The 113,663-nt window shown below is 62.2% G+C and carries 107 protein-coding genes, 1 other RNA gene and 1 pseudogene (2 of these 109 only partly in view); 69 read left to right on the top strand and 40 right to left on the bottom strand.

Going from position 1 to position 113,663, the window contains the following annotated elements; genetic code table 11:
* From AB8A50_RS13880 to AB8A50_RS13850, 7 genes are all read left to right on the top strand, one after another.
* A protein-coding gene (locus AB8A50_RS13880; protein ID WP_089265721.1) for a sulfate ABC transporter substrate-binding protein crosses the window boundary here: on the top strand, positions 1 to 468 show its 3' end. It extends 522 nt beyond the left edge of the window; only the last 468 of its 990 coding nucleotides appear in the window; its start codon lies off the left edge, out of view; its stop codon occupies positions 466 to 468.
* 65 nt (positions 469 to 533) lie between these two features.
* Entirely contained in the window at positions 534 to 1,370 is an 837-nt protein-coding gene (cysT, locus tag AB8A50_RS13875) for a sulfate ABC transporter permease subunit CysT (RefSeq protein WP_089265418.1), read from the top strand.
* Between the two features lie 6 nt (positions 1,371 to 1,376).
* Positions 1,377 to 2,270 carry a sulfate ABC transporter permease subunit CysW gene (cysW, locus tag AB8A50_RS13870; protein WP_089265417.1) on the top strand — a complete coding sequence of 298 codons (894 nt, stop codon included), beginning with the start codon at positions 1,377 to 1,379 and terminating at the stop codon, positions 2,268 to 2,270.
* Positions 2,260 to 3,300, top strand: a complete 1,041-nt coding sequence (locus AB8A50_RS13865; protein WP_089265416.1) for a sulfate/molybdate ABC transporter ATP-binding protein — start codon at positions 2,260 to 2,262, stop codon at positions 3,298 to 3,300. The genes cysW and AB8A50_RS13865 overlap by 11 nt, the downstream gene beginning before the upstream one ends.
* An 84-nt stretch (positions 3,301 to 3,384) precedes the next feature.
* A complete protein-coding gene (locus tag AB8A50_RS13860; RefSeq protein WP_439062848.1) occupies positions 3,385 to 3,894 on the top strand; it encodes a CAP domain-containing protein in 510 nt (169 codons plus the stop codon).
* Between the two features lie 110 nt (positions 3,895 to 4,004).
* Entirely contained in the window at positions 4,005 to 5,201 is a 1,197-nt protein-coding gene (locus AB8A50_RS13855; protein ID WP_093756813.1) for a DUF3734 domain-containing protein, read from the top strand.
* Positions 5,201 to 5,989 carry a 3-hydroxybutyrate dehydrogenase gene (locus tag AB8A50_RS13850; RefSeq protein WP_093756812.1) on the top strand — a complete coding sequence of 263 codons (789 nt, stop codon included), beginning with the start codon at positions 5,201 to 5,203 and terminating at the stop codon, positions 5,987 to 5,989. Before AB8A50_RS13855 ends, AB8A50_RS13850 begins: the two co-directional genes overlap by 1 nt.
* Positions 5,990 to 6,030: 41 nt before the next feature.
* Here AB8A50_RS13850 and AB8A50_RS13845 read toward each other — a convergent pair whose 3' ends face one another.
* Positions 6,031 to 7,407, bottom strand: a complete 1,377-nt coding sequence (locus AB8A50_RS13845; protein WP_439078016.1) for a flippase — start codon at positions 7,405 to 7,407, stop codon at positions 6,031 to 6,033.
* Positions 7,408 to 7,521: 114 nt separating this feature from the next.
* Positions 7,522 to 8,349 (bottom strand): protein-disulfide reductase DsbD domain-containing protein, encoded by an 828-nt coding sequence (locus tag AB8A50_RS13840; RefSeq protein ID WP_093756810.1) that lies wholly within the window; start codon positions 8,347 to 8,349, stop codon positions 7,522 to 7,524.
* 154 nt (positions 8,350 to 8,503) lie between these two features.
* Here AB8A50_RS13840 and AB8A50_RS13835 point away from each other — a divergent pair, with 154 nt between their 5' ends.
* Positions 8,504 to 9,142, top strand: coding sequence for a YqgE/AlgH family protein (locus AB8A50_RS13835; protein ID WP_439078014.1), 639 nt, complete (start codon positions 8,504 to 8,506; stop codon positions 9,140 to 9,142).
* A 3-nt stretch (positions 9,143 to 9,145) separates the two neighbouring features.
* Here the strand turns inward: AB8A50_RS13835 and AB8A50_RS13830 are convergent, their stop codons facing one another.
* The 3 genes from AB8A50_RS13830 to AB8A50_RS13820 all read right to left on the bottom strand — a co-directional run bounded on the left by AB8A50_RS13830 (position 9,146) and on the right by AB8A50_RS13820 (position 14,901).
* Positions 9,146 to 10,756, bottom strand: coding sequence for a hypothetical protein (locus tag AB8A50_RS13830; RefSeq protein ID WP_439078013.1), 1,611 nt, complete (start codon positions 10,754 to 10,756; stop codon positions 9,146 to 9,148).
* A 149-nt stretch (positions 10,757 to 10,905) separates the two neighbouring features.
* Entirely contained in the window at positions 10,906 to 13,782 is a 2,877-nt protein-coding gene (locus AB8A50_RS13825) for an EAL domain-containing protein (RefSeq protein WP_439078012.1), read from the bottom strand.
* Between the two features lie 123 nt (positions 13,783 to 13,905).
* Complete coding sequence (locus tag AB8A50_RS13820) at positions 13,906 to 14,901, bottom strand: NAD(P)H-quinone oxidoreductase (protein WP_093756808.1); 996 nt, start codon at positions 14,899 to 14,901, stop codon at positions 13,906 to 13,908.
* A gap of 109 nt (positions 14,902 to 15,010) precedes the next feature.
* On the opposite strand from AB8A50_RS13820, the gene AB8A50_RS13815 reads away from it, so the two are divergent.
* The 4 genes from AB8A50_RS13815 to AB8A50_RS13800 all read left to right on the top strand — a co-directional run bounded on the left by AB8A50_RS13815 (position 15,011) and on the right by AB8A50_RS13800 (position 18,618).
* Complete coding sequence (locus tag AB8A50_RS13815) at positions 15,011 to 15,202, top strand: DUF1192 domain-containing protein (RefSeq protein ID WP_089265408.1); 192 nt, start codon at positions 15,011 to 15,013, stop codon at positions 15,200 to 15,202.
* A gap of 573 nt (positions 15,203 to 15,775) precedes the next feature.
* A complete protein-coding gene (gene rcdA, locus AB8A50_RS13810) occupies positions 15,776 to 16,288 on the top strand; it encodes a protease adaptor protein RcdA (protein WP_089265407.1) in 513 nt (170 codons plus the stop codon).
* A gap of 86 nt (positions 16,289 to 16,374) precedes the next feature.
* The gene (locus AB8A50_RS13805) at positions 16,375 to 17,460 is read left to right on the top strand and encodes an acyltransferase family protein (RefSeq protein WP_439078010.1); all 1,086 of its coding nucleotides are present in this window, start codon (positions 16,375 to 16,377) and stop codon (positions 17,458 to 17,460) included.
* 324 nt (positions 17,461 to 17,784) lie between these two features.
* Positions 17,785 to 18,618 (top strand): MipA/OmpV family protein, encoded by an 834-nt coding sequence (locus AB8A50_RS13800; protein ID WP_439078009.1) that lies wholly within the window; start codon positions 17,785 to 17,787, stop codon positions 18,616 to 18,618.
* Positions 18,619 to 18,668: 50 nt separating this feature from the next.
* Here the strand turns inward: AB8A50_RS13800 and AB8A50_RS13795 are convergent, their stop codons facing one another.
* Positions 18,669 to 19,292: a TetR/AcrR family transcriptional regulator gene (locus tag AB8A50_RS13795; protein ID WP_439078008.1), complete on the bottom strand. Its 624-nt coding sequence runs from the start codon at positions 19,290 to 19,292 to the stop codon at positions 18,669 to 18,671.
* A 179-nt stretch (positions 19,293 to 19,471) separates the two neighbouring features.
* Positions 19,472 to 19,702, bottom strand: a complete 231-nt coding sequence (rpmE, locus tag AB8A50_RS13790; protein WP_089265403.1) for a 50S ribosomal protein L31 — start codon at positions 19,700 to 19,702, stop codon at positions 19,472 to 19,474.
* Between the two features lie 192 nt (positions 19,703 to 19,894).
* On the opposite strand from rpmE, the gene AB8A50_RS13785 reads away from it, so the two are divergent.
* Positions 19,895 to 21,757 carry an ABC transporter ATP-binding protein/permease gene (locus tag AB8A50_RS13785; protein WP_439078006.1) on the top strand — a complete coding sequence of 621 codons (1,863 nt, stop codon included), beginning with the start codon at positions 19,895 to 19,897 and terminating at the stop codon, positions 21,755 to 21,757.
* Positions 21,758 to 21,778: 21 nt separating this feature from the next.
* Here the strand turns inward: AB8A50_RS13785 and AB8A50_RS13780 are convergent, their stop codons facing one another.
* The 3 genes from AB8A50_RS13780 to AB8A50_RS13770 are packed head-to-tail and all read right to left on the bottom strand — an operon-like array spanning position 21,779 to position 24,275.
* Positions 21,779 to 22,225, bottom strand: a complete 447-nt coding sequence (locus AB8A50_RS13780) for a GNAT family N-acetyltransferase (RefSeq protein WP_439078005.1) — start codon at positions 22,223 to 22,225, stop codon at positions 21,779 to 21,781.
* A 4-nt stretch (positions 22,226 to 22,229) separates the two neighbouring features.
* Positions 22,230 to 23,261, bottom strand: a complete 1,032-nt coding sequence (locus AB8A50_RS13775; RefSeq protein WP_439078003.1) for a peptidoglycan -binding protein — start codon at positions 23,259 to 23,261, stop codon at positions 22,230 to 22,232.
* Positions 23,262 to 23,264: 3 nt separating this feature from the next.
* The gene (locus AB8A50_RS13770) at positions 23,265 to 24,275 is read right to left on the bottom strand and encodes a flagellar motor protein MotA (RefSeq protein ID WP_089265399.1); all 1,011 of its coding nucleotides are present in this window, start codon (positions 24,273 to 24,275) and stop codon (positions 23,265 to 23,267) included.
* Positions 24,276 to 24,442: 167 nt separating this feature from the next.
* Here AB8A50_RS13770 and AB8A50_RS13765 point away from each other — a divergent pair.
* From AB8A50_RS13765 to AB8A50_RS13755, 3 genes and pseudogenes are all read left to right on the top strand, one after another.
* A pseudogene (locus tag AB8A50_RS13765) lies at positions 24,443 to 24,681 on the top strand (SAM-dependent methyltransferase); the annotation flags it as partial.
* 236 nt (positions 24,682 to 24,917) lie between these two features.
* On the top strand, positions 24,918 to 26,132 hold the full coding sequence (locus AB8A50_RS13760) for an efflux RND transporter periplasmic adaptor subunit (RefSeq protein WP_089265398.1): 1,215 nt from the start codon (positions 24,918 to 24,920) through the stop codon (positions 26,130 to 26,132).
* A 10-nt stretch (positions 26,133 to 26,142) separates the two neighbouring features.
* Complete coding sequence (locus tag AB8A50_RS13755) at positions 26,143 to 29,301, top strand: multidrug efflux RND transporter permease subunit (protein WP_439078001.1); 3,159 nt, start codon at positions 26,143 to 26,145, stop codon at positions 29,299 to 29,301.
* Positions 29,302 to 29,366: 65 nt separating this feature from the next.
* Here the strand turns inward: AB8A50_RS13755 and AB8A50_RS13750 are convergent, their stop codons facing one another.
* From AB8A50_RS13750 to tkt, 9 genes are all read right to left on the bottom strand, one after another.
* Positions 29,367 to 30,158: an inositol monophosphatase family protein gene (locus AB8A50_RS13750; protein ID WP_089265396.1), complete on the bottom strand. Its 792-nt coding sequence runs from the start codon at positions 30,156 to 30,158 to the stop codon at positions 29,367 to 29,369.
* A 102-nt stretch (positions 30,159 to 30,260) separates the two neighbouring features.
* On the bottom strand, positions 30,261 to 31,331 hold the full coding sequence (locus tag AB8A50_RS13745) for a tetratricopeptide repeat protein (protein ID WP_439077999.1): 1,071 nt from the start codon (positions 31,329 to 31,331) through the stop codon (positions 30,261 to 30,263).
* A 7-nt stretch (positions 31,332 to 31,338) separates the two neighbouring features.
* Positions 31,339 to 32,022, bottom strand: a complete 684-nt coding sequence (locus AB8A50_RS13740) for a thiamine phosphate synthase (RefSeq protein WP_439077997.1) — start codon at positions 32,020 to 32,022, stop codon at positions 31,339 to 31,341.
* Between the two features lie 2 nt (positions 32,023 to 32,024).
* Positions 32,025 to 33,050 (bottom strand): class I fructose-bisphosphate aldolase, encoded by a 1,026-nt coding sequence (locus AB8A50_RS13735; RefSeq protein WP_439077996.1) that lies wholly within the window; start codon positions 33,048 to 33,050, stop codon positions 32,025 to 32,027.
* 166 nt (positions 33,051 to 33,216) lie between these two features.
* Positions 33,217 to 34,284 carry a class II fructose-bisphosphate aldolase gene (fba, locus tag AB8A50_RS13730; protein ID WP_093756799.1) on the bottom strand — a complete coding sequence of 356 codons (1,068 nt, stop codon included), beginning with the start codon at positions 34,282 to 34,284 and terminating at the stop codon, positions 33,217 to 33,219.
* A gap of 163 nt (positions 34,285 to 34,447) precedes the next feature.
* Positions 34,448 to 34,684 (bottom strand): hypothetical protein, encoded by a 237-nt coding sequence (locus AB8A50_RS13725; protein WP_089265391.1) that lies wholly within the window; start codon positions 34,682 to 34,684, stop codon positions 34,448 to 34,450.
* A 62-nt stretch (positions 34,685 to 34,746) separates the two neighbouring features.
* On the bottom strand, positions 34,747 to 35,940 hold the full coding sequence (locus AB8A50_RS13720) for a phosphoglycerate kinase (protein ID WP_439077995.1): 1,194 nt from the start codon (positions 35,938 to 35,940) through the stop codon (positions 34,747 to 34,749).
* Between the two features lie 117 nt (positions 35,941 to 36,057).
* Positions 36,058 to 37,068 carry a type I glyceraldehyde-3-phosphate dehydrogenase gene (gap, locus tag AB8A50_RS13715; RefSeq protein WP_092144873.1) on the bottom strand — a complete coding sequence of 337 codons (1,011 nt, stop codon included), beginning with the start codon at positions 37,066 to 37,068 and terminating at the stop codon, positions 36,058 to 36,060.
* 128 nt (positions 37,069 to 37,196) lie between these two features.
* Positions 37,197 to 39,182, bottom strand: a complete 1,986-nt coding sequence (gene tkt / locus AB8A50_RS13710; protein WP_439077994.1) for a transketolase — start codon at positions 39,180 to 39,182, stop codon at positions 37,197 to 37,199.
* A gap of 309 nt (positions 39,183 to 39,491) precedes the next feature.
* Here tkt and AB8A50_RS13705 point away from each other — a divergent pair, with 309 nt between their 5' ends.
* From AB8A50_RS13705 to AB8A50_RS13685, 5 genes are all read left to right on the top strand, one after another.
* The gene (locus tag AB8A50_RS13705) at positions 39,492 to 39,821 is read left to right on the top strand and encodes a DUF4164 domain-containing protein (protein ID WP_093756794.1); all 330 of its coding nucleotides are present in this window, start codon (positions 39,492 to 39,494) and stop codon (positions 39,819 to 39,821) included.
* 6 nt (positions 39,822 to 39,827) lie between these two features.
* Positions 39,828 to 40,211: a cell division protein ZapA gene (locus AB8A50_RS13700; protein ID WP_068735170.1), complete on the top strand. Its 384-nt coding sequence runs from the start codon at positions 39,828 to 39,830 to the stop codon at positions 40,209 to 40,211.
* A gap of 61 nt (positions 40,212 to 40,272) precedes the next feature.
* A non-coding RNA gene (ssrS, locus tag AB8A50_RS13695) (6S RNA) lies at positions 40,273 to 40,432 on the top strand.
* A 129-nt stretch (positions 40,433 to 40,561) separates the two neighbouring features.
* Positions 40,562 to 41,149, top strand: coding sequence for a 5-formyltetrahydrofolate cyclo-ligase (locus AB8A50_RS13690; RefSeq protein ID WP_439077993.1), 588 nt, complete (start codon positions 40,562 to 40,564; stop codon positions 41,147 to 41,149).
* 1 nt (position 41,150) lies between these two features.
* The gene (locus tag AB8A50_RS13685; protein ID WP_439077992.1) at positions 41,151 to 41,975 is read left to right on the top strand and encodes a TIGR00282 family metallophosphoesterase; all 825 of its coding nucleotides are present in this window, start codon (positions 41,151 to 41,153) and stop codon (positions 41,973 to 41,975) included.
* A 6-nt stretch (positions 41,976 to 41,981) separates the two neighbouring features.
* Here the strand turns inward: AB8A50_RS13685 and AB8A50_RS13680 are convergent, their stop codons facing one another.
* From AB8A50_RS13680 to AB8A50_RS13660, 5 genes are all read right to left on the bottom strand, one after another.
* Entirely contained in the window at positions 41,982 to 43,328 is a 1,347-nt protein-coding gene (locus AB8A50_RS13680) for a c-type cytochrome (RefSeq protein ID WP_439077991.1), read from the bottom strand.
* Positions 43,325 to 45,529, bottom strand: a complete 2,205-nt coding sequence (locus tag AB8A50_RS13675; RefSeq protein WP_439077990.1) for a molybdopterin cofactor-binding domain-containing protein — start codon at positions 45,527 to 45,529, stop codon at positions 43,325 to 43,327. Before AB8A50_RS13675 ends, AB8A50_RS13680 begins: the two co-directional genes overlap by 4 nt.
* Positions 45,530 to 45,538: 9 nt before the next feature.
* Positions 45,539 to 46,000, bottom strand: coding sequence for a (2Fe-2S)-binding protein (locus AB8A50_RS13670; RefSeq protein ID WP_199712107.1), 462 nt, complete (start codon positions 45,998 to 46,000; stop codon positions 45,539 to 45,541).
* Positions 46,001 to 46,296: 296 nt separating this feature from the next.
* Positions 46,297 to 47,223, bottom strand: coding sequence for a polyphosphate kinase 2 (gene ppk2 / locus AB8A50_RS13665; protein ID WP_092144861.1), 927 nt, complete (start codon positions 47,221 to 47,223; stop codon positions 46,297 to 46,299).
* A 604-nt stretch (positions 47,224 to 47,827) separates the two neighbouring features.
* Positions 47,828 to 49,579 (bottom strand): methyl-accepting chemotaxis protein, encoded by a 1,752-nt coding sequence (locus AB8A50_RS13660; protein WP_439077989.1) that lies wholly within the window; start codon positions 49,577 to 49,579, stop codon positions 47,828 to 47,830.
* 11 nt (positions 49,580 to 49,590) lie between these two features.
* Between AB8A50_RS13660 and AB8A50_RS13655 the strand changes: the two genes are divergently transcribed.
* The 7 genes from AB8A50_RS13655 to AB8A50_RS13625 all read left to right on the top strand — a co-directional run bounded on the left by AB8A50_RS13655 (position 49,591) and on the right by AB8A50_RS13625 (position 53,698).
* Entirely contained in the window at positions 49,591 to 49,737 is a 147-nt protein-coding gene (locus tag AB8A50_RS13655; RefSeq protein ID WP_158596842.1) for a hypothetical protein, read from the top strand.
* Between the two features lie 27 nt (positions 49,738 to 49,764).
* Complete coding sequence (locus AB8A50_RS13650) at positions 49,765 to 50,511, top strand: YebC/PmpR family DNA-binding transcriptional regulator (protein WP_089265380.1); 747 nt, start codon at positions 49,765 to 49,767, stop codon at positions 50,509 to 50,511.
* A gap of 85 nt (positions 50,512 to 50,596) precedes the next feature.
* Positions 50,597 to 51,124, top strand: a complete 528-nt coding sequence (gene ruvC, locus AB8A50_RS13645) for a crossover junction endodeoxyribonuclease RuvC (RefSeq protein WP_093756789.1) — start codon at positions 50,597 to 50,599, stop codon at positions 51,122 to 51,124.
* On the top strand, positions 51,121 to 51,738 hold the full coding sequence (gene ruvA, locus AB8A50_RS13640) for a Holliday junction branch migration protein RuvA (RefSeq protein ID WP_439077988.1): 618 nt from the start codon (positions 51,121 to 51,123) through the stop codon (positions 51,736 to 51,738). The genes ruvC and ruvA overlap by 4 nt, the downstream gene beginning before the upstream one ends.
* Positions 51,735 to 52,235, top strand: a complete 501-nt coding sequence (locus tag AB8A50_RS13635; RefSeq protein WP_439077987.1) for a hypothetical protein — start codon at positions 51,735 to 51,737, stop codon at positions 52,233 to 52,235. Before ruvA ends, AB8A50_RS13635 begins: the two co-directional genes overlap by 4 nt.
* Positions 52,232 to 53,281 carry a Holliday junction branch migration DNA helicase RuvB gene (gene ruvB / locus AB8A50_RS13630; RefSeq protein ID WP_439077986.1) on the top strand — a complete coding sequence of 350 codons (1,050 nt, stop codon included), beginning with the start codon at positions 52,232 to 52,234 and terminating at the stop codon, positions 53,279 to 53,281. The genes AB8A50_RS13635 and ruvB overlap by 4 nt, the downstream gene beginning before the upstream one ends.
* A gap of 6 nt (positions 53,282 to 53,287) precedes the next feature.
* Positions 53,288 to 53,698 (top strand): NUDIX hydrolase, encoded by a 411-nt coding sequence (locus AB8A50_RS13625; protein ID WP_175368333.1) that lies wholly within the window; start codon positions 53,288 to 53,290, stop codon positions 53,696 to 53,698.
* A 209-nt stretch (positions 53,699 to 53,907) separates the two neighbouring features.
* Here AB8A50_RS13625 and rocD read toward each other — a convergent pair whose 3' ends face one another.
* Entirely contained in the window at positions 53,908 to 55,125 is a 1,218-nt protein-coding gene (rocD, locus tag AB8A50_RS13620; RefSeq protein WP_439077985.1) for an ornithine--oxo-acid transaminase, read from the bottom strand.
* A gap of 137 nt (positions 55,126 to 55,262) precedes the next feature.
* Here rocD and AB8A50_RS13615 point away from each other — a divergent pair, with 137 nt between their 5' ends.
* The 3 genes from AB8A50_RS13615 (at position 55,263) to AB8A50_RS13605 (ending at position 59,208) form a co-directional block, all read left to right on the top strand.
* Complete coding sequence (locus AB8A50_RS13615; protein ID WP_439077984.1) at positions 55,263 to 58,046, top strand: UPF0182 family membrane protein; 2,784 nt, start codon at positions 55,263 to 55,265, stop codon at positions 58,044 to 58,046.
* A 165-nt stretch (positions 58,047 to 58,211) separates the two neighbouring features.
* Positions 58,212 to 58,658, top strand: coding sequence for a tol-pal system-associated acyl-CoA thioesterase (ybgC, locus tag AB8A50_RS13610; RefSeq protein ID WP_175368336.1), 447 nt, complete (start codon positions 58,212 to 58,214; stop codon positions 58,656 to 58,658).
* Positions 58,659 to 58,740: 82 nt separating this feature from the next.
* Complete coding sequence (locus AB8A50_RS13605; protein WP_175368337.1) at positions 58,741 to 59,208, top strand: nuclear transport factor 2 family protein; 468 nt, start codon at positions 58,741 to 58,743, stop codon at positions 59,206 to 59,208.
* On the opposite strand, the gene phnF is transcribed toward AB8A50_RS13605, so the two are convergent.
* Positions 59,209 to 59,943, bottom strand: coding sequence for a phosphonate metabolism transcriptional regulator PhnF (gene phnF / locus AB8A50_RS13600; protein ID WP_439077983.1), 735 nt, complete (start codon positions 59,941 to 59,943; stop codon positions 59,209 to 59,211).
* Positions 59,944 to 60,068: 125 nt separating this feature from the next.
* Between phnF and phnG the strand changes: the two genes are divergently transcribed.
* From phnG to AB8A50_RS13550, 10 genes are all read left to right on the top strand, one after another.
* The gene (phnG, locus tag AB8A50_RS13595; RefSeq protein WP_439077982.1) at positions 60,069 to 60,530 is read left to right on the top strand and encodes a phosphonate C-P lyase system protein PhnG; all 462 of its coding nucleotides are present in this window, start codon (positions 60,069 to 60,071) and stop codon (positions 60,528 to 60,530) included.
* 2 nt (positions 60,531 to 60,532) lie between these two features.
* Positions 60,533 to 61,141 (top strand): phosphonate C-P lyase system protein PhnH, encoded by a 609-nt coding sequence (phnH, locus tag AB8A50_RS13590; protein WP_439077981.1) that lies wholly within the window; start codon positions 60,533 to 60,535, stop codon positions 61,139 to 61,141.
* 2 nt (positions 61,142 to 61,143) lie between these two features.
* Positions 61,144 to 62,250, top strand: a complete 1,107-nt coding sequence (locus tag AB8A50_RS13585; RefSeq protein ID WP_439077980.1) for a carbon-phosphorus lyase complex subunit PhnI — start codon at positions 61,144 to 61,146, stop codon at positions 62,248 to 62,250.
* Entirely contained in the window at positions 62,247 to 63,131 is an 885-nt protein-coding gene (locus AB8A50_RS13580; RefSeq protein ID WP_439077979.1) for an alpha-D-ribose 1-methylphosphonate 5-phosphate C-P-lyase PhnJ, read from the top strand. The genes AB8A50_RS13585 and AB8A50_RS13580 overlap by 4 nt, the downstream gene beginning before the upstream one ends.
* Positions 63,124 to 63,948 carry a phosphonate C-P lyase system protein PhnK gene (gene phnK, locus AB8A50_RS13575; RefSeq protein WP_439077978.1) on the top strand — a complete coding sequence of 275 codons (825 nt, stop codon included), beginning with the start codon at positions 63,124 to 63,126 and terminating at the stop codon, positions 63,946 to 63,948. The genes AB8A50_RS13580 and phnK overlap by 8 nt, the downstream gene beginning before the upstream one ends.
* 7 nt (positions 63,949 to 63,955) lie before the next feature.
* Complete coding sequence (phnL, locus tag AB8A50_RS13570) at positions 63,956 to 64,654, top strand: phosphonate C-P lyase system protein PhnL (protein ID WP_439077976.1); 699 nt, start codon at positions 63,956 to 63,958, stop codon at positions 64,652 to 64,654.
* A gap of 11 nt (positions 64,655 to 64,665) precedes the next feature.
* The gene (locus AB8A50_RS13565) at positions 64,666 to 65,820 is read left to right on the top strand and encodes an alpha-D-ribose 1-methylphosphonate 5-triphosphate diphosphatase (protein WP_439077975.1); all 1,155 of its coding nucleotides are present in this window, start codon (positions 64,666 to 64,668) and stop codon (positions 65,818 to 65,820) included.
* Positions 65,817 to 66,395 (top strand): phosphonate metabolism protein/1,5-bisphosphokinase (PRPP-forming) PhnN, encoded by a 579-nt coding sequence (gene phnN, locus AB8A50_RS13560; protein ID WP_439077974.1) that lies wholly within the window; start codon positions 65,817 to 65,819, stop codon positions 66,393 to 66,395. The genes AB8A50_RS13565 and phnN overlap by 4 nt, the downstream gene beginning before the upstream one ends.
* A 23-nt stretch (positions 66,396 to 66,418) precedes the next feature.
* Positions 66,419 to 67,039 (top strand): pyridoxamine 5'-phosphate oxidase family protein, encoded by a 621-nt coding sequence (locus AB8A50_RS13555; protein WP_439077973.1) that lies wholly within the window; start codon positions 66,419 to 66,421, stop codon positions 67,037 to 67,039.
* A 252-nt stretch (positions 67,040 to 67,291) separates the two neighbouring features.
* Complete coding sequence (locus tag AB8A50_RS13550; protein WP_068735221.1) at positions 67,292 to 67,591, top strand: HU family DNA-binding protein; 300 nt, start codon at positions 67,292 to 67,294, stop codon at positions 67,589 to 67,591.
* A 277-nt stretch (positions 67,592 to 67,868) separates the two neighbouring features.
* On the opposite strand, the gene AB8A50_RS13545 is transcribed toward AB8A50_RS13550, so the two are convergent.
* The 3 genes from AB8A50_RS13545 to AB8A50_RS13535 all read right to left on the bottom strand — a co-directional run bounded on the left by AB8A50_RS13545 (position 67,869) and on the right by AB8A50_RS13535 (position 70,382).
* Positions 67,869 to 68,216, bottom strand: a complete 348-nt coding sequence (locus AB8A50_RS13545; protein ID WP_089265362.1) for a 5-carboxymethyl-2-hydroxymuconate Delta-isomerase — start codon at positions 68,214 to 68,216, stop codon at positions 67,869 to 67,871.
* Between the two features lie 143 nt (positions 68,217 to 68,359).
* Positions 68,360 to 69,145 carry an IclR family transcriptional regulator domain-containing protein gene (locus AB8A50_RS13540; RefSeq protein ID WP_439077972.1) on the bottom strand — a complete coding sequence of 262 codons (786 nt, stop codon included), beginning with the start codon at positions 69,143 to 69,145 and terminating at the stop codon, positions 68,360 to 68,362.
* Between the two features lie 16 nt (positions 69,146 to 69,161).
* Positions 69,162 to 70,382, bottom strand: a complete 1,221-nt coding sequence (locus AB8A50_RS13535; protein WP_439077971.1) for an NAD(P)/FAD-dependent oxidoreductase — start codon at positions 70,380 to 70,382, stop codon at positions 69,162 to 69,164.
* Between the two features lie 243 nt (positions 70,383 to 70,625).
* Between AB8A50_RS13535 and AB8A50_RS13530 the strand changes: the two genes are divergently transcribed.
* From AB8A50_RS13530 to AB8A50_RS13490, 9 genes are all read left to right on the top strand, one after another.
* On the top strand, positions 70,626 to 72,326 hold the full coding sequence (locus AB8A50_RS13530) for an amidohydrolase (RefSeq protein WP_439077970.1): 1,701 nt from the start codon (positions 70,626 to 70,628) through the stop codon (positions 72,324 to 72,326).
* Between the two features lie 36 nt (positions 72,327 to 72,362).
* On the top strand, positions 72,363 to 73,730 hold the full coding sequence (locus AB8A50_RS13525) for an aromatic ring-hydroxylating dioxygenase subunit alpha (protein ID WP_439077969.1): 1,368 nt from the start codon (positions 72,363 to 72,365) through the stop codon (positions 73,728 to 73,730).
* A 31-nt stretch (positions 73,731 to 73,761) separates the two neighbouring features.
* A complete protein-coding gene (locus tag AB8A50_RS13520; RefSeq protein WP_439077968.1) occupies positions 73,762 to 75,198 on the top strand; it encodes a glutamine synthetase family protein in 1,437 nt (478 codons plus the stop codon).
* A 109-nt stretch (positions 75,199 to 75,307) separates the two neighbouring features.
* A complete protein-coding gene (locus AB8A50_RS13515) occupies positions 75,308 to 76,483 on the top strand; it encodes an ABC transporter substrate-binding protein (RefSeq protein ID WP_231079751.1) in 1,176 nt (391 codons plus the stop codon).
* Positions 76,484 to 76,562: 79 nt separating this feature from the next.
* A complete protein-coding gene (locus AB8A50_RS13510) occupies positions 76,563 to 78,197 on the top strand; it encodes an amidohydrolase (RefSeq protein ID WP_439077967.1) in 1,635 nt (544 codons plus the stop codon).
* A gap of 8 nt (positions 78,198 to 78,205) precedes the next feature.
* The gene (locus AB8A50_RS13505) at positions 78,206 to 79,075 is read left to right on the top strand and encodes a branched-chain amino acid ABC transporter permease (RefSeq protein WP_439077966.1); all 870 of its coding nucleotides are present in this window, start codon (positions 78,206 to 78,208) and stop codon (positions 79,073 to 79,075) included.
* The gene (locus AB8A50_RS13500; RefSeq protein ID WP_309948418.1) at positions 79,072 to 80,073 is read left to right on the top strand and encodes a branched-chain amino acid ABC transporter permease; all 1,002 of its coding nucleotides are present in this window, start codon (positions 79,072 to 79,074) and stop codon (positions 80,071 to 80,073) included. Before AB8A50_RS13505 ends, AB8A50_RS13500 begins: the two co-directional genes overlap by 4 nt.
* Entirely contained in the window at positions 80,070 to 80,834 is a 765-nt protein-coding gene (locus AB8A50_RS13495; RefSeq protein ID WP_439077965.1) for an ABC transporter ATP-binding protein, read from the top strand. Before AB8A50_RS13500 ends, AB8A50_RS13495 begins: the two co-directional genes overlap by 4 nt.
* The gene (locus tag AB8A50_RS13490) at positions 80,815 to 81,528 is read left to right on the top strand and encodes an ABC transporter ATP-binding protein (protein WP_439077964.1); all 714 of its coding nucleotides are present in this window, start codon (positions 80,815 to 80,817) and stop codon (positions 81,526 to 81,528) included. The genes AB8A50_RS13495 and AB8A50_RS13490 overlap by 20 nt, the downstream gene beginning before the upstream one ends.
* 29 nt (positions 81,529 to 81,557) lie before the next feature.
* Here the strand turns inward: AB8A50_RS13490 and AB8A50_RS13485 are convergent, their stop codons facing one another.
* Positions 81,558 to 81,731, bottom strand: coding sequence for a DUF1328 domain-containing protein (locus tag AB8A50_RS13485; protein WP_089265352.1), 174 nt, complete (start codon positions 81,729 to 81,731; stop codon positions 81,558 to 81,560).
* Positions 81,732 to 82,085: 354 nt separating this feature from the next.
* Between AB8A50_RS13485 and AB8A50_RS13480 the strand changes: the two genes are divergently transcribed.
* From AB8A50_RS13480 to AB8A50_RS13460, 5 genes are all read left to right on the top strand, one after another.
* On the top strand, positions 82,086 to 84,398 hold the full coding sequence (locus AB8A50_RS13480; RefSeq protein ID WP_439077963.1) for a GumC family protein: 2,313 nt from the start codon (positions 82,086 to 82,088) through the stop codon (positions 84,396 to 84,398).
* Positions 84,398 to 85,552: a glycosyltransferase family 4 protein gene (locus AB8A50_RS13475; protein WP_175368357.1), complete on the top strand. Its 1,155-nt coding sequence runs from the start codon at positions 84,398 to 84,400 to the stop codon at positions 85,550 to 85,552. The genes AB8A50_RS13480 and AB8A50_RS13475 overlap by 1 nt, the downstream gene beginning before the upstream one ends.
* 70 nt (positions 85,553 to 85,622) lie before the next feature.
* The gene (locus AB8A50_RS13470; RefSeq protein ID WP_089265349.1) at positions 85,623 to 87,122 is read left to right on the top strand and encodes a lipid II flippase MurJ; all 1,500 of its coding nucleotides are present in this window, start codon (positions 85,623 to 85,625) and stop codon (positions 87,120 to 87,122) included.
* A gap of 54 nt (positions 87,123 to 87,176) precedes the next feature.
* On the top strand, positions 87,177 to 88,199 hold the full coding sequence (locus tag AB8A50_RS13465) for a polysaccharide deacetylase family protein (RefSeq protein ID WP_439077962.1): 1,023 nt from the start codon (positions 87,177 to 87,179) through the stop codon (positions 88,197 to 88,199).
* A complete protein-coding gene (locus AB8A50_RS13460; protein WP_439077961.1) occupies positions 88,192 to 89,358 on the top strand; it encodes a glycosyltransferase family 4 protein in 1,167 nt (388 codons plus the stop codon). The genes AB8A50_RS13465 and AB8A50_RS13460 overlap by 8 nt, the downstream gene beginning before the upstream one ends.
* A 15-nt stretch (positions 89,359 to 89,373) precedes the next feature.
* On the opposite strand, the gene AB8A50_RS13455 is transcribed toward AB8A50_RS13460, so the two are convergent.
* Both AB8A50_RS13455 and AB8A50_RS13450 read right to left on the bottom strand, forming a co-directional pair.
* Positions 89,374 to 90,552 (bottom strand): glycosyltransferase family 4 protein, encoded by a 1,179-nt coding sequence (locus AB8A50_RS13455; protein ID WP_184519109.1) that lies wholly within the window; start codon positions 90,550 to 90,552, stop codon positions 89,374 to 89,376.
* A 452-nt stretch (positions 90,553 to 91,004) separates the two neighbouring features.
* Entirely contained in the window at positions 91,005 to 91,928 is a 924-nt protein-coding gene (locus AB8A50_RS13450; protein WP_439077960.1) for a helix-turn-helix transcriptional regulator, read from the bottom strand.
* A gap of 149 nt (positions 91,929 to 92,077) precedes the next feature.
* On the opposite strand from AB8A50_RS13450, the gene AB8A50_RS13445 reads away from it, so the two are divergent.
* Genes AB8A50_RS13445 through AB8A50_RS13420 form a run of 6 tightly spaced genes read left to right on the top strand, consistent with a single transcriptional unit; the run spans position 92,078 to position 98,089 of the window.
* Complete coding sequence (locus tag AB8A50_RS13445; RefSeq protein WP_231079760.1) at positions 92,078 to 93,304, top strand: amino acid ABC transporter substrate-binding protein; 1,227 nt, start codon at positions 92,078 to 92,080, stop codon at positions 93,302 to 93,304.
* A 30-nt stretch (positions 93,305 to 93,334) separates the two neighbouring features.
* Entirely contained in the window at positions 93,335 to 94,204 is an 870-nt protein-coding gene (locus AB8A50_RS13440; RefSeq protein WP_320445148.1) for a branched-chain amino acid ABC transporter permease, read from the top strand.
* Positions 94,201 to 95,148 (top strand): branched-chain amino acid ABC transporter permease, encoded by a 948-nt coding sequence (locus AB8A50_RS13435; RefSeq protein WP_439077959.1) that lies wholly within the window; start codon positions 94,201 to 94,203, stop codon positions 95,146 to 95,148. Before AB8A50_RS13440 ends, AB8A50_RS13435 begins: the two co-directional genes overlap by 4 nt.
* Complete coding sequence (locus tag AB8A50_RS13430; RefSeq protein ID WP_439077957.1) at positions 95,145 to 95,888, top strand: ABC transporter ATP-binding protein; 744 nt, start codon at positions 95,145 to 95,147, stop codon at positions 95,886 to 95,888. The genes AB8A50_RS13435 and AB8A50_RS13430 overlap by 4 nt, the downstream gene beginning before the upstream one ends.
* Complete coding sequence (locus AB8A50_RS13425; protein ID WP_320445145.1) at positions 95,881 to 96,603, top strand: ABC transporter ATP-binding protein; 723 nt, start codon at positions 95,881 to 95,883, stop codon at positions 96,601 to 96,603. The genes AB8A50_RS13430 and AB8A50_RS13425 overlap by 8 nt, the downstream gene beginning before the upstream one ends.
* Before the next feature lie 34 nt (positions 96,604 to 96,637).
* On the top strand, positions 96,638 to 98,089 hold the full coding sequence (locus AB8A50_RS13420; protein WP_439077956.1) for an aldehyde dehydrogenase: 1,452 nt from the start codon (positions 96,638 to 96,640) through the stop codon (positions 98,087 to 98,089).
* Positions 98,090 to 98,111: 22 nt separating this feature from the next.
* Here the strand turns inward: AB8A50_RS13420 and AB8A50_RS13415 are convergent, their stop codons facing one another.
* Entirely contained in the window at positions 98,112 to 98,918 is an 807-nt protein-coding gene (locus tag AB8A50_RS13415) for an IclR family transcriptional regulator (RefSeq protein ID WP_439077955.1), read from the bottom strand.
* Positions 98,919 to 99,059: 141 nt separating this feature from the next.
* Between AB8A50_RS13415 and AB8A50_RS13410 the strand changes: the two genes are divergently transcribed.
* The 7 genes from AB8A50_RS13410 to AB8A50_RS13380 are packed head-to-tail and all read left to right on the top strand — an operon-like array spanning position 99,060 to position 106,441.
* A complete protein-coding gene (locus AB8A50_RS13410; RefSeq protein ID WP_439077954.1) occupies positions 99,060 to 99,938 on the top strand; it encodes an FAD binding domain-containing protein in 879 nt (292 codons plus the stop codon).
* Entirely contained in the window at positions 99,935 to 100,432 is a 498-nt protein-coding gene (locus AB8A50_RS13405) for a (2Fe-2S)-binding protein (RefSeq protein WP_320445142.1), read from the top strand. Before AB8A50_RS13410 ends, AB8A50_RS13405 begins: the two co-directional genes overlap by 4 nt.
* Positions 100,429 to 102,723 (top strand): xanthine dehydrogenase family protein molybdopterin-binding subunit, encoded by a 2,295-nt coding sequence (locus AB8A50_RS13400; RefSeq protein ID WP_439077953.1) that lies wholly within the window; start codon positions 100,429 to 100,431, stop codon positions 102,721 to 102,723. Before AB8A50_RS13405 ends, AB8A50_RS13400 begins: the two co-directional genes overlap by 4 nt.
* A 9-nt stretch (positions 102,724 to 102,732) precedes the next feature.
* Positions 102,733 to 103,737 carry an amidohydrolase family protein gene (locus AB8A50_RS13395; protein WP_439077952.1) on the top strand — a complete coding sequence of 335 codons (1,005 nt, stop codon included), beginning with the start codon at positions 102,733 to 102,735 and terminating at the stop codon, positions 103,735 to 103,737.
* A 52-nt stretch (positions 103,738 to 103,789) separates the two neighbouring features.
* A complete protein-coding gene (locus tag AB8A50_RS13390; RefSeq protein ID WP_439077951.1) occupies positions 103,790 to 104,818 on the top strand; it encodes an ABC transporter substrate-binding protein in 1,029 nt (342 codons plus the stop codon).
* A gap of 22 nt (positions 104,819 to 104,840) precedes the next feature.
* A complete protein-coding gene (locus AB8A50_RS13385) occupies positions 104,841 to 105,671 on the top strand; it encodes an ABC transporter ATP-binding protein (protein WP_439077950.1) in 831 nt (276 codons plus the stop codon).
* The gene (locus AB8A50_RS13380; protein ID WP_439077949.1) at positions 105,668 to 106,441 is read left to right on the top strand and encodes an ABC transporter permease; all 774 of its coding nucleotides are present in this window, start codon (positions 105,668 to 105,670) and stop codon (positions 106,439 to 106,441) included. The genes AB8A50_RS13385 and AB8A50_RS13380 overlap by 4 nt, the downstream gene beginning before the upstream one ends.
* Here the strand turns inward: AB8A50_RS13380 and AB8A50_RS13375 are convergent.
* The 7 genes from AB8A50_RS13375 to hemP form a co-directional block, all read right to left on the bottom strand.
* Positions 106,438 to 107,796: an FAD/NAD(P)-binding protein gene (locus AB8A50_RS13375; protein ID WP_439077948.1), complete on the bottom strand. Its 1,359-nt coding sequence runs from the start codon at positions 107,794 to 107,796 to the stop codon at positions 106,438 to 106,440. The two genes, AB8A50_RS13380 and AB8A50_RS13375, sit on opposite strands and share 4 nt — an antisense overlap.
* Positions 107,797 to 107,832: 36 nt before the next feature.
* Entirely contained in the window at positions 107,833 to 109,122 is a 1,290-nt protein-coding gene (locus AB8A50_RS13370) for an amidohydrolase family protein (protein WP_439077947.1), read from the bottom strand.
* Positions 109,123 to 109,237: 115 nt separating this feature from the next.
* Positions 109,238 to 109,603, bottom strand: a complete 366-nt coding sequence (locus AB8A50_RS13365; protein WP_068735283.1) for a response regulator — start codon at positions 109,601 to 109,603, stop codon at positions 109,238 to 109,240.
* A gap of 144 nt (positions 109,604 to 109,747) precedes the next feature.
* Positions 109,748 to 110,569 carry a heme ABC transporter ATP-binding protein gene (locus tag AB8A50_RS13360; protein WP_439077946.1) on the bottom strand — a complete coding sequence of 274 codons (822 nt, stop codon included), beginning with the start codon at positions 110,567 to 110,569 and terminating at the stop codon, positions 109,748 to 109,750.
* A 5-nt stretch (positions 110,570 to 110,574) separates the two neighbouring features.
* Positions 110,575 to 111,672: a FecCD family ABC transporter permease gene (locus AB8A50_RS13355; RefSeq protein ID WP_439077945.1), complete on the bottom strand. Its 1,098-nt coding sequence runs from the start codon at positions 111,670 to 111,672 to the stop codon at positions 110,575 to 110,577.
* A 1-nt stretch (position 111,673) separates the two neighbouring features.
* A complete protein-coding gene (locus AB8A50_RS13350) occupies positions 111,674 to 112,654 on the bottom strand; it encodes a heme/hemin ABC transporter substrate-binding protein (RefSeq protein ID WP_439077944.1) in 981 nt (326 codons plus the stop codon).
* Positions 112,651 to 112,845 carry a hemin uptake protein HemP gene (gene hemP, locus AB8A50_RS13345; protein WP_068735289.1) on the bottom strand — a complete coding sequence of 65 codons (195 nt, stop codon included), beginning with the start codon at positions 112,843 to 112,845 and terminating at the stop codon, positions 112,651 to 112,653. The genes AB8A50_RS13350 and hemP overlap by 4 nt, the downstream gene beginning before the upstream one ends.
* A 255-nt stretch (positions 112,846 to 113,100) precedes the next feature.
* On the opposite strand from hemP, the gene AB8A50_RS13340 reads away from it, so the two are divergent.
* On the top strand, positions 113,101 to 113,663 hold the beginning of the coding sequence (locus AB8A50_RS13340; protein WP_439077943.1) for a TonB-dependent hemoglobin/transferrin/lactoferrin family receptor. Its footprint extends 1,819 nt past the window's final position; the window shows 563 of its 2,382 coding nt (coding positions 1-563); it begins with the start codon at positions 113,101 to 113,103; its stop codon lies off the right edge, out of view.

Genomic DNA, 113,663 nt, shown 5'->3' with positions numbered 1-113,663 from the left:
AAGGAATTCGTCGGTAACATCTTCAAGAACGTTCCGGTTCTCGATACCGGCGCGCGTGGCTCGACCATCACTTTCGTCCAGCGCGGTGTCGGCGATGTCTTGCTGGCCTGGGAAAATGAGGCGTATCTGGCAATCCAGGAATTCGGCAAGGACAAGTTCGAGATCGTCGCGCCGTCGCTTTCAATTCTCGCCGAGCCGCCGGTCGCCGTCGTTGATACCGTCACTGATAAAAAGGGTACTAAAGCCGCTGCCGAGGCCTATCTGAAATACTGGTACACCAAGGAAGGTCAGGAGATCGCCGCGCGCAATTTCTATCGTCCGCGTGATGCAGATATTGCCAAAAAGTACGAGGCTTCCTTCGCCAAGGTTGATCTGTTTACGATCGACGACGTGTTCGGAGGTTGGACCAAGGCGCAGAGCGAGCACTTTACCGACGGCGGCGTGTTCGACAAGATCTACAAGAACTGATCGTTCGCAGCGAACATCCAGACCGGTATGCCGGTCTGGGGCTTTTACCAAAGCAAGGGGACATTGTGAGCGCGGCACCTAAACGAAGTTCGTTGCCGGGGTTCGGCCTGAGCATGGGCCTGACCCTGACATGGCTGTCGCTTTTGATTCTGATCCCGTTGGCCGGGTTGTTCGTCAAGACAGCCGATCTCAGTCTCTCGCAGTTCATCGATACCGTCACCAGCAACCGCACCCTACACGCGCTCAGGATTTCGTTCGGATTGGCCTTCGCGGCTGCGCTGGTCAATCTGGTCGCTGGCCTGATTATCGTCTGGGCCCTGGTGCGTTACCGGTTTCCCGGTCGCCGGCTGTTTGATGCCATTGTCGATATCCCGTTCGCCCTGCCCACTGCAGTGGCAGGCATCGCGCTGACGACGTTGTTTGCGCAGAACGGATGGCTCGGCGCGCCGCTGGCGTCGCTCGGCATCAAGGTGGCGTTTACGCCGCTCGGAATTTTCCTGGCGATGGTCTTCATTGGCATTCCGTTCGTGGTGCGGACGGTGCAGCCGGTGCTGATCGACCTCGATGTCGAGATCGAAGAGGCCGCGGCCTGTCTCGGTGCCTCCCGCTGGCAAACCATCACCCGCGTCATCATTCCCAGCCTCACGCCGGCCATTCTCACCGGCTTCGCGCTGGCGTTCGCCCGCGCCGTTGGCGAATATGGCTCCGTGATCTTCATCGCCGGCAACCTTCCAAATGTGTCGGAGATTGCGCCGCTCTTGATCGTCATCCGGCTGTCGGAATTCCGCTACGCCGATGCGACAGCGATCGCGGTGGTCATGCTGGTCTTCTCATTCCTGATCATCTTCGTGCTCAATCGGCTGCAGCGCTGGGCGCAGACACGCGCGCTGGCCGTGAGTTGACCTGACATGACCATTACAATTATCAATTCGCCAGTCACCGTGGAGCGCGCCCAGTCCGTGGCACGACAGGACCTGCATACTGAGCCATGGCTCGTGCGCGGCATCATTATCGGTGTCGCAGTGATGTTCCTGACAGTGTTCGTGGTCCTGCCGCTGATTTTGGTGTTCTCGGAGGCATTGTCCAAGGGCGTTGGGTTCTATCTGTCGGCCTTGGCAGATTCCGAGGCGCTCTCAGCCATCTGGCTGACGCTGATCACTGCAGTGATCTCGGTCAGCCTCAATCTGGTATTCGGCGTTGCCGCCGCTTGGGCGGTGGCCAAATTCGAATTCAGGGGCAAGACCTTGCTGGTCACCCTGATCGATCTGCCGTTCTCGGTCAGCCCCGTTATCTCCGGTCTGGTATTTGTGCTGCTGTTTGGTGCGCAGGGTTTCTTTGGGCCATGGCTGATGTCGCATGGCATCAACATTCTGTTTGCCGTGCCGGCGATCGTGTTGGCGACCACCTTCGTCACCTTCCCGTTCGTCGCCCGGGAGCTGATACCGCTAATGCAGGAACAGGGGTCGCAGGAGGAAGAGGCTGCGATATCGCTCGGAGCGAGCGGTTGGCGTACCTTCATTGTGGTGACGCTCCCCAACATCAAATGGGGCCTGCTCTACGGCGTACTGTTGTGCAATGCGCGGGCGATGGGTGAATTTGGCGCGGTTTCGGTGGTGTCGGGCCACATTCGCGGCGAGACCAACACCATGCCGCTGCTGGTGGAAATCCTGTATAATGAATATCAACTGGTGGCGTCGTTCGCGATCGCGTCATTGCTGGCTCTGCTGGCGCTCTTGACGCTGATCGCAAAGACCATCCTCGAAGGCCAGATTGAAGAAGGACAGCTGCCCCGTGACGATTGAAGTTCGGAATATCGTAAAGCAGTACGGTGCCTTCAAGGCGCTGGATAATGTCGACCTCAGGGTTGCTGATGGTGAGCTGCTCGCGCTGCTCGGACCGTCCGGTTCCGGCAAGACGTCATTGCTGCGAATTATCGCAGGGCTCGATTGGCCGGATTCCGGCGAAGTCTCGTTCGATGGCGAAAACGCATTGGCGCGGGGCGCCGGCGAGCGCCACGTCGGTTTCGTGTTCCAGCACTATGCGTTGTTCCGCCACATGAGCGTGTTCGAGAATGTGGCCTTCGGCCTGCGCGTGCAGCCGCGCGCCGTGCGCAAGAGCGAAGCGCAGATCCGCGCGCGGGTGAAGGAGCTTCTCGATCTCGTGCAGCTCGACTGGCTCGCCAATCGCTATCCCAGCCAGCTCTCGGGCGGCCAGCGGCAGCGTATTGCGCTGGCGCGTGCGCTCGCCATCGAGCCGCGCATTCTGCTGCTCGACGAGCCGTTCGGCGCGCTCGATGCCAAGGTCCGCAAGGAGTTGCGGCAATGGCTGCGCACGTTGCACGAGGAAATCCACGTCACCTCGATCTTCGTCACGCATGACCAGGAGGAGGCGCTCGAAGTCGCCAATCGCGTCGTGGTGATGGACAAGGGCAAGATCGAACAGATCGGCACGCCTGGCGACGTTTACGATAACCCGGCGACGGCTTTCGTGCACTCATTCATAGGTGAATCGATCGTGCTCCCGGTCGATGTAAGCGACGGCCAGGTGAAGCTCGGCCATCGCCCGCTCAACATCGATGCGGGCAGCGCAAGCGGACCGTCGAAATTGTTTGTTCGTCGTCACGACATGCAGATCGGTCCGCTCGGCGAGGGAGCCCTCGAAGGCACCGTGCGCCGCGTCCGCACCTTCGGCCCGATCCAGCGCGCCGACATCGCGTTGTCCGGCGATGATACGCTGGTGGAGATCGATGCCCCGCGCGACCGTCCGCTCACCACGGGCGATGCGATCAGCCTGCAGCCGCGGCGCTACCGGATCTTTGCCGGGCAGGAGTGACTGGCGCTTTCTAAAAATCCCCTGCGTTCACCTTTCAGCCACGGTTGGTGTGCAACAACGGCCCCTTGATTTGGGGGATTGCCGATGAAGCGGGTGGCTCTGGCCAGTCTGGGAGTTCTGTTGCTGGCAGGGTGCGCGGGGACCGTCGATACCGTGCCGGACCAGCCCACCATGTATCTCAGCATGGCCAATGGTGGCGCCAAGCTCGATCCGGTGGCCGCAGCCTCGATGATCTCGCTGTACCGGCAGAACAACGGCCTCGGTCCGGTAGTGGTCGATCCCGCATTGATGGCGCTGGCGGAAGACCAGTCCACCGCCATGGCGAAACGGAACAAGCTCGATCACGACGTGAAGGCGCCGCTGGCCAAGCGTCTGAATGCCGGCGGTTATCCGGCGAGCTTGGCCGTCGAGAACGTCTCTGCGGGCTACCATACGATGGCCGAGGCCTTTTCTGGCTGGCGGGACTCGCCGCCGCATCGCGCTAATATGCTGAAATCCGGTGTCACAAAACTGGGCATCGCCGCGACCTACGCTCCCAACACCAAATACAAGGTGTTCTGGACCATGATCCTGGCTTCGACGGATTCCAAATAAGCCTTTCCAGATAGCCGAAGCGTGATGGTGCTCCGCACCATCCGAGATTGACGCCGCCGCAAGGGGACGCCACGGTACGGTTCCCGTCGCCGACAGGATCGAGTGGTCTCATGGATATGTCCGATCAGCCTCAATCCAGCGCTGCCAGCAAACCCGCCGAAGCCAAGCGCGTCCTGGTGCTGCAAGGGGGCGGCGCGCTTGGCTCCTATCAGGCCGGCGCCTATGAGGCGCTGTGTCATCATGATTTCGAGCCGGAATGGGTGGCTGGCATCTCCATCGGTGCCATCAATGCGGCGATCATCGCGGGCAACGAGCGCGACAAGCGGATCGGCAAGCTCAAGGAATTCTGGGAGATGGCGGCATCGCCGGTCCCCTGGAGCCCGATGCTGACGGATGATCGCGCGCGCTCTTATTTCTACGAGGCAGGCGCGGCTGTCATTGCTACATTCGGTGTGCCCGGTTTTTTCGTGCCGCGGATTCCGCCAGCACCGCTGTGGCCGCCCGGCAGTCCGCAGTCGCAGAGCTTTTACGACACCGCGCCGCTCAAGGCGACGCTGGAACGGCTGGTCGACTTTGATCGTCTCAACGATTGCAAGACCCGGCTAAGCGTTGGCGCCGTGAGCGTGACCACCGGCAACTTCACTTACTTCGACAACACGCTCTTCAAAAAAGATCGCAAAAGGATCGAGCCCGAGCACATCATGGCCTCCGGCGCGTTGCCGCCGGGGTTTCCCTCGATCGTCATCGATGGCGAGCATTTCTGGGATGGCGGCATCGCCTCGAACACGCCGCTGGATTTCGTACTGGATGACGTCACCAGCGACCTGTTGATCTTCCAGGTCGACCTGTTCAGCGCGCGCGGGCCATTGCCGCAGTCGATCCTGGAAGCGCAGGAACGCGAAAAGGACATTCGCTATTCCAGCCGCACCCGCATGAATACCGACAAGAACAAGAAGATCCACAACATCCGCAAGGCGCTGCGTGATCTGATTGGTAAATTGCCGGCAGAACTGAAGCAGGATCCCGGAGTGGCGCTGTTGTCGGAAGCCGCGAAGGAAAATACCGTCACGGTGGTGCATCTGATCTATACGAGCAAGAATTACGAGTCGTCGTCGAAGGACTACAATTTCTCGCGCATCGGGATGGTGGAGCACTGGGGTGCCGGCGAGCGCGATGTATTCCTCTCGATGCGCCACAAGGACTGGTTCGAGCGGCCGCAATCCGATGAATCGATGGTGACCCATGCGCTCACCGCCGACGATTACAATGACCTCCCGCAGCATTTGACGTCCAACAGGAGCAAGTAATGGCTAATCTCACAGGCAAGACCGCCGTCGTCACCGGTTCGACCAGCGGCATCGGCCTCGCTTATGCGCGCGCTTTCGCAAGCGCTGGCGCCAATATCGTCATCAACGGCATGGGCGCGCCTGCTGACATCGAGAAGGAACGCGCGGCGATCGAGAGCGATTTCAAGGTCAAGGCGATCCATTCGCCAGCGGACATGACCAAGCCGGCCGAAATTGCCGAAATGGTCGCGCTCGGCGAGAAGACCTATGGATCGGTCGATATTCTCGTCAACAATGCGGGCATCCAGTTTGTGTCTCCGATCGAGGAATTCCCGATCGAGAAGTGGGATGCGATCATCGCCATCAATCTCTCTTCGGCCTTCCATGGCATCCGCGCCGCCGTGCCCGGCATGAAGAAGCGCGGCTGGGGTCGCATCATCAACACCGCCTCAGCGCATTCGCTGGTCGCCTCGCCATTCAAGTCGGCTTATGTCTCTGCCAAGCACGGCATCGCCGGTCTGACCAAGACCGTGGCGCTGGAAGTGGCCACTCACAAAATCACCTGTAATTGCATTTCGCCTGGCTATGTCTGGACGCCGCTGGTGGAGAAACAGATCCCCGACACCATGAAGGCGCGCGGACTGACCAAAGAACAGGTCATCAACGACGTCCTGCTCGAAGCGCAGCCGACCAAGGAATTCGTGACCTCCGAACAGGTCGCGGCCCTGGCGCTGTTTCTGTGCGGCGACGATGCGGCGCAGATCACCGGCACCAATCTGTCGATCGATGGCGGTTGGACGGCGGAATAAGTTTGCTTCCTGACCTCCTCCTGCTTTGCAGGGGGAGGTTGCTAGGCGCCTTGCTTTCCGAAGACGAGCACGTGCAGTCCAAGCCGCTGTCGCACGATCCAGAACAGCAGGATCGTCTCGAATGTAAGCGCGATCGACGTTGCCGCGGCGGCGCCATGGCCGCCGAATTTCGGCACCAGCACGAGACACAGCACCAGGTTCATCACGAAAGCCGACGCGTAGGCCACGGCGCAAATATGTTGGTGACCGAGCATGTTGAGCAGCCGCTCGACGGGACCGATTGCGGCGCGCACCACGAGGCCGATGGCCGCGATGAACATGATGTCGTAACCGCTGGTGAATTGCGGACCGAACAGCCATAGCAGCGGCTTGCCCAGAGCGAGCAGGATCAGCGTCGCCGCGAGCGACGGCCAGAACGTCCACTTGATGGCGTGGGTGACGTAAGCGGAAAGTCGATCCTTGTCGCCGGCCGCGTGATATTCGGTGAAGCGATGCGCCGTTGTCGCCGACATCGCGTAATGAATGAACGACACCAGCGCCAGGGTCTTCACCACAGCGAAGTACACGCCGACTTCGTCCGATGAGACGAACTGCTGCAGCACCAGCACGTCGGTGTAGGACAGCAGCAGATAGAAGCTTTCCACCAGCAGGATCGGCAACGACACTGCGAGCCAGCCGCGATAGTCATAGGCTTTCGGGCCGGGTTCGATATGCGCCGCGAGCCGGCGATTGAGCACGATCATCTGGCCGATCATCGCGACCCAGACGGCTGCGACGCTGGCCAGCATTGCGATGGTCGCACCAAGCTTAAAGCCCAGTGCGAAGGCGCCGGCGGTGAAGCCGATGATGAGCGCCTGGCGGATGATGAATTGCGGCATCAGGCCGAGGCGCATCCAGTCATGGGAGCGCGCGATACCATCCTGCGTGTTGGCAACGACGAAGGCCGGCAGTGTCAGGCAGCCGAGATAGAGCGGCACCACCGTGTCGGCGTCGATCCACGGCGAGATGAGCTTGACGAGGCCAGCGAGCAGCAGCGAGATGATCACCGAGACGATACCGGTCATCCAGCGGCTGCCAGAGAGGAAGCCGCGCAGCCGCGCGTGGTCGCCGCTGGCGCGATATTCCGGGATGATCTTCTGGGCTGAAGCGGCGATGCCGAAATCCATCATCGAGCCGAGGAGCAGTACCCAGGTCCAGACATAGACATAGATGCCGTAATCCGACGTGCCCATCCAGCGCGCCAGCAGGATCTGGGAGAAGTAAGCGAGGCCGGCCGAGATCACGCGGATGAGGAAGATAGTGCCGGCGAGGCGGCGCGTCAGCGAGGCTTCTCCTGAGCCGGTGAACAGTGCGCGCAGCCTGGCCTTGAGGCCGGTGGGCGCGGTTTCGGGTGCGGAGTTTGCGTCCATCACGGCCACGACAAGGTCCTCAGCCGCAGGCGTGCGGCAGCGGTCTGGCGTAGCAAGCAGTCGTTAACATCCGGTTGGACGGAGATATACAGGTTGCGCGCAACAAGTCACGCGCCAGCGGTATCAGGGCAGGTTGACGTTGAATTCATAGGCGCGGTCGCTGCCGACCAGCGTCAGTTTCAGGGCCGCGCCGTCGGTCGTGGCGCCGGGTGGCACGCCATCGAGTTCAAAGCTGAACCGCTTCACGCCGGGCGGGCTCTTGGCCTCGAGTTTGGGAATCGGCAGCGCCCATTCCGGCGTCGGGCCCTCGACGAACAGGTTGGGTTCGCTGCCTTCGGGCGCCACGACGTCAACGAACACATTCTTGCCCTCGCGCTTGAGGTCGCGCACCGTCAGTGGACTGGCGTCGCCCATGGTTGCCGGCTTAGGCACGGTATCGAGCGCCGCAGTCAGGGCTCCGTCTTCTGTGCTGGCCACGCTGGTAAAAGCGAGCTCGGTATTGGCATCGACCGGGATGCAGAGCTTGTCGCAGACCGCGTAATTGATCGCCGCACGGAGAATCACCGGCTTGCCGGGGTCCTTGGCGATCACCCGCATGGGCAGCACCACCTGTTTCACATAGCCCAGCGACAGGCCGCCGGCGCCATCCTCGAATTTTTTCGGCGCCGGCCACAGGATGGTGACGGTATCCAGGTTCTCCGATTTGGAGAAATCGAAGCGGGGCGGTACCCCGGAATCACCGGGATTCCGCCAATAGGTGTGCCAGCCGGGCTGCAGCTGGATCGCGATGCCTCCCAGCATTACCGGCCCGCTACGCGAGCCTGCCACAAGCCTGATCTGCGAATGACTGTCTATCTGCCAAGGTGAGGTGTCCTCCGCCTGCGCGCTGCAGGTGAGGAGCAGGCCCGCGGCGCAGACAGCGACAATGTGGTGCGGAACAGATGCGGTCATCGGGCGTCCTTACAGGGTGGGCCTGTCATAAAGCCAAACCTGTCTTAAGCTATTGAACTGCTTGTGATCCGGTTTTCGTATGCGTTGCGGAAGGCTGATTGACAGAACCCAGACCCAATATCAGGATAGGCAACGAAATGAGAGCGGTTTGCTGATGGAACCCACTCGCAAGCGCCCCCGGAAAAGCCGCGCGAAATCCGGCGTCGGCGACACTGGCAACTACCTCGACGGGCAGTTGCTGATCGCCATGCCTGTGATGGAAGACGAGCGCTTCGCCCGTTCGGTGATTTACGTCTGCGCGCATTCGTCGGAAGGTGCCATGGGCATCATCGTCAATCGGCCTGCGGGGAGCATCGATTTTCCCGAATTGCTGGTTCAACTGGACATCATTGAAAAGTCCGACAGCATCAAGCTCCCGGAAAGCGCCGAAAGCATGAAAGTGCTGAAGGGTGGTCCGGTCGAGACCGGCCGAGGTTTCGTGCTGCATTCCAGCGATTTCTTCATCAAGGACGCGACATTGCCGATCGACGATGGCGTCTGCCTCACCGCGACCGTGGATATCCTGCGCGCCATCGCCAATGGCGGTGGACCCAAGCACGCGATTCTCGCGCTGGGCTATGCCGGCTGGGCGCCGGGCCAGTTGGAAGACGAAATCCAGGGCAACGGCTGGCTGCATTGCGCAGCTGATGAGGATCTCATCTTCGGCGGTGATGTTGAGGAGAAGTATCTTCGCGCGCTGCAGAAGATCGGGATCGCCCCGGGGATGTTGTCGGCCGAGGCGGGCCACGCGTGACCGTCAGGAGCCGGTGGAGCGCAACGGACACGCCACGTTGGTGGAGCCCAGTTGGGCACCTTCGATCTCCACGCAGGGCTGCGACGCATCGATCATCAGGTCATAGGCAGCCAGTGCTTCTGCACGGAACGGCCGACCTTTGATGTGCATCTCCCACACGCCGCCGGGCAACGGCTCCTTCAAACCCGCTCGGATACGATTATCGTATTTGCCGGCAGGCAGGATCGGCAAAGCGAGATCGGCAATCGTGTAGAAGCGGGATCCAGCAGGCAGGAGTGGTGCGACGAAAGCTAGCGGCTTGTCGAGTAACAGATAGGTCGCGGGCTGCGAAAGCCGCGATGAAACCATTGGAGCGTATGGATTTGACCATGGTCGTCGCCACCAGTCGGTTGGCTGCGACCACGCAGCGGTGATCGCTGCAATGATGAAGATCGAGCGGCTTGCGTGTTGGCTGACAGGATGCGTGGGGATGGTCGAGCGAAATGCCGTGACGATGCGTACCAGCAACAACACGATTAGTGGCCCGGTCAGCAATTCCAGCGCGACGGCATAGCGCTGGATCGAGAACAAAATCAGCCAGACCGCATAAGACGTGACAAAGAAGATCAGGAGCTGCAAGTCGCGCCTCGAAAAAATAGCGCGCGCATGCTTCATTTGAGCAATGAAGGCGATCGGAAGCAACGCGCATAGCATCGCAAAGCGTGCGTCGCGAAACGGTAGCTCCGAGCTGCGGAAATTTCCGACGAGCCAATGAAATGGATAGGCTAGGCCATCCAGAATTCCCTTCGGAATGAACTGGCGATCGAGCAGCGTAATTTCTCGCATTTCCGGCGAGGGAAACAGACTATTCAACAGCGGAAAGAACGGATTGCCGAATTCACGCCACAGCATCAGGCTCCAGACGCCGCCCGTCATGATCGTGCCGATCGCGCCGCCGATGGCGAGGCAGGTCACGGCCACCAGAGGGCGTGTCGCGCCAAGTGCGGCGCCCGCCAGGCCAATTGCGAAGACGATGTTGGTGAGTTTGAAGCCGAGCGCGAGGCCGACCAAAATTCCTGCGACGATGTAACGTATTGGTCGCGGCTCATCGGCCGCCAGCATCAGCGCCAGCCCGGCGATAATCGGGATCGCAGTGAGAATGTCGGAAAAACTGGTGCCGACTTCCGACAGCGTCATCGGCCCCAGCGCAGCCAGCAGCAACGCAGCGACAATCGTCATCGCGTTGGCTGCGTGCCCGAGCACGATCCGTGACAGCCAATAGACCAGCGCGAGGTTGAGCCCATGCACCGCGCCCATGGTCATCCCGGCAATAGCCGGCGGCAGCGCGTGACGGAGATAGTACCAAGGGAAGTAGATGATAGGGTTGAAGTGGGTCTGGAAGCCCGGTGGGATTACATCGTGATCGTAACGGCCATTGAGCAATGCCCAGACGTTGTATTCGTGATAATTCTGCCAATCCCAATTGGCATCCTCGCCAGCCCATCCGGCATAGACCGCGCCGATCGCCATCGCGCCCGCCACAACAAAAAACGGCCGAAACCGGTCATGAGGACGTGGGGCCGCAGCCGCGGCGTCCGCCAGAAATGGCAGTTCATGGGTGGAAATTGACGTCACGATGAGCGATGCAGCCACAAATGAATATGGAGCTTGCCTACCAAGTGAATCTTGCCGAATTGCTAAACGCGAATCGCACAATCTCTCCTTGCAGAGGGCAAGAGGTCGCAGGTGCGCAGGTATAGTTTACGAGTGGTATCCGGCTCGAGTCAGCTCGCCGCTTCGAGCCGCTCTTCCGTTAGCATGCGCATCGCCGCATCCGCATCCATCGGCTCGCCGAAGGCAAAGCCCTGGGCGTATTCGCAGCCAAGCTGATACATCTCCACCGCATCCGAATCTGTCTCGACGCCTTCAGCGACGACGTCCATGCCGAGATCGTGGGCCATCGCGATGATGGATTTGAGGATCACCGGGCGGGTGCCGCGCGAGGTGGTGCGAACGAAGGACTGGTCGATCTTCAGCGTGTCGAACGGGAAGCGCTGCAGATAGGATAGCGACGAGTGGCCAGTGCCGAAATCGTCGAGCGAAAGGCCCGTACCGAGTTCGCGGATCCGGTGCAGCATCTGCGCTGCATGTTCCGGATTTTCCATCACCAGCGATTCCGTGAGTTCGAGCTTCAGCGTGCCGCGCGCGACGGACGAGCGTGACAGCACCGTGCGGATGTCATGCAGGAGATCGTGGCGCAGCAGCTGCCGTGATGACACGTTGACGCTGGCGAAGATCGGTTCGCGCGAGCGCATCGCGCGCTGCCAGATCGCGAGCTGCCGTGCAGTCTGATCCATCACGAACATGCCGAGATCGATGATCAGGCCGATCTCCTCGGCGATCGCAATGAATTCCGACGGCGACATCCGGCCGAGCTTCGGATGATCCCAACGGGCCAGCGCTTCGAAGCCGGCGATCGAGCGATCTTCGAGCCGCACGATGGGCTGATACAGGATGGTGATTTCCTGGCGCTCTATGGCGCGGCGCAGTTCGGATTCGAGCGTCAGGCGATCCGTTTTGCGGGCGCGCATTGCCGGTTTGTAGACGTCGATACGGTCGCCACCGATCCGCTTCGAATGATACATCGCAAGCTCGGCATCCTTGATGAGCTCGTCGGTCAACGGTACCGAGGGATCAGAGAGCGCTAGGCCGATCGAGGCCGTGAGGAAGATCTCGCGATCGTTGAAGGCAATCGGCGCGCGGATGGTCTTGCGGATGGTTTCGGCGAAGGCGGTGATCTTCGCTGCGTCTTGTTCGGACATCAGGATCAGGCCGAACTGATCGCCGGCGAGGCGGGCCAGCGTGTCCTGCGGCTTGAGGATGCGGGTGAGGCGGCGGGCCAGCGTCAGCAGGATCGAGTCGCCGACGGCTATGCCAACGGAATCGTTGACCTGTTTGAAGCGATCGAGATCGATCACCATGATGGTCGGCCGCATGGTCGGCACAGTCTTGGAGAAATTCGCGACGGCGTTGAGGCGGTCGATGAACAGCTTGCGGTTCGGCAGACCGGTGAGATTGTCGTGCACCGAGTCGTGCAGCATGCGTTCTTCGGCGTTCTTGATCTCGGTGACGTCGGTGAGGGTGCCGACCACGCGTGACACTTCGCCGTCGGAGCCCACCACCGGGCGTGCTTTCAGCGCGAACCACATGAAGTGACCGTCGGGGGTGCGCAGGCGGAAGTCCTGCACGAGGCGGCCGCGACGCTGGTCGAGCACGCTGTCCAGCGCCGCCCGGAAGCGGTCCTGATCGAGCGGGTGGAGCACTTCGAGCCAGCTTGCGGCAGGGCCTTCCAGCGTGCCGCGCTTGAGGCCAAGCAGCGCTTCGGTCTCGGGCGAGGTGAACACTTTGTCGGCGGAGACGTCCCAGTCCCAGATCAGGTCGCCGGAGCCGGTCAGCGCCAGCGCGCGGCGCTCGACGTCCGAGACGATGCCGTTGGTGGCGCCGCCGCCTGCGAAAGCATGCTGCATCACCGTGAAGCCGATCAGCATCACGATCAGTACGAGGCCACCGAGCAGCGCCGGGCCGACGATGTCATTGGTGACACTGCCGGCGACGGTCATGCCCGCGGCAACGACCCAGACCACGAGCAGGAACCAGGTCGGGATCAGCAACACCGCGCGGTCGAAGCCATGGGTGGAGAGATAGACGATCAGCGCAAAGCCGGCGAAGGCGATCAGCACCAGCGAGATGCGCGCGATGCCTGAGGCGACGGCAGGATCGAACAGCGCTAGACCTACGAGAGAGCCAAGGAAAGCCAGCCAGCCTAGCGTGATGTGCGAGTAGCGGACATGCCATCGACTGAGATTGAGATAAGCAAACAGGAACACCAGCAGCGTCGCCGCCAGGATCGCTTCTCCCGAAGCGCGCCAGACACGCTCGGCGCCTTGGGACATGTCGAGCACCTTGCCCCAGAAGCCGAAGTCGACACCGATATAGACCAGCACAGCCCAGGCCAGCGCCGCGGCGGCCGGGAACATGATGCTGCCCTTCACGACGAACAGGATCGTCAGCACCAGCGCCAGTAGGCCGGAGATGCCGATGACGATGCCTTGGTACAGTGTGAAGGAGTTGACCTTGTCCTTGTAGGCTTCTGGCTCCCACAGATAGAGCTGTGGCAGCTTGTTGGTGCGCAGTTCGGCGACGAAGGTGATGACGGCACCCGGATCGAGGGTGACGCGGAAGATATCTGCGGTGGCGCTATCCTGACGTTCCGGACGGTCGCCGGTCGACGGCGTGATCGTCGCAATGCGCGAGAGGCCAAGATCGGGCCACAAGAGGCCGGACGACACGATGCGATAATGCGGCGCGACGATCAAACGATCGAGCTGATCGTCGGTGTTGTTGGCGAGCGCGAACACCACCCAGTTCTGACCGGCTTCGCGGCCACGCACCTCGATGCGGCGAACGATGCCGTCGGTGCCGGGTGCGGTGGAGACCTGGATGCGGTCGGTGTCGCTATGCTGATATTCGAGGATGCCGGTGAGATCGATCGCAGGCGCGTCACCGCGGACGCTGACAGCGTCAACAGCCTGTGCCGGTGCTGCGGCAACAACAATCATCAGGCCGAGCGCGAGCGGCGCGAGCCACCTGATCAAACGCAATGTCATTCTCCGCGATCAACAAAACATCGACCCTGCGTCACGCAGAAGCAGGGCCATTTCCCGACGCGCGATAAATGACATGAAAGCGAGATAAATCAAAGGGTTTCCGGCTGTTCTCCAGCCCTAAACGACCAACACAATTTTGCCAATATGTGCGCTGGTTTCCATGCGTTTGTGCGCGTCCGCAGCCTTTTCCAGCGGGAAAGTGCTGTCCATCAGGGGCTTAACCTTGCCAGACTTGAGCAGCGGCAGGACATTGGCCTCGATTGCCCTGACCATGGCGGCCTTGTCGGCATTGGTGCGGGGGCGCAGAGTCGAGCCGGTATAGTGCAGCCGCTTCACCATGATCTTGGCGGCGTTGATGGTGGCCTTCGGGCCGTTCAGCACCGCAATCTGCACGATGCGGCCATCGACTGCGGCGGCATCGAAGTTTTTCTCCACATAATCCGCGCCCACCATGTCGAGGATCAGCTCGACGCCGGTCTTGGTGATTTCCTTGACGCGTTCGACGAAGTCCTCGGTCTTGTAGTTGATGGCGTGATCGGCGCCGAGCTTGAGGCAGGCATCGACCTTATCTTGGGAGCCGACGGTGACGATCACCTTGGAACCTAGCGCCTTGGCGAGCTGGATCGCCATGGTGCCGATGCCCGAGGAGCCGCCATGGATCAGCACGGTTTCGCCGGGCTGCAAGCCGCCACGTTCGAACACGTTGTGCCAGACGGTCATCAGGGTTTCAGCGGTGGCGCCGGCCTCGGTCATCGAGAAGCCTTCGGGGACCGTCATCGCCTGCGCATCCTGCGCGATGCAATATTGCGCGTAGCCGCCGCCGGCGACCAGCGACATCACCTTGTCACCGAGCTTGTGTTTGGTGGCGCCTTCACCGAGGGCGACGACTTCACCGGAGATTTCGAGGCCGGGCAGATCGCTGGCGCCGGGCGGCGGCGGATAGGCGCCAGAGCGCTGTGCGACGTCTGGACGGTTCACACCGGCGGCTGCGACCTTCACCAGGATTTCGCCGGGACCCGGCTTTGGAACGGGGCGCGTTTCGGGAATCAGCACCTCGGGGCCGCCCGGTTTGCTGATACCAACGACGGTCATTTGCGTGGGCAGCTTTTCCATGATTTGTCCTTGCGGGGTACGGGATGTCGGCTGGCCATCTGATTAAACAGCTGGATCAACGCTGGCAACATCCGGTGCATATTCGAATTTGAGACGGGGAGGGCCCCAAATGGCGATCGACGACGACGACAAACCGAAGAAGAAGGTCAGCCATGAGGTCGGGCAGGACCTCTCGCTGCTATCGGTCGAGGAACTCGCCGAGCGGATCGCGCTGCTCAATGGCGAGATCGCGCGGCTGCAATCGAGCATGACCTTGAAGCGCGCGACGCGCGATGCGGCGGATCGCTTTTTCAAATCGTGACGGGCTATTGAACGGCGCTCTCCCGGCTCTCTGCCGTCATTGCGAGGTGAAGGAAAGCTGTCCTGCAGCTTTCCTCTTAGCGAAGCAACGCGGCAATCCAGAAGCCATACGCGAAGAAAACTGGATTGCTTCGCTCTGCTCGCAATGGCGGACGAGAGGCCTGTGCAATACCGCCGACGCTTCCTCAGTCGCGATCCCGACATTGTCTCATTCCGATACAGTTTGCGAGGCGTCGCATGGCAAACGGATCGTGAAGAAAGCCCGCGTATTTACGCGCAATTAAGCTTTCTCGCATATTACTTAAATTGTCCTTGTTTGGACACCGAGTGGCTCCTGTCCACTCTGTTTGACGCCTCCCTGTTATCAACTTTAAAGCCGCCGGAAACGGCGGCTCTTTTTTTGGTACTCATGACTTCTTTTGGGGCGTCAGCGATCGTTAAATCGCGTTGGAAACCATAAATACTTCTTTAATTTTACGCCGCTGGACTCTCACGCACGCACGCGTAATGATTTGTTCATCATAAGCCCGCCGTTCAGAGCTGGCTGCGAAACCATTTGCGTGAGGCGTTAACTATGTCGGATCGTTTGCACAGCGAACCCGCTCTCGTTCAGTTTAGCGAGCGGCTGACCAATTCTGCTGCCTTCGGCGCCTTGTTTCGCGAGGGGATGGATCTGGTCGAAGAGACCGCGGCCTATCTCGACGGCGTCGGCCGTAGCGAGGCCAAGGCACTGGATCGCTCCGTCAGCCTGACTTACGCCACCGAAAGCATGCGCCTCACCACCCGCCTCATGCAGCTTGCCTCATGGTTGCTGCTGCACCGTGCGGTGAAGGAAGGCGAGATGACGTTGACCCAGGCCAATCGTGAAAAGACCAAGGTCAAGCTCAGCGCCGCCGATCCGAGTCCGGAAGAAATGCTGCTCAAGCTGCCCGAGCAGCTGCAGATCCTGATCACGCGTTCGATGGTGCTGCAGACCAAGGTTCGTCGCCTCGACATCTCGATCCATGCCGCGACCACCACGCATGCCCCGATCGGCAATCCGCTGGTGCCGCAGCTCAATCGCCTGAAGGCTGCGTTCGAACGCTAATCGCGCGTCCCTCACATTCCTGAACGCTGTTCCTCGCTCGCCGCTCATGCGCTAAACATGAGCTAGGCGCAGCGGGGGCATTTGCGATGGCAGACGATATCAGAGCATTGACCGGGGTGCGCGGCGTCGCAGCCGCTGTCATCGTCGTGTATCATTTCGGTGACGTGCAGCTCGCAACCGGCGGCACCGGCTCATTCTTCCGCATTCCCTACGGCTATTTGCTCGTCGACCTGTTCTTCATGCTATCAGGCTATGTGATGGCGCTGACCTATCGCGACGCTTTCCTGCATCTCACTGGCAAGGCGTTCGCAACCTTCATGCTGAAGCGGGTCGCGCGGCTATACCCCGCCTATTTCATCATTGGCCTGTTCTATGTCGCCAAGATCGCGGCTGGTCTGTCCGGCGAGAAGCTGGAGATGTATTCGGCCTGGGACTGGACCGGCAACCTACTGATGATGACCGGCTGGGGGCTCTATATTTTTCCGATCATCGGCGTGGCCTGGGCGGCGAGCGCCGAGATGGGCTCCTATCTGCTGCTGCCGATCCTGATGGCCTTTACCCAGCGTTGGAGCAAATGGATCGCGGGATTTGCGGTGATCGCGGCGCTGCTCGGCATCTATGCGGTGAGCGTCAGCGGCCGCGGGTCGGGCGGACCGCTCGATGTGGTCAACGGCAATTCGCTTTATCCGCTGCTGCGCGCGGTGGCGGGTTTCACGCTGGGCCTTGCGATCTTCCGCTTTGGTGGCCTCGTCGATCGCCTGTCGGCAACCGTGCAGGATGGTCTGGTCGTCGCGCTTCCGCTCGCCATCATCGCCGTCGGTTTGGCCGATGCGAGCGATCGCTTGATGTATCTGCTGTACATCCCGCTGGTCGCGGTGCTCTCGCGTGATGGCCGGATGGCGCAACTGCTGTTCGGCAACGCGCTGGTCTACCGGCTCGGCATCATCTCGTACTCGATCTATCTGATCCATCCGCTGTTCGTCAGTTTCGCTATCAGGACCTGGCGGCATTTAGGCCAGACTGAGGTTGTCTATATCGCTGCATCGCTGGTCTGTTTCGCCATCATCTGGGCGCTGGCGGAAGTGAGCTATCGCTTCGTCGAAATGCCCGGCCGCAACTGGATCACGCAGCGATTCATCCCGCGGAGAAGCGACGCGCCGGTGAAGGCGTAGGCATCGGGGCTATCAAGTCGGTAGTGCGGCGCGATGCCGCAGACGGCGGCGATCCATTCTTTCAGATATTACTGCCACGCTGCCCGGAAATGTGAGCGATGACGCCGCAGGCACAGCGTCATTTATCGCAAAGCCTTGCCTGAATAGGGTTTCTCGCCAGAGAGCTACACTTCTGATGCCGAGCCAATGCGAGTTTGGAGGAGGCGTCGCGCCAGCTATCTTCGCATTGTTGCGGTGACTCCATGTCGCACGGGAGCAATCGCAACGATGTGGCATTGAAGCGCGGCCACGCCGAAATTCCGCGCCGATCCAAGTAGGAATCTGATGTCTTTGTCTCCTCGTCTGTTCGGTCTCATTGGTGTGTTGGCTTGTCCGGCGGTTGCGGTTGCGGCTGATCCGGTGGTGATGCTGCCATCGGTGCCCTTCGTGCCCTCGGCCTCCGGTGGCTGGACCGTGACCGTCGGGATCGGCGGCGAGATGCAGCCATCTTACGAAGGCGCCGGGAGTTCTGAACTTGCGCCAAAGCCGATCATCTCGATTCGCCGTGCCGGCACGCCGTCCCGTTTCAAGAGCATGCGCGACAATGCAAGCTTCGCCCTGATCGACGTGGGCGGCTTTCGCGCCGGTCCCGTTGGCAACTATAAAGCAGCACGTAAGGCCGCCGATCACAGCGAGCTGCGTGGTTTGAGGGACGTCGATTTCGCGGTCGAACTCGGTGGTTTCGCCGAATACTACGCCTTCGACTGGCTTCGCCTGCGCTCCGAACTGCGCCGCGGTCTCGGTGGCCACGAAGGTATCGTCGCGGATTTCTCGGCTGACGTGATTGTGCCGATCAACGAGCGGATGACCTTTGCTGCCGGCCCACGCTACCGGGTGACGGATGCGAAATATGCGGAGACTTACTTCAGCGTCAACAATATCGAGGCGCTTGCGTCAGGTTTGCCGGTTTACGACGCCAAGGGCGGTTCGAGTTCGGTCGGTGCGGGCGCGCAATTGCGCTACAAGCTCGATCCGCAATGGGAAGTGCGCGGCTATGTCGAATATGACAAGCTGCTCGGCAGCATCGCCGACAGTCCGCTGGTGAAATTCCGTGGGTCGACCAATCAGGTCACCTACGGCGTCGGCGTGGCCTATTCGTTCGACGTCGGCGTGCGATAGCTCGTGCGATAGCGCAGCGTGGCCAATCCGACGCACGCTAGCTCACGCTTCTAGCGCTCCCCGATCAGATAGTACGACAACATCGTATCCAGCTCCTGTTCCAGCTCGCCATTGGCGAAGGCATCCGGACGGAATGCGATCGCCGCATCGAGTGCTGAGCCGACCATTTTCGGAATGAAGAAACTTCCGGCCTCGCGATTGAAGCCAGGGCGGAGCTCGTCGGCATGGTTGTCAAACATGCCGCGCAAGAGCCCTTGCCGCTGCGGAAAGCCGTCGAATGGCCACTGAACAGGGGGACGGCCGGAGGCGGTCTCCATCAAGACCTTCAGCAGCGGCAGCACGCGGGCATGCTGGCTGATCGCGGTGTTCAGACCGGAGCGGACGAATCCACGCAGATCCAGCCCTTCGAATCCTGAAATGGTCTGCCAGATATTTTCTGACATTTGGGCTTCCGTCCGGCCATGGAGGGCCCCGAACAGCGCGGCCCGGTTTGGAAAATACTGATAGAGGGAGCCGATGCTGACGCCGGCGCGTTCGGCGATTCTGTTGGTGGTGGCGCGTTCGTAGCCTTCGTCCACCAGCACGAGGGCAGCGGCGTCCAGGAGGATGCCCACGGTTGCAACGGAGCGCGCCTGACGCGGCTTCTTGCGGTGGTGCCCGGTATTGGTCGGCATGGTCTCGTTGCGCCCCCGCGCAAGATGATGTGGCGCACCTTATAGGGAGGGCAACGGAGGCGGTTTTAAGGTACCGCCATGGCCAATGTCGGCCAGCAACGAAAAACGCCCCTGCTGGCTGCAGAGGCGTTTTGAAAGGCAATCGGATAAGCCTGAAAGGCCGATCTTCCTTGTGAAGATCAATCCTCCTTCTTGAGGAAGCCCGAGAACTTCTTCTGGAAGCGCGACACGCGGCCACCGCGGTCGAGAAGCTGGGTGGTTCCACCGGTCCAGGCTGGGTGCGACCTCGGATCGATGTCGAGGTTCAGCTTGTCGCCTTCCTTGCCCCAGGTGGAACGGGTCTGATACTCCGTACCATCGGTCATAACGACCGTAATGTTATGATAATCCGGGTGAATTTCGGCTTTCATGACGGTTCCTTCGGCGCGCCGGCGCCTGAATCTCTGTGATTTCGATGGCGGATTTGGCCGCTCTATATCGCAGGAACGTGCGGGAGACAAGGACTCCCGTCGTGGATCATTGCCCACGCAATTGACCTAGGTCATTTGCCTCGGGGCCCGCTCCGGCCTATCTCAGGGCAACGACAAGAACGGTTATAAATCATGAGTGCAGTCGAACGGCTTGAGATTCCCCGCGCCGCCAAGCCGACGCTTCCGCAGGCCGATCCGGTGCTTCCGGAGCCGTCGCTGGCGGATACCGTTGTGGAGCCCCAGGTACAACCCAGCCGAGCCAAATTGCGGCCGCTTCTGGCGTTGGCGCCCTATGTGGCGCGGTATCGCGGCCGGGCCCTGCTGGCGCTGGTGTCGTTGACCGTTGCGGCTGTGACCACGCTCGTCGTCCCTGTGGCGGCACGGCGGATGATCGACTTCGGCTTCAGCCCCGAAGGCATCGCGATGATCAACAACTATTTCAGCGTCATGATCGCTGTGGTGGTCGTGCTCGCGCTGGCCAGCGCGGCCCGTTACTACCTCGTCATGACCATCGGCGAGCGCATCGTCGCCGATCTGCGCCGCGACGTGTTCCAGCATCTCACCGCGCTGTCGCCGTCGTTCTTCGATACGTCGCGCTCCGGCGAACTGGTGTCGCGGCTCACGGCCGATACCACGCAGATCAAGTCAGCGGTCGGCGCGTCCGTATCCATCGCGTTGCGCAACCTTGTGCTATTTCTCGGCGCGGCAGCCATGATGGTCGTTTCTAGCCCGAAGCTCTCCGGCTTCGTGCTCGCGGCGATCCCGCTGATCGTGATCCCGCTGGTGGCCTTCGGGCGCTGGGTGCGGCGTCTGTCGCGCAACGCGCAGGATACGCTGGCGGAAGCCTCGGCCTATGCCGGCGAACTCGTCGGTTCGATCCGTACGGTGCAGGCCTATACCAACGAGCAGCTGGCGAATGCGCGCTTCGGCAAGGAGGTCGAGCAGGCCTATGACGCCGCACGTGGCTCGACCCGTGCGCGCGCTGTGCTGACCGCGGTTATCATCTTCATCGTGTTCTCCAGTGTCGTGGGCATTCTCTGGGTCGGCTCGCATGACGTGTTGACAGGCGCACTGACACCGGGGCGGCTCGGCCAGTTCGTGCTCTATGCGGCCTTTGCTGCGTCCAGCCTCGGCCAGCTCAGCGAAGTCTGGGGCGAGATTTCGGCGGCGTCGGGCGCGGCGGAACGACTGTTCGAAATCCTCAACGTCAAATCCGCCGTGGTGGCCCCGGCATCGCCGCGGGCATTGCCGCAGCCCGCACGCGGCGACGTCGTGTTCGACAATGTCTCCTTTGCCTATCCGACCCGGCCGGACATCCTGTCGGCCGCTGGCGTATCGCTATCGGTGAAGGCTGGCGAAAAGGTCGCCATCGTCGGGCCGTCCGGCGCCGGCAAGAGCACGCTCTTTCATCTGCTGCTGCGCTTTTACGATCCCAAGGGCGGCGCCATCTCGGTCGATGGCGTGCCGATCCGCGACGCCGATCCGCGCGAGCTCCGCAAGCGCATCGCATTGGTGCCGCAAGACTCCGTCGTGTTTGCAACGACCGCCCGCGAGAACATCCGCTTCGGTCGTCCCGATGCGACGGATGCCGAAGTCGAGCATGCCGCATCGCTGGCGCATGCCACGGAATTCATTCGCCGCCTGCCTGATGGATTTGAGGCGCAGTTGGGCGAACGGGGCGTCACGCTCTCGGGCGGCCAGCGTCAGCGCATCGCCATCGCACGCGCCATCCTGCGCGATGCACCGCTGCTGCTGCTCGATGAAGCGACGTCTGCGCTCGATGCCGAATCCGAGACGCTGGTGCAGACCGCCCTGGAAGAGCTGATGAAGCACCGCACCACGCTGGTGATCGCCCATCGGCTCGCCACCGTGCTATCCTGCGATCGCATCCTCGTCATGGATCATGGTCGTATCGTCGAGCAGGGCACACATGCCTCACTGGTCGCGGTGAACGGGCTTTATGCCAGGCTGGCAAGGTTGCAGTTCGGGGTGTGAGTGTCGACGATGGGAGGCTTGCTACGGCTTCCATTCCATCAGGTCGACGGCACGGCCTGACGTGTTTACTTCATCGCCCGTTTTGACGAAGCCGTTACGCATATAGAATTTGATTGCGCGGATATTGTCGGCATTGACCTTCAGCGTCACGCCGGTTGGCGATAGTCGTTTGGTTTCATCGACCAGCGCGCGGCTGACATCTGATCCCCATTGAGCGGGGCTGACCACCAACTGATCGAGATAACCCGTGCCGTCGATGGTGACGAAGCCGACCAGTGCGCCGTCCTGCTCCGCAATCACGATCTGCGCTACGGGTACCAGTTCGGTCCGCCATCGGTTGCGCCACCAGTCGACGCGGGCGTCGAAATTGATCGAGGGATAGGCCTGCCGCCATGTCTCCAGCCACAGGGCGATAGATGAGTCTTCATCGCTTTCGCGATAGGACCGCAGTTGGAATGCCTCAGGCATGCCGTCAGCGCTCGGTGAGCTTGAGTTCGATGCGACGGTTGCGCTTGTAGGCTTCCTCAGTCTGCGCCGTATCCAGCGGCTGGTTTTCGGCAAAGCCGGCGGCGACGAGGCGTTGTGCGGGGACGCCGAGCGAAATCAAATACTGCACCACCGAGATTGCGCGCGCCGAGGACAATTCCCAGTTCGATTTGAACAGCGGGCTGTTGAGGATCGGCCGCGAGTCGGTATGGCCATCGACGCGCATCACCCAGGCGATCTCGGATGGAATTTGCTTGTCGAGTTCGATCAGGGCACTGGCAACCTTGTCCAGTTCGGCGCGGCCTTCGGGAAGCAAAGCCGCTTGGCCGACATCGAAGAATACTTCGGACTGGAACACGAAGCGATCGCCGACAACGCGAATGTCGGGGCGGTTGCCGAGAATGGCGCGCAGCCGTCCGAAGAATTCGGAACGATAGCGCGACAGCTCCTGAACGCGCTGCGCGAGTGCGACGTTGAGGCGCTGGCCAAGATCGACGATGCGGCCCTGCGATTCCTTGTCGCGTTTCTCGGACGCCTCCAGCGCTTCTTCGAGTGCCGCGAGCTGGCGGCGCAGCGCCGAGATTTGCTGGTTCAGCACCTCGACCTGCGCCAGCGCGCGGGCCGAAAGCTGCTTCTCGGAATCCAGCGCCTTGTTGAGCTCGGTGTTGCGGCCTGCGGCATCGGAACCGGCACCGGCGAGACCGTCATACAGTCCCTTGATCCGGTCGCGCTCCGATTCCGCGGCGGACAGCCCGGCGCGCATCTGAGATAGCTGCTCGTCGAGATTGAGCTTGTCGAGCTTCTCCAGCGACAGCAGATCGTTCAGCTGAGCCAGCTTAGCGGTGAGCTGTTCCAGCGCCTTGTCCTTGCCGGTGACCTCCTGCGACAGATAGAATTGCACGACAAGGAAGATCGACAGCAGGAAGACGATCGCAAGCACCAGCGTCGACAGCGCGTCGACGAAGCCCGGCCAGTAGTTGAATTCGGAAGAGCCGCGGCGATTGCGTGCCAATGCCATGGCTCAGTTCTTCTCAGGTTGGCGAGCGATGTGTTCCAGCAGCTTCTTGATCTCGCGGCTCTGCTCGCCCTGGCCATCAGCCCATTCGCGGATCATCTCCTGCTCGCTGCGCATATGCGCCACAAGGCTCTGGATCGCATCGGCGAGATTGGCCATGGCGGTCGTGGTGCCACGGTTGTTGTTGCCGTCCTCGATGGAGCGACGCAGGCGCTCGATGGCATCCTGCAACTCGGCCGGGGTGCCGGATGAGGTAACGGGGGCTGTCTCGCCGGAATATTCCTTCACGGTGGAAGCGAGCCAGTCTTCCAGATCGGTATAGAACCGGTTTTGCGCCTGGCTGGATTGCAGGTCGAGGAAGCCGAGGATCAGTGAGCCGGCGAGGCCGAACAGCGATGACGAAAATGAGATGCCCATGCCGGCGAGCGGCGCGGCGAGGCCTTCCTTCAGCGTGTCGAACAGCGAGCCGGCATCGCCGCCGACCTTGAGGCCTTCGATCACCTTGCCGACGGAGCCAACGGTCTCGATCAGGCCCCAGAAGGTGCCGAGCAGCCCGAGAAATACGAGGAGGCCGGTCATATAGCGCGAGATGTCGCGGGATTCGTCGAGGCGCGTCGCGATCGAATCGAGCAGATGCCGCATGGTCTGCTGCGAGATGGTCATACGGCCGGTACGCTCGCCGCCGAGGATCGCAGCCATCGGCGCCAGCAGGGTCGGGCGTCGGTCCAGCGCGAGGCCAGGATCGGAAATCCGAAAGCTGTTGACCCACGAGACTTCCGGATAGAGCCGGATGACCTGCCGGAACGACAGGATAATGCCGATCGCCAATACCGCGCCGATCAGCGCGTTGAGCCCGGGATTGGCAAAGAAAGCGAGAACGATCTGCTTGTAGAGCACGGTCATGATCAGACCGCAGAGCACCAGAAACACCAGCATTCGGACCAGAAAGATCCGCGGCGATGAGAGCTTGGTCAGTTCGATTTCCATCGCGGAGCGGGAGGAGGAGCCAGGCGCCATGTGCTGATCATCTGCATGCGAGGAAAGGTTCGACGCGCAATATGGCACAGCCCCGCGACAAAAAAAGATCGGATACCGCCGGAATCAGCGATGTCACCGGGAACTTCCAGTTGAGACCCGGCGCGATCTGCCGCGTATTTAGAAAAGACCTTTCTGTTGAGCCGTTTGTGGAGAGGGAGTGGCGCTGGAGCGGCACGCGCTACGCACGCACGGCGAATGACTGGCTCGACAATTTCGATCGCCATCGCGACGAGATCGAACGCATCCTACGTCCGGTATATGGACGCAACACCACATATGGATGCGGCGCTGGCTGGTTCTTTGTGCAACCGCGGGCTTGTTTGTCTATGCGGATGGAAGCAAATGGGGGGGCGTGAGCCACTATCGAATGGCCCCCGTTAACTAAATGTGTGCCGGTTCCATCCGATTCACGTTCGCGTGAGCCTCGAAAGCCTTTGTGAGTTCAATACGATAGGCCGTGTGGCAATGCGCCGCCTCGATATGTATTGCGCCGCAGCACCGCGGTTTTTATTCTAAGCTATCAAAGAAGTTCGATAAATCCGGCTACGCGCATGAAGACCACAGAGGTCCGGCGTATCCGTTGATGCATGTTCGAATTCGCAACTTGGGATATCAAAGTAAATGACGATGTTGAACGCACGCTCTGCAGGCTTCGCGCTTCTGCTGGCGGGACTCGCGCCCGTGCTCGCAGGATGCAACGAACCCAAGGACGCGGTGGCGTCTGCGCCGCCCCAGGTGAGCGAGCCTGAAGTCAGCATCATTTCCGTCACGCAACAGCGACGTGCGCTGGTTCGCGAATTGCCCGGACGTATTGCGCCGACGCGCGTTGCCGATGTGCGTTCGCGTGTGTCGGGTATTATCATCGAGCGCGCGTTTCATCAGGGCACCGAGGTGAAGGCGGGTGACACGCTGTATCGCATCGATCCGAAGCCGTTCGAGGTGGAATTGCAGTCCGCAAAGGCGTCGCTTCACAAGGCGGAAGCTGCCTATGACCTCGCATCGATGCAGGCCAAGCGCGTGTCGGGTCTTGCACTGCAGAAAGCAGTCTCCGAAGCGGAAGCCGAGAAAGCAGTCGGTGCGCAGCGTCAGGCTGAAGCCGAGATTGCATCCAAGAAAGCCGACGTCGCGCGTGCGCGCCTCAATCTGGACTATGCAACCATCCGCGCGCCGATCGACGGCATTGTCGGAGCCGCTCTGGTGACCGAAGGTGCGCTGCTCGCGCAGAACGACAATACGAATCTCGCCACCATTCAGCAGCTCGATCCGATCTATGCTGATTTCACGCAGTCGGTGTCCGAATTGAATAACTTGCGCCGCTCTTTCGAGACCGGCGATCTCGAGCGGATCGCGCCTGGCGCGGCCAAGGTGAGACTGATGCTTGACGACGGCACGCTCTATTCGCTGCCGGGCAAGCTGCTGTTCTCCGAAGCCAAGGTCGACACCTTCACGGGGCAGGTAACGCTGCGCGGCGAATTTCCGAACCCGAAGCGTGAGCTGTTACCGGGCATGTATGTCCGCGTGCAGATTGAGCAGGGCATCGACACCGATGCCATTGCCGTTCCGCAGCAGGCAGTGCAGCGTAATGGCGGTGGCGGCGCCGAAGTGTTCGTCGTCAAGGATGACGGTCATGTTGCGGTCCAGATGGTACGAACGGGTGCCGTGCAGGACGGTCAGTGGTTCGTGACCGAAGGCCTGAAGGGTGGCGAGCGCGTCGTGGTCGAGGGCTTCCAGAAATTTGCTGCAGGCGACAAGGTCAAGGCGACCGCCTGGACTGACGCGAATGCCACTGCGGGCCTTCCGCCCGAGGGGCAGAAAACCACTCAAGCGCGTCCCTGAGTAAATCGACATGGCTAGTTTTTTCATCGACAGGCCGATTTTTGCCTGGGTCGTCGCGCTTTTCATTTGTCTGTTCGGCGCCATCGCGATTCCACAGCTGCCGATTGCGCAGTATCCGATCATCGCGCCTCCATCGATTTCGATCTCGACCAGCTATCCCGGTGCGTCTCCGGAGAATCTCTACAACAGCGTGACGCGGCTGATTGAAGAGGAGCTCAACGGCGCTGCGGGCATCCTGAACTTCGAATCGACGAGCGATTCGCTGGGTGCCGTCGAAATCATCGCAAACTTCCAGCCCGGCACCGATACCAGCCAGGCGTCGGTCGAAGTGCAGAACCGCCTGAAGCGCGTGGAAGCGCGTCTGCCGCGTGCCGTGATCCAGCAGGGCATCCTGGTCGAGGAAGCCTCTGCCGCGGTGCTGAACATCATCACGCTGCGCTCCACCGATAACAGCCTGGATGAAGTCGGCCTCGGCGACTTCATGATCCGTAACATCCTCGGTGAAATTCGTCGTATTCCCGGCGTCGGCCGCGCCTCGCTGTATTCCACCGAGCGCTCGCTGCGCGTCTGGGTCGATCCCGCCAAGCTGGTTGGCTACAACCTGACCTCCGACGACGTCAACAAGGCCATCACGGCGCAGAACGCCCAGGTTGCCTCCGGTAGCGTCGGTGCCGAGCCGTCGACAGCGACCACCAAGACGTCGTCGCTGGTGCTCGTCAAAGGCCAGCTCTCCACGCCGGAAGAATTCGGCGCGATTGTGCTACGCGCCAATTCCGATGGCTCGACCGTGCGGCTCCGCGACGTCGCCCGTATCGAGATCGGCGGCCTCAGCTACCAGTTCACCACGCGCCTGAACGGCCAGCCGACGGCCGGCCTGTCGGTGCTGATGTCCCCGAAAGGCAACGCGCTGGCGACAGCCTCCGCGATCGAAGCCAAGATGAAGGAGCTGTCGAACTTCTTCCCTGCAAACATTGCCTATGACATTCCGTACAACGTCACGCCGGTGGTCAAAGCATCGATCATGAAGGTGGTGATGACGCTGATCGAGGCGGTTGTCCTCGTCTTCATCGTGATGTTCATCTTCCTGCAGAATTTCCGCTACACGCTGATCCCGACCATCGTCGTGCCCATCGCGCTGCTCGGCACCTGTACGATGTTGTTGTTGGCCGGCTATTCGATCAACATGCTGACCATGTTCGGCATGGTGCTGGCTGTCGGCATCCTCGTCGACGATGCCATCGTCGTGGTCGAGAACGTCGAGCGCATTATGAGCGAGGAGGGGCTTCCGCCGAAGGAAGCCACCAAGAAGGCGATGGGCCAGATCTCCGGCGCCATCATCGGTGTCACGCTGGTGATGATCGGCGTGTTCGTGCCGATGGCGTTCTTCCCCGGCTCAGTGGGCATCATCTACCGCCAGTTCTCGGTCACCATGGTCGCCTCGATCGCGTTCTCCGCGCTGCTGGCGCTGTCGCTGACGCCGGCGCTTTGCGCAACCTTCCTGAAGCCGATCAAGGAAGGACACGGCCATGCCAAGAAGGGCGTGTTCGGCTGGTTCAACCGCAAGCTCGACGCTACCCGCGACGGCTATTCGAGGACGGTGGGCTGGTCGATTCAGCGCACCGGACGCTTGCTGATCGTCTATGTCGCGCTGCTCGTCGGACTGACCTGGGGCTTCATGCGGATGCCCGGCGGCTTTCTGCCGATCGACGATCAGGGCTTCATCACCACTGACGTGCAGACGCCGTCGGACTCCTCGTTCGCTCGCACCGAGGGCGCCATCGAGAAGGTCGAGGCATATCTGAAGAAGCGTTCCGGCATCGAGAGCGTCGTGTTTCTCACCGGCTTCAGCTTCCTCGGCCAGGGCATGAACACCGCGCAGGCCTTCATTACCCTGAAGGACTGGGCGGAGCGCCCGCCGGGCGATTCCGCGGCGGCGCTTGTCAACGATATCAATCGGGAATTGTCGTCGATCCGCGACGCCAAGATCTCCGCTTTGCAGCCGCCTCCGATCGATAACCTCGGCAACTCTTCAGGCTTCAGCTTCCGCCTCCAGGACCGCGGCCAGAAGGGGTTCGTCGCGCTTAATGCTGCATCCGACAAGCTGATTGCAGACGCCAATGCCAGCCCTGTGCTGCAGAAGGTATTTGTAGAAGGCCTTCCGCCGGCGCCATTGGTCAATCTGATGATCGACCGTGAAAAGGCCGGCGCCTTCGGCGTCACCTTCGAGGACATCAACAGCACGATCTCGACCAATCTCGGCTCGAACTACATCAACGACTTTCCCAACCGGGGCCGCATGCAGCGCGTCGTAGTGCAATCCGAGGCCGCCAACCGGATGAACGCGGCCGACATCCTGAACTACAATGTCAAGAACAGCCGCGGACAACTGGTGCCATTCTCGTCATTTGCCACAGTGGAATGGGCAAAGGGTCCGACCCAGATCGCTGGCTTCAACTTCTATCCGGCAGTTCGAATTTCCGGCGAAGCACGGCCCGGCTTCACGTCCGGCGACGCCATCAAGGAGATGGAGCGTCTGTCGGGCCTGTTGCCGCGCGGTTTCGGCTTCGAATGGACCGGCCAGTCGCTGCAGGAGAAGCTGTCCGGCTCGCAGGCGCCGTTCCTGCTCGCGCTGTCGGCGCTGGTGGTGTTCCTGGTGCTCGCAGCGCTTTATGAGAGCTGGACGATCCCGGTGGCCGTGCTGATGACGGTGCCGCTCGGCATCGTTGGCGCCGTGCTGGCGGCGAATTTGCGTGGCCTGCCGAACGACGTGTACTTTACGGTCGGTCTGATTACGATCATCGGTCTCGCGGCCAAGAATGCGATTTTGATTATCGAATTCGCCAAGGACCTGCGCGCGCAGGGCAAGTCACTGGTGGATGCCACGATGGAAGCCTGCTTCCTGCGCTTCCGCCCGATTGTGATGACCGGCCTCGCCTTCATCTGCGGCGTGTTGCCAATGGTCGTTGCATCGGGCGCCGGCGGTGCCAGCCAGCAGGCGCTTGGTACGTCGGTGACCGGCGGCATGATCGCGGTGGTGATCCTGGCGCTGCTGATGGTGCCGGTGTTCTTCGTGTCGGTGCAGCGGCTGTTCTCGCCGGACAAGGCGCCGAAGACGGAAGACGCAAAGCAGGACGCGCCGACCGCATCGCCGTCCGTGTCGCACAGCTAAGGCAATCAAACGAAAAGCCCGGATGGCGCAACGCCATCCGGGCTTTTCTATTCGAGCGATCAATCTTACTTCGTCAGCGGCCGCAGGATCTTCGTCAGAGCGCCGTGGACGAACTCGTTGCCGGCAACGACGTTGCCGGTCGTCAGCACATCACCACCATTGATATCGCCAACAGTACCGCCGGCTTCCTTGATCAGGATCAGGCCGGCAGCGATATCCCAAGGCTGCAGGTTGCGCTCCCAATAGCCATCGAGGCGACCGGCTGCGACGAAGGCCAGATCGAGCGAAGCCGCGCCGAAGCGGCGCAGGCCGGCGACCTTCGGCTGCAACGCGGCCATTTCGTTGCGTGACAGTTCGAAGTCGCCGCGGCCGATATGCGGCAGGCCGCAGGCGATGACGCATTCGTTGAGCTGCTTGCGGCCGGCGACGCGCAGGCGGGTGTCGTTGAGGAACGCGCCCGAGCCCTTCTCGGCCATATAGAGCTCGTCATTGGCCGGATTGTAGATCAGGCCGGCAATCACCTGACCTTCGCGCGCCAGACCGATCGAGACTGCGAATTGCGGGATGCCGTGCAGGAAGTTGGTGGTGCCATCGAGCGGGTCGACGATCCAGGTGTGGCTCTTGTCAGTACCCTCGCGGTTGCCGCCTTCCTCGCCGAGGAAGCCATAGCCCGGGCGGGCCTTGTTGAGGTCCGTATAGAGCATCTCCTCGGCCCGCTTGTCGGCGAGGCTGACGAAATTGGCGGGGCCCTTCATCGAGACTTGCAGGTTCTCGATCTCGCCGAGGTCGCGCTTCAGGCTGCGGCCGGCGCGGCGCGCGGCTTTCACCATCACGTTCATAAGGGCTGAATTGATCATGCGTTCGTCTCACGACGACCTGACGGCAGGTCTGATTGGGGGTTGCTGAGGCGATGGGTGCCCTGCGGGCGGCATCTCGTCAAGGCAAGATCGCTACAGGGGTCATTTCTGGGTCGTGCCCAGCCACTTCTTGGCGGCTTCCTGGGCCTTGGTCTTTTCCTCGGGGGTGGCCTGGGCCAGAAGCTCGTCGAGCATCAGGTCGCCCTTTCCGGCGGTTTTGGCGACGATGTGCCATTTCAGACCTTCCAGCCGCTCGTCTGTATTGGTGCGGAGCGCCAGCACCCGGGCGAGGCGATTCTGGGCGATCGGGCTGTTCTGTTTGGAGGCTTTGCGGAGCAGGGCGATGGCCGCAGCCTCGTTCTTGGGGGTTCCCGTGCCGTTATAGAGCGCAATGGCATATTCGACCTCGGCGTCGACATTGTCGGCCAGGGATGCCGCCTGGAGCAGGCGGACCGCCTTGTCGATGCTTTTCTCGACGCCGGTGCCTTCCTTGTAGAACGTCGCCAGCGCGTATTGCGCTTCGGGGTTACCGGCATCGGCGGCGACGCGGAGCAATTCGGCCGAACGCTTGACGTCCTGCGGCAGCGTCTGTCCGTCGAGATAGAGCAGCGCCAGATTGTAGGCGGCCTTCGGATTACCGAGCTTGGCGGAGGATGCCAGCAGCTTCACGGCCTCATCGCGTTTGCCGACATTGCCGCGATCCGACAGTCGCAGCATCGCCAGCGCGAACATGGCCTCGCGGTCGCCGCGTTCCGACGCGCGCTGATACCATTCTGCAGCTTTCGCATAATCGCGTTTGACGCCCAATGCATTGGCATAGAGTTCGCCAAGCATGGTCATCGCCTTCGGATCGTTGTTCTCCTGCGCGCGCTTGCTGGCGAGGTCGAAAGCGGTCTTGTACTGGCCGCGTTGATAGGCGCCATAGACCAGATCGGCATTGGGGTCAGTTGGTGCAGCTTCTGCAGGCTGCGCGGACTTTTCAGCAGGCGGCGTAGGAGCTTTCTTCGCGGCTGTCGGCGCTTTCGCCGGTGCCGGCGCCTTTTTTGGCGCTGCCTTGCTTGCAGCCGGTGGCGGCGTCTGCACGCCCGGCGGCGTCAGCGAAATCTGCGCGGACGCGCAGGCCGCCCAGGCAACGCAGCTGGCAATCACAGTGAGGGAACGCAGAATTTTCATTCCGGCGTTATTCCTGTTCGACCTTGGACTGCCCCGAGACGAGCGTCGCGTATCCCTGCTGGATTGCCTTCTCTGCGTCCATCAAGGCTGCAGCAGCGCCGCGCGCGTCGTTCCAGATGACGTCGCCGACCAGCACGAAGTCAGCGCCGGCAGCTGCGAATTCCCTGGCCTCATCGAGCGTTGTGGCAAAGCCTACGCAAGGCGGTTCGAACAATTCGGCCCACCAGTGAAGGCGCTCGACAATGGCGTCAGCCGATGGGCGCTGGCCGTTCGGGTCGGGTTCGCCGAACAACACGTAATCGGCGCCGGCCTCGCCCGCTGCCATCGCATTATGGCGCGTCGACAATCCGCCGCAGCCTGCAATGCGATCGGGCTTCAGCGAGGGCAGTGCATCCTGCAAGGGAGCAAGACCGGGCAGATGCGCGCCATCGGCGCCGCCGCGTGCGACGAGCTCGACATTGCCTTCGACCAGCATCGCGGCGCCGCTGGTCTGGATGACAGGCGCCAGCGCCTTGATGCGCGTGATCATGGTGCGCTGGTCGGTCGTCGCCAGTCGCACCAGGACGGCAGCGACATCTGCTCTCTCAAGAAGAGCAGGTAGGTTCGCCGCCAGCACTGACGGATCCTCGACGACGGGCGTCGCGAGATAGAGGCGCGGCATCGGCGGTGGCGGGACGGGTTTGGAAGCCAAGATTATAGCGCCTTCTGTTCTTGATCAGTCGTCCACTCGCCCTTGCTGGCGAGTGAATTCATGTGTGCACGATGGGTGAAGGCCTGCTGACCGGCGGGCACATTGTTGGCTTTGCCGGACCATGCCTTTTGCGGCGCTGCCTGAAGCGCGCGGCCATAGGAGAATGTCAGTGGCCAGGGCAGGCTGCCGATCCTGTTCATGGCGTCGAGATGCGCGGTCGCATCCTCATCCGATTGGCCGCCGGAGAGGAATGCGATGCCGGGCACCGATGCGGGCACGCAGTTCTTCAGCATGCGCACGGTCTTCTCGGCCACTTCAGCCACGCCAGCCTGCGTCTTCGACTTCTTGCCAGAGACGGCCATGTTCGGCTTCAGGATCATGCCTTCCAGCGCGACGCGTTGGATCCGCAATTCCTGGAACGTCTTGTTGAGTACGCGCTGCGTCACCTCAACGCAGCGGTCGATGTCGTGATCGCCGTCCATCAGCACTTCGGGCTCGACGATCGGGACGATCTGTGCTGCCTGGCATAGCGCGGCATAGCGGGCGAGCGCGTGCGCGTTGACGGAGATTGCGGTCATCGAGGGAATCCCGGCACCGATATCGATCACCGCGCGCCACTTTGCGAAGCGCGCGCCGCGCGCGTAATATTTGGCAAGACGCTCGGCGAGCTTGTCGAGGCCTGCTGTGACCAGCTCACCGGGACAGTTAGGCAAGGCCTGCGTGCCCTCATCGACCTTGATGCCGGGAATGGCGCCGGCTTCCTCGATAAGCCGCACCAGCGGCGTGCCATCCTTGGCGTTTTGCCAGATGGTCTCGTCGTAGAGGATCACGCCGGAAATGTAGCTGCTCATCGCCTCGCGCGAGCGAAACAGCATTTCACGATAATCGCGGCGGTTGTCGTCCGTCGACTCGACGCTGATCGCATCGAAGCGCTTCTTGATCGTGCCTGACGATTCATCTGCGGCAAGCAAGCCCTTGCCCGGCGCGGTCATGGCGCGGGCGATTTTGTTGAGTTCGGCGAGATTCATGGGCATGTCCTGAGCGGGCTAGTCCTGCAGGTCAATCTAGACCGTTCTCGGGCAAAATCCGAGCATCTGGCCGGCCAATGAGCCCGTCCGCATCCGATTCCGGCAAAAATTCAGCCTGCCATAGGCTGTATGGCAGGCTGAAACACAGTCAATTGGCAGTTTGGGCTCAGGCGATCTTCGCGTTCAGCTCGCCCGATGCGTAACGCTTGGCCATTTCGGCCGTGGTCAGCACCTTTTTGATCTTGCTGGCCTGGCCGGCGGTATTGAATTCCTGCAGGCGCTGCTTGCAGAGCTTCACCATCGCTTCCATCGCCGGCTTCAGATATTTGCGCGGGTCGAATTCGCTGGGGTTCTCGCTCAGCACCTTGCGGATCTGGCCGGTCATGGCCATCCGGTTGTCGGTGTCGATGTTGATCTTGCGGACGCCGTGCTTGATGCCGCGCTGGATCTCCGACACCGGGACGCCCCAGGTCGGCTTCATCTGGCCGCCGAACTTGTTGATGATGTCCTGCAGATCCTGTGGCACCGAGGACGAGCCGTGCATCACCAGATGGGTGTTCGGCAGCTTGCGGTGGATTTCCTCGATCACGTTCATGGCGAGAATATCGCCGTCCGGCTTGCGGGTGAACTTGTAGGCGCCGTGCGAAGTGCCCATGGCAATCGCCAACGCGTCGACCTGGGTTTCCTTGACGAACTTCACGGCCTCATCGGGATTGGTCAGCAACTGGTCATGGCTGAGCTGGCCTTCGGCGCCGTGGCCGTCTTCGGCCTCGCCCATGCCGCTCTCCAGCGAGCCGAGCACGCCGAGCTCGCCTTCCACCGAGATGCCGCCGAGATGCGCCATGTCGGTCACAGTCTTGGTCACGCCGACATTGTAGTCCCAGTCCGCCGCCGTCTTACCGTCCGCTTTCAGCGAACCGTCCATCATCACCGAGGTGAAGCCGGCCTGGATTGCGGTCATGCAGGTTGCAGCTTCGTTGCCGTGATCGAGATGCACGCAGACGGGAATGTGCGGATAGATTTCGGTGACTGCGTCCATCATGTGCTTGAGCATGATGTCGTTGGCATAGGAGCGGGCGCCGCGCGAGGCCTGGATGATCACGGGTGCATCGACGGAGTTGGCCGCGTCCATGATGGCCAGGGCCTGCTCCATATTGTTGATGTTGAAGGCCGGCACTCCGTAATCGTGTTCTGCCGCGTGATCGAGCAGTTGACGCAACGTAATACGGGCCATGCAGGAAGCTCCTTGTAAATTGGGACAGGCGCAAACGCCGCGCCGAGGGATATATGGCTCTTAGCGCGAGGAGACGGCGAATCCAAGACGCCATCAGTCGCGCATACAGCCAACGTTAATCGCCACGATGGCTCAGCGTTCCAGCTAATGGAATTCCCGCTAACTAATGTTCGCGAGCTTCGAGTGCCGCGACGTGCTCTTCCACTTCAGTCACGCGCTCGTCGAAATCGCCAGCAGTCGCACGCATCATCACGAGCATGCCGGCAGCGTCCCGACGCTGCTTACGGCTTATTTCTTCCAGCCGATCAAGACGCTGTTCAACCGAGCTACGAAACGACGAAATATCATCGCGGATCGCGATGAGGATGTCCGTCGTGATGTTGATCGGTTCGTCTGCCATAGCAGGAACATACCATAAACATTGCGGCGCCCACAAGTCTTGCGGGCAAAAATTTACCGCTGCTACTTCTTCAACACTTCCACACCCGGCAGCGGCTTGCCTTCCATCCATTCGAGGAAGGCGCCACCAGCCGTCGAGATATAAGAGAAGTCATCGGCGACGCCGGCGTGATTGAGCGCGGCCACCGTGTCGCCGCCGCCGGCTACTGAAATCAGCTTCTTCGCCTTGGTGCGCGCCGCGGCGTGTTTGGCGCCGGCAACCGTGCCGCGGTCGAACGGTGTCATTTCAAATGCGCCGACCGGGCCATTCCAGACCAGCGTGGCGGCATCGTCGATGGCCGAGTTGATGCGTTCGATCGACTGCGGACCGACATCGAGGATCATGCCCTCATCTGGGATCGCATCGAGGCCGTAGGCGTGAGACGGTGTGTTGGCGGCGAAGTGGAATGCGACGACGGCGTCCACCGGCAGGATGATGGCGCAGCCGGAGGCTTCGGCCTTGTCGATGATCCGCAGCGCGGTGGCGGCGAGATCTTTCTCGCACAGCGACTTGCCGACCTTGACACCCTGCGCATGCAGGAAGGTGTTGGCCATGCCGCCGCCGATCACGAGCGCATCGACCTTGGTGACGAGGTTTTCGAGGAGGTCGATCTTCGACGACACCTTGGCGCCGCCGACGATGGCGATCACCGGCTTGGTCGGCGCGTCCAGCGCCTTGCCGAGGGCGTCCAACTCGGCCTGCATGGTGCGGCCGGCATAGGCGGGTAACTTGTGGCCGAGGCCTTCGGTGGAGGCGTGGGCGCGATGTGCAGCCGAGAATGCATCGTTGACCCAGATATCGCCAAGCTTGGCGAGTTCGGCGACGAAAGCCGGATCGTTCTTCTCCTCAGCGGAATGGAAGCGCGTGTTCTCAAGGCAGAGAATGTCGCCGTCCTTCATGGCGCCAACGGCCTTGGCTGCGACGTCGCCAACGCAGTCGTCCGCAAAGGCGACCGGCTTCTTGATCACATCGGCAAGTGCCGCAGCAACGGGCTTCAGTGAGTTCTTGTCGTCGCGGCCCTTGGGGCGGCCGAAATGCGCGAGCAGGATGACCTTGCCGCCCTTGTCGGAAATTTCGGTGATGGTCGGCGCGATGCGTTCAAGCCGCGTTGCGTCGGTAACCTTGCCACCATCCATGGGCACGTTGAGATCGACGCGCACGAGAACGCGTTTGCCCTTCACATCGACGTCGTCGAGGGTGCGGAAAGAATTGGTCATGATGTTGTGTCCCAAACGCAGGTCAGCGCAGAGCGGCGCGCCGCGAAGCGGGGACCGCTACATTCGTTGGCTCCCGGACGCGGCGTCTTATGCTGCGCCCGGGATAACGCTCTTGCCTTAGAGCAGCTTGCCCATCGCGACGGCGGTGTCGGCCATGCGGTTGGAGAAGCCCCACTCGTTGTCGTACCAGGAGAGTACCCGCACCAGCGTGCCGTTCTGCACCTTGGTCTGGTCGAAGGCGAAGGTCGACGAATGCGGATCGTGATTGAAGTCGATCGACACGTTCGGGTGCGAAGTGGTGCCGAGCACGCCCTTCAGCTCGCCGGCCGCAGCCTTCTTGATCGCTTCGTTGATCTCTTCCTTGGTGGTGCTCCTCTTGGCGATGATCTTGAGATCGACCACGGAGACGTTCGGGGTCGGCACGCGGATCGAAACGCCATCGAGCTTGCCGGCCAGTTCGGGCATCACAAGGCCGATGGCCTTTGCGGCGCCGGTCGAGGTCGGAATCATCGACATCGCAGCGGCGCGGCCGCGATAGAGATCGCTATGCAGCGTGTCCAGCGTCGGCTGGTCGCCGGTGTAAGCGTGGATCGTGGTCATGAAGCCGGTTTCGATACCGACGGTCTCGTTCAGCACCTTGGCGACAGGCGCCAGGCAGTTGGTGGTGCACGAACCGTTGGAAACGACCAGATGCTCCTTGGTCAGGGTCTTGTGGTTGACGCCGTAGACGATCGTGGCATCAGCACCATCGGACGGAGCCGAAACCAGCACGCGCTTGGCGCCTGCGGTCAGATGCGACGTCGCCTTCGCCTTGGCGCTGAAGATGCCGGTGCATTCGAGCGCGATATCGATGCCGAGATCCTTCCACGGCAGCGTGTTCGGATCGCGCACCGCAGTGACTTTGATCTTGTTGCCGTTGCCAAGCTGGATGCTGTCGCCGTCGACGGTGACGTCGCCGGGGAAGCGGCCATGCACGCTGTCGAAGCGCAACAGGTGGGCGTTGGTTTCAACCGGCCCCAGATCGTTGATGGCGACGACTTCGATGTCGGTGCGTTTGGACTCGTAGATCGCCCGCAGGACGTTGCGGCCGATGCGGCCAAAACCGTTGATCGAAACCCGGACTGCCATTCAACTTCTCCCTTTTATTAGGCTCAAACCTCGCGTGAGGGCCTTCATATAGTGACGTGTGACGGGCGTTTCATGCCCTGAATGGAACGCTGGTGCAATGTGTCAAATTTACCAGCGTTCCGATAGAGTTAAGCCGCGTTGTGCTTGCTGGTTGCAGCCTCGACCACGGCCTCGGCCGTGATGCCGAACAGCTTGTAAAGCTCCTTGGCCGGTGCGCTCGAGCCGAAGCCCTTCATGCCAATGAAGGTGCCGTCGTGTCCGATCACGGCATCCCAGCCGAACCGGACCGCGGCTTCGACGGCGATCTTGATCGGCGCGTCGCCAATGATCGCCTTCTGGCGCTCTTCAGGCTGCTCCAGCAGTAGTTCGAGCGAGGGGACCGATACGACCCGGGTCGCGATGCCCTTGTCGGCCAGTTGCTTCTGCGCAGCGACTGCGATCTCGACTTCCGAACCCGAGGCGAAGATCGACACGGCGGCTTTGCCCTTGGCCGCGATCAACTCATAGCCGCCAGCGGCGCAGCGATTGTCGTCGTGATGGGTGGTGCGCACCGGCGTCAGGTTCTGGCGCGACAGGGCCAGCATGGTTGGGCCGTTGGTCTTCTCCATGGCGAGCTGCCAGCATTCGGCAGTCTCGACCGTGTCCGCGGGGCGGAACACGCGCATGTTCGGCATCGCGCGCATCGCGGCCAGATGCTCCACCGGCTGGTGGGTCGGGCCGTCTTCGCCGAGACCGATCGAGTCATGGGTCATGATGTAGATGACCGGGATCTGCGCCAGCGCCGAGATGCGCATCGCCGGTCGCGCATAGTCGGTGAAGCACATGAAGGTCGCGCCGGCCGGGATGAAGCCGCCATGCAGCGCGATGCCGTTCATGGCTGCGGCCATGCCCATTTCGCGAATGCCGTAGTGAATGTAGCGACCCTTGAATTCGCCGGGCTTCACTTCGATGGCGCCCTTGGTGCGTGTGTTGTTCGATGGCGTGAGATCGGCCGAACCGATGACCATTTCCGGCACGACCTGCACCAGCGCTTCGAGCGCGAGTTCGCTCGCCTTGCGGGTCGCGACGGTCTGCGGCTCGGCAATCAGCTTCTTCTTCAGCGTGAGGATCGCGTCCGCCATGGCTGTCGGTCGAACGTGATCGTTGCGGCGGGTGAATTCGCTGCGCTTGTCGTCCGGAAGGGCATCAAAACGCTTCTGCCAGTCCGCGTGCGCCGATGCGCCCTGCTTGCCGACGTTGCGCCAGGCCTGCAGGATATCATCGGGCACCTCGAACGGGCCGTAATTCCAGTCCAGTGCCTTCTTGGCGCCTGCAAGTTCTTCCGCGCCGAGCGGTTCGCCGTGGGCCTTCGAGGTACCAGCGCGGGTCGGTGCGCCAAAGCCAATCTTGGTCTTGCAGGCGATCATCGACGGACGGTCGGAGGCCTGCGCCTGCTTGATCGCTGCGGCGATAGCGGCCTGGTCGTGGCCATCGACATGCACGGCATTCCAGCCATGGGCCTTGAAGCGTGCGACCTGATCGACGCTGTCGGCAAGCGACAGCGGACCGTCGATGGAAATGCCGTTGTCATCATAGAGGAAGATCAGCTTCGACAGCTTGAGATGACCGGCCATAGCCAGCGCTTCGTGGCTGACACCTTCCATCAGGTCGCCGTCGGAGCACAGCACGTAAGTGTAGTGATCGACCACGTCGCCGTATTCGGCGGCCAGCATGCGTTCGGCGAGCGCGAAGCCAACGGAGGTGGCGACGCCCTGACCGAGCGGGCCGGTCGTGGTCTCGACGCCCGAGGTGTGGAAATTCTCGGGATGACCCGGAGTTTTGGAATGCAGCTGGCGGAAGTTCTTCAGCTGGTCGAGCGTCATCTCCTTGTTGCCCGTCAGATAGAGCAGGGCATAGAGCAGCATCGAGCCGTGACCGGCCGAGAGGATGAAGCGATCGCGATCCGGCCACTTCGGATCGGCTGCGTCAAATTTAAGGAACTGTGTGAACAGCACGGTGGCGACGTCGGCGGCGCCCATCGGCAGCCCAGGGTGACCGGATTTGGCCTTTTCCACGCCGTCCATGGCGAGGGCACGAATCGCGTTGGCCATTTTCGAGTGATCAACCTGCGCCATGTCGGTTTCCGTCTAAATTGAAGGGAATGGAATATTCTGCGTCCGCAAGAGGGGCGGTCTGCAGCGAGATGTTGGGATCGCTTAGGAGAAACTGGTGGATAGCATCTGGGTTCCTGGGAGTCCAAGGTCTCCCGGACAGTTCTGGTCTGTGGATATCTACCGGCGGTTTTTGTCGGCTTTGCGGTGCATAGCTTTTAAGCTTTGTTGCGTCCGGCTCGCTTGCAACCTAAGTTTCAGGGCCTAAAGGCTTGCGGAGCCGTGGTTTTTGAGCTCCGGTCGCATCACACCCAAGGTCCCGCGTAACCCAGTATGATCGAACGACCCGCCCATCTCACAGCCTCCGATCCCGCCAATGGCGGTGCGGCCGAGATCGACTCTGCCACGCGGCGGTTGATGGCAGCGCTGGATGCTCTGGAAAGTGCGGTCGAGCGCCGCCGTGAGGCGGATCGCGACGAGGACGAGCTGGCCACCCGCATTCAGGCGCTTGGCGCCGACCGGTCCCGGCTGGCGGATGAGCTTGATGGCACGCTGGTGAAATCGCGCCGGCTGGAGCGCGCCAATCGCGAGATCGCCGACAAGCTCGATACCGCCATCGGCACCATTCGCGCGGTGCTGGCGACTGACAACGCGCATGAGTAAAGCGAGATGAGCCACGTCAACGTTACGATCAATGGCCGGCAATATCGCATGGCCTGCGAGGAGGGGCAGGAGACCCGCCTGCTGCGGCTGGCGGAAAGTCTTGAATCCCGCGTCGAAAACCTGCGTGGCAAATTCGGTGAGATCGGCGATGCGCGGTTGACGGTGATGGCGGCGCTGACCATTGCCGACGAACTGGTCGATGCCAATCAGCAGATCCGTGCCCTGCAGGAAGAACTCGCCGCATTGCGCGATGTGCGCGTTGTCGCCGCAGATCGCGCACGGGCGACGCAGACGGCGGTTGCCGCGGCCCTGAATGCTGCGGCAGAGCGGATCGAGAAGACCACCCAGGTGCTCAACCGCACCATCGGCGGCGGCGTTGCTATTGGATAACGCAGGCTTTGATGCCAAGCGGGCACTGGCGCATCCGTCTCATAACCCCTACATTGCTTAGGCGAGGCTGCGTCGCGCGTCAGGAGCCATATATCCCCGGGGCCTTATCGATCCTTCAGGGAACTGTCCCTGACCAGGTCCGTGGACCTGGTCACATGGTGCCCACCTACTTTCGTAGGTGCTCCGGGATCGAGTGCTTCAACGGCCATCGTGGCTTCGCACTTTTACTTTTTTGATGGCTGTGGCCCTTGCATGGCGTTTGCCGTGCAATCTTAGCCTCGCTCGTCAAAGATGATCACGAAGACCGGTCCTGCGCTTCCGCAGGCTCTGCGGACAGCATATCGTGCGGCATGTCCGACACGCCGCCCACGCCGACAAAGATTGAGCTCCGCATCGCCGCGCTGGCACGCCGCACAGCGCTGAGCGAGGCCGAACGGTCGGCAGCCGCACAAGCCATCGCAGCGCGTGGGCTGCCTTTCCCGGTCAGGGCCGGTGGCATCGTCGCCGGCTATTCTCCTATTCGCAGCGAGATCGATCCGATCCCGTTGATGCAGCATCTCGCCGCCCAGGGGGCGCGACTGGCGCTCCCGGTGATCATCGCCCGTGATGAGCCCTTGATGTTCCGGATCTGGAGCCCGAACGATGCGCTGGTGCGCGGTTCACTGGGCATTCCGGAACCCGCACCGGACGCGCCACCACTGATTCCCGATATCCTGCTGGTACCACTCGCGGCCTTCGACCGCGCCGGCCACCGCATTGGCTATGGCGCGGGGCATTACGATCGCACCTTCGCGCAACTGCACGCCATCAAGCCATTTATCGCCGTGGGCGTGGCCTTCGACACCCAGGAAATCGAGGCCATTCCCATGCAACCACACGACGTGGCGCTGGATTATGTGCTAACCGAAACCCGGACGATCGATTTTCGGAGCATCTGACTTGCGTATTCTCTTCATCGGCGACGTGGTCGGCAAAACCGGCCGCGTGGTGATCCTCGAAAAACTGCCGGGCCTGATCCGCGACTGGAAGCTCGATCTTGTCATCATCAATGGCGAGAACGCCGCCGGCGGCTTCGGTATCACCGAGACGATCTACAATGATCTTGTCGACGCCGGCGCCGATGCGGTGACGCTCGGCAATCACGCCTGGAATCAGAAGGAGGCACTGGTCTTCATCGAACGCGCGCCGCGTCTGATCCGTCCGTTGAACTTCCCGCGCCACACGCCGGGCCGCGGTGCTGCGCTGATCGACGCCAAGAACGGTGCGCGTGCGCTGGTGATCAACGCCATGGGGCGTGTCTTCATGGAGCCACTCAACGATCCGTTCAGCGCTGTCGGCAAGGAGATCGACGCCTGTCCGCTGGTGGAAGCCGCGGACGCCATCGTGGTGGATTTCCATGGCGAAGCCTCGAGCGAAAAACAGGGCATGGGTTACTTCTGCGATGGCCGCGTGAGCCTCGTCGTCGGTACGCATACGCATGTTCCGACTGCTGATCATCAAATTCTGTCCGGCGGCACGGCCTATATGACCGATGCCGGCATGACCGGCGATTATGATTCCGTGATCGGCATGCAGAAGGAAGAGCCTGTCAGGCGCTTCACGACAGGCATTCCCTCCGGCCGTTTCGAGCCCGCCTTCGGCCCGGCGACTTTGTCGGGCGTTGCGGTCGAAACTGATGACAAGACCGGCCTCGCATCACGCATCGCGCCGGTGCGGCTCGGTGGCCGGCTGTCGCAGGCCGTGCCCGAGTTCTGGCTGAACTAGTTCGGCCTACTGCTCCGTCTGCTTGCGCAAATCCGCGACATCGCTTGCCGTGATCTGCGATCCCTTGCTGCCGAAGCGCGCGGTCACGTAATTCGCGACAGCCGCGATCTCCGTATCTGAATGGCTCTTGCCGAAGGCTGGCATCGACAGTGCGCCTTGCGGCGTATGCCGCTTGGTGCCGGAGATCACGATCTGCGCCACATTCGTCGCGCCGGGATCGTTAACGGCCCACGCGCCGGTCAGTGTGGCCATAGGCGAGAGTGCGCTCTCGCCTGTCCAGCCATGGCAGCTCACGCAGGCGCCCTGGAAGACCGTCTTGCCAAGCGCATTCGCTGTCATGCCGTCCCTGTGCGAGGGCGGTGCGGGTGGCGCGAGTTTTGCGGGCAGATCAGGCGAGGGCAGCGCCGGCACTGTCCGCAGAAATGCGACCATCGCCTTGATATCCGTCGGCGCCATCTTGCTGAAACTGTGGTCCACGGCTTCACCCATCGGCCCCGACGCGGTGCCGTGACCTTTGGCATGTCCGATCGACAGATAGGAAACGACATCGTCGTCGCTCCAGCTGCCAAGGCCTGTTGTCTTGTCCGAAGTGATATTGAAAGCGCGCCATCCGGCGGTCAGGGCGCCAGCGAATTTCTTGCGGTTGTCGAGTGCGAAGCCGAGATTGCGCGGGGTATGGCATTCGCCGCAATGTGCCAGCGCTTCGGCGAGATAGGCGCCCCTGTTCCATTCCGGGCTTTGCGACGTATCGGGTTCGAAGCGCGTATTGGGATTGAACAATGCCGACCAGAACGTCATTGCCCAGCGCTGATTGAACGGAAAGGCAAGCGTATTCTCTGGCGGCGCTGCGCGCACCGGTGCGAGGCTGAACAGATAGGCCTTGACCGCGAGCGTGTCCGCATCGGTCATGTAAGTGTAGGACGTATAGGGCATCGCCGGATAGAGCCGGGCGCCGTCGTGGCGCTTGCCGCTTCGAACGGCGTCGAGAAACTGCTGATCGGTGTAGTTGCCGATGCCTGTCTCTTTGTCCGGTGTGATGTTGGTCGAGTAAAGCGTGCCGAACGGCAGCTTGAATGCGAAGCCGCCGGCATATTCCTTGCCACCGGGCGCAGTGTGGCAGACCATGCAATCCGCCGCACGCGCAAGATATTCGCCGCGCTCGATCGGGCTGGCGTTGGCCATGTTGGCGGGAACGCCCGTGGGATTGGGACCCTTGTAATCGGCCAGCGCCACCTTCGGGCCGCCCGAGAAGGCCATCGGTCCGGGACCGCGAACATAGAGCGCGGCGCCGGCTGCAGCCACGACACCGATCACAATGACGCTGCCGAGAATGCGACGTGCGGCGGGCGTCATGACTTCTTCCTTTCGGCGATCGCATCGCGGTCGATCGGCATCCTCCGCAGCGCAACGCCAGTCGCAGCATAAATTGCATTGCGCAGTGCCGGCGGTCCGCCGATCACGCCGCACTCGCCTATGCCGCCGGGCGCTTCGCCGCTCTTGATGAGGTGGACATTGATTTTCGGCATCTGGTCGATCCGAAGCATGCGGTAGTCATGGAAATTGGACTGCTGCACGCGCCCCTTCTCGATGGTGATGTCGCCATAGAGCGCGGCGGTGAGGCCGAACACGATGCCGCCTTCGATCTGCGCCACGATGGTGTCGGGATTGACAGCGATGCCGGTGTCGACCGCCACGTTGACCTGACGCAGACGGATCTCGCCCTGAGAATCCACCTCCGCTTCGACCACAGTCGCGATCGAAGTATCGAAGGTGGGCTGGATGCTCACGCCGCGTCCGACGCGCGCTGGCAGCGGCTGACCCCAGTTGGCCTTCTCCGCCGCGAGATTGAGGGCCGCCAGCATCCGTGGTGCCTTGCCGAGCAATTCACGCCGGAACACGACGGGATCCTTGCCGGCCTTGCGAGCGAGCTCATCCATGAAGCTCTCGATCGCGAACACGTTATTGTTCGGGCCGACGCCGCGCCAGAAGCCGGTCGGCACCGCCGGTGGTTCGACACGGACATATTCACACTGGAAATGCGGGAAGTCGTAGGGCTGGTCCGCGGCACTATCGATGGCGTCGATGTCAATGCCCTTCTGGAACGCAGGCGGCAGCCAACGCGCGATCACGGCCGAGCCTGCGATCTTGTACTTGAAGCCGACCACTTTGCCGTTGGACAGTGTCGCCGAAATGTTGTCGCGATAGACGGGGCGATAAATGTCGTGCTGGATGTCCTCTTCGCGGGTCCACACCACCTTGACCGGTCCATTGACCTGTTTGGCGATGCGCACCGCCGCCACGACCATGTCGGGCTCAAGCCTGCGGCCGAAGCCGCCGCCAATCATGTGCTGATTTACTGTGACCTTGTCGATCGGCAGGCCCGCGGCCTTGGCGGCTTCGGATTGCACCCGCGACATGATCTGCGTGCCCGTCCAGACCTCGCAGGAATCACCCTTGAAGTGCACCGTGCAATTCAAGGGCTCCATGGTCGCGTGCGCAAGGAACGGCATCTCGTAGGACGCGTCGATCCGTTCGCCGGTCGCGAGACCCTTGGCGATGTCGCCGACGGATTTGGCGATTACGCCGTCCGTCTCGCTGGCCGTGCGCAAATGCGCCCAGATGTCCTTCGAACTGATCTTCGCGTTGAGCCCTTCGTCCCAGGTGATGTCGAGTGCTTCGAGCCCAGACTTGGCGGCCCACATGTGGTCGCCGACCACGGCCACGAGGTCGTCGAGCACCACGATCTGCCGCACGCCCGGAATCTTCTTCGCCGCGCGGTCATCGACCTTGGCGAGTTTGCCGCCGAACACCGGGCATTGTGCCAGCGTCGCGAATGTCATGCCCGGTATCATTGCGTCGATACCGTAGATCGTTTTGCCGTTGACCTTGTCCGGTGTATCGAAGCGCTTCAGCGGCTTGCCGATCACCGAGAAGTCTTTCGGGTCCTTGAGCGCGACGTCCTTCGGCGGCGTGAGTTTGCCGGCGGCGTCGCACAACTCGCCATAAGACAGTTTGCGCCCGCTGGCCGTATGCATCACTTGCCCGTTCGACGCCGTGCAGCTCGCAGGTTCGACCTGCCACTGTTCGGCTGCGGCTTGCACCAGCATCGCACGCGCGGTTGCACCGGCATTGCGCAGCGGTTTCCAGAATGCGCGCACCGAAGTCGATCCGCCGGTCGCCTGGATGATGAAAATTGGATTGCCGTAGAGCTTGTCGCTGGGCGGCGCATGTTCCAGCGTGATCTGCGCATAGTCGGCGTCGAGCTCTTCGGCGAGGATCATGGCGATGGCGGTATAGATGCCTTGCCCCATCTCGACTTGCGGCATCACCAGTGTCGTCTTGCCGGTGGTGTCGATGCGGATGAAGGCGTTGGGGGCGAATTTGCCCTCCGTCGTATCGGGAGGTTGCGTCGGCTCATTGGCCGCGCGGACCGGAAGCTGGAAGGCGAACATAAAGCCGCCGGCAAAGGCGCCAGCGAGCAGATTGCGCCGTGACAGGCCAGAAGGCTTGTTTGCAGGACTGGTCGCAACAAGCATGTTGTCTGCAAGTTTCATGACCGACTCCTAGGTTTGCCGTTCGGAGGCAGCATGCTTGATGGCTTCACGCACCCGGACATAGGTGCCGCAGCGACATATATTTCCGGCCATGGCGGCGTCGATGTCAGAATCGTCGGGGGTCGGCGTAGAAGCGAGGAGCGCGGCCGCCGACATGATCTGCCCGGACTGGCAGTAACCGCATTGAATGACTTCGAGATCGAGCCAGGCCTTCTGCACCTTGGCGCCGACCGGTGTGGTGCCGACGCCTTCGATTGTGGTGATGGCGCGTCCGCTCACCGCACTGACCGGCAGCAGACAGGAGCGCACGGCCTTGCCGTCGACATGCACGGTGCATGCCCCGCATAGCGCAACGCCGCAGCCGAATTTTGTGCCGGTCATGCCGAGAATATCGCGCAGCACCCAGAGCAGGGGCATGTCGTCTGGTGCGTCGAAGGACTTCTGCTCGCCGTTGATATTGAGATTTGCCACAGTGAGACCCCCGTTTGCTCGACTCGATGATGCAATGGCGAATGGTTCGTCATCGACCAACGACGGTACTATAGGCGTACGGTCATCATTTCAAAAGCAGCAATAAGATGCAGCAGGACTATACATTGGTTTGTATGTCGCGCGAGCGTGTCTGTCGGATAAATCGCGGTAAAATCTGCACGACGTCATCCGACGCCCTCTTCGTGGGCGTCGGATGACTTTTATTCAAAAGAATATTGCGGTTGCGTTAGGCTCGGCCTGCCCGAAAAACGTTACGCGATCTGCCGACTGTGGGGCTAGTACCGCTCCGGCACATACATTTCGGCTGGCACCGGCGTGCGGTGATAGTCGGGATTGCGTACGCGTGCAGGCAGGACCACAGGCGGATGCTCGACCTCCTGATAGGGAAGCTGTTCGAGCAGATGCGCGATACAGTTCAGGCGGGCCTTCTTCTTGTCGACGGCCTGCACCACATGCCACGGGGCTTCCGGAATATGCGTATGCTCGAGCATCGCTTCCTTGGCCTTGGTGTATTGCTCCCAGCGGGTGCGCGCCTCGACATCCATCGGGCTGAGCTTCCACTGTTTGAGCGGGTCGGCGATACGCATCGAGAAGCGCAGGTGCTGCGCTTCGTCGGTGATCGAGAACCAGTATTTGACCAGGATGATGCCCGAGCGCACCAGCATGCGTTCGAATTCCGGCACCGAGCGGAAGAATTCCTCCACGTCATCCTCGGTGCAGAAACCCATCACGCGCTCGACGCCGGCGCGGTTGTACCAGCTACGATCGAACAGCACGATCTCGCCGCCGGCGGGGAGGTGCGAGACGTAACGCTGGAAGTACCATTGGGTGCGTTCGCGCTCATTCGGCGCGGGGAGTGCGGCAACGCGGCAGACGCGTGGATTGAGCCGCTGGGTGATCCGCTTGATGACGCCACCCTTGCCAGCGGAATCGCGACCCTCGAAGATCACCACGACCTTGAGCTTGTTCTGCTGCACCCAGCTCTGCAACTTCACCAATTCGCCCTGCAGGCGGAACAGTTCCTTGAAATAGAGGCGTCGCTCGATGGTCTCCGCCGGGCTGTGGTCGGACATTTCGTTGGTCAGGGCGTCGAGACGATCGTCATCGATCTCGAGCTCGAGTTCTTCGTCGAAGCCGTCCAGCATCTCTGCACGAATGCGGTCGTGGATTGCTTGCGCGTCGTCGAGGGAATGTTCGGTCATGGCAGCTCCGCTTGTATCGAATGGGTTCACGGTTATGGACCGATGCAAATGTCAGCGGTGTGACACTGCCCCCCAGGCCCGGGGCGAATGGGCAAACGGCCCCAATGGGTCTCGCCGCTGCTGTCCATGCAGGACGGGGTACCGCAAGCCGAAATTCAACTACGCGTGATTGGCGCTACCTTGAGAGCCAAGCGTGCGCATCTGAGGTCGCGGGGCTCGTTGACCAAGGAAAAATGTGATGAATAAATTCATTCTGTTGGGCGCCGCTTTACTGATCGCTGGCACTGCGAGCTGGACCGCGCAGGCCAAAGACGGGCATAGCGCTGCCAGCAAGCATCGACGGATCATGTCCTCTCACGCGCGGTATGAGGGAAGCGCCCCCGTAACGGTCTATCGCGGATTTGGTGCCGGCCCCGGTTCATATGGATACAGCGCGCCATATGGATATGGCGGCGGTTCATACGGCGGAGATGACAATGCGGAAGGCCGAACGAGCGGCGGCTAGGACGCCTTGGCAGTTTCGGCTGCTAGCCCACTCGCAGACGGAATAGGCGGCGCTGCGCCAGGTCTCAGGTGGCAGCGCAGCGCCGTGTGCAAACCCAAATCATAATTTGTACGCCGTGCGGAAGCCGCCCCAATGGCGTCCCTGTATGCGCACAGGCACGTCGATCTCGCGCATCATCACGGTCTGGCCGTTGCCCATGTCGCGGGCATAACTCTGGATCAGGTAGGAACGTGTATTGCGACCGGCGGCCAATCCAGCCGGATCGTTGAAGATGCGGCGATTGCGGCAGTTGGCCGTGTTCCAGGCGACATCACCCGGGCGCTGCGGCTTGGAATAGATGCTGTTATGTACCGGTAGATAGCCGTTGTGGTCGATCATGGCGCAGAACGCCATGCGGCTGTCCTTGGCGAGAAATGCATCCTGGAATTCGGGGAGTGCGCGGTCGGCCCAGCCGAGAATCTTTGTCCGGTACTGCACCGGACTGGAGCCAGGGATTTCGACGTAGTTGTCGTCGAACATGTCGTCGATGCTGATAGCGCCGGATGCAATACCGTCGGCAAAGATCTTGTTGAGCACGGCGCCGGCGTCGATGGCGCGGGTGACGAATTCGGTGTTCTCGTCATGGATCGCCCATAGTCGGTCTTCGATCCGGCTGATGAGAGCCCCGTCGGGCGCGACGAATAGTGCCTGTGCGCCGGCGGGGGAATGTTCGGCAATGCGCAGGCGGCAGGGGCCGACCTCGCTGAGTTCAGCAGCAACGATGTCGTGCAACGGAAGCCGGTTCGCGTCCGGTCCGCCGATGAGAATGCCGTCCATCGAGATTTCATAGACCGGCGCGCTGATCTGGCCGGCGCGCGCCTCAAGATCGACGTTGAGGTGACATGGCAGCTTTTCGCGTCGTCGCTCGTCTTCCCGCTCGCTTTGTTTGAGCAGCACCGCGCAACGCGACTTCAGCCGCGAGGCAAACATCGTCACAGCCTGGCCGGCCTGCGCGACATGCTCGCCGTGCGCAGCCGCTTCCTTTGCAGCGCTATCGATTTCTGCGGCGCTGTCGCCGACCGAGACGATGAATTGCGAGGCAGTGGCAGCGTTATGCGACATCTCGCTGGTCGTCGCGTTCTGTTCGGCGACCGCGCCGTTGACATTGGCAAAGACCGGGCGGATCGCGTCGATGGCGGTGGAGATGCGATGCACGGCGTCGACCGAACTCGCAGCGTCGCGCTGCAGGGTATCGATCTTCTTCCTGATCTCTTCGGTGGCGTTCTGAGTCTGCACTGCCAGCGCCTTGACCTCGGTGGCGACGACCGAGAAGCCGCGGCCTGCAGCGCCGGCGCGTGCCGCCTCGATGGTCGCGTTCAGCGCCAGCATTGTTGTCTGCCGGGCAATCTGCGCGATCAACTCCAACACATTGCTGATGGCAGCGGAGGAGTCGCGCAGGCGATCCACATTGGCGCTGGCTTCATGGGCGGCGGCGCCGGCCTCGTCCGCGAGCCGGCTGGCATCGCGCACCTGGGTGCCGATGCCCTCGGCCGAATGGGTGAATTTGTCGGCGGCCTGCGCAAAGGTGATGGCGGTGGATTGCGCGGCGCTGCTGCGGTCGGCCAGCACGTCGGTGCGGGCGCGGATGGCGGAGAGGGTGGTGGCGGTCGATTCGGCGCCGCCGGCGACGGATGTCGCGGCACGCTCGAGCTGGCGGATAAGCGCGCCCAGCTCGAGTTCCAGCAACTCAAGGATGTCCCGAGCGGTATCTGGTTCAGGATGCTGCGGTGGCACAGAAGGTGCTGTGTTTTCAGCAATCATCACCACTTCAGCCGCTTCCGGCTGCCGCTTGCGGAACAGTCCAAACGCCATCGGTGACCCCAATGAATACAATCTATGCGGGTAACCTTGCACCTCGGCGTGAAGTGATGGTTAAGGTCGGTCGCGGTATTGCGAAGATCTGCCGGATTCGGCTGCAAATTTTTGATTTTGCCGATTTCGCGGCTTATAACCCCGCGCCGCAGCCCTAACTACCCTGACGCTTCAAGAGAGACCGCATGGCCGGACATTCCCAATTCAAGAACATCATGCACCGCAAGGGCCGGCAGGATGCCCAGAAGTCCAAGCTGTTCAGCAAGCTGGCGCGCGAAATCACCGTCGCTGCCAAGATGGGGACGCCCGACCCGTCGATGAATGCCCGGCTGCGCTCCGCCGTGATCGCCGCCCGGCAGGAGAACATGCCGCGCGACAACATCGAGCGTGCCATCAAGAAGGCGATCGGCAGCGATGGCGAGAACTACGATGAAATCCGCTACGAGGGCTACGGCCCCGGCGGCGTCGCCGTCATCGTCGAGGCGCTGACCGACAACCGCAATCGCGCCGCGTCCGACATCCGTTCCTACTTCACCAAATCCGGCGGCAATCTCGGCGAAACCGGCTCGGTTTCCTTCATGTTCGACCATGTCGGCGTGATCGAATATGACGCCGACAAGGCCTCGGCCGACGACATGCTCGAAGCCGCCATCGAGGCTGGCGCCGACGACGTCGTGTCGGGCGAGGGCGGCCACGAGGTCTATGCCTCGCAGGAAACCTTTCGCGAAGTTGCCAAGGGACTGGAAGCCAAATTCGGCGAAGCCCGCAAGGCGGCGGTGATCTGGAAGCCTCAGAACACGCTCTCGGTCGATGACGAGACCGGCGAGAAGCTGATCAAGCTGATGGACCTGTTGAACGAGCATGACGACGTGCAGAACGTCTATGCCAATTTCGAGGTGTCGGACGCGTTGATGGCCAAGATGGGCGGCTGAGCAGGGGCTCAGCTTCCCTCTCTTTCCTTTGGGACGGCTTCGCGTTTCTATTTCGTTCCCTGCCCTCCGGCGTTATCCCTGTGGGATGACAAACCCTCCGATTCGCCCTCCTGTCCGCATCATCGGCATCGATCCGGGCCTGCGCCGCACCGGCTGGGGCGTGATCGAGATCGACGGCAACCGGCTGACCTATATCGGCTGCGGGTCGGTGGAACCGCCGGACAATCTGCCGCTGGCGAGCCGGCTGCTCGGCATTCATGAGGGGCTCGCCAAGATCCTCGGCGATTTCCAGCCGGCAGAGGCAGCGGTGGAGCAGACCTTCGTCAACAAGGACGGCGTCGCGACGCTGAAGCTCGGCCAGGCGCGCGGCATCGCCATGATGACGCCGGCGATGTTCGGCATTGCCGTCGCCGAATATGCGCCCAATCAGGTGAAGAAGACCGTGGTCGGCGCCGGCCACGCCGACAAGAACCAGATCCAGATGATGCTGAAGATCCTGCTGCCGAAGGCTGAGCCGAAATCCGCCGATGCGGCCGACGCGCTGGCCATCGCCATCACCCATGCGCATCACCGTCAGAGCACGGCACTGCGCCTTAAGGTCGTCGGCGCGTGATCGGCAAGCTCAAAGGCCTGATCGACAGCTATGGCGAGGACTATGTGATCCTCGACGTACAGGGCGTGGGCTATCAGGTGCATTGTTCCGCTCGCACGCTGCAGGCACTGCCGCAGGCGGGCGAAGCTGCGGTGCTCGCCATCGAAACCTATGTCCGCGAAGACCAGATCAAGCTGTTCGGATTCCGCAGCGATATGGAGCGCGAATGGTTTCGCCTGCTGCAGACCGTGCAGGGCGTTGGTGCCAAGGTCGCGCTCGCCGTGCTCAGCACGCTGCCGCCGGCCGACCTCGCCAATGCCATAGCGCTGCGCGACAAGACGGCCGTGGCGCGCACGCCGGGTGTCGGTCCGAAGGTGGCCGAGCGTATCGTCAGCGAATTGAAGGACAAGGCGCCGGCCTTTGCGTCGGTCGATCCGGTGGTCGCGCAACTCGCCGGTTCGTTCGACGACAATCGCGCACCAGGCGCCGTCAGGGATGCGATCTCCGCGCTGGTCAATCTCGGCTATGGCCAGCCACAGGCGGCGGCCGCCGTCGCAGCCGCGTCGCGCAGCGCAGGCGAGGGGGCGGAAACGGCGCAACTCATCAAGCTCGGGCTGAAGGAATTGGCGAAGTGAGCCTTGCCAGAATCGCCCGCGTGATCGGCATTGTCGCGATCTTCGGTGTTGTCGGTTCGCTATCCGTGGCTGCACTTGTGTCGTTGCTCGTCGTCGGTCTGGGTGCTTCGATCCTGCAATTGATCTTCTCTGTCGCCGATCTCGATGGTTTCAGATCGCTTGTGTCGATTGCACTGTGGTTGCTGGCATTCGTTGCTGCATTGGCGGCGCTGCTGCCGTCGCTCGGTGCCGGCGTCGTCTTTGCGCTGTTCGCCGTCTATGCCGGGCAAAACACGATCTGGATGGCGTGGCTCGCTGCGGGCGTCGGCATTGCCGGCTTCATCGGGTTTGGAATGTTCGTTCAGCCCTCGGAATCGTCGGCGGTGATTTTGCCAGGCGTTCGATCGTTTACGCAGGCGCTGTCGCTCTCGATATTGCTCGCGGGTATTGCCGTGATTCCAGCCAGCCTGTGCTGGTGGTTCGCGCGGCCGTTGCACCGTGGTAACGTCGCATCATGAATACGCCACCCGATCGCATGGTTACACCTGAGCGCCGCTCTGACGATGTCGGCGACACCACGCTGCGCCCGCAGTCGCTGTCCGATTTCGTCGGCCAGGCACAGGCGCGCGCGAATCTGCAGATCTTCATCGATGCCGCCCGCAAGCGCGGTGAGGCACTGGATCACACATTGTTTGTGGGCCCGCCCGGCCTCGGCAAGACCACGCTGGCGCAGATCGTGGCGCGCGAGCTCGGCGTCGGATTTCGTGCGACATCCGGTCCCGTCATCGCCAAGGCCGGCGATCTCGCGGCATTGCTGACTAATCTCGAAGAGCGCGATGTGCTGTTCATCGACGAGATCCACCGTCTCAGCCCTGCAGTAGAGGAAGTGCTCTATCCCGCGATGGAGGATTTCCAGCTCGATCTCATCATCGGCGAAGGCCCTGCGGCACGCTCGGTGAAAATCGAGCTGTCGAAATTCACGCTGGTCGGCGCGACCACCCGTGCGGGTCTGCTGACCAATCCGCTGCGTGATCGTTTCGGCATTCCGCTGCGGCTGAATTTCTACACGATCGACGAGCTCGAAAAGATCGTCACGCGTGGCGCCCGCGTGCTGGACATCGGCATGACCCCTGAAGGCTCTAACGAGATTGCGCGCCGCGCCCGCGGCACGCCGCGCATCGCCGGGCGTCTGTTGCGCCGTGTGCGCGACTTTGCCTCCGCTGCGGATGCGTCAGCGATCGATCGCAAAATCGCCGACCACGCGCTGTCCGCATTGGAAGTTGACAGTGCGGGTCTTGATGCGATGGATCGCCGCTATCTCACCACCATCGCGATGAACTATGCCGGTGGTCCCGTTGGTGTCGAGACCATGGCGGCCGCGCTGTCCGAGCCGCGTGATGCCATCGAGGACATCATCGAGCCCTATCTGATCCAGTGCGGCTATCTGCAGCGCACCCCGCGCGGCCGGCTGCTCACCTCGCATGCGTTCAAGCATCTCGGACTGAGTGAGCCCAAACGGAACGAGAGCCAGATCGGATTGTTCGGTTCGGGCGACGAGGAGTAGTTCGCAATGACTGACAAGATCATCGGCGTCGTCGCTGCGCTGATCCGCGATGACGCAGGGCGCATGCTGGTGGTGCGCAAGCGCGGCACCGAGGCCTTCATGCAGCCGGGCGGCAAACGCGATGCCGGCGAGGACGATCTGGCCGCGCTGGAGCGCGAGATCAGCGAGGAGCTCGGCTGCCGGATGGTGCCAGGCTCTGCGCAAGCGCTCGGGCAGTTCAACAGCGTCGCCGCCAATGAGCCGGGATGGCAGGTGCAGGCCAGTGTTTATGCGGTGAAGGTGGATGGAGCGATCGCGCCCCAGGCCGAGATCGCCGAAGCGATTTGGATCAATCCAACTGCGCCTGAGGCTATCGTCCTGGCGCCATTGACGCGTGATCACGTGCTGCCACTCGCAGCTCACGGCTTTTCGCTATGACAAGTTCTACGACCTTCCATCTCGACGGCGCCATCGCCGACGGCCTGCATCGCATGCAGGTGCGGCGCCATGGTCTTTGTGGGGTCAGGAGCCAAGAGATCGAAGGGGTGCTCGGACGCCGGCTTCGCGAGCGCTTTGATCTCGTCCTTAGCACAAGCTCAGGCGCAATTGTCGCCGCGCGGATCAGCCTTGCCCAATATTGGCGGCGGCTAGGCCTGAACCGTCGATGCGGCGATCTCGTCCAGTACTTCGGTCAATCGGTCTACGGCCCAATCCACCTGTGACTTGTCGATAATCAAGGGGGGCGCAAAGCGTATCGTGTTCCGGTGAGTATCTTTGGTCAGCACTCCCGCCTGAAGCAAGCGGCTGATCACCGTACCGGCACTAGCCATGTTGCGGTGTAACTCGACCCCCGCAAACAAGCCGCGACCGCGCACCTCGCGAATGATCGGATTTTTGATCGCGGAGAGCCGATCGAGGAGATGCGCGCCGACAGTCGCGGCGCGTTCAATCAATCGCTCGTCGATCAGTGTGTCGAGGGCGGCCAATCCAACCGCTGATGCAATCGGGTTGCCTCCGAACGTGCTGCCGTGGTCACCCGGAGTGAAAACCTGCATGACCTCGCGACGGGCGAGGAAAAGCGAAACCGGCAACATCCCACCACCGAGCGCCTTGCCGAGCATCAGACCGTCGGGTGTTACCCCTTCATGCTGACACGCGAGCAGACGTCCGGTGCGTCCCAGACCGCTCTGGATCTCGTCGCACAGCAGCAGCACGTTGTTCGCCTTGCAAATGCGCGCGACCTCAGCGAGATATCCAGGGGGCGGCACATTGATCCCGCCTTCGCCTTGAATTGGTTCGACCAAAAAGGCTGCGGTGTCAGAGGTAATGGCCGCGGCGAGCGCCGGCGCATCGCCGAACGGCACGCATGTGAAGCCAGGTGGGAACGGCCCGAAGCCGTCGCGATATTGGGCTTGCGAAGAAAAGCCGACGATCGAGATGGTGCGGCCGTGGAAATTTCCTTCTGCGACAATGATTTCGGCCCGGTCAGTCGGCACTCCCTTGACCCTGTAGGCCCATTTACGTGCCGCCTTGAGCGCCGTCTCGACGGCTTCCGCGCCGCTGTTCATCGGCAACGCGGCGTCCATGCCGGTAAGTGCACAAGCCTTGGCGAGGAAAGGCCCCAGCCGATCGCTGAAATAAGCGCGCGAGATCGTGTCCAGGCGCTGTGCCTGTTCTGTCAGCGCCTTGACGAGGCGCGGATGGCAATGGCCGAAGCTTGCCGCCGAATACGCTCCCATCATGTCGATGTAGCGTCTGCCAGCCTCGTCCCATACGTAGACTCCAGCCCCGCGGACGATCGTGACCGGCAATGGTGCATAGTTTCCTGCACCAAAACGGGCTTCAAGACCGGCGAAATCGGTCATGACAAGCGCTCTCCCGATTGGGCGCGCCTAAGGCGATGCGCGCCTCAGTTCTGATGTAGGAAGGCCGACGCAGAAAAAACAGGTGCGAGGGCTCACGACAGGCACCGCCACCTCTCGCGTTCTGCTATAATCCGTTCATGACGATCGGGATTACCGGGCCCGAACGGAAGACGCCAGGGCGAAACGCCGTGGTCGGGGTGAATGTGACTGCCATCTTCTCCGGAATTTGCCTGATCCTTCTCGCGATTGTCGGCGACTTCCTGGTCGACTGGATGTGGTTCTCCGCGGTCGGCTATTCGCAGGTTTTCTGGACATCGATCGGCGCGAAAGCCGCAGTCTTTTCTGTCGTCTTCGCGGCAACTGCCGTCATTGCGTGGGCGAACGCCCGGCTGGCACTTTTTCTTGTCCGACGGCGGCGAGGCCGGCTTCCCGTCGACTTCGACTGGAAGCTCGCGGCCACCGCGGTGCCGCCCGATCCGTTCGAATTCATGCGCGATCGGTTGCCATGGCGCCTTGCCATCGCTGGCGGCGCCGGATTCCTCGCTCTGCTTGTTGCCTGGGAGGAGGTCGGCAACTGGAGCATCATTCTGCAGTTCCTCTATCAGGTGCCATATGGCGCGAATGATCCGCTGTATGACAAGGATATTGGATTCTATCTGTTCTCGCTGCCCGCCTATATCGCCATCAAGAATTGGGCATTGCTAACGCTGTTCATGAGCGCACTTCTCGCCGCAGTGATCTATTGGCTGCATGGTCAGATCGAATACCAGGCCCAGCGGTGGTCGATATCACCAACAGCGGTTGCTCACGGCTCGGTGCTGCTCGGCTTGCTCTTTGCGGTGAAGGCATGGTCCTACGGGCTCGACCGCTATTTGCTGCTCTACGGAGACAATGGCGTAGTGGTTGGCGCGAGCTACACCGATGTCCACGTTCAGCTACCCGTTCTCTGGTTGCTGATCGGGCTCTCAATCGTTGCGGCATGCGCCGCGTGGGCGAACCTGTGGGCGCGTACCTACTGGCTCCCCACTGCCGCGATGTTGCTCGTCTTCGGGGGCGCTTTTTTGCTGTCCGGCGTGATCCCGACGCTGTTTCAGCGCTTCTACGTGAAACCGACCGAACTGGAACTGGAGCGGCCCTACATCGAACGCAGCATCCGTCTGACCAGGGAAGCCTATAATCTCGACAAGATCGCCGCCAAGCCCTTTCCTGCCGAACAGGACCTTACCTTCGCGACACTCGAAGCCAACAAGGCGACCATCGAGAACATCAGATTGTGGGACGGGCAGCCGCTAGCCGATACCTACGCCCAGCTGCAGGAGATACGCACCTACTACAAATTAAGTGACCTGGATGTCGACCGCTACTGGCTTCGCGGCACCTACCAGAGCGTGATGCTGTCGGCACGCGAGCTCAGATCCTCACTGCTACCGCCGAACGCCCAGACGTGGGTCAACCTCCACCTGCTGTTCACCCACGGCAATGGAGCGGTGATGAGCCCGGTAATGCACAAGAGCGCTGAAGGGCTTCCGCTGCTTTACCTGCGGGATATTCCTCCCGTCGCGGACGGCGGTCCCGAGATCCGCGAACCGCGCATTTATTATGGACAAGAGGAGAGCAACTACGTTGTCGTCAGGACGACCACGCCGGAATTCGACTATCCGAAGGGGAGTGAAAACGCATACACGGTCTACGACGGTGCTGGTGGCGTACCGCTGACGGGGATGGTGCGAAAAATCATCTTCGCTCACCACTTCAACGACATGAACCTGCTGCTCTCCAGCTACATCACCGACGACAGCCGGATCATGATCCGGCGCAATATCGGGGAACGGCTACGCACGATCGCCCCGTTCCTCAGCCTCGACCACGATCCCTATCTGGTCATCAGCGAGGGGCGGATGTTCTGGATCCAGGACGCCTATACAACCAGTAACTATTTCCCCTCTGCGCAGCCTGCGCCCGGCCGCAATCTGAATTACATCCGCAATTCCGTGAAGGCCGTCGTCGACGCCTATAACGGCAGTGTCGACTTTTATCTGATGGACCAGGCGGACCCGATCGCGGCCACCTACCAGCGAATCTTTCCGGGGCTATTCAAGCCGTTTGCGGCGATGCCGTCCGATCTGCAAAAGCACATCCGCTATCCCGAGGACCTCTTCCTGATTCAGGCGCAGCTTTACCAGACCTATCACATGGCATCTGCCGACGTCTTCTATAACCGGGAGGATCTTTGGCAGTTTCCGCGCCAGCCGGCTGGCGACGGCGTCGCGCCGATGGTCCCTTACTACATTGTGATGCGGCTGCCCGGCGAAACCCAGGCCGAGTTCTTTATCATGATCCCGATGGTGCCAGGCCGACGCGACAACATGATCGCATGGCTGGCAGCGCGCTGCGACGCTCCTGACTATGGAAAATTGATCGTCTACGAATTTCCCAAGGAGAAGCTCGTCTACGGACCGTTCCAGATCGAGGCGCGCATTCATCAGAACACGGAGATCTCCCAGCAAATATCGTTGTGGAACCAGATGGGTTCACGGGTGATCCGCGGAAACCTGCTGGTGATCCCGATCGAGAATTCGATCCTGTACGTATCGCCGCTGTACCTGCGCGCGGTCCACGGACACTTGCCGGAGCTCAAGCGCGTGATCGCCGCCTACGGCGAGCATGTCGTCATGAAAGAGACGCTTGCCGAGGCCTTGTCCGCGCTTTTCATCGAAACTAACGTGTCGCCGACATCGCTGAGTGCTGCGACGGAAATGCCACGTGCGAGCCCTGCGGAAAACAGGGCGCAGGAGGCGCTTGATCGCTATAACGAGGCAATGAAGCTGTTGAGGTCTGGGGATTGGGCAGGCTTCGGCACGCAGATCGACGCGATGCGCGGTCTTTTGGAGAAAATGAGCCGGGAATCGGCCGGACACTGACCAACGCCGGCTGATTGTCATTCGACAAAGAGATGCGCGTTCCCGCGACCAAGATTCCAGGTGCATCCCAAGCAAGGTTCAAGCCCAAAGCGATTGGCACTTGCTGGGGAAGGTGCCTCTGTGCAAGACGGTTACTCTCCGAAGTGTGATAAGAGGAATCTCCCCGTGACAGCCTCTCTTGATGGCGAAATTCGCGACGGTCGTCATCATATGCGGGTCCGCGTTTATTTCGAAGATACTGACGCCGGCCAGATTGTTTATCACGCAAACTTTCTGCGTTTCATGGAACGCGGCAGAACGAATTACTTGCGTTTGCTCGGAACGAGTCAACAAGAGCTGCTGAAAGAAGCGCGAGAGGATGCGCCCGGCTTTGCCTTCGTTGTTCGTTCGATGAAAATTGATTTTCTAAAACCGGCAGTCCTGGACGATCTGCTTGACGTCGTCACGGTTCCACAAGAGGTGAGGGGCGCCTCGATCATGCTGGGTCAGGAAGTGCGCCGCGGCGATGAGTTGCTGCTTGAGGCCAAGGTCAAGGTGGCCTTTGTCTCCGGCGGCCGCGCCAAGCCGATCCCGAAAGCGCTGCGGATTGCCATGAAGGCCGATCAGATTTAGCAATCGCCCAATAGGCGGAATGGCATCGACTCCGCATGCGGCAGGGCTACAATCCCTGCAACATCGCAAAGCCGAGGGTCCCATGTCGCGTCCACCGTTTCCGCCCTTCACCCGAGAGAGCGCCGCCCAGAAGGCCCGCATGGCCGAGGACGCCTGGAATTCACGCGATCCGGTGAAAGTGTCGCTCGCCTATACCGAGGACTCGACCTGGCGCAATCGCGGCGAGTTCTTTCAGGGGCGCCCGGCGATCGTCGAATTCCTCACCCGTAAATGGGCGAAGGAGCACGAATACCGGCTGATCAAGGATTTGTGGGCGTTCGACGGCAATCACATTGCCGTGCGCTTTCAATATGAATGGCACGATGACGCCGGCAACTGGCATCGCTCCTATGGCAATGAGCAATGGGAGTTTGACGAGGCCGGCCTGATGCGCCGCCGCGAGGCGAGCATCAACGATGTGGCCATTGCCGAGAAGGATCGCCGTTTCCTGTGGCCGGCGCCGGGGCCGCGTCCGGCCGATGTGCCGGGTCTCGGCACCGACCCGTTCTAACTAAAGCGAACCGCTATCGACCACGAATTCGACGCGCTCGGCGACGAAGCGCGAATGCGTAGCGCTGAGCGGCGTGCCGTCGGCATCCACATCGATGGAATCGACAATCAAGATCGGACGCCCGAGTACGACACCAAGCCGTGTCGCATCGGTCGCGTCGATGATCCCCGCGGTGACCTTCGTCGAGGCGCGGCGATAGTCCTTGATGCCGTAATGCGCCAGGGCCTTAGTCATCGAGCGCACCCGCTCATAGACCTTGCCGAAATCGGGAAAGCGTTCGGCCGACAGCCAGTTGGTGCCGACGCAGATCGGCGTCTTGTCCGCCAACCGCAAGGCTTCAATGCGGATCAGCGGAGCGCCGGCTTTGAGGCCAAGCTGCCTTGCGAGATCGCGTGTTGCCACATCGTCCCAGGCTCCGATCAATTGCGCTTGCGGCTCGCGCCCGCCGGCACCGGCAATTTCCGAGAAGCGCGTGCGTGATCGCAGGGGATATGCAAGCTTTGGCGATTCCACATAGGTGCCGCTGCCGCGCTCGGCGCGCACCAGGCCGCGTTCGGCCAGGGTCGCGAGGGCGCGGCGCACGGTGTGGCGATTGACGCGGTAGATGTCAGCCAGTTCAGTCTCGCCGGGCAGCTTTTCGCCAGCACCATAGCGGCCATCGGCAATGCCGCGCTCGATGCCGTCGGCCACATGCCGCCACAATGCAACGCCTGTTGGCTTGTCCTGAATGGTCACAAAATCGGTCCCGGAATGATGTCGACCACGCATTAGCGAAAAATCGTGCCGCTGTCACGAAACGGTCATTGCCTCCGCCTATAAAGTTGTCTAGTAAATCATACAACTTGTTGAGCGACGGTGACATGACTTCATCCTCCCTGAACCACCAGCAGGCCCGGCGCCGTGAGGCGATGGGGGTGCTTGGGCACTGCGCCACGGCGGATATCGCCGGATATCTCGATGCAGTGGCTGTTCCCGCCCATGAACATCTGCGTCAGCCGGAAAACGGCCTGGTGATGCTGCGCGGCCGGATCGGCGGCGATGGCGCGCCATTCAATCTCGGCGAGGCGACGGTGTCGCGTGCCGCTGTACGGCTTGCCAGCGGTGAGGTCGGCTTCGGCTACACACTGGGCCGTGACGGCGCGAAGGCGCACCTGATCGCGCTCTGCGATGCACTCATCCAGACCAGTGAATTTTCAGATGCTGTCGAGACCAAGGTGCTCACGCCGCTGCGCGCGCGCGTCGTCGCCGATAGCAAGCGCAAGGCTGCGGAGACCGCGGCGACCAAAGTCGATTTCTACACGCTTGTGCGCGGGGAGGGCTGATCATGACGACAGTTGCGGAAATGCCGGCCGGCTTCGCGGATAAGGTGCTTGCAGCGCAATCGACCTTCCGTTCGGTGATGGATGCGATGGCGCGTCCGGGTACCGTGCAGCGCATTCAGGCTGTTTCGGGCGTGCCTGCGCCGATGATGCGCGGCGCGGCGGCCATCGCGCTGACGCTGTTCGATCAGGACACGCCGGTGTGGCTCGATGCCAAGTTGGCGGCGACCATGGATGTCGCCAAGTGGATCAAGTTTCATACCAGCGCGCCTGTGATTGCCGATCCGGCGGTATGTACCTTTGCCGTGGTGGCAGATCCCGCCGCGCTGCCGTCCTTCGAGCAGTTTGCATTCGGCTCTGGCGAATATCCGGATCGCTCCACCACGATCGTTCTGCAGGTGGCGAGCCTGACTGAAGGCCCGACCTATGAATTGCGCGGTCCCGGTATCGATGGTGTCACGATCCTGCGCGCCGCAATCGGCGTGCCGGATCTGCTGGATCGTCTCGCGCTGAATGCCTCGCTATTTCCCCGCGGTATCGATCTCGTGCTGGTCTCCGGCGAATCCATCGTCGCGCTGCCGCGCACCACGCGCCTTGTCGCGAAGGAGGGCTGAGCATGTATGTCGCCGTCAAGGGTGGCGAACGCGCCATCGAGAATGCGCATCGTCTGCTGGCCCATGAACGCCGGGGTGATCGTGCTGTGCCGGAAGTGTCGCTGGCGCAGATTTCCAATCAGCTCGGTCTCGCCGTCGATCGCGTGATGACCGAAGGCTCGCTCTATGACCGCGAGCTCGCGGCGCTGGCCATCAAGCAGGCACGCGGCGACATGATCGAGGCGATCTTCCTGCTGCGCGCCTTCCGCGCGACGCTGCCGCGGTTTGGTTCGAGTGAGCCCGTCGATACGTCGCAGATGCAGGTGCGTCGCCGCGTCTCCTCGACCTTCAAGGACATGCCGGGCGGCCAGGTGCTCGGCCCGACCTTCGACTATACGCATCGTTTGCTCGATCCGGTGCTGACCGGCGAATCCTCGCCCGAGCAGCCGGCCATGACCGATGCAGAGCCGGGCGTGATGCCGCGCGTCACCGATATTCTTGGCCGCGACGGCCTGATTGAAACGTCGCCCATCGAAGATCCCGAGAAGCCGGTCGGCGATCTCACCCGCGATGCGCTGAGCTTCCCGGCAGACCGCGATTTGCGCCTTCAGAATCTTGCGCGGGCCGATGAAGGGTTTCTTCTGTCGCTCGGCTATTCATCGCAGCGCGGCTATGGCCGCAACCATCCTTTCGCCGGTGAAATCCGCCTCGGCGAGGTCGAGGTTGAATTCATGGCCGAGGATGTTGGCTTCGCGGTGCCGCTGGGATCGATCACGCTGACCGAATGCCAGATGGTCAATCAGTTCAAGGGCTCGGATACCGAGGCGCCGTGTTTCACGCGCGGCTATGGCCTCGCTTTCGGCCAGAGCGACCGCAAGGTGATGTCGATGGCACTGGTCGACCGCACGCTGCGCGCGCGCGAACTCGGCGAGGACATCAAGGCGCCGGCGCAGGACGAGGAATTCGTCATGTCGCATTCCGACAATGTGCAGGCGACCGGCTTCGTCGAGCATCTGAAGCTGCCGCATTACGTCGACTTCCAGTCCGAGCTCGGCTTGCTCCGCAAGCTGCGCAAGGAATTCGCCGATGCCAACGAGACGCCAGTTGCTCTTCAGGAGGCCGCGGAATGAACGCGCCGACATATAACTTCGCTTATCTGGACGAGCAGACCAAGCGGATGATCCGCCGCGCCATTCTCAAGGCGATCGCGATCCCCGGCTATCAGGTGCCGTTCGCCAGCAGGGAAATGCCGATGCCCTATGGCTGGGGCACCGGCGGCGTGCAGGTCACGGCGGCGATTCTCGGCCCCGTCGACAAGCTCAAGGTGATCGACCAGGGCTCCGACGACACCACCAACGCGATCTCGATCCGTAAATTCTTCGAGAAAACTGCCGGCGTTGCGGTGACCACGAGCACGGGCGATGCGACTGTGATCCAGACACGGCATCGCATTCCCGAAGCGACGCTGCAGGCGCATCAGGTGCTGGTCTATCAGGTGCCGATCCCCGAGCCGCTGCGCTTCCTCGAGCCGCGCGAGACAGAGACGCGGCGTATGCATGCGCTCGCCGAATACGGCTTGATGCATGTAAAGCTGTATGAAGACATCGCGCGCTTCGGCCATATCGCCACGTCCTATGCCTATCCGGTCAAGGTCAATGCGCGTTACGTGATGGATCCGTCACCGACACCGAAATTCGACAATCCGAAGATGGACAACTGCGCGGCGCTGCAACTGTTCGGCGCCGGCCGCGAGAAGCGCATCTATGCGATCCCGTCTTACACATCGGTGGTATCGCTGGATTTCGAGGATCATCCATTCGAGCCCTACAAGCACAAGGCCTGCTGTGCACTGTGCAATGCCGAGGATAGCTATCTCGACGAGATCGTCACCGACAACAAGGGCAGCCGGATGTTCGTCTGCTCCGACACCGACTATTGCGAAACGCGGCAATCACAGGGGCATCGCGGCAGCGAGAATGCTGCGCCCTATGCGGAGAGCGCAAATGCTTGATGTGACAGCGAATTCAACTCAACGCGCTGTGCCGGTGCCGGCCAGCGACGAACCATTGCTAGTTGCGGCAAACCTGGGAAAATCTTATGGCCGTCTTGCGGCATGTCGCGACGTGTCGTTCGAACTCTATTCCGGCGAAGTGCTGGCCATCGTCGGCGAGTCCGGGTCCGGCAAATCGACACTGCTGCAGATTCTCTCCGCCCAGTTAGCGCCGACCACCGGCAGCGTCTCCTACCGGATGCGCGACGGCGTGACCCGCGATCTCGCGGCGATGGGCGAAGCCGAGCGCCGCTTCCTGTTTCGCACCGACTGGGGCTTTGTGCATCAGGACCCGGCGATGGGGCTGCGCATGGCGGTCTCGGCCGGCGCCAATGTCGGCGAGCGGTTGATGGCCGTCGGTCAGAACCACTACGGCAAGATTCGTGATACCGCGACCTCGTGGCTCGAGCGCGTCGAGATTTCGCCCGAGCGTATCGACGATGCGCCGCGGACCTATTCCGGCGGCATGCGGCAGCGGTTGCAGATCGCGCGCAATCTCGTCACCGAACCGCGTCTCGTCTTCATGGACGAACCGACCGGCGGTCTCGATGTCTCCGTGCAAGCGCGCTTGCTGGACATGATGCGCACGCTGGTCAGCGAGCTTGGTCTGTCGGCCATCATCGTGACGCACGATCTCGCGGTGGCGCGGTTGCTGTCACATCGCGTCATGGTGATGCAGGGTGGACGCGTAATCGAGACCGGACTGACCGATCAGGTGCTCGACGATCCCAGAGAGCCCTATACGCAACTGCTCGTTTCCTCGATCCTGCCGGCGTGAGGTCCACATGATTCCGATGATCGATATCCGCAACGCCGAAAAGACCTTCGTGATGCATCTGCAGGACGGCATTCGCCTGCCTGTGGTGCGCAACGTCTCGTTCCATGTGGCACCGGGCGAATGTGTCGTGCTGTCCGGTCCGTCGGGGGCCGGCAAATCGTCGATCCTGAAGATGATCTTCGGCAACTATCGCTGCGACGGCGGCACCATCGGAGTGCGCCACAACGGCGACGTCGTCGATATCGCGACCGCCGAGCCGCGGCAGGTGTTGAATGTGCGCCGCGACACCATCGGGTATGTCAGCCAGTTCCTGCGCGCGGTGCCGCGTGTGGCAGCGATCGATGTCGTGGCCGAGCCGCTGCTCGCTGCTGGCGTAACGCGCGAGGAGGCGCGTGCGCGTGCGGGGGCGTTGCTCAAGCGCCTCAACATTCCCGAGCGGCTGTGGAAGCTGCCGCCCTCGACCTTTTCCGGCGGCGAGCAACAACGCGTGAATATCGCGCGCGGTTTTATCTCCGATCTGCCGATCCTGCTGCTGGATGAACCGACTGCGTCGCTCGATGCCGCCAACCGAGCCGTGGTCGTTGAACTGGTCGCCGAGAAAAAACGTGCCGGCGTCGCCATGGTTGCCATTGTGCATGACGACGAAGTGCGGCACTTGATCGCCGACCGGCTGGTGGACGTCGCATCCTTCGCCGCTGCTGCCTGAGAAAGAGAACCATGACCGCATCATCGACCGAAACCGTCATCGGCAACGCCAGGATCGTTCTTGCCGACCGCGTCATCGACAAGGGCTGGATCGCCTTCGCTGGTGGACGCATCGCCGAATTCGGCGAGGGTGATGCGCCACGCGGTAGCGACGATGCGCGCGGCGATCTGATTATGCCCGGCCTGATCGAATTGCACACCGATCATCTCGAAGCCCATTTCATGCCGCGGCCAAAGGTGTTCTGGGATCCCATCGCTGCCGTCGTCTCCTATGACGGTCAACTTGCCACGTCCGGCATCACCACGGTGCTCGACTCGGTGCGGGTCGGCTGCGAGGACTCAAGCCAGGGCATCGACAGCTACGCCGGCGTGCTGGTGGATTCCATTGCATCTGCCGGCGAAGCCAGTCTCCTGCGGGTCGATCACTTCCTGCATCTGCGCTGCGAGATTCCGATGCCGACCGTGGTCGAGGAAGCGAAGGCACTCTTGGCGAAGCCGAACGTCCGGCTGATGTCACTGATGGATCATACGCCTGGCCAGCGCCAGTTCCGCGATGAGGAGAAGCTGCGCACCTATTATCGCGGCAAGGGCGGCAAGAGCGATGCCGAGCTCGATGTGATGTTCGCGCAACGCCTGGCTTGCCAGCAGCAATATGCGGCCGGCAATATGCGGGCGATCGTGGCGCTGGCTCACGGGCGCAATATTCCGCTGGCGAGCCATGACGACACGACGGAAGACAACGTCACCGAAGCCGTTGGAGATAAGGTCTCGGTGGCCGAATTCCCGACGACGCTGGAAGCGGCCCAAGGACTGCACAAGGCCGGCATCGGCATCCTGATGGGGGCGCCGAATGTCGTCCGCAACGGTTCGCATTCCGGCAATATCGCGGCGATCGATCTCGCCCGCGAAGGCATGCTGGATATCCTGTCGTCGGACTATGTGCCGTCGAGCCTTCTGATGGGCGCGTTGCAGCTTTCGACCAAGGTGCCATCCATCGATCTGGCCAGCGCGATCCGCACGGTGACCAAGCGGCCCGCAGAAGCAGTCGGGCTCGTGGACCGCGGTGAGATCGCGGTCGGCAAGCGCGCCGACGTGATCCGCGTCCATGGGGCGCATGAAGTGCCGGTGGTGCGCAATGTCTGGCGCGAAGGACATCGCGTGGCATGACCGACACCGCGGCGATATCCGAAGCGCAAGCAGGCCGGATCGGCCCCGGCCGGTTGGTGCTGGTGGTCGGCCCGTCGGGTGCCGGCAAGGATACGCTGATCGGTCTGGCGCAAGCCGCCTGCGCGGATGACGACAATGTGGTGTTCACGCGCCGCGTGGTGACGCGCGAGGCGTCGGAATTCGAGAATAATGCGCAGGTCACGCCGGAGGCGTTCCGTCAGGCACAGGCCAGCGGCGCCTTCGCCGTCCACTGGGAAGCGCATGGTCTTTGTTATGCGCTTCCGCGCTCGATCGATGATGCGCTTCGCGCCGGCCGCAATGTCGTTGCCAATATCTCACGAACGGTTATCCCGGCGCTACGTGCCTCTTATGAAGATGTCGTCGTGGTGTCGATCACGGCGCCGCCGGAAGTGCTTGCGGCGCGACTTGCGGCACGGGGACGCTCAACCGATGGGCCGATCGGCGATCGGCTCAAGCGCAGCGTCGAGACATCAGGTGCCGACGTCACGATCAACAATATCGGTGTCGCGGAAGATCATGCGGATGACCTGATACGGGTCATCAGAGGTCAATAGATACGGCGGAGGGGAGTGCGGCCATGTCGGTGATCGGAACCATCGAGCAGCTCGAAGAGATCTACGGCCGCCTCGATGACATCGGCGAAGCATCCACCGCCAAGGTCGCGGACTGCGTAACGGCGCAGTATCGGCGGCTGATCGAGGTCTCGCCCTTCGCCGCTCTGGCGACCACCGGCCCCGAGGGGCTGGATTGCTCGCCGCGCGGCGACAAACCGGGCTTCGTCCGGATCCATGACGAGCGCACCTTGATGATGCCGGACCGCCGCGGCAACAATCGCGTGGACTCCCTGCGCAACATCGTGCGCGATCCCAACATCGCGCTGCTGTTCCTGATCCCCGGTGCCGGCACCACGCTCCGCATCAACGGGACGGCGCATCTCTCAACGGACCCGGATCTGCTGGCGTCCTTCGCCGTGGAGGAGAAGGCTCCCCGCACGGTGATCGTGATGACGGTCGGGGAGATCTATTTCCAATGCGCCCGCGCCATCGTGCGGTCCGATCTCTGGAACCCTGATAAACGCGTCGATCCGAAAACCCTGCCGACGCCCGGCGAGATCCTGGCGGAGATGAGCGAGCGCCGGGTCGGCGGTCCGGAATACGATCGGCAATGGCCGGAAAGGGCGCGACAGACCATGTGGTGAGGGGGCGAATCTGGGGGGGATTTTTGCAGTGCGCTTCTGTCGCCTGCCGCGACTCCGTAGGCCCCTTAATCTAAGTATTTTGCGCTTGCGAGGGTCCTTAAACCCTGCCGTACAAGTCGAATCGGGGTTTGATGGTCAAAAAACATCATTTTTCCCGGCAAAATCTGTGAAAATTTCATTGAGCACGGGTTTTTTCCCGTAATTCCTCATAGTGTCTGTCTCACCGAATCACGGCAAACCAAAAGGTGCAAAATGGCAGACCAAATGACGAAGTCGCAGCTCATCGAGAAAATCGCTGAGACCACTGAGCTCTCGAAGAAGGACGTCAAGGGCGTTATCGAGACCATGGCGACCCTCGGCTATAAAGAGCTGAAGAAGAGCGGCGTGTTCCTCGTTCCCGGCTTCGCCAAGTTCGTCGTCATCAAGAAGCCCGCCACCAAGGCACGCAAGGGCACCAACCCCTTCACCGGCGAAGCCATGACCTTCAAGGCCAAGCCGGCCCGCAAGATCGTGCGCGCCCGCCCGGTCAAAGCTGCGAAGGACGCGGTCTAAGCGGACCCTCGGCGCGGTCGCCCATGAGGTGACCGCAGCCGACCTGAATTGAGAACGGCGCGGCATTTCCCAGGGGATGCCGCGCCGTTTTCGTTTTGGGAGTGCCTTACCTCTCCCCGCCTGCGGGGAGAGGTCGACTGCAACGGGCGAAGCGCGTGGAAGTCGGGTGAGGGGGCTCTCCATTCGCTCCGCGCCTGCGGAGGCTCCCCCCTCATCCGTCGTCGCTTCGCGACGCCACCTTCTCCCCGCGGGCGGGGAGAAGGCAGTCAGCGCGGCTCTAATCGTTCACTCGCTTCTTGTAGGCGACCGCGTCCATATCCCTGATATCGACGCTGAGGCTTTTGGTGTGCGGCAGCAGCAAAACCATTGCCGCGCGCAACGCCTCGCTCACGGCGACTTTCTGCTCGGGTGTGCGGCCCTCGAGCATCGAGACCGACAGGTGGCAGAAGCCTTCGGCCCGGCCGGCCATCAGGTGATGCGCATACGGGATCGCGCGCACCTTGATGTCGGCGGCCTTCATTACCCCGGTGGCGGCGCCGGCATTGTGCAACGCCTGCATCAGGCTGGCGATGTCGAGCGCGTCGCCATGGCCGTCGGTGGAATGTTCGATGACGATATGGGGCATGAGACGACAATTCCTGGTTCGTGTTCAATCTCGGACCTCATGGTGAGGAGGCGCCACTTGGCGCCGTCTCGAACCATGAGTGTAGGGCTCCTCATCCTTCGAGACGCGGCCAAGTGGCCGCTCCTCAGGATGAGGGGACAGCGTTAAAGAAGCAGCGGCTTCACCGAATCCGCGGCATCGCGCAGCAGCGGCAGGAAGCGATCGATCATTTCGCCGGTCGAGACCCGGTCCACATGGGCGCCCATATTGATGGCGGCGACGATGGCGCCATCGTAGCGCCGCACGGGCACGGAGATTGAGCGGAAGCCCGGTTCGGCCTCGCGGTCGACCAGCGAATAGCCTTTCTCGCGGTCGGTGATGATGGTGGCCTTCAGCAGTTCCTTGTCGGTCACCGTGAAGGGCGTCATCGCTACGAGGTCCATGGTATCCAGCGTTGCGGTGAGGTCGTCGTTGGAATACTTGCCGAGCATGGCGCGGCCCACCGACGAGCAGAACGCGGGCAGCCGGTAGCCGAGATCGATGCCGGCAGAGAACACGCGCGCCGGGCTGGCGCGGGCGACGAAGATCACCTCGTGGCCCTCGAGCACCGCGAGCGACGAAATCTCCTGCGCGTCGCTGGAGATGCTGTCGAGCACGGGTTGCAGGATGGTGACCACCTGATTGGACGTCATGTAAGAACCAGCCAGCGCCAGGACGCGCGGTGACAGCGCGAACAGCTTGCCGTCGCTGGTCACATAGCCTTTGCGTTCCAGCGTAAACAGGATGCGGCGCGCAGTGGCACGCGGCAGCTCGGCGGCCTTGGCGACGTCGCTCAGCGTCATCGGGCGCGAATGTGCGCCGAACAGTTCGAACACCCGCAAGCCGCGATCGAGGCTCTCGATGAAGTCGGTATTGCCGCGTTCGTCGTCGGGGCGCTTGATCTTGGGCATAAGCCGCGGGTCCGCCCTATTTGCCTGCTTCGAATTTTTTCAGATCGAATGACGGATCGGCGGCCTGTTCTGGTGTTGGCGACAGTGACGCGGTGATCAGGCGACGCGCGATCATCTGGTCGCCCGGCCGGTTGATACTGTCGACGGCGGTGAGCTTGCCGTCGCGATAATAAAACACCGAGAACTTGCCATCATCCATCGACCCGCGGATCACCGCGCTGTCGGTCGGCGCGGAGAGGCCGACGATCTGCAGCTTGGCGTCATATTGATCCGACCAGAAACGCGGCACTGCGTCATAGGCTTCGGGTCTGCCGGCGATCATCGCGCCCACAGCCTTGCCCTGATCGGTGGCGTTCTGCACGGCTTCCAGCCTGACGCGGCGGCCGGCGAAGCCGTTGTGGTGATTGCTGACGTCGCCGGCGGCATAGATGTTCGGCGCGCTGGTCAGGCCATGTTCGTCGACATCGATGCCATTGGTGCAGGTGATATCCGCCTGCGCGGCCAGCTCGTCATTGGCGATGCCGCCAATGCCGGCGACGATCAGGTCGGCGCGCACCCGCAGGCCGCTGGAGCAGACGACCTCATGCACGGCGCTGTTGCCTTCGATGGCAATGACGGATTCGTTGAAGCGGATGTCGAGGCCATGGGAGCGATGGCTATCCAGAAGGAATTGCGAGATCAGCGGCGATACCGCGCGCTCCAGCAGGCGCGACTGCGCCTCGATCAGCGTCACCTTCTTGCCGGCCTTGGCGGCAGTCGATGCCACTTCGAGGCCGATGAAGCCGCCGCCGACGATGACGACGTCGTTGGCTGCTTCGAGCCGGGGCTTGAGATGCAGCGCGTCATCGAGGGTGCGCAGATAGACGATGCCGTCGCGCTCATGGCCGGACACGCTGAGCCGTCGCGCCCGCGAGCCGGTGGCGATGACGAGCTGATCGAACGGCAGGCTGCCGCCGCCGTCCAGTGCGATCCGGCCGGCTGCACGATCGAGCCCGATGGCGCGATGGCCCAGCACCAGTTCGATGCCCTGGGTCTTGAAATAGTCCTCGCCGCGGAGGAAAAGACTGTTGTGCGCGACGTCGCCGGACAGAAATGCCTTGGACAGCGGCGGTCGCTGATAGGGCAGATGGATTTCATCGGCGACGATGCGGATTGGCGCCTGATAGCCCTTCTCGCGCGCGCTGATGCCGGCCTGGACGCCCGCGTAAGAGGCGCCGATGATCACGAGGCCGCTCACGAGCGCGCTCCCTGGGTCCGATCCACACGCGAATTCAAAGTCTTCGACATCATCAGCTCCCGAATTGCGTCCGTATATTGAACAAGTGTTCGTTCTGCGCAAGGTGATGCTTTAGGCGTGAATTGCTGCATATGCTCAGTGACGCGGCAAATCCTGCTGCAAAATTCTGCTTGCCTGGAATTAGTCTAACGATAATATTCGCACATTCGTTCGTCTATTGAACATTGTTGATGGAGCGGCGAGATGCATCTGGGTGCGAAATGTCTGATTGCAGGAGCCATTGCAATTGGCGCCTCCGTCTTGCCGGCGGTGGCGCAGCAATCTGACCCGAACGCGCCCCAGGTCGTCCTGACGGGCGGCAAGATCCTCACCCTCGACGGCCAATCGACGATCGCGCAAGCGCTGGCCATCCGCGACGGCAAGATCCTCGCGGTCGGCAGTGACGCCGCGATCAAGCCGCTGGCCGGTCTGCAGACCCGGGTCATCGATCTCGCCGGCAAGTCGGTTGTCCCCGGCCTGATCGACACCCACGCGCATTTCAAGGCGGCCGGGCTCGGCGACTATGTGGTCAATCTCGGCGGCGCCAAGGACGTGGCCGGCGCGCTCGATCTCATTCGGGCGTTCGTTGCGAAGAAGCAGCCCGGCGCGTGGATCACGACCGGCGGCTGGCATCCGCCGTCGCAGCTGGCGGAAAAGCGCTACCTGACCCGCCAGGAACTCGACAGCGTGTCCCCCAACAATCCGGTCTATCTGCGGACCGTCGGTCATTTTTCGATGGCCAATTCGCTGGCGTTGCAGAAGGCGGGCATCAGCAAGAGCACGCCGGATCCAGCCGGCGGCGCGTTCGAGCGGGACGCGAGCGGCGACATCAATGGCGTGCTCGTCGAGACGGCGATCCCGCTGGTCGAGAACATCGTGCCGCCCTACACCGAAGACGAGGAGTTGCGGCAATATCGTCTCGCCGAGGCCGCGCTCAACCGCCTCGGTATCACCAGCGTCGTCGAGGGGGCGACAAGCGCGCGCGACACGCAGATTCTGCAGAAGCTCGCTCTGGCCGGCGATGCGACGGTGCGGGTCGGAACCATGTTTCGACCGGAGCCGCCCGCAGATTCGGCCGGGTGGGACGCCATCATGAGCGGCAACGGCGCCACTTCGGGTTTCGGCGACGATTGGTTGAAGCTCGGCGGCATCAAGATCTTCTACGACGGCGGCATGACCCTGAAGACGGCCATGATGCGCGACGCCTATCCGGACTCACATGACGATTATCATGGAATCGCGCAGGTTACGCCCGAACGGCTGAAGCAGCTGGTATCGATCGCCAACCTTCGCGGCTGGCGGGTCGGCGTTCACGTCGTTGGCGACCTCGGCGTCGATCAGGTGCTGGATGCGTTCGAAGCCGCCGACAAGGAAAAGTCGATCAAGGATCGCCGCTTCGTTTTGATCCATGCCAGCCTGATCCGCCCCGAACAGATGGAGCGGGCACGCCGCGTCGGGGCGCGGATCGATTTCCAGAACGCCTTCATGTGGGACAAGGCGGCGACGGTCGCGCGTTTCCTCGGCAGGCCGACCGCGGATCGTGCGGTCCCGACGCGCACCCTGATCGAGAAAATGGGACTGGAGAATCTCGGCGCCGGCACCGATTTCCCGGTCAATCCGCTGAACCCGTTCCTCACGATGTATATCATGGTGACGCGGAAGGACCCGGCCGGCCAGGTCTACGGCGCATCCGAAGCGATCGGGCGCGAACAGGCGCTTCGCCTCTATACTAGCGCGGCATCGCGCTACATGTTTGAGGAAACGCGGAAGGGGACGCTGGAGGCCGGCAAGCTGGCCGACCTCGTGGTGCTCTCCGCCGACTTCATGACGGTGCCGGACGACCAGATCAAGGACATCACCGCCGATATGACGATGGTCGGCGGCAAGATTGTATTTCAGCGTTAAAAGGCGCATCGCCAGAGTTAAAAAGGAAATCTTGCCATGATGAGCCAAGAGCAGAACGACCTGATCACCCGCATTGGGCCCAAGGCGCCCGCGGGCAAGCTGATGCGCCAATACTGGCAGCCGGCGGCACTGGTCGTTGAGCTCGAAGAGGATCGTCCGATCCGTCCGGTCAAATTGCTCGGTGAAGATTTTGTCCTGTTCCGCGACGAGCAGGGCCGCTACGGCCTTTTGGATCGCGACTGCCCGCATCGCGGCGCAGATCTGGCGTTCGGCCGTCTCGAAGGCGGCGGCGTGCGCTGCGCGTTTCACGGCTGGCTGTTCGACGTCGAGGGCAAGTGCCTGGAGACGCCGGCCGAGCCGAAGACCTCCAAGCTCTGCGCCGGCATCAAGCAGCGCGCATATCCCGTGGTCGAGAAGGGCGGCATTCTCTGGGCCTATCTGGGCGAGGGCGAGCCGCCGGCATTCCCGGAAATCGACTGCTTCGCGGCCCCCGGTCAGTACACCTTCGCCTTCAAGGGCCTGTTCGAATGCAACTGGCTGCAGGCGCTGGAGGTCGGCATCGATCCCGCCCATGCCTCGTTCCTGCATCGCTTCTTCGAGGACGAGGACGTCAAGGCATCTTATGGCAAGCAGTTCCGCGGCGCCTCCGCGGGCACCGAACTGCCGATGACCAAGATCCTGCGCGAATATGATCGCCCGATCATCAATGTGGAATCGACCGAATACGGCCTGCGCCTGATTGCGCTGCGCGAGCTCGACGAGGAGCGTACCCATGTGCGCGTCACCAACCAGCTATTCCCGCATGGCTTCGTCATCCCCATGAGCACGGAGATGACGATCACCCAGTGGCATGTGCCGGTCGATGACGAGAACTGCTACTGGTATGCGATCTTCACCAGCTACACGACGCCGGTCGACAAGAAGAAGATGACCGACCAGCGGCTCGAACTTTACGAGCTACCGAATTACACCTCGCGCAAGAACAAGACCAACGACTACGGCTTCAATCCGCACGAGCAGAAGCACGAGACCTATACCGGCATGGGCGCCGACATCAACGTCCACGACCAGTGGGCGGTGGAATCCATGGGCAAGATCCAGGATCGTACCCGTGAGCATCTCGGCTCCAGCGACAAGGCGATCATCGCCTATCGCAAGCTGCTGCGTGCGGAGATCGAGAAGGTTGCCGGCGGCCAGAGGCCGATGATGTCCCTTGATGCAGACACCGCACGCAGCATTCAGGGTCCGGGCACCATGGACGGCATCGGGCCGACCAAGGGCTGGGAAACCTATTGGATGGAAGTCGACGTCGCCCGTCGTCGCGGTGCGCCATGGATGGCAGCCGCTCCGGCCGATCAGACCGAGCCGGGGTCCAATGTCATCCACCTGCCGGCGGCAGAGTGAAGATCGATCAGAACAGCCGCGGGAGAGTGCGTTGAGTTTTGTTGAACGTCACGGTTTGTGGTCCGCGGAGCAAAAGGAAGCAGCCGTCCGGCTGCGCAGCATGGTCGAAGAGCACAAGCTCGAAGTGATCCGGCTGTCGTTTCCGGATCAGCACGGCATCCTGCGCGGCAAGACGCTGATCGCCAGCGAGGCATTGCGCTGTCTCGAAAGCGGTTGCTCGATCACCACGACCATGTTCGCCAAGGACACGTCGCACAAGACGGTGTTTCCGGTGTTCACCGCCGGCGGCGGCTTCGGCATTCCCGAAATGCAGGGCGCGGCCGATGTTCTGATGATTCCCGATCCCAGCACGTTTCGGATACTGCCTTGGGCGCCTGAGACCGGGTGGGTTCTGTGCGATGTGCATTTCGCCGATGGCCGCCCGGTGCCGTTCGCGACGCGCAATCTCTACAAGAAGGTGCTCGGCGATCTCGGCAGCCGTGGTTACGATTTCGTCGCCGGTCTTGAAGTTGAATTTCATATCTTCAATGTCGAGAACAACCGGATGAAGCCGGAAGACGCCGGCCAGCCCGGCAATCCGCCGGAAGTCAGCCTTCTCTCGCACGGCTACAATTACCTCACCGAGCAGCGCTACGACCAGATGGAGCCGGTGCTCGAAATCATCCGGCGCGACGTGATCGCGCTTGGTCTTCCATTACGTTCGGTGGAAGTCGAATACGGCCCGAGCCAGTGCGAATTCACCTTTGCGCCGACTGTCGGCCTGACACCGGCCGACAGCATGGTGCTGTTCCGCTCGGCCGTGAAACAGATCGCGCATCGCCACGGCTACCACGCCACCTTCATGTGCCGGCCGAAGATTCCGAACGTCGTGTCGTCTGGCTGGCATTTGCATCAGTCGATCGTATCGCGTGCAAACGGCGCAAACGCGTTCATGCCGACCGAGGGCACGCAGCCGCTGTCCTCGTTCGGGCAGGGCTATCTCGCGGGGCTTCTTACGCATGCGCGTGCGGCGACCGTGTTCACGACGCCGACCATCAACGGCTACAAGCGTTATCGCTCCTATTCGCTGGCGCCGGATCGTGCGATCTGGGGCCGCGACAATCGCGGCGCGATGCTGCGTGTGCTCGGCGGTGCCGGCGATTCCGCGACGCGTATCGAAAATCGCGTCGGTGAACCCGCCGCCAATCCCTATCTCTATATGTCGTCGCAGATCCTGTCGGGTCTCGACGGCGTCGATCGCAAGCTCGATCCGGGGCCATCAGCCGACACGCCTTACGAGACCAATGCCGATCTGTTGCCAAAGTCGCTGCGCGAGGCGACCTTCGCGCTCAAGGAAGATCCTTTCTTCCGCGAGAAGATGGGCGCGACCATGGTTGACTATTATACGCATATCAAGAATGCCGAGATCGATCGCTTCCAGGCGGAAGTCTCCGACTGGGAGCAGCGCGAATATTTCGAGATGTTTTGACGCGTCATTTCGGCGCGCTGATGCCGGATCAAACGGGCCATCTCGGCACGTTTATTGAATACAGGTTTGCCGAATAGTTTTCTTAACTTTCCAACGGGGACAACCGCAAATGAACAGACGCAGCCAATCCATTCTTGCACTGGCCGTTCTCGGTCTGATGACCGGCACGGCCTCCGCCGACACCATCAAGGTCGGCGTGATCGGCACCATGTCGGGCCCTTACGCGCTGTTTGGCAAGAACTTCAAGATGGGCATCGACGCCTGGGTCGCCGAGCATGGCACCAAAGCAGGCAAGCATGATGTCGAATTCATCTATCGCGATGAAGAGAGCCCGAATCCCGCCAAGTCGAAGGCGCTGGCGCAGGAGCTGCTGGTCAAGGACAAGGTGCAATATCTCGCTGGCGTCTATTTCACGCCGAACGCTATGGCCATCGCGCCGCTGCTGGAAGAATCCAAGACGCCGCTGATCGTGATGAATGCGGCGACCTCGTCGATCGTCGAGAAGAGCCCCTATATCGTCCGCACCTCCTTCACCATGTGGCAGAACACCGTGCCTGCCGCGAAAATTGCGTTGAAGAACGGCGCCAAGAAAGTGGCCATCGCGGTCAGCGATTACGGTCCGGGTGTGGATGCTGAAGCGGCATTCAAGAAGACGTTCGAAGGTGAGGGCGGCGCGGTGGTCGAAGCGGTTCGCATTCCGCTCGCCACCACCGACTTCAGCCCGATCATGCAGCGCATCAAGGATTCCGGCGCGGACACCATCTTCACCTTCCTGCCATCCGGCCCGCCGACGCTGGGTTTCGTCAAGGCCTATATCGACAACGGGTTGAAGGCCGGCGGAGTCAAGCTGATGTCGACCGGTGACGTCGTCACCGAGCCGGATCTGCCGAACATTGGCGATGCAGGCATCGGTATCCTCTCGACCTATCACTATTCGGTGTCGCACGACTCCAAGGAAAACGCGGCCTTCCTTGCCACCATCAAGAAGGGCGGCGGCAACCTCGACGAAGTCACCATGACGTCGGTCGCAGCCTATGACGGCGCGCGCCTGATCTACAAGATGATCGAGGCCACCGATGGCAAGCGCGATGCCGCCAAGGCGGTCGATGCCGTCAAGGACATGAAGTGGGTCTCGCCGCGCGGTCCGGTGTCGATCGATCCAACCACGCGTCACATTCGCCAGAACGTCTATCTGCGCAGTGTGGAGAAGGTGGACGGCAAGCTGATCAACAAGGAAAGCCAGACCTTCGCCGATCAGCCGGACTGGGCGCTGAGCACGAAGTAGGCAATGCCGGGGATTCCGCCTCGTTGCGGAATCCCCCTCTTTCTGCGACATCGTCGCGCGAGATGAGATTTCTTTCGACATGACCAGCCGCGCGCGCTCGCTTCGATTGACCAATGCCCGCATCTATCGTTCTGCCTGGGATGAAACCCCAGCGGACAGCATCGTTGTTTGCGATGGCAAGGTGGTCTGGATTGGTGCAGCAGATGTTGCGCCAGCTGCCGACGAGACGATCGATCTCGCGGGCGCCACCGTCATTCCCGGCCTCACCGACGCGCATATTCATCTGTTCGCCATCGCCCATGCGCGACTGCAGGTGCCGGTGACGCCGCGCGACGCGCCCACGATATCCGATGTGCTTGATTTGCTGGTTGCGCGTGCGCGCGCCATTTCCTGTGATAAATGGGTTTACGGTGCGGGCCTCGATGAGAACGGGCTGGCGGAGCATCGGCTGCCGACACGGGCCGAGATCGACGTCGTCATTCCCGATCATCCGGTGCTGATCCGCCGCTTCTGCGGTCATGTCGCCGTCGTCAACAGTGACGCGCTGCGATTGCTGGGCATCGACGATGCCACCGCCGACCCGGAAGGCGGAACGTTCGGGCGCTCCGAGGATGGCCGACTGGACGGCAGCGCCAAAGAAAGCGCAGCCGAACTGATATTCCGTGCTGCGCCGCCGATGGATCGCAATGAACTCACCACGGCTCTGCGCGCGACAATTGCCGATAGCGCCAGGTTAGGTCTTGTTGCTGTCGTAGAAGCCGCGGTCGGATTCACCGTCGGCTTCGATGATGAATTCGCTATCTGGAACGAGATCCGCGCAAATGGCGATGTGCTGCCAATGCGGCTCGGCTTCATGAACCAGCTCGACCCGGCTGAAGCGGCGGCGCGTGGGCTGGCGCCGACGCAAGACGCCGACTGGCAGTCCATGACACTGAAATATTTCGCCGATGGCATCGTCGGCGCGCGAACTTCGGCGGTGAGCGAGGATTTCTTCGATACGCCGTCCCGCGGCATGTTCATGCGCGATGAAACTGAACTGCAGCGCGTGATCGCCGACGCGCATGCGGACGGCTGGCAGGTCGCCGTTCATTGTACCGGCGATCGCGGAATCGATTGTATCATCGAAGCCTATGAGAAGGCGCAGGCGGCGTATCCCCGCGCCGATGTCCGACATCGCATCGAGCATTACTTCGTGCCGCCCGCCGGTGGGCTGGCGCGGATGAAGGCATTGGGCGCGCTCGTCGTCACCCAGCCAAGTTTCCTCACCCGGATGCGGCGCTCGATTACCGGTGCTTTCGGTCCGCGCGCCGATCGTTGCTATCCCGGCCGCTCCGTGATCGACGCGGGGGTCACTTACATCGCCAGCTCTGATGCACCGACCGGGTCGTGGTCTCCGTGGGATGGCATCGCCGATGCGGTGAGCCGCGCCTCGGACAGCGGTGCGCCGATCGGGCAGGGTGAAGCCGTCAGCGTCCGCGAAGCCATTCACAGCTACACGGTCGGTGGCGCCATCGCGATGAGGCAGGAAGACTGGCGCGGCACGCTGATGCTGGGTATGGCGGCCGATCTGATCGCCCTTGATCGCGATCTCTTCGCCGCCGAGTGCCTCCCTCTGAAAGAGACGAAGGTGTTACTCACCATGGTGCGCGGCGCTGTCGTCCATGACGCCATGCCGCAGTTTCCGGAATGGCGCTCGGGCGCTGCTTCGGCATAGGATCAATCATGCGTACCGTCTTCAGCATCATGACCGACGCCGTCGCCTACGGGATGGTGCTGTTCATCATTTCCATCGGCCTGTCCATCATGATGGGGCTGATGCGCGTCGTGAACCTCGCCCATGGTGCTTTCGCCATGATTGGCGGCTATCTGGCTTCCTATGCGATCCGCGACCTGCATGTGCATTACAGCGTCGCGATCCTGATGGCGGTGGTCGGCACCATCATCGTGTCGATCCCGTTCGAGATTTTGCTGTATCGCCGGATCTACCGGAAGTCCGATCCGCTGATTCAGGTGCTGATGACCATCGGTATCACGTTCTTCATCATCGGCATCGTCAATTTCATCTTCGGCCCGTCGTTGAAATCGATTCCACTGCCGCAGACCCTCAGTGGTCCGCTCGATATCGGTTTCCGCATGCTGCCGACCCATCGCATCTTTGTCATCGCCTGCGGTGTGGTTACGGCTCTGTCGCTATGGCTTCTGATCGAGAAGACGGAGTTCGGAATCAAGCTGCGCGCCTCGGTCGATCATAGTGGTATGGCAGACGCCTTGGGCATCCGCACCGAAATCATCTATGCAGTGACCTTCGCGCTGGCGATCGGGCTCGGCGCATTCGGTGGCGTGGTCGGCGCGGAGATTCTGCCGATCGAACCGTTCTACGCACTGCGCTATATGGTGACGTTCCTCGTCGTCGTCTCTGTCGGCGGCGCAGGCTCGATCCTTGGTGCTCTGTCGGCGTCGCTCCTGCTCGGCCTCGCCGACACCACAGGCAAGTATCTCGCGCCGGAGTTCGGCGACTTCTTCTTCTATCTGTCGGTGATCTTCGTCGTGTTCCTGTTTCCGCATGGCCTATTTGGCAGGTCGCACGCATGAGCGAGATCGTCGCGACCCATGTTCCGCACAAGCGCAGCATTCCCTTCGGTCAGGAGGCGGCAGGTGCGCTAAGTATCATCGTGCTCGGTGCCATCGGCTACTTTCTGTATCCGGACGATCTGGCGTTCCTGACGCGGCTGATCGGCATCGCATTCCTGGTGCTGTCGCTCGATCTGGTCACCGGTTATTGCGGCGTCGCCACCCTCGGCCATGCCGCGCAATTCGGCGTCGGCGCCTATGCCGCCGGCATTGCTTGCGTGCGTGGCATCACCGATCCCATCGCGTTGCTGGCGATCGGTGTATTCGCGGGAACGGTCATGGGGCTGATCTCCGGTGCGCTGATCACGCGGTTTCGCGGGCTCCCACAACTGGTGCTGTCGATTGCTGTGGGGCAATTGGTCGCCGCACTTGCCAACAAGCTGTCGTGGCTGACCGGCGGCAGCGACGGCCTGTCAGGCATCACACCGGGCAAGGTGTTCGGCATCTTCAATTTCGACATGTACAGCCGCACGGCGTTTTTGTTCTCGCTGGGCGTGCTGGTCATTGTGTTCGTGCTGCTGCAGCGTTTCGTGCGCTCGCCGTTCGGTCTGATGTGCCGTGGCATCAAGGATGACGATCTGCGCGCCAAGATGATCGGCGTCTCGATCTATCCGCGCCTTGTCGTGATGTATGGCGTCGCTGGTGCCGTTGCCGGGATCGGTGGAGCGCTGACGGCGATCAGCACCGGCGTCGTCGGTCTCGATAGCGTCAGCTTCGAACGCTCGGCGGAAGTACTGGTCATGCTGGTGCTTGGCGGTGCCGGGCATCTGTGGGGCGCGCTGGCGGGGACGATCATCTTCATGATCTTCGAGCACATCGTGGCCGCCGCCAATCCGTTCCACTGGATGACGCTGGTCGGCCTGCTGCTGATCCTGATTGTGGTGTTCGCGCCGCGCGGGCTGATCGAACCAGTGTTGTCGCTGGCCTCCCGCTTCAAGCGCAAGGGAGAGGCGGCATGACCAATCTCCTCGAAGCCCGCGGCGTGTCGTGCTCGTTCGGCGGTCTGCATGTGACGCGCGACGTCAATTTCAAATTGGCTGCCGGCGACCGCGTTGCGCTGATCGGCCCGAACGGCGCAGGCAAGACCACGCTCGTCAATCTGATCACCGGTGACATTGCGCCGAGCGAAGGCCAGTTCTTCATGGGCGGTGACGAGATCACCGGTCTCAGCATTCCCGATCGCGTGCGTCGCGGTCTGGTGCGCACGTTCCAGACCACGCGGCTGTTTGCCAATCTCACCGTCGCCGACAATGTCGCGTTGGCGATCATGCAGCGCAAGCGGATCACGCGCCGGTTTTTCTCGTCATCGACTGAGCTGCCGGAGGTGCGTGCCGAGTGGAGCGAGATTCTGAGCCATCTTGGTCTCGCCAAGCTCGCCTATCGCAAGGTGGTCGAGCTCGCTTACGGACAGCAGCGCCTGATCGAGCTTGCCATCGGCCTTGCGCTGCATCCGAAGGTGCTTCTGCTCGACGAGCCGGCTGCCGGCGTGCCGCATGACGAGGCGCCCAAGATCCTTGAGGCGATCAATCGGCTGCCACCTGATATCGCCGTCTTGATGATCGAGCACGACATGGATCTGGTGTTCAAATTTGCCAGGCGCGTACTGGTGCTGGCGGCCGGGCGGTTGATCTTCGAGGGATCACCTGATGAGGTCACCGCCGATCACGAAGTGCGCCGCGCGTATTTGGGGAGCTATGCCGATGCCCGCCGCGCCACTTGATATCCAGAACCTGAGCGCCGGCTATGGCCCGACGCGGATCATCGAGGGCATTTCGTTCTCGGTGAAAGCAGGTGATCGTCTCGCCGTGCTCGGCCGCAACGGCATGGGCAAGACCACGCTGCTGGCGACGCTAATGGGCCTGACGACGCGCCATGGCGGTGAGATCAGGATCGGCGACCAGGACGTCACGGCCAAGCGGACCTCGGCGCGCGCCGACCTCGGGATCGGCTATGTGCCGCAGACCCGCGACATTTTCGCCTCGCTGACGGTGGAGGAGAATCTGCGCACGGGGCTGAAGGGGCGGCCGGCGTCGGCGCTCGATGAAGCTTATGCGATGTTCCCGCGGCTGCGCGAACGCCGCGGCAATTACGGCAAGCAGCTGTCAGGCGGCGAGCAGCAGATGCTGTCGATGGCCCGCACACTGCTGGGCAAGCCCTCGATCCTGTTGCTCGACGAGCCTCTGGAAGGCTTGGCGCCGGTGATCTGCGACGAACTGATGGCATTGCTGGCGAAGCTGGCCGCCACCGGTGAAGTCACCATCATTCTGGTCGAGCAGCAGATCGAGCGCGCGCTGGATTTCGCGAGCAGCGTCATGGTGATGGAGCGGGGCCGTACCAGCTGGACTGGCACGCCGGATGTGCTGACCGCCGACCGCGCGCTGGTCGATCGGCTGGTCGGTGTCGGCATTCACTAGATTCCGGAATTGGCGCGCCGTCCGGCGCTTCAAGCCCGAAAGATCGTGATCCCCAATACCAGCAGCACGATGCAGATCACGAGGAAGATATAAAAAAGCACGCGCGCGACGTCGGCCGTCGCGGCGGAGATGCCGGTGAAGCCGAACAGGCCGGCGGCGACGGAAATCAGAAAGAAGATCAGCGCCCATTTCAGAAGGCTCATCGGGGAACTCCGGTTGCAGCAGTTCCGGAACGCCCCGCTCCGAGATTTGGTTCCGGCTCGCAACCAAAGCTGCCGCACCTACCTGGCTCGCTAATGCGGCACCGGCCCGGGGAGATGCGTAACAGCCTACTAATTGGGCAGCGCAAAGGTATTGGTTAGCATTTTAAACCTGCCCTTAACCAAAACATCCCTAATGAATGGATAGTAGACCTGCTCCCCGCAGTGGATTTGTGGTTCGGGGGACAAAGGGTTCAGTATGCGTGTCGCGGTCGGTCATGGGTGGTTGCGCAGGGTGAGCACCGTTGCGGCGCAGGGATGTGCGGTGCCAGCGCCCCGTAGTAAAGTCTGACGCGCATGTTCACCAGACGCGCCATCGTTACGAATACGGAAGCCGCCGATAGCGCGGCGGGCGAGAGTCCGCTGCTCAGGGTTTGGCGCAATCGTAGCCTGTTCGGCGCTGTGTTTCTCGGCGTGATGATCCTGACGGTCATTGCGCTGGTCGTGCTGCCCGTGCGCTATCTCGCCACAGGTTCGGTGATCGTCGCCGAGCAGGAGCCCAGCAACAGCAATGCATCTGCCGCCTGGGCGCAGAAGATCGGCGACCCCGCCGACGTCGAAAGCCAGCTCTTGATCGCGCGCTCGCCGCGGGTGATGCGGCTCGCCATGCAGCAGCCGGGCGTCACGGAAGCCGCCATTGAAGAGTGTCAGAGCAGGAGCAGCAGCTCCACCTGCGAAAAGATGCGGACCGATACGGCGGCGCTGATCGACTATGTGTCGGGAAATTTCGCGATCGGCGCTGTTGGACGTTCGCGCGTCATCAATATCTCCTACACTTCGTCGATCCCCGAAGTCGCGCAGAAGATGGCGAATGCGTTGACCAATGCGTTTCTCGACGAGCAGCGGACATCGGGTGCCAGCAGCCGCGAGGTTGCCGCGTCCTATCTCTGGAAGGAAGCCAAGCAGCTGGATGCAGAGTTGCGGGATGCCGATGCCAAGATCCAGGCATTTCGCCGCAACAAAGGCCTGATGCGCGGATCGCTGGCGCCGATCAGCTCGGAGCGGCTGAGCAGCATCAGCCAGCAGCTGTCGACCGCCGAGACCGCGCGTGCCGATGCGCTCGCCCGCCTGCAGGAGATCAAGGCCAATCAGGCCCGTGCTGTGGACTCGCCTTCCGTGCTGTCGAACCGCTCCATCGCCGATCTCAAGCAGCAGCTCACGGTTGTCACTGCGCAGCTCGCCAGCCAGGCCAATGTGCTGGGGCCGCGGCATCCGTCGCTGCGTGCGTTGGAGCAGGAGCAGTCCGCGATCAAGGAGCGCATGGCCACGGAAGTGGCGAGCATTGCCGCCAGCGCGCAGAAGGCGTTCGACGCCAATGATGCCCTCGTGAACGCGCTTAAAAAGCAGATGGATGCCGTGAAGGCTGAAGTCGGCTCGGCGACATCGGACGAAGCCTCGATTGAGAGCATGGTCCGCAGCACCGAGATCAAGCGCCAGCAATATGCCGATCTCTACAAGCGCGCCAGCGAACTCGAAACCGAGCGGCGCGTGCTGATTGGCAATACACGACTGGTCAGCCTTGCCGAACTGCCGACCAAGCCGTTTTTCCCGAAGAAAATTCCGTTCCTGGCCGCTGGCGGCACGCTCGGCCTGCTGCTCGCATTCGTCGCAGCTTTCTTCGGCGATCGCGTCAATCTTGCGGGTCTGTCCCGGCTGCGGACGGCAACTATTCGCCCGGTGCGTGCAGCCGCGCCTGCCGCCGCTGCGCCTGCCGCCATAACTGCACCTGTCGCGGTCGCTGCGCCAGTCGCTCCAGCGCCCGTCCAGACGACTGCCCCCGTGACGCCGCGTCCCGGACCGCCGCTGCCGACGTCGTCATCGGAATTGGCCGTCGTCACCGGCGCGCCCGTTCTGGCGCGATTGCCGACCGTCAAGCGCGATCCATCGGAATCGCCGATCGGTGCGATCCTCACAGCGCAGTCCGGCGCCTCGCTGGCGCGCGCGCTGCCGCTCGCGCTGCAGGATCGGCACTATCAGGATGCACTCCGCGATCTGGCGACGGGCCTGCTCGCGTCGAACGACGCCAGGACACGCCGCAAGATTCTGGTCGCGTCGCCGACGACGGCCGAGGGCAAAACGTTTCTGACCCTGACCCTGGCGCAATATCTCGCAACGGCTGGCCGCAGTGTGCTGGTGATCGAATGCGATTTCGGCGCGCCGAAGTTCGAAACAGCCTTGGGCTTACGCAGCAGCATGGGGTTGCAGGGAATTCTGCGCGGCGACATCACGCCGCGCGAAGCGGTGGTCCGCACCGCGACTCCCAATCTCGACGTCATTCCGGCCGGGCCGTTCTCGGCATCCGCCGAATTGCTGATGCGTAAACCACTCGGTGATCTCCTGCTCTGGAGCCAGATCTACGACGTTGTCCTGATCGACGCGCCATCGCCGGGCATCCAGACCGATCTGGGCGTGCTGGCCAGGCAGGTCGATGGTGTGCTGCTCTGCATGCGTTCCGGCCGCTCCTCGATCGGGCAGGCAGTGGCGACATCCAGCGCGATCCGTGTCGCGGGCGGCAGCGTCTTCGGCATTGCCGTCACCATGATGCCGGACGCCAATACGCCGAGCGGCACAGACCGGGTTTCGAATAATGCCTATGCCGGAGCGACGTGATGCCCGCTCCCAGCGTTCTGTTCGTCTGCCATACGGGCTCGATCTCCGGCGCTGAGCTCGTTCTGATCGATCTTGTTCAGCCATGGGCGGGCGAGGCGGCCTTCCTGTTCGAGGATGGCCCGCTGCATCAGGCGCTTGCAGCCAAGGGCCTGAAGGTGCGTGTGTCGCGCTGGGGCGAGGGGCTCTCGGATGTCAGGCGCGACAGCTCAATCCTGAAAGCCTTTCCGCTGATTGGCCGGCTCGGGGCCATCATTGCCGAATTGACGCGCGAAGCGCGCCGTCATGACGTCATCTATGCGAATTCGCAGAAGGCCTTTGTGTTATCGGCCGTCGCCGCCACGCTGGCGCGGCGTCCGCTGATCTGGCACCTGCACGATATCATCAGCAGTGAGCATTTCGGCGCCACGCAGCGCCGCGTGCAGGTGGCGCTGGCGAATTATTGTACGGCAAAGGTGGTCGTTCCTTCGCAAGCTGCTGCAGATGCCTTCATTGCCCAAGGCGGCCGCAAGGAGCTGGTCGCGATCGTGCCCAACGGTCTTGATGTGCCGCCGGACGCCAGCACGCCGCTCGAGATCAGGCGCGAGTTGAAATTACCCGAAGGGCCGCTCGTCGGCGTCTTCAGCCGCCTCGCGGCCTGGAAGGGGCAGCATATCGTGTTGCAGGCTCTGGCAAAGACGCCGGGCGTCAGCTGTATTATTGCAGGGGCTGCGCTGTTTGGCGAAGAGCCTTATGCCGAGAAGCTCAACCGGATGGTGGCGGATCTCGGTCTCGGCGATCGCGTGCATTTCCTTGGCCAGCGCAACGACGTGCCGCGGCTGATGCGCGCCGTCGATGCGATGATCCATCCCTCGATCGATCCCGAACCGTTTGGCCGAACGCTGGTCGAAGCCATGCTCGCCGATGTGCCTGTGATTGCGACGGATGCCGGTGCGGCGTCCGATATTCTCGAGGCCGGCAAGGCGGGAACGCTGGTGCCGCCCGGGGATGCCGATGCGCTGGCCGCCGCTATTACCAAGGTCATGTCGCGCCCGCCTGAACTGGCGGGCCAGTTGCACTATGCCGAAGCGCGGGCTCGGTCGCATTACAGCGTCGATCAGATGCTGCAGACGGTTTCAAACCTGATCGGGCGAGCGGCCGCGGGAGCGCCTGTGTGATCGCGCATCGCTGCTCAGTTTGCAATTTGAGTTCCTGGACGGCCCCTGATCGGGCCGTAGCGGCGCGCTTATGAGCGGCGCCCGGCACTCGACGCGGAAGTTTACGGCAATTCTCATCAGCGGTGCGCTGACCAGCAAGCTGCTGGGTTTCGGCCGTGAGATCTTGATGGCGCAGGTGCTTGGCGCTTCGCTGGTCGCCGACGGTTTTCGTGGTGCGATCACGGCGGTAATGCTGCCGCTGGCCTTTCTGCAGAACGAAACCGTCCCCGCCGTAATGATCCCAATGCACCGGGATGCGCTGAAGGACGGCAACGGACCTCAGCGCCTCGGCGCCATGACGGTGGCGATCACCGGCATTGCCATGATCCTGATGATCGGGCTGCAGGCGCTCGGTGAGCGGGCTGTGGATGCGCTGGTCGGCGGCTTTTCGGCGGAGGGGCGTAGCCTCACTCTCGACTTCATTCGCATCATGGCGCTGGGCATGCCGGCCTCGGCGATGATCAACGTACTGGCTGCGGGTGAAATCGCACTCGGCCGGACACGCCTGACGAATATCCGCGCCAGCATCCTGAACGTCGCCGTGCTGATGGGCATTGCTCTCGTTGCTGTGTCCGGCAACTTCCATACGCTGGCCTGGTCGTTCTCGGCTGCCTTCAACGCGCTTGGCGCCTGGGGTCTGTACACGATGTGGCGCGAAGGGGTGCTCAGCTTCAAGGGCCTGTCGCTGTCATCAGTGCTGGCGTCAGGCCGCGAATTCTTTCGTCGGCTGCGACCGCTGCTCGCGCTACCGGTCGCCGAACAGGCCAATGTCTGGATCGAACGCCTGCTGGCATCGCGGGTCGGGACCGGTGCAGTGGCCTCGCTGGACTATGCACGCACGCTGACCGAAAGCGCGTTGCTGCTGATCAGCCAGCCGGTCGGGCTGGCGGTGTTGTCCAGCCATCCACCAAAGGACGTCGGCGCGCAGATCGAAGGGATCGCTCGGCCTATTCTCGCACTCGCGGTGCCGGCATCGGTCTTTCTCGCCATGTTCGCGCCGGAGATCGTGCGGCTGGTTTTTCTGCGCGGCGCCTTCAACGAGCAGGCGCTGTTCCTGACCAGTCAGGCCTTGCGCGGCATCGCGCTTGGCCTATGGGCTGCGACGCTTGGCTGGATCCTGATCCGCATCCTCAATGGCGCAGGCCGGAATTTTGCGGCCGCTGCCATCATCGTCACTGCCTATCTGGTTAATATCGTAGTTAACCTTCTCACCTCATACCTGCCCACGGCGCATGAATGGGGCACCTTGTTGCTTGGACTGGGCGAAGCCGCCCGTGGTATCGTTCTTCTGGCTGGCGTCATGATCGTCCTGGGGTCCCGGCGCAAGCTGCTCTACCTGATGTTTCTCGCGTGTTTCCCGGCAGCGCTGATGGCACTCTTCAGCTGGCAAATTCACGAGGTTCTGACGGGCCCGTGGCAGCGGCTTTTCGCCGGTGGTTTTGCCTATCTGGTCTGCCTCGCGCTGTCTGTCGCGATGCTGATGCCGGGCGTCTACATTGCGGCATTTGCGCGCGTCCGGGGGCGCTTGTGATTTTGATATGTGTTTTTGTATTAGAGAGTGCCTTGATCGTCTGAGGACTTTTCGATGAAGCACCTGTTATCCAGCGCCGCCCGACGCATGGCGTCTTCCGAAGCGCTGGTTCGCCCGATCAGCATGGCTGCCGATATGTTCATGGGCACGCGTGGCTGCCTGATGACCTTTCATCGCGGCGCCTCCGCTCGGGCCTGGGAAAAACTGCCGAACCGCGATTTCTATCTCGACACAAATTTTCTCGATCAGTTCCTGTCGCATCTGAAGCAGCGCGGCTGGGATGTCGTGACGATGGAAGAGGCGATCCAGCGATCGAAGGCCGGTAAGTCCAACGATCGCTTCGTCAACTTCTCGGTCGACGATTGCTATCGCGACACCTATGAGGAGATCGTGCCGCTGTTTCGCCGTCACAACGTGCCGGTGACGTTATTTGTCACGACGGGTATTCCCGACGGTACGCTTCCGCTGTGGGCCGCAGGTCTGGAAGATGCGCTGCTCAACAACGACCGCGTCATCCTTGAGGATGGCACGATCGACGTGCCGACGTCTGACGACAAGCGCGCCGCATTCCATCGGATTGCGGATCGTTGGGACGGCCCGCAGGCGGCAGGCTGCTACGCGAAATTTTGCGAGCTCAATGGTGTCGACATCGACGCGATGCACTGGAAGCACGCGATCACCTGGGAGATGCTCGAGGAGTTGCGCGACGATCCGTTGGTGGAGATCGGCGGCCACACCGTGACGCATGCCCGTATTTCGTCGCTGTCGCCTGATGGCGCACGCTTCGAGCTCAAGGGCAGTCGCGATCGGTTGGTCGAGCGCCTTGGTATTCCCGCCAGGCATTTCGCATTTCCCTATGGACGTTCGGGCGATTGCGGTCCGCGCGATTTCGCGATCGCGCGCGATGCCGGTTATGCGAGTGCAGCGACAACGCGCAAGGGCCTCGTACGCAACGGCCAGGATGCTTACAACTTGCCACGCTGCACGATCAACGGCGCGGATCGCAGTCTCGCGACCATGGAGCTCCATCTGTCTGGCCTGACGGGTGTGGCCGCGAGGATGACGGGGCGTGTCTAGCAGTCGTCGTCTCAAGGTCCTCTCGATTGCACATTCCGCCGTCAGCCGCGATGCGGGGCGTCTGCGATACTATCCACTCGTCGGACGCGATGACGTCGATATGCATCTCGTCGTCCCGGCTACCTGGTACCAGTTCGGCCGTACGATCATTGCAGATCCGTCCGACGATCCCGGCATGACCGTGCATGTGATGCCGATCCGCCTGCCGCGCGCCGGCCCGATGAGCTGGTATCTGCATTTTTATCCTAGCTTACGGCGTCTCATCCGTGAGGTCGATCCCGATGTAATCCATCTCTGGGAAGAGCCGTGGAGCGTCGTTGCGATGCAGGCGCGCATCCTCAAGGGGCGCGCCGCGATGGTCCTGGAAGTCGATCAGAACATTCTGAAGCGCTTGCCGCCGCCATTCGAGTTCATCCGCAAGGACGTGTTGCGGAACACCGATCATATTCTCTCGCGCAGTCCGGAAGCGACAGCAGTCGTTCGCGCGTGCGGCTATACCGGCCCAGCGTCGCCGATCGGCTATGGCGTCGATCTCGCAACCTTCAATCAGACCGGCGCGCGCCAGGCGCCGATTGCGCCCGGGCAGGGGCTGCGCATTGGCTATGTCGGGCGTCTCGTCGAGGAGAAGGGTCTCGACGACGCGCTTGACGCCATGAAGCGCGCCACGGCGGATGTGACATTGGCGATCATGGGCGAAGGTCCGCATGAGCCTGCGTTGAAACTGCGCGTCAACGAACTGGGACTGACCGACCGCGTCACATTCCGGGGCTGGGGCAAACCGGCCGATGTCGCGTCATTCCTGAGCGGTCTCGATGCAATGATCCTGCTGACGCGCACCACCAGCGCCGTGCGTGAGCAGTTCGGCCGGGTGATCGTCGAGGCGCAGGCTTGCGGCGTGCCGGTGATCGGTTCGACGGGCGGCGCTATTCCCGATGTTGTCGGCAAGGGCGGCTGGACTATTCCCGAGCGCGATCCGGATGCGCTGGCGACACTGCTGGATCGGCTTGCCGCCGACCCGCAGCAGTTGCTGGACCGCGGCGTAGCCGCGCGCGACAACGTGCTGACGCGTTTCACTTACGAGGTGGTGGCGAATGCGTTGGTGTCGGCCTGCCAGCAGGCCGCTGATGCAAAGCGGGGGGCGGACCGGTCCCTCCCGTGAAGCAGGCGCTTGCGATCAGGCGCCGACCGCCATAGCGCCCGGCGCAAATTCGTTCTTCGAGGCTTGCACCTGCTCCAGCAGCTCGATGTAGCGCGAACCGACATAATCCCAGCCGTAATTCAGCGCCGTGGCATGTGCACCTTCGCACAGCCGCGCCAGCGCTGCCGGATCGGAGAAGGCCATCGCGATCTTCTCGGCGATATCTGCGCCGTCCATCTTGATCTGATAACCGTTCACGCCATCGACGAGATAATCTTCGATGCCGCCAACCGGCGTTGCAAAAACCGGCGTCGAGCAGGCCATGGCTTCCATGCAGACCAGCGAGAAAGTTTCATAAGCAGTCGGCAGTACAAAGGCGTCGGCCGCAGCGTAGAGGGCCGGCATATCGGTACGCGATCCCGTAAAGACCAGCCGATCGGCGGAGGTCGTCGCCAGTTTGCGATAGGGCGCGGGATTATCCGAGCCCACCACAAGCATCCAGACATCCGGGCCGAGGCGTTCGAGCGCGCCGATGGCATGTGCCAGACCCTTGCGGCGGAATTCATGACCGGCGAACAGAAGCAGCTTTGCGTCCACCGGGATGCCGAATTCCTGACGGATCCTGAGACCGGCCGCAGTGTCGCGGGCGAAGCGATTGAGGTCGATGCCGTTGGGGATCACGCGGATGCGCGACGCTGGCACCTTGTAGATCTGTTGCAGTTCAGTTGCGACGCGCGGCGAGACCGCGACATACATGCGATAGCGCAGGCCGCCGATCATCCAGCGATCACGCAGGGCCACCCACAGATGCATGGGATTCAGCATCCATGACCAGGAGCCGGCGTTGCGCTTTTCGGCGAGGCTCTGCGCGTTGACCGCGTGCACGACCAACACGTCGCCCGTCAGGCTGTCGCCGTGGCTGATGATGACGGCCTTGGGATGATGATAGGCGGCGCGCGTCGCCAGTAATGTGAAGGTGGGAACGACAAAAGCGCGACCAAGATAGCGCAGGATGCCGCGCGTCTTGATGTGCGAAAGCCAGGCGCCGACGCGCTCGATGCGCGTACCTGGCGTTGCCTTGTCGCCGACGGCGCTGGCGAGAACTGTGTTGGCGATTTTGGCGCGACTGAATGCGCATGCGAGTTCGCTGGCCACGCTTTCAACGCCGCCGACCGAACTCAACTCCTGGACGATCTGGACGATCTCGATGGTCATGGGCCGACACTATGAAAACGGGTGAACGCCAATACCGTAGGTGCGCTGATAAGTCGCAATTTCATCAATATCCTGCTTTCGCAGGCTTTTGTCACCAGCACAACGTCTAAGATTTTGCCTTCGCGATAAGGCATATCAGCGGAAACACTCGGACACAGTCGAGCAAATGCAGCCCTGCCGCGCCAAGTAGTATTCCGCTCCACCTGGAGTCGGTAATTGGCGCCGTCGCATGCGTCTTATGGGTGCAATCCTACGTCGACGACGATCTCGTAGGCACTTTTCACCAGCGCTTCGGGCCTAATGGTGAACGGCGTCTTGAAGTGACATCTGAAACAGAGCGCGGAAATGGATATTGTGACCCCGATTCAATATCGAGTCATGCTTAACGCGCGCTGTTTCAAATTGATCACGCAGGTTTCAAAGAGATACAGCACTGATCGAGCGTGGGACAGTTACGGCCAGGCCGCATAGGACGGGCCGTGCTGACTTGGATCAAGCCGCGCGCGACGCCGATAGGCGCCTGGCGACGCATTCTGATACTTGCGGAAGAAGCGATTGAAATAGCCGGGATCGCGGAAGCCGAGGCCATAGCCGATCTGCTCGACCGGCAGATCGAGCTGCCGCAACCGCATGCAGGCTTCGTGAATCAGGCGCTGATGCACGATGGCGCGCGGGCTGTAGCCCTTCTCGCGCTTGCAATGTGCGTGCAGCTTGTCGTCAGTGACGCCGAGTGCAGCCGCATAGCGTGCGATGGGCCAGCCGTCGCGATAATGCAGTTCGACCATCTGCAGGAAATTGCCGACAAGGCGCGGACCGTCGCCGCGCTGTGCAGCATCGTCGGGGGTTTCCTCCGAAATCACCGATCGCCAGATGTGGAGGCACAGCAACAACACATGCGTCGATGTCATCGTCGCGCTGCCGCGGCCCGGCGTATTCAACTCACGCACCAGCGTGCTGCAGGATTCCGTGATGGCCGCAAAAGTCGTCGCGAGTTGCGCGCCTTCGCGCAGGACCAGCCGGTCGATGGTTCGCCGCAGATGCAGCGCCTCGGCACTGCCGGCGACGGTGCGGGTGAGGACATCGTCCGACACTGAAATCAGATAGCCTTGTGCGCCGGCTTCGACTTCCAACGTGCCTTCGTGATCGCCGGGAAGCCACAACAGGCCGGGGGACTGAATGGCAACCGTGGTGCCGCGCATCGTGGCGGTGCCGCGCCGGGTTTCGATCACCAGCAGGTGCGAGCGCCTGGCGACCGATTGCCGGATGATCCAGCTGCGCGGCGCCAGTCCGGGTGCGAATCTTTCCGCATGCAGTGCCGGAAGCGGCTTCTCCGCGAAGCCGGTGGGACCCGAAACGATGTGCGCGGTCTCAAGCACTGGGACAATCCGTCGCGTGAAATAGCTCGCCTACACGGATCAATACAATCTTTCCCCGGATGCGTCCAATTCCCAGCCCCAAACGCTGGACTAGTCTCCGGCCATCGAACGCCACAAGGCGTCGGTGAAAAGAATTCGGGGAGGATAACATGGTGTCAGCAGTCAAGCGCCTTGCGGCGGGACTACTCGCAGTGGCCGGTGCGGCGTCCGTCGGGTGGGACGGTGCAGCGGAGGCCCAGACGTCGGTCAAGATCGGTTATGCCATCTCGCGCACCGGCCCCGCCGCCGGCGGCGCTGCGGTGACGACGATTCCCAACTACGAGCTGTGGGTGAAGGAAGTGAATGCCGCCGGCGGGCTCAAGCTCGGCGACAAGCGCGTCCCAATCGAGGTCGTCCAGTATGACGACCGGTCGAGCGCAGAAGAAGCCGCCAAGGCGCTGGAGCGGCTGATCACCCAGGACAAGGTCGATTTCATCCTGCCGCCCTGGGGCACCGGCCTGAATCTCGCGGTTGGCCCGATCCTCAACAAGGCCGGCTATCCGCATATCGCCTCGACGGCGGTCACCGACCGCGCGCCAGAACTGGCGAAGCGCTGGCCCAACAGTTTCTGGTTGCTCGGCACCAGCGCCGATGCTGCCAAGACGCTGGTTGAGCTGCTGGTGAAGCTGCGCACTGAAGGCAAGATCGGCGACACCGTGGCGATGGCCAGCATCGCCGACGGCTTCGGCATCGATCTCTCTGGTGCCGCCAGACCAGCTCTTACAGCCGCCAAGTTCAAACTTGCCTATGACAAGACCTACCCGGTCGGCACCCAGGATCTCAGCCCGATCATCAATGAGGTGAAGGCGCTGAACCCCGACGTGTTCATCGCCTTCAGCTATCCGCCGGACACGATCGCGATCACTGAACAGTCACGCATCTCTGGTTTCAATCCGAAGATCTTCTACACCGGTGTCGGCACGGCGTTTCCGCTGTTCAAGCAGAAATTCGGCGCCAATGCGGAAGGCGTGATGGGCATCGGCGGCTGGAATGGCGACAGCCCGGCCATCAAGGACTATCTGGCGCGGCACAAGGCGTCGGCCGCGAATGGCGCGGAGCCGGATCGCTGGGCCAGTGCGGTCACCTATGCCGGCCTGCAGATGCTGCAGCAGGCGATCGAGCGGGTTGGCAAGGTCGATCGCGCTGCGGTCATCAAGGACCTGCAGAGCGGCACGTTCGACACCGTGATCGGCAAGGTGAAGCTTGAGAACAACATGCCGACTAAATACTGGTGGGTCGGGCAGTGGCAGGACGGCGAGTTCTACGGTGTCGGCCCGTCGGGTAACGAGGGCGCACGTGCGCCGGTCGTGCCGAAGCCGGCATGGAAGGCGCAGTGATCGCGTCCCTCCTGTATCTGGTCTAACAGAATGACAAACGCGGTTCTCACCGGCCTCGTGCTGGGCGGCATGTACGCGCTGATCGCCATGGGATTGACCCTGCAATATGGCGTGGCGCGGATCATGAACCTGTCCTATGGCGAGTTCCTGATCGGCGCGGCCTTTGCGTCCTATTGGCTGTTCACCGGCTGGGCGCTCAATCCGCTCGCAGGACTGGCGTTTGTCATTCCGATCAGTTTCGGCATCAGCTATCTCTTGTATCGCGTGTTGCTCACGCCGCTGGTGCGCCGCGCGCGCACCCGCGACGCCCTTGAGGTCGATAGTATCCTGGCCACCTTCGGCATGATGTTCATTGTGCAGGGCATCATGCTGACCATGTTCGGTGGCGCTTACTTTAGTTACTCGTTCCTCGCTGTGCCGGTGACAGTCGTCGGCGAGGTGCTGGCACTCAATCGCCTGATTGCCTTCGGGCTTGCGGTCGTCGTTGGTCTGGCGCTGTATCTCACGCTGACCCGCACGCGGATCGGGACGTCCATCCGCGCCGTGGCAGTCGATCCCATCGCGGCGCAGCTTGTTGCCATCGATGTCACCAGGACATCGGCACTGGCCTTTGCGCTCGGCGGCGCGCTGGTGGCGTCTGCCGGCGTGCTGATCAGCATGTTCCTCACCTTCAGCGCTACCTCCGGCGTGGTGTTCACCATGAAGGCGCTGATCGTGGTCGTGATGGGCGGCGTCGGCAATTTGCTGGGCTGCCTCGTCGCCGGGCTGGCACTGGGACTGAGCGAAGCGCTGGTGGCGACCTTCATCGATCCCGGCCTGACGCTTGCTGTTAACTTTGCGCTGTTCCTCGGCGTGCTGCTGGTGAAGCCAGCCGGCATTTTCGGGAGGGCGCAGCGATGAGCCGTACCCAAATGACGACTGGCGCGATCTGTCTCGCAGCCGTGGTTGCGCTCGCATTTGTCCCGATGATTGTCGATGCCTATCACCTCGCGCTCGCGATCAGTCTCCTGCAATTCACGGTACTGGCGACGGCATGGGGCATGTTCTCCGGCCCGACGCGCTATGTGTCGCTGGCGACCACAGCCTTCTTCGGTGTTGGCGCCTATACGGTCGCGGTGCTGGGCGAGCAACTGCCGTGGTCGCTGGTGCTGCTGATCGCGGCCGCGATCGGGGCTGTCATGGCCGTCATTGTCGGCCTGTCGACGCTGCGGCTGAGCGGTGTGCATTTCGTCATCTTCACCTTCGGCCTCGCCGAGCTCGTGCGCCAGATCGTGGTCTGGTACGAGGTCAACAAGACCCGCGTGCTCGGCCGTTACGTCTTTGTCGATATCACCCAGAACGACATTTACTGGCAGCTGCTGGCGCTTGCCGTCATCGTGTTCGGTACCGGCTGGCTGATCGCCCGCTCGCGCTTCGGCTTCGCACTGCGCATCATCGGCGAAGACGAGACTGTAGCACGGCATTGCGGCATCAATGTCACCATCGCCAAGGTTGCGCTGTTCACCATCACGGCCACCTTCATGACGCTGGTCGGTGCGATCATGGCGCCGCGCTTCACCTATATCGAGCCATCGATCGCCTTCAACGCGACCATTTCCTTCGAGGTGGTGATCATGGCACTCCTCGGCGGTGCGCATCGCCTGTGGGGTCCAGCGCTCGGCGCCATTCCGCTGACGCTGTTGTTCGACTTCCTGTCCGCACGCTTCCCCAGCACATCGACCTTGATCATGGGCGTGGTGTTCCTCCTGATCGTCTATGCGCTGCCGTCGGGCGTGGTCGGCCTCTGGGAGAAGTTGAAAACCTGGCGGCCCACGGCCTCAAAGATGCGGGGAGCGCAGGCATGACCCCCAGTGCAATGCCGGTGCTTCGCATCGAAGGCCTGACCCGCGCTTTCGGCGGTCTCGTCGCTGTCAACGGCATCGACCTGATGGTGCATGCCGGCGAGATTGTCGGGCTGCTCGGCCCCAACGGTTCGGGCAAGACCACGGCGCTCAACCTGATCTCCGGCGTGCTCTCGCCGAATGCCGGTGTGATTGCCTTCGCCGGCCACGACATCGCGGGCTGGCCGACCCATCGCATCGCGCGTCTCGGTCTGGCACGCACCTTCCAATTGGTCCGTGTGCTCGACGGCATGACCTGCGGCGAGAATGTTGAGGCCGGGTTGGCCTTTCATCATGCGCCGCTTGCACGCGACGCGATGGCGGCAGCTGCGGCCGGCCTGCTCGCGCGGGTCGGTCTCGCTGGATTTGGCGGACGGCCCGCATCGGAACTCACTTATATCGACCGCAAGCGGCTCGAACTGGCACGCGCGCTGGCGCTGCAGCCGCGCCTGCTGCTGCTCGACGAATGGCTGGCCGGTCTGAACCCGTCCGAATTGCTGATCGGGATCGAGCTGATCCGATCGCTCAAACAGGAAGGGCTGTCGATCCTGCTGGTCGAGCATGTGATGGATGCGATCCGTTCGCTCTGCGATCGTTGCGTGGTGATGAGCAGTGGCCGCAAGATTGCAGAAGGGCCTGTAGCTGCTGTGCTGAGCGACCCCGCGGTGATCGAAGCCTATCTGGGAGTGCCGGCGGATGCTTGAGGTCTCCAACATCAGCGTCACCTATGGCCAGCATCACGCGCTGAGCGATGCGGCACTCCATGTCGAGCGCGGCGAGATCATTGTCATTCTCGGTGCCAATGGCGCCGGCAAGTCATCGTTGCTCAAGGCCATTGCCGGTTTGCTGCCGTCACCAGCCAAGATCGTCAAACTCGCTGGTCGTGATCTGTCCCGTCTGCCGCCTCATGAGATCGTGGAAGCCGGGCTCGCGCTGGTACCGGAAGGGCGCGGTGTATTCGGCGAGTTGACCGTGGCTGAAAACCTGTTGCTCGGCGCCAATCCAAGGCGTGCGCGGGCGGTCGAGGCAACGCAGCGTGCCAAGGTGATGACGCTGTTTCCGCGGCTCGGCGAACGTCTGGCGCAGACCGTGCGGACCATGAGCGGCGGCGAACAGCAGATGGTTGCTATCGGCCGCGCGCTGATGTCAAACCCCGATATTCTCCTGCTCGATGAACCGTCGCTCGGCCTGTCGCCGTTGCTGGTGCGCGAATTGTTCGCCGCCTTGCGCAAGGTGCGTGAGACCGGCGTCGGTCTGCTGCTGGTCGAACAGAACGCACGCGAGAGTCTGGCTATCGCCGATCGCGGCTATCTGATCGAGAACGGCAAGATCACCGGCAGCGGCACCGCTGCAGCCCTTCAATCCGACGACGCCGTGCGCCGCGCCTATCTCGGCGGTCTCGCCAGCGGCGCAGCCTGAGCGTTCCAAGAAACATTCAACGGAGGACATCGCCATGAACCAGATCAATCTGCTGCTCGAGAACCAGGATGTGCAGGCCATCGACGGCGCGACATTCGATCGTCTCAACCCGATGACCGGTGATATCGCCTCGCGCGCCGCGGCAGCCCAAATCGCCGATGCCAAGCGCGCTGCCGATGCTGCCGCCGCTGCTTTCCCTGCGTGGTCGGCGACCGGCCCGGGCGCACGCCGCGCCGTCCTGCTGAAGGCGGCCGATATCCTTGCCGGCAAGGCCCCTGACTTTATCGCGCTGATGGCGACGGAAACCGGCGCGACTGCCGGCTGGGCCGGCTTCAACGTTCATCTCGCCTCCAACATGCTGCGCGAAGCGGCGTCGATGACGACGCAGATTTCCGGCGAGGTCATTCCATCGGACAAGCCCGGCTGCATCTCGATGGCGATCCGCCAGCCCGCGGGCGTCGTGCTCAGCATCGCGCCGTGGAATGCGCCGGTCATCCTCGGCGTACGTGCGGTCGCGCTGCCGCTGGCCTGCGGCAACACGGTCATTCTCAAGGCATCGGAAATCTGTCCGGGCACACATCGGTTGATCGGCGAGTGTCTGCGCGAGGCCGGTCTGCCGCCGGGCGTACTTAATGTGATCACCAACGCGCCGGAAGATGCGCCCGCGCTGATCGATGCACTGATCTCGCATCCCGCCGTGCGCCGGATCAACTTTACCGGTTCGACCCGCGTCGGCCGCATCATCGCAGAGACCGCCGCCAAATATCTCAAGCCAGTGCTGCTTGAACTCGGCGGCAAGGCGCCGCTGGTGTTGCTCGACGATGCTGATCTCGATGCAGCAGTGGCGGCCGCGGCCTTTGGAGCATTCATGAACCAGGGGCAGATCTGCATGTCCACCGAGCGGCTTGTTGTCGATCAGAAGATCGCCGACACCTTCGTGGCTAAGCTCGCGGCCAAGGCGGGTAGTCTAGTCGCCGGCGATCCGCGCAAGGGCGATACACCGCTCGGTTCACTGATCGGCAAGGATGCTGCGGATCGCATGCAGGCGCTGATCAAGGACGCCGTGGGCAAGGGTGCCCGTGTCGTGGCGGGTGGCAGCGTCGATGGCACGCTGATGTCGGCTACAGTACTCGATCACGTTACCTCGACGATGCGGATCTACAATGAGGAGTCATTCGGGCCGATCGTGAGTGTCGTGCGCGTCGATGGCGTGGACGAAGCCGTGCGCGTTGCCAACGATACCGAATACGGACTATCGGCGGCGGTGTTCGGCCGCGATATCGCCCGGGCGCTGGAAGTCGCCAAGCGGATCGAGTCCGGCATTTGCCACATTAACGGCGCGACCGTGCATGACGAGGCGCAGATGCCGTTCGGCGGGGTGAAGGCGTCGGGCTACGGTCGGTTCGGCGGCAAGGCCGGCATTGCCGAATTCACCGAACTGCGCTGGATCACCATCGAGACCGGCCCGCAGCACTATCCGATCTGATCGTGTCCGTTACACGCGGCCGTCAGAAGCTGACGGCAGCGTAGGCCTTGCTGATAGCTGCGGCCGCGTGCTGTAGATGCTCGCGCAACCTGATCTGGCTGGCTTTCGGCGTGCGGAATGCCGGCGTCACGAAAGAGATTGCGGCGATCACGCCACCGGAATCGCGGACAGGAACAGAGACGGCATAGACGTGCGGCGTGATCTCAGCGCGCGACTCCGACCATCCCTGCTCGCGGATCACGGCGAGCTCGCGCACCAGCAGCCTGCGATGTGGTGCGAAGCCGGGATCGCGCCGAACGGCGTCGTCGAGGATTGTCTCGCATTCAGCTTCGGGCATATGCGCGAGCAGCATCTTCGGGCCTGCACCGCGGTGCAGCGGCAAGGCCGTTCCGACCTCGAAGGTGAGGCGAATGCGTGATGACGATTCTGCGCGCTCGATACATACGGCGCGATCGGCCGAGCGGCGCAGCAAGATGATGGTTTCTCCGACTTCCTGAGAGACGCGCTTCATGAAGGGGCGCGCAATGGAGGCGAGATCGGTACCGGCGCGGGCCGCCTGCGCAAGGCCGATCACGCGCGGCGCGAGCACGAACGAGCCGCGGCCGTCTTCGTCGATGAGGTCGGCTTCGCGCAAGATGCCAATGTACCGATAGGTCGACGACAGTGGCACCCCGATCTGTTCAGACAGGCTTTCTGCGGAATGCCGCGGACGATCGGTGGAGAAGGCCAGCAAGGCGCGAAGTATCTTTCGCGAACTGCCATCTGCAGCAGCAGGACGGTCCGTCTGGTCGACGCGTTTCGACGCAGTTGCGGCTCTCTTGATGGCCAACGGAACCTCCATTCGGTAATGCTTGCCAATGGAAACGGCAGCATGTGGATATCATTTGCGCACCAACAAACATTGCCGTGCGCGTACCTTCTTATAAGATAAGATAGTGTTCTCAGCAATTGAGAAGTAGCAAATCAGCCCATGAAGCTTCCGCCGCTGGACTATATTTGCCCTGCTACGCTGACCGAGGCGATTGCCGCGCTCGCGGTTCATGGCGGCAATGCCAAGGTGATCGCGGGTGGGCAGAGCCTGATGCCGATGCTTGCTTTCCGGCTGGCGGCGCCAAGCGTGCTGGTCGATATCGGACGGCTGCCAGATCTCAAAAGTATCAGTATTTCCGCTGAGGGCATCGACATTGGCGCCCTGGTGACCTGGCGCGACATCGAGCGCGATGTGCGCCTGGCTCAGGCGCATCCATTGTTCGCGGCGGCTATCGCCCATGTCGCGCATTACCAGGTCCGTAATCGCGGCACCGTCGGCGGGAGCATGGCTCATGCCGATCCGGCCGCCGAAATGCCGGGTATCGCGGTGACCTGCGACGCGACGCTGACAATCATCGGGTCGAACGGGACCCGCATCGTGAGCGCAGACGAGTTCATCACCGGCGGCCTCAGCACGGTTCTGGAGGCCGACGAAATCTTGACCAGCATACGTCTGCCGCTCTGGAAGAAGGCGCGGCGCTGGGCCTTCGAGGAATTCGCCCGCCGCCGCGGAGATTTTGCGCTGGCGGGTGTTGCCGCATTCTACGACATCGACGCGCAGGGCCTAGCGTATAATGCCCATATCGGGGTGATCGGCGTTGCCGATCGTCCGATGCGTCTGCCCGGTGTCGAGGCGATCCTCGATGGTCGTCGGATCAATGCCGACGTGATTTTGCAGGCCGCGGCTGTCGCGCGGGATGCGGTCGATCCCGCCGATGATATCCACGCGGAAGCCGCTTATCGGCGTGATCTTCTCGGCGTGTTGCTGGAGCGGGCGCTGGCGCGCGCAGCCAATATCACTCTGCCGGAGGCCGCATGACGTCGGCCCGTCCCGTCCATTTCACCGTCAACGGTGCCGCGGCGACCGTCACGGTCGAACCTCGCACCACGCTGGCGGATGCGCTGCGCAACGAGCTCCGCCTGACCGGCACGCATCTGGGCTGCGAGCACGGTGTCTGCGGTGCTTGCACGGTCATCGTCGATGGTGCCGCCGTCCGCGGCTGCCTGATGCTGGCGGCGCAGGCAGAAGGGCGCGAGATAACCACCGTCGAGGGTCTTGGCAGCGCCGCGCATCTCAGTGCGTTGCAGCTTGCGTTCCGCAAGCATCACGCTTTGCAATGCGGGTTCTGCACCGCCGGCATCCTCACGACGGCCCATGCATTGCTGACCGAAGAGCCGCATGCGGACGAGGACCGCATCCGCGAGGTGATTTCCGGAAACCTATGTCGCTGCACCGGTTATCTGCCAATCATCGCGGCGATCATGGAAGCCCGTATTGCCTATGGCGACGTGCAATGCGAGGCGGCGCAATGAGCGATGTGGCCAAACTCCTGGTCGGCAGCGCGGTCGAGCGCATGGAGGATGCGCGCTTCCTATCGGGATCCGGCTATTTTGCTGATGATCTTGCCGTCGAAGGCATGCTGCATGCGGCGATCCTGCGCAGCCCCATCGCCCATGCACGGATTGTCGCCATCGATGCATCGGCTGCGCTGGCCATGCCGGGCATTCACGCCGTGCTCACGGCCCGCGACGTTGATGGCGATATTCCAGTCATCCCGCTTCGCCTCGCGCCGCTGCCTGAGTTCGAACCGTTTCGTCAGCCGGTCATCGCAAGCGACAAGGTGCGCTATGTCGGCGAGCCAATCGCTATCGTCGTCGCCGACAGCCGCGCACTGGCCGAGGATGCGCTGGAGACGATTGGCATCGAATTTGAAGTGCTATCCGCAGTCACCGAGCGCGGCGCAAGTGAAACTCCGCTGTTCGACTTCGCCGAAGATAACGTTGCGCTGCGCTACGATGCCGGGTTTGGCGATGCCGATGCGGCCTTTGCGTCGGCGGACTATGTGCGCACCGAGCGCTTCAGCGTGCAGCGCCACACGGCGCTGCCCATGGAGACGCGGGGCCTCCTCGCAGAATGGAATTCATCGGCCGGTCGGCTCCTGGTCACAGGCGCGACAAAAGTCACGTTCTATAACCGCCGCGCGCTGGCGCAGATGCTGGGCCTTCGCGAGGATGACATCGATCTGATCGAGATCGATGTCGGCGGCGGGTTCGGTGTACGCGGCGAAATCTATCCCGAGGATTTCCTGATCCCCTTCGTTGCCCGCAAACTGGCACGCCCGGTCAAATGGATCGAGGATCGCCGCGAGCATCTGATGGCGATCAATCACTCACGCGATATCGCATGCGAATTGTCGCTCGCCTGCCGCAGCGACGGAATGATGCTGGGTCTGCGTGGTCGCGTATTCGCCGATATGGGGGCCTATATCCGCACCAATGGCGGCGTGGTGCCGGCCAAGGCGGCGCAGTTTCTGCCTGGTCCTTATCGCATCCCCCATGTCAGCGTGTCGGTCGAAGCCTTCATGACCAGCAAGACGCCGGTCGGCACCTATCGCGGGCCGGGCCGCTTCGAGGCGAATTTCTTTCGCGAGCGGCTGATCGACATGGCCGCGATCGATCTCGGCATCGACATCGCCGAATTCCGGCGCAAGAACCTGATCACCGAACAGGAATTGCCTTATCCGATCGATGGGCTCGTACCCTATGAAGGGCCGACATCCTACGACACCGGCGACTATGTCGAGGTGTTCGAGCGCGCCTTGAAGGAGATCGGCTGGCACGAGAAACGTCATTTGCAGGGAAAACTGATCGATGGCGTACGTCATGGCATCGGGCTCGGCTGTTTCGTCGAAAGCGGCGGTGCCGGCCCGAAGGAAAACGCGGCGCTTACCCTTGAAAAGGACGGCTCGCTGACGGTGGCCGTCGGCTCATCCGTGCTGGGGCAGGGATTGGAGACGGTGCTCGGCCAGATCGCATCGGATACGCTGTCGATCCCGTTCGATCGCATCCGCGTGCTTCATGGTTCGACCACGCTGCTGGATGAGGGCTTCGGCACCTATCATTCGCGTGCGGTGGTGATGGGTGGTTCGGCCGTGCTCGACGCCGCCACCCGGCTCCGCGAGAAGATCCTGCAGCAGGCGTCCAATCACCTGGGCAGGCCGAACAGTGAGTTGAAGATCATTAATGCGAACGCCATCGCCGATAACGGCGCGTCAGTGTCGTTTGCGGCACTCGCAGCCGGGCGCGAATTGCAGGCAGACGGCACTTTCTCCAACGATGTGCGCACCTATAGCTACGGCACCCATGCGGCGCATGTCACCGTCGATCCACGCACGGGTGCGGTGAAAGTCCTCGATTACATCGCAGTCGAAGATGTCGGTCGCGCCATCAATCCGGCCATCGTGCACGGACAGGCGATCGGCGCCATCGTGCAGGGACTGGGTGGCGTTTTCCTCGATCATCTGATCTATGACGATCAGGGACAGCTCTTGAACGCCTCTCTGGCCGATTATCTGGTGCCGACCGCGAGCGACTTTCCGGTGCTGCGCGCGGTAACGCTGGAGCTGCGGCCGTCGCCGAGCAATCCGCTGGGTGCCAAGGGTGCGGGCGAGGGCGGTATCGTTGCTGTGGCCGCAGCGACGGCCAATGCTGTGGCGGCAGCGCTGGCGCCGCTCAATGTCGAGATTCATCACTTGCCGCTGACGCCGCCGCGTCTGTGGCGCCTCATCAAGGATGCGCGCGAGCGCACGACCAATGCCGCATAGGGACTGATTGTGCCGATCGATATCCATGCTCATTATGTGCCGCCGCAGCTGCTGTCCGCCATCGATGGCCGCGGCGCATATTGCGGCGTCAGGCTGCTGCCGTCGGGGAACGGAAAGCCGCCGGCGCTCGGCTTCGACTATGGTTTCAGGGTTCGGCCGTTCTTCCCGCAACTGGTCGAGCCGGTCGAACAACGCCGTGCCAGCCTCGACCGCCAGGGTCTCGACCGGCAGCTCATCGCCACCTGGCCGGACATCTATGGCTACGGTCTGGCGAAAGATGCCTGCGCGCATTGGCATCGGATGCTCAACGATACGCTCGGTGAGTGGTGCCACACGAACAACGACCGCTTTTCCTTTGTCGCATCGGTGCCGCTGGTCGATGCTGCCGACGCTGCGGCCGAACTCGACCGCGTCGTGGATCTCGGCGCCGTGGCGGTCATGGTCCCGGCCAATGTTGAAGGTGTCAATATCGGCGAGAAGCCGCTCGATCCGTTCTGGGCCAGGGCGGAAGCCCTGGGGCTGCCAGTCATCCTGCATCCCGTGCTGGTGGATGCTGCGCCACGCGCCGCAAAATTCGCGCTGACGCAGATCGCCCAATATACGTTCGATACCACGCTCGGCATCGGCTCGATCATCTTCTCGGGTGTGCTCGATCGCTTCCCGGCGCTCTCGATCGTTCTCAGCCACGGCGGCGGTACGTTCCCGTATCTGCTGGGTCGCTTCGATGTGATGCATGCGCGGATGGATCGCGCGGGGCAGGGCGATGTCGCGCAATGCGACCCGTCGGTCTACGCGTCGCGTATCGGCTATGACAGCATCGTTCATGCGCCGAAAGCGTTGCGTTTCCTGGCCGATACCGTGGGCATCGAACGCGTTGCGCTCGGTACTGACGAGTCCTTCCCGCCGGCGGATCGCGATCCCCTCGCCAGCGTCAAGGCTGCGGGCTTTTCCGCTACCGATATCGAACTGATTACTGAAACCAATCCGAGGCGTCTGTTTCCACGTTTGCCCTGAGCTGCGGCGCGTTCTGCCGTATCATCTTCATGCGAGATAAAGAGGACCGATCATGCTGAAACGTCTGCTTGTTGCCGCCGGTGTTGCGATGTCGATGCTGGGTCTTGCGAACGCCCAGGAGATGAAGACGGTCAAGGTCGGGACGACCAATCTGTCATCGGATATCGGTCTGTTCCTCGCCGAGAAGCGCGGCTACTTCAAGGAAGAGGGTGTCAAGGTTGAACTGATCCCGTTCGACTCCGGCGCCAAGATGGTGGCCCCGCTCGGCGCGGGCGATCTCGACGCTTCGGCAGGTGCGGCGTCCGCCGGGCTCTATAATGCCGTCAATCGCGGTCTCAAGCTGAAGATGGTGGCGGACAAGGGTACCAATATCGCGGGCTATAGCTACAAGGCGCTGATGGTGCGCAAGGATCTGATCGAGTCAGGCGCGTTCAAGTCGCTTGCGGATCTCAAGGGCAAGAAGGTCGCGATCATCGCCAATGGTGCGGCCGATGAATCCGTCATCAATCAGGCGCTGAAAAGGGCCGGGCTCAAGGACGAGGACATCGAAAAGGTCTTCCTTCCGTTCCCGCAGCATCTCACCGCCTTCGCCAACAAGGCGATCGACGCGGCGATTTCAGCGGAGCCGGGCGTGACGGCGATGGTGCGCAACAATGCCGCCGTGCGCTTCGTCGGCCTCGACGATTTCTATCCGGTGCAGCAGACGGCCATGCTGCTGATCAATGGCAAGTTCGCCGAGGACCGCAAAACAGTGACGGCATTTCTCAAGGCCTATTTGCGCGGCGTGCGCGCTTATGCTGCGACGCTGAAGGACGGCAAGATCGCGGGTCCCGGCGCCGAGGACATGATCAAGGACATTGCCGAGATGACGGGCATCAAGGACACGGCGCTGCTGCATCAGATCGTGCCGGTGTTCATCGATCCCGACGGCCAGATCAACCTTCCCAGCGTCGAAACCGATCTCGCTTATTTCAAGTCGCGCGGGCTGGTCACCAGCGATATCGAGGCAGCCAAGGTTGTCGACATGTCCTATGTCGATGCACTGAAGCCGGTGCTCGGTCCGTTTGCGCGGCCGAAGTGAGGCGATAAAGAGAAGCGTGGCGATGGCAGTGCAGACGACCACAGCAGAACTCCCGGATGGCGGACAAGCGCCCGCGCCGAAGATCAGCCTGCGCGACGTCACCAAGCGGCATGATCAGCAGTTGGCGCTGGACCGGATCACACTCGATATCCCGACCAGCACCTTCTTCGTGGTGGTCGGCCCGAGCGGCTGCGGCAAGACGACCTTGCTGCGCATGCTTGCCGGGCTGGATGCTCCATCGGAGGGCCGGATTGACATCGCCAATTCGCAACCCGGCCATCCGCAGAATTCCATGGTGTTCCAGGGGGACTCGTTGTTTCCCTGGATGACCGTATGGGACAACGCCGCCTATGGCCTGACGATGCGCAATGTTCCGCAGGCGCGGATCGATGACGTGGTCGGGCACTATCTGAACAAGACCGGCATGTATGGCGCGCGGACGCTCTATCCGCATCAACTGTCCGGCGGCATGCGCCAGCGCGTCTCCATCGCGCGTGCCTTTGCCAACGATCCCGACATTCTCTTGATGGATGAGCCGTTCTCGGCGCTCGACGAGCAGAACAAGACATTGCTGCACGAAGAGCTGTTGCGGATCTGGGAAGAGACCCGCAAGACCGTGGTCTTCATCACCCACAGTGTCGATGAAGCCGTGACGCTGGGCGATCGCATCATGGTCATGACGGCTGGCCCCGGCCGCATCAAGACCATCGTGCCAGTGGATCTGCCGCGGCCGCGCAATGTCGTCGAGCTCCGGCATACCCCGGCTTACGGCGAACTGGTCTATGACATCTGGGCGCAGCTGCGTGAAGAGGTCGATCGCGCGCGCAGCCGCGAGCCGGGGAGCAAGGCATGAGCGCGGGCCAGCCTCGCTCGCTGTGGAGCGAGCGCGCTATCAGCATCCTGTCGCCGCTGGTGCTGCTCGGCCTATGGGAAATCTGCGCCCGCACCGGCATCGTGGATGTCAGGTTCTTTCCGGCACCCTCTAACATCATTGGGCATCTGTTCGAACTCGCTTCCTCCGGCGCGCTGTGGCGTCATGTGGGAGCCAGCCTCTATCGCCTCGCTGCCGGTTTTATCGTCGGCTGCGTGCCGGCCATCGTGATCGGGCTTGCCATCGGGCTCTATCGCCCCGTGCGGGCCGCCTTCGATCCGCTGATCTCGGCGACCTATCCAATTCCGAAGAGCTCCTTGTTGCCGCTGATCCTGCTGATTTTCGGTCTCGGTGAAAGCTCGAAGATCGCCATGGTCGCGATCGGCGTGTTCTATCCGGTGGTGATCAATACCGCCGCGGGCGTGCGCCAGATCGCGCCGATCTTCCTCGATGTTGGCCGCAATTTCGGCGCCAGCCGCTTCAACATGTTTCGCACCGTGGCGCTGCCCGGCGCATTGCCGCTGATCATGACTGGCATCAAGCTCGGCGCGGGCATGGGGCTGGTGCTGATCGCCATCGCCGAGATGGTCGGCGCCAAGCAGGGGCTCGGTTACATGATCTGGAATGCGTGGGAGCTGTTCGACGTCCAGACCATGTATGTCGGCCTGTTCGTCATCGCGATCATTGGCTTCGTGATGAACGCTGGCTTCGACGCGCTGGAGCGCGCCATCGTGCCGTGGCGGAAGGGCTAGAGCGTCTTTAACTGCTCGCTCACGGCCAGCAACTGCCGCCGAATGTTGGACGCCGCAGTCACTTCCCAGAACGCGCCGCGCGTCGCCGGGCCGATGGCATAGAAGCCGGGCTGAACATGACCGGCGTTGTCGCGGAGTTCGCAGGTTGGGGCGACATCGAGGCCAAGGCCGTTGAAGCCGGTCCGCGCTTGCCCGGTTGCGAGCAGCGACTTGATGAGCGGATCGCCCAGGCGATCATAGTGCTCTTCCGGGCCGGTACAGTTCAGGATCCAGTTGGTGGCGAGGTTGATCGTCTCGCCGTGTCCGCGCTTGCGGATGGTCACGTCATGTCCCGACAGTCTCGCAACTGCACTGGTGATGCGACCCGCGATCACATCGAGTTGCTTGTCTCGCTGCAACTGCTCCAGCAGTTCGGCGACGTCGGGCGCCAGCCGATGCCGATGCACCATCCAGATCGCGCGCAGATGCCGCGCGAAGCGGGCACGTTCGGTTTCGGAGGCGTTCCTGTAGAGTTCACCGATGGACAATCGAAACGTATCGACCATCGTCTGCCATGGAATGCCCGCGGCAACCTTGCGGCGGGTGTCCCTGAGCAATGCCGCCAGAAGCCCACGTGCGGTGGGCACCGGGAATGAGTTCATCGGATCGGGATCGGTCTGCGCCGGGACGTCGATCAGCGGCAGCAATCCGCGCCGCGAGACCATCGTGATGGGCGCGCGCATGCCGCGATGGACGAGATCGATCACCATATCGACCGCGGTGGCGCCGGTGCCGATGACCAGCACGCGATCGTCCTTGCCGATCGGATCGAGCGCGCCCGGCGCCCAGACATTGGTGATCGAGCGCGGCGATGCCTCGATGCCAGGAAATGGCGACGGCGGCTGGTTGCCAAGACAGAGGAACACCAGATCGGCGTCGATACTCGCACCCGATGCTGTCGCAACGCGATAGCCATGGTCTTGCCGCGTGACGCTTAGCGCCACATCCTGCCGCGGAGTCACGCGGCCGCTGCCCGTCAATTCGTTGAACTTCGTCGAGATGTAGTCGCCATAGACCCGGCGGGGCACGAAAGAGGTTGAATAGTCCGGCCAGTTGGCCTGGCCCGTCTCCGTCAACCATTCGACGAAGCCGTTATCTTCGGCGCCGAGTCCGCCCATCTTTGATGCTGGGACGTTGATGCGGTGCCACTTGGCTTTCGCGGAATAGGCGAGCCCGCGCCCGAAGGCGCCGTCGCGATCCAGTACGGTGATCGTCCCGATCTGCGGCAGCTTCGCCAGAATGAGCGCGGCAAACGCACCGGCCACGCCGCCGCCGATGACGGCAACGCGCAGGGATTTGGGGGAAGATGATGTCATGCTACCGGACGATGTGAGGAAAGGATGTCGAATATATCAGCTCGGCGGCGCGTAAGCGGCGGGATCGACCGATGCCGGGCGGCCATCGAGCGCGAGTCGGCCGATCCGTGCTGGCGTTTCGGCGATCACCTTGCCGCGGCGCACGACCGCGAGCCGTGTCGCCTTCAGCCGGATTGCCTCGATAGGGTCGCGGGCCTGTAGCAGTACGAGGTCGCCGTTGCAGCCGACATCGAGGCCGTAACCTTCGAGGCCCATGATGGCAGCGGGATTTGTCGTGACGGTGTCGAAGCAAAAGCGCATCGCATCGCGGCTGGTCATCTGCCCGACATGCAGGCCCATATGCGTGACCTCCAGCATGTCCGCCGAGCCCAGCGAATACCATGGATCCATGCAGCAATCCTGGCCGAAGGCCACGTTAATGCCGTAGGGCCGCATCTCCGGCACGCGGGTCTGGCCGCGGCGCTTGGGGTAGCTGTCGTGGCGGCCCTGCAGCACGATATTGATCAGCGGATTCGCGATCGCGGCGACGCCGGCTTCGGCGATCAGCGGCAGCAGCTTCGAGACATAGTAGTTGTCCATCGAATGCATCGAGGTCAGATGCGAGCCGGCAACGCGGCCCTGCAATCCCAGACGCTGGGTCTCATAGGCGAGGGTCTCGATATGGCGCGAGAGCGGGTCGTCGCTTTCGTCGCAATGCATGTCGACGCGCAGTCCGCGCGCGGCGGCGATCTCGCACAATGCCTTCACCGATGCGGCGCCATCGGCCATGGTGCGCTCGAAATGTGGAATGCCGCCGACGATGCTGACCCCCTTGTCGAGCGCGCGCGCAAGATTTTGCGCAGCCGTGGGCGAGCGGAAATAGCCGTCCTGCGGAAACGCCACCAGTTCGAGATCGAGATAGGGCGCGACCTGCTTCTTGACGTCGAGCAGCGCATCGACAGCCAGCAGCCGGTCGTCGCAGATATCCACATGGGTGCGCACCGCGAGCAGGCCCTGTGCCACCGCGAGATCGCAATAGCGCAGAGCCCGTTCGACCAGGGCCTCATAGGTTAGCAGCGGCTTCAATTCGCCCCACAGCGCGATGCCCTCGAGCAGGGTACCCGACACATTCAGCCTCGGCAGGCCGAGCGATAGCGTCGCATCCATGTGAAAGTGGATGTCGACGAATGGCGGCGAGACCAGATGCCCGGCGGCATCGATCACCCGTCCGGCCTCTCCCGCCAGATTGGGCTGCACCGCGACGATACGGCCCCCTTCAATGGCGATATCCTGGCCCGTGCGGCCGTCGGGAAGCGTGGCGTTGCGAATGAGGAGGTCGAACGGCATGAAACCCTTGCTGCTGCAGGTGTGATCGCCGAATTATCGGCGTTGCGCTGCAGCAATGCAAGACGGTCCCACGCGGGCGGCATCCGCCGGTCCGCGCGGACCGATTTGACCTGTATCAGTGAAACGATTGTTGTGCTGCGCGGAGCAGATCGATCGGGCTCCATGGCTTGGCCATGAACAGCGTGCCGTCGGGCAGCCGACGCACGCGAGGCGCACCCGACGTCACGATCACATGCATATCCGGGAATCGTTGCTTGGCGAGATAAGCGAGCTCGATGCCGTCCATCATGCCCGCGAGTTCCACGTCGGTGAAGACCATCGCAACATTGTCGCCGGATTCCTCCAGCACCAGCACGGCCGCCTCCGCGCTTTCGCATTCGATGACGTTCATCTCGCTCTCTTCAAGCAGCAGGCTGACCAGTGTGCGTTGTGCTTCGTCGTTCTCGACCACCAGCGCTGTCGACCTGTGTGCATAACCCATGGGGGAGCCTCCGTGGTTTGGTTGCGACAGGAGGGCAATGCGTGAGTTCACCAGGGGTTCAGATAAAAGTGAGTTCCCGTGAGCAACAATGTTACTCATGCATATGCATGCCTGCGCAGGCTGATGCGCTCGGCAGAACTGCAGCTAACCCGCTACGGAAGTTGAAGTCGCAATCTGCTGCATCATCTGCGGCAGCAGATAGGGCGCGCCATCGTCCGTTCGTGCAACGACGACGTCGATATCGAACACGCGGCGGATCACATCGCTGGTGATCGTTTCCGCAGGCGTTCCTTCCGCTGCAACGGCGCCGTTGCGCATTACGATGATGCGATCCGCAAACCGAACCGCGAGATTGAGATCGTGCAGCACTGCGATCACGGCTGTGCCGTTGCGTGCACGCTGCCGCGAAATTTCGACGAGTTCGATCTGGTGACGCAGATCGAGCGATGATGTCGGCTCGTCGAGCAACAGGATGCCAGGACCATGCACAGCTTCACCGCAGGCGAGCTGTACGAGGATGCGCGCGAAATGCGCGCGCTGTTGCTCGCCGCCGGAGAGCGTCGGCAATTCGCGATGACGGAAGTCGCCAAGGCCCACTTCATCGATGGCGGCATTGACGAGCGATTGCGCAGAAGCCAGCGGCAGGTTGCCCCGACCCATCTGCACGACTTCCTCGACCGTGAATGGAAAGCTCACACTGACATGTTGCGACAGCATCGCGCGCCGCATCGCTAGTTCGGCGGGCGACCAGGCGTGGAGGTCGCGGCCTTTCAGCGTGATGGCGCCGCGCGACGCACGCAGATCGGCCGACAGCAGGCGCAGCAGCGTCGACTTGCCGGCGCCGTTGGGACCGACAATGGCGACCATCTCGCCGCTGGTAATGGCGAGATCGACGTGATTGAGCAGCGTGGCCTGGCCGATGGTCAGCGAGATGCCGGATGCTGTGAGGACGGGTGTGTCGGCCATCGGCGTCACAGCCCCACCAGCCCGCGCTGACGCAGCAGAATCAGCAGGAATATCGGCGCGCCCACGGCGGCAGTCAGGATGCCGATCGGCATCTCGGCCGGCGCCACGATGGTGCGGGCCAGCGTATCGGCGCCGACCAGCAGGCTGGCGCCGAGACCGACTGAGGCCGGCAGCAACAGCCGATGACCCGGTCCGATCATCAGCCGCAGCAGATGCGGCACGACGATGCCGACAAAGCCGATCACGCCGCACACCGAAACCGCTGCGCCGGTCATAATGGAGATCAGCACGATGCAGATGCGCTTGAGGCGCTCCACATCGACGCCGGAATGGAAGGCCTCGGACTCGCCGAGGATCAGCACGTCGAGGCCGCGGCTGGTGAACAGCATGCCGATCAGGCCCAGCGCCAGCATAGGCGCAATCGTTGCCGCCTTGCTCCAGGTGGCGCCGCTGAGCGAGCCGAGCAGCCAGAATGTGATGTCGCGCAATTGTCGGTCGTCGGCGATGAACACCAAAAGGCCGATGCCCGCATTGGCGATCGCAGCAATGGCGATGCCGGCGAGCAGGAACAGCGCGATGGAGGTGCGCCCGCTGCGGCTGGAAATTCGATAAAGAATAATGGTGGTGAGCAGCGAGCCGATGAAAGCGGCTAATGGCAACAGAAAGGGCTGCAGAAAAGCAACGTAATGCGCAAAGCGGCTGTCGCTGATGACGATGGCGCCCGCTGCAGCAAATGCCCCGCCGCTGGAGACGCCGACCAGCGCCGGATCGGCGAGCGGATTGCGAAACAGGCCCTGCATGATCGCGCCGGCGGCACCCAGCATGCCGCCGATCATGGCGGCGATGGCAATGCGCGGAATCCGGATCGACCACAGGATCAGTTGATCGCGCGCGGCAAATGGATTGCCGGGATCGGCGGCCGCAAGGCCAAGTGCTCCGGGCAGGCGGGACAGTGGGATGCCGGCGGCACCCACGGTGGCGGCAAGCAGCACCGTCAGCAGCAGTGCCGCGAGCAGGCCGCACAGCACGATAACGGTGGCAGGGCGACGCACCCGACCGGTCGTTCTGACAAACGCAGTCAGCTTGGCGTCGGCAGCGCTCATCTTATTGGCGGCAGTTGACGGCGAGCGAGACGGGCTTGAACGTTGCAGCCTCGGACGACAGCGCCGGGTCGAGCTTGACGGCGAGGTCGCGTGCGGCGGCGGCCGTGCGCGGACCGAAGCCGAGCAGATAGAGGCCATCCATGGCGACCAGGCTCCTGGTCTTCGCGGCCGGCGTCAGTGCGAATGCCGGGCTGGCAAACACGGTGTCGGCCTGCAGCGTATCCTTGCCGCGCTCCATCGAGAGCACGGTATCCGGCTTGGCTGCGGCGATGGCTTCATCGCTCATGATCTTGTAGCCGTCGAAACTGTCCGCGACATTCACACCGCCGGCCAGCTTGATGATTTCATTGGCTGCCGTCTTCTGGCCAGCGACCATGGTGCGGCCATCGAGGAAGGACATTACGAACATCACCCGTGGCGGGGTCTTCACCTTGGCGCGCAATTCACGCAGCGCGGCAAGATCGCCGGCCACGGCATTGGCGAGGCATTCGCCGCGTGCCTCGAGGCCCGCGACCTTGGCGACCAGCCGAATCTTCTCCACCATGCCGGCTTCAGTGAAAGTATCCGGCACCATGATGAGCGGAATCTTGGCGGCGTCGATGACGTCGATGGTTTCTTTCGGGCCGGAGCCCGCGATGGCGAGCACCAGTTGCGGATTCAGCCCCAGCACGCCTTCCGCAGAGAGCTGGCGCATGTAACCGACATTGGGTTTGTCGGCCATGGCCTTCGGTGGATACAGGCTGGTCGTATCGACGGCGACGATACGGTCGTCAGCGCCGAGGGCATAAAGGATTTCGGTCACCGCGCCGCCGATTGAGACGATGCGGGTCGGGTGGCCGATGGTGACGTCACGGCCGCGTGCGTCGCGCACAACGGCGTCTTCCGCCGCGGCCGCGGCTGACAGTGCCAGCGTGCTGGCAAGCACTACACATTGCAGCGCATGCGCGATGCGATGACGTCGAACGGGGAGGCCGGCGGTCATTTGGTGAGGATTAGCTTGTTCTGGAACGTCAGGCGCAGGCGATAGGTCTCGTCGCCATGCGTAATCAGCAACTCGCGCTGATCCGCGAACAGCTCCTTGCTGTCCATCCGGTCGCCATTTATGACCACATTGCGTCCGGCTGAGGATTTGGCGTGAGCGGCAGCGCTGCCGTCGTGAGAACCCGTATCCATAGCGCCGATCTATCCCATCCGTAAAAGTCTCTGTCATCGTTATAGGTTTTGTCGCACCTCATCGCCAAGCACTGCAGTCTATAATCAGTATAAACAGGGCGGGGATTGCTTGACCCCCCCGTTAATGAACCGTAATCGAAAATGGCAACTTGGTGGCAGGGGTCCCCGAGTCGCATTCGAGAGCCAGCAAGCTCACTGCCTCGTGCAGCGCCAGCCAGCCATGATCCGTTGAAATTTGTGTTTGGGGATTAGGCTATGGCTCTTGGGGGCATGACTACGCGCGCCTTGTTGTTGGGTGTGTCGATCGTATCGTTGGGGGCGCTGGTCTCCGAGACCGCCTTGGCACAGGCCGCCGCGCAGGCAGGCGACGTGCAGCCGCAAAAGCCGAAACCCGCCAAGAAGAAGCGTGCAGCCGCCAAGCCGGCGGCCGTGCCGGCGCAGGTAGCTAACGCCAATGCGCAGGCCAGCCGCAGCGGCCAGTCACTCGATGAAATCACGGTGACGGCTTCGAAGACCCAGGAGCGCGCCATCGATGCGCTGGCGCCCGTCAGCGTCGTGACGCAGGAGCAGATCCAGTTGCAGCAGCCGAGCCGGCTGAGCCAGCTTTTCTACAATGTCCCCGGTGTCTGGATGCAGGATCGTGGCGATGATCCGTCCACGGCGATCAACATCCGGGGCTTGCAGGATTTCGGCCGTGTCGCCGTTGTCGTTGACGGCGCTCGCCAGAACTATCAGCGCTCCGGTCACAATGCGAATGGCTCGTTCTTTCTCGATCCCGAGCTGATCGGCGGCATCGATATCACCCGCGGCCCGACTGC

Source organism: Tardiphaga sp. 841_E9_N1_2 (genome assembly GCF_051811065.1).
Classification (GTDB): Bacteria; Pseudomonadota; Alphaproteobacteria; order Rhizobiales; family Xanthobacteraceae; genus Tardiphaga; species Tardiphaga robiniae.
This window is presented reverse-complemented; position numbering and strand designations above follow the sequence as displayed.

Bases quoted from the DNA above. Each gene is read 5' to 3' on its own strand.
- cysW (WP_089265417.1), top strand. From the start codon at position 1,377: ATGACCATTACAATTATCAATTCGCCAGTCACCGTGGAGCGCGCCCAG.
- AB8A50_RS13860 (WP_439062848.1), top strand. From the start codon at position 3,385: ATGAAGCGGGTGGCTCTGGCCAGTCTGGGAGTTCTGTTGCTGGCAGGG.
- AB8A50_RS13855 (WP_093756813.1), top strand. From the start codon at position 4,005: ATGGATATGTCCGATCAGCCTCAATCCAGCGCTGCCAGCAAACCCGCC.
- AB8A50_RS13850 (WP_093756812.1), top strand. From the start codon at position 5,201: ATGGCTAATCTCACAGGCAAGACCGCCGTCGTCACCGGTTCGACCAGC.
- AB8A50_RS13840 (WP_093756810.1), bottom strand. From the start codon at position 8,349: ATGACCGCATCTGTTCCGCACCACATTGTCGCTGTCTGCGCCGCGGGC.
- AB8A50_RS13835 (WP_439078014.1), top strand. From the start codon at position 8,504: ATGGAACCCACTCGCAAGCGCCCCCGGAAAAGCCGCGCGAAATCCGGC.
- AB8A50_RS13820 (WP_093756808.1), bottom strand. From the start codon at position 14,901: ATGGAAAAGCTGCCCACGCAAATGACCGTCGTTGGTATCAGCAAACCG.
- AB8A50_RS13815 (WP_089265408.1), top strand. From the start codon at position 15,011: ATGGCGATCGACGACGACGACAAACCGAAGAAGAAGGTCAGCCATGAG.
- rcdA (WP_089265407.1), top strand. From the start codon at position 15,776: ATGTCGGATCGTTTGCACAGCGAACCCGCTCTCGTTCAGTTTAGCGAG.
- AB8A50_RS13805 (WP_439078010.1), top strand. From the start codon at position 16,375: ATGGCAGACGATATCAGAGCATTGACCGGGGTGCGCGGCGTCGCAGCC.
- AB8A50_RS13800 (WP_439078009.1), top strand. From the start codon at position 17,785: ATGTCTTTGTCTCCTCGTCTGTTCGGTCTCATTGGTGTGTTGGCTTGT.
- AB8A50_RS13795 (WP_439078008.1), bottom strand. From the start codon at position 19,292: ATGCCGACCAATACCGGGCACCACCGCAAGAAGCCGCGTCAGGCGCGC.
- rpmE (WP_089265403.1), bottom strand. From the start codon at position 19,702: ATGAAAGCCGAAATTCACCCGGATTATCATAACATTACGGTCGTTATG.
- AB8A50_RS13785 (WP_439078006.1), top strand. From the start codon at position 19,895: ATGAGTGCAGTCGAACGGCTTGAGATTCCCCGCGCCGCCAAGCCGACG.
- AB8A50_RS13780 (WP_439078005.1), bottom strand. From the start codon at position 22,225: ATGCCTGAGGCATTCCAACTGCGGTCCTATCGCGAAAGCGATGAAGAC.
- AB8A50_RS13775 (WP_439078003.1), bottom strand. From the start codon at position 23,261: ATGGCATTGGCACGCAATCGCCGCGGCTCTTCCGAATTCAACTACTGG.
- AB8A50_RS13770 (WP_089265399.1), bottom strand. From the start codon at position 24,275: ATGGCGCCTGGCTCCTCCTCCCGCTCCGCGATGGAAATCGAACTGACC.
- AB8A50_RS13760 (WP_089265398.1), top strand. From the start codon at position 24,918: ATGACGATGTTGAACGCACGCTCTGCAGGCTTCGCGCTTCTGCTGGCG.
- AB8A50_RS13755 (WP_439078001.1), top strand. From the start codon at position 26,143: ATGGCTAGTTTTTTCATCGACAGGCCGATTTTTGCCTGGGTCGTCGCG.
- AB8A50_RS13750 (WP_089265396.1), bottom strand. From the start codon at position 30,158: ATGATCAATTCAGCCCTTATGAACGTGATGGTGAAAGCCGCGCGCCGC.
- AB8A50_RS13745 (WP_439077999.1), bottom strand. From the start codon at position 31,331: ATGAAAATTCTGCGTTCCCTCACTGTGATTGCCAGCTGCGTTGCCTGG.
- AB8A50_RS13735 (WP_439077996.1), bottom strand. From the start codon at position 33,050: ATGAATCTCGCCGAACTCAACAAAATCGCCCGCGCCATGACCGCGCCG.
- fba (WP_093756799.1), bottom strand. From the start codon at position 34,284: ATGGCCCGTATTACGTTGCGTCAACTGCTCGATCACGCGGCAGAACAC.
- AB8A50_RS13725 (WP_089265391.1), bottom strand. From the start codon at position 34,684: ATGGCAGACGAACCGATCAACATCACGACGGACATCCTCATCGCGATC.
- AB8A50_RS13720 (WP_439077995.1), bottom strand. From the start codon at position 35,940: ATGACCAATTCTTTCCGCACCCTCGACGACGTCGATGTGAAGGGCAAA.
- gap (WP_092144873.1), bottom strand. From the start codon at position 37,068: ATGGCAGTCCGGGTTTCGATCAACGGTTTTGGCCGCATCGGCCGCAAC.
- tkt (WP_439077994.1), bottom strand. From the start codon at position 39,182: ATGGCGCAGGTTGATCACTCGAAAATGGCCAACGCGATTCGTGCCCTC.
- AB8A50_RS13705 (WP_093756794.1), top strand. From the start codon at position 39,492: ATGATCGAACGACCCGCCCATCTCACAGCCTCCGATCCCGCCAATGGC.
- AB8A50_RS13700 (WP_068735170.1), top strand. From the start codon at position 39,828: ATGAGCCACGTCAACGTTACGATCAATGGCCGGCAATATCGCATGGCC.
- AB8A50_RS13690 (WP_439077993.1), top strand. From the start codon at position 40,562: ATGTCCGACACGCCGCCCACGCCGACAAAGATTGAGCTCCGCATCGCC.
- AB8A50_RS13680 (WP_439077991.1), bottom strand. From the start codon at position 43,328: ATGACGCCCGCCGCACGTCGCATTCTCGGCAGCGTCATTGTGATCGGT.
- AB8A50_RS13675 (WP_439077990.1), bottom strand. From the start codon at position 45,529: ATGAAACTTGCAGACAACATGCTTGTTGCGACCAGTCCTGCAAACAAG.
- ppk2 (WP_092144861.1), bottom strand. From the start codon at position 47,223: ATGACCGAACATTCCCTCGACGACGCGCAAGCAATCCACGACCGCATT.
- AB8A50_RS13660 (WP_439077989.1), bottom strand. From the start codon at position 49,579: ATGGCGTTTGGACTGTTCCGCAAGCGGCAGCCGGAAGCGGCTGAAGTG.
- AB8A50_RS13655 (WP_158596842.1), top strand. From the start codon at position 49,591: ATGAATACAATCTATGCGGGTAACCTTGCACCTCGGCGTGAAGTGATG.
- AB8A50_RS13650 (WP_089265380.1), top strand. From the start codon at position 49,765: ATGGCCGGACATTCCCAATTCAAGAACATCATGCACCGCAAGGGCCGG.
- ruvC (WP_093756789.1), top strand. From the start codon at position 50,597: ATGACAAACCCTCCGATTCGCCCTCCTGTCCGCATCATCGGCATCGAT.
- ruvB (WP_439077986.1), top strand. From the start codon at position 52,232: ATGAATACGCCACCCGATCGCATGGTTACACCTGAGCGCCGCTCTGAC.
- AB8A50_RS13625 (WP_175368333.1), top strand. From the start codon at position 53,288: ATGACTGACAAGATCATCGGCGTCGTCGCTGCGCTGATCCGCGATGAC.
- rocD (WP_439077985.1), bottom strand. From the start codon at position 55,125: ATGACCGATTTCGCCGGTCTTGAAGCCCGTTTTGGTGCAGGAAACTAT.
- AB8A50_RS13615 (WP_439077984.1), top strand. From the start codon at position 55,263: ATGACGATCGGGATTACCGGGCCCGAACGGAAGACGCCAGGGCGAAAC.
- AB8A50_RS13605 (WP_175368337.1), top strand. From the start codon at position 58,741: ATGTCGCGTCCACCGTTTCCGCCCTTCACCCGAGAGAGCGCCGCCCAG.
- phnG (WP_439077982.1), top strand. From the start codon at position 60,069: ATGACTTCATCCTCCCTGAACCACCAGCAGGCCCGGCGCCGTGAGGCG.
- phnH (WP_439077981.1), top strand. From the start codon at position 60,533: ATGACGACAGTTGCGGAAATGCCGGCCGGCTTCGCGGATAAGGTGCTT.
- AB8A50_RS13585 (WP_439077980.1), top strand. From the start codon at position 61,144: ATGTATGTCGCCGTCAAGGGTGGCGAACGCGCCATCGAGAATGCGCAT.
- AB8A50_RS13580 (WP_439077979.1), top strand. From the start codon at position 62,247: ATGAACGCGCCGACATATAACTTCGCTTATCTGGACGAGCAGACCAAG.
- phnK (WP_439077978.1), top strand. From the start codon at position 63,124: ATGCTTGATGTGACAGCGAATTCAACTCAACGCGCTGTGCCGGTGCCG.
- phnL (WP_439077976.1), top strand. From the start codon at position 63,956: ATGATTCCGATGATCGATATCCGCAACGCCGAAAAGACCTTCGTGATG.
- AB8A50_RS13565 (WP_439077975.1), top strand. From the start codon at position 64,666: ATGACCGCATCATCGACCGAAACCGTCATCGGCAACGCCAGGATCGTT.
- phnN (WP_439077974.1), top strand. From the start codon at position 65,817: ATGACCGACACCGCGGCGATATCCGAAGCGCAAGCAGGCCGGATCGGC.
- AB8A50_RS13555 (WP_439077973.1), top strand. From the start codon at position 66,419: ATGTCGGTGATCGGAACCATCGAGCAGCTCGAAGAGATCTACGGCCGC.
- AB8A50_RS13550 (WP_068735221.1), top strand. From the start codon at position 67,292: ATGGCAGACCAAATGACGAAGTCGCAGCTCATCGAGAAAATCGCTGAG.
- AB8A50_RS13545 (WP_089265362.1), bottom strand. From the start codon at position 68,216: ATGCCCCATATCGTCATCGAACATTCCACCGACGGCCATGGCGACGCG.
- AB8A50_RS13540 (WP_439077972.1), bottom strand. From the start codon at position 69,145: ATGCCCAAGATCAAGCGCCCCGACGACGAACGCGGCAATACCGACTTC.
- AB8A50_RS13530 (WP_439077970.1), top strand. From the start codon at position 70,626: ATGCATCTGGGTGCGAAATGTCTGATTGCAGGAGCCATTGCAATTGGC.
- AB8A50_RS13525 (WP_439077969.1), top strand. From the start codon at position 72,363: ATGATGAGCCAAGAGCAGAACGACCTGATCACCCGCATTGGGCCCAAG.
- AB8A50_RS13515 (WP_231079751.1), top strand. From the start codon at position 75,308: ATGAACAGACGCAGCCAATCCATTCTTGCACTGGCCGTTCTCGGTCTG.
- AB8A50_RS13510 (WP_439077967.1), top strand. From the start codon at position 76,563: ATGACCAGCCGCGCGCGCTCGCTTCGATTGACCAATGCCCGCATCTAT.
- AB8A50_RS13505 (WP_439077966.1), top strand. From the start codon at position 78,206: ATGCGTACCGTCTTCAGCATCATGACCGACGCCGTCGCCTACGGGATG.
- AB8A50_RS13500 (WP_309948418.1), top strand. From the start codon at position 79,072: ATGAGCGAGATCGTCGCGACCCATGTTCCGCACAAGCGCAGCATTCCC.
- AB8A50_RS13495 (WP_439077965.1), top strand. From the start codon at position 80,070: ATGACCAATCTCCTCGAAGCCCGCGGCGTGTCGTGCTCGTTCGGCGGT.
- AB8A50_RS13490 (WP_439077964.1), top strand. From the start codon at position 80,815: ATGCCCGCCGCGCCACTTGATATCCAGAACCTGAGCGCCGGCTATGGC.
- AB8A50_RS13485 (WP_089265352.1), bottom strand. From the start codon at position 81,731: ATGAGCCTTCTGAAATGGGCGCTGATCTTCTTTCTGATTTCCGTCGCC.
- AB8A50_RS13480 (WP_439077963.1), top strand. From the start codon at position 82,086: ATGTTCACCAGACGCGCCATCGTTACGAATACGGAAGCCGCCGATAGC.
- AB8A50_RS13475 (WP_175368357.1), top strand. From the start codon at position 84,398: ATGCCCGCTCCCAGCGTTCTGTTCGTCTGCCATACGGGCTCGATCTCC.
- AB8A50_RS13470 (WP_089265349.1), top strand. From the start codon at position 85,623: ATGAGCGGCGCCCGGCACTCGACGCGGAAGTTTACGGCAATTCTCATC.
- AB8A50_RS13465 (WP_439077962.1), top strand. From the start codon at position 87,177: ATGAAGCACCTGTTATCCAGCGCCGCCCGACGCATGGCGTCTTCCGAA.
- AB8A50_RS13455 (WP_184519109.1), bottom strand. From the start codon at position 90,552: ATGACCATCGAGATCGTCCAGATCGTCCAGGAGTTGAGTTCGGTCGGC.
- AB8A50_RS13445 (WP_231079760.1), top strand. From the start codon at position 92,078: ATGGTGTCAGCAGTCAAGCGCCTTGCGGCGGGACTACTCGCAGTGGCC.
- AB8A50_RS13440 (WP_320445148.1), top strand. From the start codon at position 93,335: ATGACAAACGCGGTTCTCACCGGCCTCGTGCTGGGCGGCATGTACGCG.
- AB8A50_RS13435 (WP_439077959.1), top strand. From the start codon at position 94,201: ATGAGCCGTACCCAAATGACGACTGGCGCGATCTGTCTCGCAGCCGTG.
- AB8A50_RS13430 (WP_439077957.1), top strand. From the start codon at position 95,145: ATGACCCCCAGTGCAATGCCGGTGCTTCGCATCGAAGGCCTGACCCGC.
- AB8A50_RS13425 (WP_320445145.1), top strand. From the start codon at position 95,881: ATGCTTGAGGTCTCCAACATCAGCGTCACCTATGGCCAGCATCACGCG.
- AB8A50_RS13420 (WP_439077956.1), top strand. From the start codon at position 96,638: ATGAACCAGATCAATCTGCTGCTCGAGAACCAGGATGTGCAGGCCATC.
- AB8A50_RS13410 (WP_439077954.1), top strand. From the start codon at position 99,060: ATGAAGCTTCCGCCGCTGGACTATATTTGCCCTGCTACGCTGACCGAG.
- AB8A50_RS13405 (WP_320445142.1), top strand. From the start codon at position 99,935: ATGACGTCGGCCCGTCCCGTCCATTTCACCGTCAACGGTGCCGCGGCG.
- AB8A50_RS13400 (WP_439077953.1), top strand. From the start codon at position 100,429: ATGAGCGATGTGGCCAAACTCCTGGTCGGCAGCGCGGTCGAGCGCATG.
- AB8A50_RS13390 (WP_439077951.1), top strand. From the start codon at position 103,790: ATGCTGAAACGTCTGCTTGTTGCCGCCGGTGTTGCGATGTCGATGCTG.
- AB8A50_RS13385 (WP_439077950.1), top strand. From the start codon at position 104,841: ATGGCAGTGCAGACGACCACAGCAGAACTCCCGGATGGCGGACAAGCG.
- AB8A50_RS13380 (WP_439077949.1), top strand. From the start codon at position 105,668: ATGAGCGCGGGCCAGCCTCGCTCGCTGTGGAGCGAGCGCGCTATCAGC.
- AB8A50_RS13375 (WP_439077948.1), bottom strand. From the start codon at position 107,796: ATGACATCATCTTCCCCCAAATCCCTGCGCGTTGCCGTCATCGGCGGC.
- AB8A50_RS13370 (WP_439077947.1), bottom strand. From the start codon at position 109,122: ATGCCGTTCGACCTCCTCATTCGCAACGCCACGCTTCCCGACGGCCGC.
- AB8A50_RS13365 (WP_068735283.1), bottom strand. From the start codon at position 109,603: ATGGGTTATGCACACAGGTCGACAGCGCTGGTGGTCGAGAACGACGAA.
- AB8A50_RS13360 (WP_439077946.1), bottom strand. From the start codon at position 110,569: ATGGCCGACACACCCGTCCTCACAGCATCCGGCATCTCGCTGACCATC.
- AB8A50_RS13355 (WP_439077945.1), bottom strand. From the start codon at position 111,672: ATGAGCGCTGCCGACGCCAAGCTGACTGCGTTTGTCAGAACGACCGGT.
- AB8A50_RS13350 (WP_439077944.1), bottom strand. From the start codon at position 112,654: ATGACCGCCGGCCTCCCCGTTCGACGTCATCGCATCGCGCATGCGCTG.
- hemP (WP_068735289.1), bottom strand. From the start codon at position 112,845: ATGGATACGGGTTCTCACGACGGCAGCGCTGCCGCTCACGCCAAATCC.